Source organism: Escherichia sp. HH091_1A, from assembly GCF_030295175.1.
Lineage (GTDB): Bacteria > Pseudomonadota > Gammaproteobacteria > Enterobacterales > Enterobacteriaceae > Escherichia > Escherichia coli_F.
The window spans coordinates 2526072-2640559 of sequence record NZ_AP025747.1 but is presented as its reverse complement, the minus strand read 5'-3'; the positions used below and the strand labels follow the sequence as shown (position 1 = coordinate 2640559).

Sequence of the window (114488 nt, the reverse complement as noted above, 5' to 3'; positions counted from 1 at the left end):
TCGGGGCTGAATATCGTCGCACTGGTTGCAGGTTATCGCACGACGGACGGTGTCCTGTGGCAGCCCGGCCAGCGTGTGCGAATTGTCAGCGAACCCCACGGCATTGATTCCATCTTTTTCCTGATGGGGCGTGAGTTCAGCGGAGGCCGGAGCGGGCAGACAACCCGGCTCCGCTTTAAGGAGGATGGCGTGTGGATACCAGATGCCTTCCCGCGCGAGAAGAAACGCCATCACCGCAGGGGCAAAAAGAAAAAAGAGGTCGCCATTGTTAAGGTCTGGGAGAAATGATGTGGGACAAGGTTAATCAGCGCATACAGCAGGCACTGGCCGCCGTTCGCCAGGCATTCAGGGTGGTGACCGGTACGGTGGACAGTTCGACCAAAGTACAGTTGCTTCAGCTGAACGGGCTGGCAGGCGAACAGCTGGACGGTGCGGAGTATTTTCAACATTACGGCCTCACCACATCCCCGCCGCCCGGCTCGATGGGTATTGCCGTTCCGCTGAATGGTAATACCTCCCATACCGTCGTCGTGGCCACAGAGCACGGCGCATATCGCCTGACGGAACTGAAACCCGGGGAAGTGGCCCTGTATACCGACGAAGGCGCGAAAATTGTGCTGAAGCGCGGACGTGTGATTGAAACGGAGTGTGATATTTACCGGGTGAAATGTAATTCGTTTGAAGTTGAAGCAAAGGACAGCGCTGGTTTTATTACTCCCCAACTTACCGCAAGTGAGCAATTAATTGCTGAAGGGAAAATATCCGGTAATGGGGGTATGGCCATTAAAGGCGGCAAAGGAAAATATACTGCCACCTTTGAAGGCAATATCAACCACACAAGCGGTGTGATTACCTCCGTTGACGTCACCATTAATGGCGTTAAAATCGGAACGCACAAACACCCGACCCCACACGGCATGTCTGACACGCCGGTTAATTAAGTGCTGAACACCCTCACCTGATTCTGACCTGTCCATGCTGCCAGACTGGCGGCATGGACCAGACGATTTCACCTGCAACCGGCGACTACGAACGCCGCCGGATTTATACACTCCATAACGCGGTTTATCTGCGACTGGCGACACCGCTTGGCAGTTACTGGGCGGATGCGTCGCTGGGGTCACGCCTGCACGAACTGAAGCGGGAAAAAGACGTTTCCCGTGTTCACAGGCTGGCGGCGCAGTATGCCAGCCAGGCACTTCAGCCCCTGCTTGATGACGGGCGGGCAAAATCCATTACCGTTGACACGAAAGCGGGCCAGCGAGGCTGGCTGTTGCTGTTAATCACCGTCACGGATAACGCGGGCACACCGCAGACGTTTGAACACCCTGTGAGGATTATGTAATGCCGTTTCCTGTTCCGGGCGTTGCTGAAAACACAGAACGCCAGCTACGTGATATCGCTAACGCCCTGCCGGGAGAAACCATCGACACCGGCGCTGACAGCGATTACCGCATTCGAGCAAATGCCGTATCCGGCGTGGCGGACGGACTTTATATGCATCAGGGATGGATCCTCCGTCAGGTGTTTCCTGACACGGCAGACCCTGAATATCTGGAGCTGCACTGCCGTACGCGCAATGTTTTTCGTAAAAAAGCAACGGCCTCATCCGGTCCGGTAGTGATTACCGGCACACCCGGTAAGACGCTGCCAGCCGGTGCGGAAATTCGTGGTGAAGGTGTCAGCGTGGCCACCACAGCAGACTGCACCATCGGTGATGAAGGCAGCGCAGAGGTGACGGTAAAAAGCACCGCCACGGGTGTACAGACGAACGCATCCGCAACGCAGACGGCAACGCTGGTCAGCCCGCCGGAAGGCATCAACAGCACGGTGACGATTAAATCCCTGACCGGTGGAACGGACAGGGAAAGTGACACCGACCTGCTGGCGCGTTATCTGGATATCCTGCGCAGGCCGCCCGCTGGCGGTAACAAATATGATTACAAACGCTGGGCGCTGGAAGTGGATGGCGTTACCTCAGCATATGTGGAGCCGTTACGTCGTGGGTTGGGGACGGTTGATGTGGCCATTACGTCAGCCAATGACCTCCCTTCGCAGGAACTGATTAATGCCGTGCTGGCACATATTGAGGAAGTCCGCCCGGTCACAGCGAAGGACACAATGGTACTGGCCCCGACGAAAAAAGCCGTTGATTTCGTTGTTCGGGTAAAAACCAGCGGCCTGACCGTTGAGCAGATAAAACCGCAGATAACTGACGTTATCACGGATTTTATGAACCGGCTGGAGCCGGGGCAGGAATTAATAATTTCACAACTGGAAACCCAGATTTCATTAATTTCCGGTGTCAGTGACCGGCGAATCATTACGCCAGCAGACAACGTAAAAGCCATTATTAACGCGTCAACGTGGGAATGGCTGCGCCCGGGAAATATTGATATTCAGTATTTTCCACGTGAGGGGTGATTTTATGAATATGGTCGATTTATTTCGCGCCATGCTGCCACCTGTCAGTTATGACCTGAACGGGAAATATATTTCCGCAGAACTGACAGCCGAGGCTGACGTCATGGAGGCCGTGAAGGCCTCAGCGGCGCGCGTTCTGGCACAAATCACCCCGTTGCAGGCATCGATGACGCTGTCCGACTGGGAGCGCGTGTACAGTGTTGTCCCCCGTGAAGAGGCAACACAACAGGAGCGGCGGCAGAACATTCTGGTAAAAATGGCAGCCACTGGCGGACTGTCAATCCCTTACTTTAAGAGCCTTGCCGCCAGTCTGGGCTATACCATCACCATTACGGAGCCGCGACCGTTCCGGGTGGGGATAAACCGCTGCGGCGACCGTCTGCTGATACCGGAAATCCGCTGGGCGTGGCAGGTCAACGTTATCGGGACAAAAACACCGGTCTACCGGTTCAGAACGGGCGCATCGGCAACCGGCGAACCTCTGACGGCCTTTGGTGAATCCATTTTAGAAAACACGTTTAAAGACCTTAAACCGGCTTTTACAGACTGTTATTTTACGTATGAGGTGGAGGAATAATGCAGAATTTAATGCCCCCGGTGAATACGCCGGATAAGTTATTTCATGATGGTGACCCGACTCAGGGAATTGAGGGAACCATCGTTACTGCTGAATTTATGAATAATCATCAGGCAGCAACGCGTGATTTGCAGCAGGAGGTGATTAACGTCCTTAAAGAGGCTGGCGTCACCCCTGACCCGGAAAAACAAAACCAGCTGGTTGAGGCGCTGACCTCGTTTATTGGTCAGAAAGTCCCGGATGCATCACTGACGCAAAAAGGCGTGGTGCAGCTTAACAGTGCTGTTAATAGTGAATCAGAAACAGAAGCTGCCACACCAAAAGCGGTCAAAATTGCGATAGATAACGCAAACGCCAGACTGGCAAAAGACCGTAACGGCGCAGACATCCCGAATAAACAGTTGTTTCTGGATAACATCAGCGGTGTGCCAAAAGCACGCAAGGTCAACGGTATGGCCCTGACTTCGGATATCACCATCAGCAGCATCAGCGGCAACGCCGGAACAGCAACCCGCCTTCAGAACGCCCGCAGAATCAACAATGTGCTGTTTGATGGCTCCAGCGATATCACAATCACCAGTACCGATTCTGGTGCTGTGCGTAATTTCCAGTATACCAACGAGGTGTTTCATAATCCCGGCGGTACTGAAATTACATGGACATTCCGGGCACCTTCCGGCTGTCAGTTGTCAGGCATTTATGTCCAGGAAACGGGAGATAATACAGCAGACAATATCGGTGGTGTGTATTACAAATCCGCGCAGATTTATATCAATGGCTCATGGCGCACCGTATCCGGTTAATTAAGGAGAAAATAATGGAACTCAGAAACGTCACGCGTTATTACCCGGAAGAAATGCCTTATGGTGAAAACATTCAGTATTTCCGCAGTGAAGACGGACAGGATTTTTATGAATCACTGGATAAATTCACGAAGAAATACAAATTGTGTATTCACCCTGAAACCGGCGTGATTTATTCGATGGCGGAAGACGTGTCCCGTCTTTATCCGGCTGGTTTCACTATTGTGGAAGTGGACGAACTGCCGGAGGGTTTTGGCATTGAAGCCTGCTGGTATTACCGGGATGGCGAAGTGCTGCCGGTTCCGGTTGATTATTCGCAACTGGCAGAAAAGCAACGCCAGCGTCTTCTGGCTGAAGCCAGGGACATCACCTCCGACTGGAAAACCGAGCTGGGACTGGGCACCATCAGCGACGATGACAAAGCCCGTCTTACGCAGTGGATGGCATATATCAAAGCGGTGAAGGCGCTGGATTTAAGCCTGGTCAGTGATAAATCTTCCTTTGATTTAATTCAGTGGCCGGAAAAACCTGACGTGTAAAACAGTAACGGTCGCTGTCTGGTGACCGTTTTCAGTTCAGAAGGCTTTATGTCTGTATTAATTTCAGGAGCGCTGATTAATGGCGCTGGCATTCCGATGGCGGAATGCAAAATTTATTTAGATGCACTGGTTAATACCAGTGAAGTGGTTATTGAATCATTTGCGGTTATTGAAACCGATGCGGCGGGACAGTATGCCTTTGAAGCACAAAAAGGCAAATACACCGTACACATCAAACAAAAGAACGGCCCTAAGTGCTGTGTGGGTGATATTTCGGTTTACGATGACTCAAAGCCCGGCACACTGAATGATTTTCTGACCGCGCTGGATGAAGGCGACCTCAAGCCCGACGTGGTGAAACGCTTTGAGGAAATGGTGGCGCAGGCGCAGCAGAGCGCGGAAGCAGCAGCGGAAAGCGAGCGACAGGCCGGGCAACATGTCGCTGATGCGCAGAAGATAAAGGAAGACTGCGAGACGCTGGCGGATAACGTACAGCAGAATGCAGAAGCCGTTGCCGAAGACAAAAATCAGGTGGCGTTGCTGGCGTCATCTGCCACACAGGATGCGGCCCGCGCAGAGCAGGCTGTCAAGGATGCCGACACGATAGTCCGGAAAGCGGTCGATAAACTTGCTGATGCCGCAACGCTGACCGGCGAGGCAAAGGCCAGTGCCGAAGCTGCCGCACAAAGCGAACAGAATGCGGAAAATCACGCTGATAATGCAGCACAAAGCGCACAGCAGACCGCGCAGGATGTGGAGGCAACGGTCACCGCACGTGATGATGCGGAACGTTTTGCGGGTGAGGCAGAAAACAGCGCACAGACATCAGGCACAGCGCGGGACGAATCAGTCGATGCCGCCGAACGTGCCCGCCTTTATCATAATGCCGCATCATCAGCTGCAACCAGCGCGGAAAATGCAGCAAATGCTGCACTCGGGCATGAAAACAGCGCCGCTGAATACGCCCGACAGGCTAAAGCCAGCCAGGATGCAGGTGCAGACAATGCGCAGGAAGCGAAACAGTACAGGGATGAGGCGCAGCAGATAGTTGATGACCTGAATGCAACAAATGCCTCCACGACAGAAAAAGGTCTGGTGCAACTGTGTAGTGATACGGACAACGACAGCGAGGAACTGGCTGCCACGCCAAAGGCTGTCAAAACCGTCATGGACGAGACGAAAACAAAAGCGCCACTGGACAGCCCGGCCTTCACCGGCACCCCAACCACCCCAACCCCACCGGATGATGCCGCCGGTCTGGAAGCAGCGAACGCAGCGTTTGTGCGCAAACTGCTTGCTGCGCTGGTTGGCTCATCGCCGGAAGTTCTGGACACCCTGAACGAGCTGGCAGCGGCGCTGGGCAATGACCCGAACTTTGCGACGACAATCACAAACGCGCTGGCAGGCAAACAACCGCTTAATGACGTCTTAACGGCAATCAGCGCACTGACGCAACGGGCAGATAATCTTCTGTACTTCAATACGGACGGGAATGCCTCACTGTCTCTGCTGTCAGAGAAGGGCCGCGCATTGCTGGCGCATGACACGGCTGAAGCCATGCGCACGGAGCTTGAGCTGAGCGCGGCTGCGACGATGGAACCCCAGAGTGATATCCGTGACCGCACACCGGGCAGGCTGGCCCTGTCCGGGATGTATGGGTTTGGACAGGCATTCACCAGCGCCGAAGCTCTGTCATTTAACGGACAGGCTGATTTCGTTATATGGCTGCAGACAGTCACCCCGGGGCGTTATGCGGTCAGTATTGCGGACTCCTCCACGCTGCTGGTGGGCACCACGAAATTTAACGGTATCATTGATGTGATGTGGTCACCCTCTGATAACGATGGTTCAGACTCAGCGCGTAAATTCAAAATGCTGCTGTACTACAACCAGTATTACGAGGATGAGCACAGCATACATTGTATGCGTTATCGCTACAGTGGTAACAGCTGGAATGCAACATCAAGCCTTATTGTGTATGACGGCAACTCCCTGGCATATCTGATGTCCTCAACCGCCGGTAATGGTCCGTTCTCATATTACCAATACCCGGCCGTCGGTGTGCCGATTATGGCGGTATATCAGGGAGAAAGTTTTGGTGAAAATGCTTCTCTGGGACTCGGTGATACTGTGCCGGGTTCCCGTCTTGGTCCTCTGGCCATGAGTGCACAGGTTAGTGATACAGGGACATACGCATCCTCACCGCAGGTTGTGATTGGCGGTGCCGGTGAATACAACTTCCCCGGTCGTTACACGGCGCTTTCGGGCCTGGGTAACAATTATGGTACTCAGCGTGGCTTTATCGGTCTTTTTGTACGCATTGAGTAATGAGGAAATCAGGCATGAAAATCAGAGCGGTGAAAGGTATCAGAAACGCACATTATCTTGAAAATGGTGCGGTTGACTGCGAGGTGTTATTTGAAGGTGAAACGGAGTTCGCCCTGTATACTGCCATACAGGATGATATGGCCCCGACAGGCCAGCATGTCTGGCAGGAGCTGCAAAGCGGGAAATGGGGCGAAATCGCCCCGTTCACCGTCACGCCGGAACTTATTGCAGCGGCAAAGGATGCCAAAAGGCGGGAAATTGAGGCATGGCGCGACAGTCAGGAAAACGTTGAGTTTATTTTCACGTTTGATGGCCGTCGTTTTGATGGCGGAAAAACCTCGCAGTCACGCCTTGCCCCCGTGGTTGCAACAGCACAGGCCGGACTGCTTCCGGATGGTTTTTTCTGGACTGATGCGGATAATAACAACGTCGTACTGACCAGGGAGAAACTTATTGCGCTGAACGATGCCATGATGGTGGCCATGGTGGCGGAGGGCTTTAAAATCCACGAACGTCAGCGGAAGATGAAAGAGGAACTGAGTAGCCTGGAGGATTTACGCTCAATCAGAGCGATGGCGATTAGTGGTAATTAGCGGTCAATTCTGGGCTTTTGGGTTGCGCGCTCCCCGCCCGGAATTGCGCGTCAATTAGCCCAGAAAAAAACGCGAAGTTACAGCCTGCCCATAAAGAGCACCGAGAATACGTTCTGTTTTCATTTAACTTCCCCTTGTGTCAACGCAATATCGCGATCATCGACCTTGATAGCCGTAATTTCGTTGTCGGATTCGCGGAAAAAAATCATGAACAGCACGGCGATAATGGCAATCATCACCGCGCCGAAAGTCCACATCCCGGACCAGTTGAAAGTCAGTCCGTTTACCGGTTCCGGATAAGCGAACATCTTTTCCATCATCACACCGCCAAGACGATAGCCGAGCAAACTGCCGAATCCCTGGCAGCAGAGCGTGATCAGCCCCTGCGCAGCGGTACGCATATGCACGGGGGCTTTTTTATCGACATAGATGTAAGCGGTAACGTAGTAAAAATCGTAACTTACTCCATGCAGCAAAATGCCGAGGAACAGTAACGCGTAGGTGAAATATTCATCCGCACTACCGTAAATAAAGAAGCCATAGCGGATCGCTGCGGTGACCAGACCAAGTAATAATACCTTTTTGATACCAAAGCGTTTGGTAAAAAACGGCAATGCCAGCATAAAGAAGATTTCAGAGAACTGGCCGAGCGTCATCCAGCCGGTGGCATTTTTCATGCCGACTTCTGTCAGATAACCGTTGGCAAAGATGTAATAGAACGCCAGTGGCATCGCAAACAGGAATGAACAGAAGAAAAAGACGAGGAAGTTTTTATCGCGCAGCAGGATCAGCGCATCCAGGCCGAGCATGACTTTAATGTCCATTTTGCCGGTGCTTTTTGGCGGCGTGTCGGGCAGGAAAAACGCAAACACACCGAGCAGAGCAGAACTTCCGGCGGTAATCAGCAGCGGGATGTTAGTCGGAGAGATATCGGCATAACCCAGCATTTGCGGCAAAAATCCACATGCCAGACCGGAGGCAATCCAGCCGATAGTGCCCATCACACGAATGCGTGGGAAATCACGTTCCACATCCGGCTCGTTGGCAAAAGCGATACTGTTAGTCAGCGCAATGGTCGGCATATAGGTTAGCGAGTAGGCCAGCAGTAACGGGAAGAACCCGGCAAAAGTGGTCTGTTGCGCAGCGAAATACATCAGCGCCGCACCAGCGAACATCAATACCGCCAGCACTTTCTGCGCCGAGAAAAAGCGGTCAGTGATGGAGCCAACCAGAATTGGCGACAGGATCGCCGCAATGGCGGTACAGGCATACGACCAGCCAATTTCTCCGGCACTAAAACCGCTTTTACTTAACCACAACCACAATGGCACAAACCACGCGCCCCAGATAAACCATTCAACAAACATCATGAACGACAGCTTTGCTGTTGTTTTCATCTTTTAATTCCTTCATGACAGGTAATGTAAGGTACGCGATGACAATACCATTTAATAATACCTTTTAAATACCATTGCGGTGAAAACTTGACCGCGGTAACATTTTTTCTGATGAATCGAGCCAACAGAAAACGCTGAAAAAACATCCAAAAGATGGAAAAACTCGCCTGTAACGACCAGGATTATGATTGCCCGCAAAAGGCGGGCCAGGACAATCCATAGCCGATATCCAATCGGAATTTACGGGAGCATAGTAATGACAGATATTGCGCAGTTGCTTGGCAAAGACGCCGACAACCTTTTACAGCACCGTTGTATGACTATTCCTTCTGACCAGCTTTATCTCCCCGGACATGACTACGTAGACCGCGTGATGATTGACAATAATCGCCCGCCAGCGGTGTTACGTAATATGCAGACGTTGTACAACACTGGGCGTCTGGCTGGCACAGGATATCTTTCTATTCTGCCGGTTGACCAGGGCGTTGAGCACTCTGCCGGAGCTTCATTTGCCGCTAACCCGCTCTACTTTGACCCGAAAAACATTGTTGAACTGGCGATCGAAGCGGGCTGTAACTGTGTGGCGTCAACTTACGGCGTGCTGGCATCGGTATCGCGGCGTTACGCGCATCGCATTCCATTCCTTGTCAAACTTAATCACAACGAGACGCTAAGTTACCCGAATACCTACGATCAAACGCTGTATGCCAGCGTGGAGCAGGCGTTCAACATGGGCGCGATGGCGGTTGGGGCGACTATCTATTTTGGCTCGGAAGAGTCACGTCGCCAGATTGAAGAAATTTCTGCGGCCTTTGAACGCGCGCATGAGCTGGGCATGGTGACCGTGCTGTGGGCCTATTTGCGTAACTCCGCCTTTAAGAAAGATGGCGTTGATTACCATGTTTCCGCCGACCTGACAGGTCAGGCGAACCATCTGGCGGCAACCATAGGCGCAGATATCGTCAAACAAAAAATGGCGGAAAATAACGGCGGCTATAAAGCGATTAATTACGGTTATACCGACGATCGCGTTTACAGCAAGTTGACCAGCGAAAACCCGATTGATCTGGTGCGTTATCAGTTAGCTAACTGCTATATGGGCCGGGCAGGGTTGATAAACTCCGGCGGTGCTGCGGGCGGTGAAACTGACCTCAGCGATGCAGTGCGTACTGCGGTCATCAACAAACGCGCTGGCGGAATGGGGCTGATTCTTGGACGTAAGGCGTTCAAGAAATCGATGGCTGACGGCGTGAAACTGATTAACGCCGTGCAGGACGTTTATCTCGATAGCAAAATTACTATCGCCTGATACGCCTCATACGAACAGCACTACCCCGTAGGGCGGATAAGGCGTTCACACCGCATCCGGCAACCTATGCCTGATGCGACGCTGAAGCGTCTTATCATGCCTACACAGCGCTGCCACGTATGCCGGATAAGGCGTTTACGTTGCATCCGGCATAAAAACACGCGCACTTCGTTACGGCTTCCCCCGGGAGGCCGTTTTTTTTTCCTGTCATTCTGATTAATTTTCATATTGTCGTTTTTGTGATCGTTATCTCGACATTTGAAAACAAATAATTTCATTATATTTTGAAATCGAAAACAAACGACATGATGTGAAAATGTACGTGGTATCGACAAAGCAGATGCTGAACAACGCGCAGCGCGGCGGTTATGCGGTTCCGGCATTCAATATTCACAATCTCGAAACGATGCAAGTGGTGGTGGAAACCGCTGCCAGCATGCATGCGCCGGTCATCATCGCCGGAACGCCCGGTACATTTACTCATGCTGGTACAGAAAATCTGGTGGCGCTGGTCAGCGCTATGGCGGAGCACTATCACCATCCATTGGCGATTCACCTCGACCATCACACGAAATTTGACGATATCGCTCAGAAAGTTCGTTCAGGTGTGCGCTCGGTAATGATCGACGCCTCGCATTTGCCTTATGCGCAAAATATTGCACGGGTAAAAGAGGTGGTGGATTTTTGCCATCGCTTTGATGTCAGCGTCGAAGCGGAGCTGGGGCAGCTTGGGGGCCAGGAAGATGATGTACAAGTCAATGAAGCTGATGCGTTGTATACCAACCCCATTCAGGCGCGTGAATTTGCCGAGACAACCGGGATTGATTCCCTGGCGGTCGCCATCGGCACGGCTCACGGTATGTATGCCAGCGCACCGGCGCTTGATTTTTCTCGACTGGAGAACATTCGCCAGTGGGTGAACTTACCGCTGGTGCTGCATGGCGCGTCAGGGTTATCGACTAAGGATATTCAGCAAACCATCAAACTGGGGATATGCAAAATCAACGTTGCAACGGAGCTGAAAAATGCATTCTCGCAGGCGTTAAAAAATTACCTGACCGAGCACCCTGAAGCGACTGACCCCCGGGATTATTTGCAGTCGGCTAAATCCGCAATGCGCGATGTGGTGAGCAAAGTGATTGCCGATTGTGGCTGCGAGGGCAGGGCATAACGCACCTGCCATTTAACAAGGAAAAAACATGAAAACGTTAATTGCCCGGCATAAAGCTGGTGAACATATTGGCATATGTTCAGTCTGTTCTGCCCATCCGTTGGTTATCGAAGCGGCGCTGGCATTTGATCGCAACAGCACGCGTAAAGTGCTGATTGAAGCAACGTCAAACCAGGTCAATCAATTTGGCGGTTATACCGGAATGACACCGGCGGACTTTCGCGAATTTGTGTTTGCGATTGCCGATAAAGTCGGATTTGCTCGTGAGCGTATCATTCTCGGCGGCGACCATCTGGGACCGAACTGCTGGCAGCAAGAAAATGCGGATACGGCGATGGAAAAATCCGTCGAGCTGGTAAAAGCATATGTTCGAGCGGGGTTCAGTAAAATTCACCTTGATGCGTCAATGTCATGTGCGGGGGATCCAATACCATTAGCGCCAGAAACGGTTGCTGAACGTGCTGCCGTGCTTTGTCAGGCGGCGGAAAGTGTGGCGACAGATTACCAGCGTGAGCAACTGAGCTATGTCATTGGCACCGAAGTTCCGGTTCCGGGCGGTGAGGCCAGCGCCATTCAGTCAGTACACATTACCCGGGTTGAAGATGCCGCCAATACTTTACGTACGCATCAAAAGGCCTTTATTGCTCGTGGGCTGACAGAGGCGTTAACACGCGTGATTGCCATCGTGGTACAGCCGGGTGTGGAATTTGATCACAGCAATATTATCCATTATCAGCCGCAAGAAGCGCAGGCGCTGGCGCAATGGATAGAAAACACCCGAATGGTTTATGAAGCACATTCTACCGATTACCAGACCCGGACGGCTTATTGGGAATTAGTCCGCGATCGCTTTGCAATTTTGAAAGTAGGGCCAGCATTAACCTTTGCTCTACGTGAGGCGATATTTGCGTTGGCACAAATTGAGCAAGAGCTTATCGGCCCCGAAAATCGTAGCAGTTGCCTGGCGGTGATTGAAGAAGTGATGCTCGATGAACCGCAGTACTGGAAAAAATATTATCGCACGGGTTTTAACGATTCATTACTGGATATTCGTTACAGCCTGTCGGATCGTATTCGTTATTACTGGCCGCATAGTCGAATTAAAAATAGCGTTGAAACGATGATGGCGAATCTGGAAGACGTGGACATCCCACTGGGCATGATTAGTCAGTATCTACCCAAACAATTTGAACGCATACAGTCCGGGGAATTATCGGCAATACCGTATCAGTTGATTATGGATAAAATTTATGATGTTTTGCGTGCCTATCGCTACGGCTGTGCGGAATAAGGACGGTATATGACTAACCTGTTTGTTCGTAGCGGAATTTCTTTTGTCGATCGTAGCGAAGTTTTAACTCATATCGGTAATGAGATGATCGCGAAAGGTGTGGTTCATGAAACCTGGCCACAGGCATTAATTGCCAGAGAAGCAGAATTCCCCACCGGGATAATGCTTGAACAGCACGCCATTGCAATACCGCATTGTGAGGCGATTCATGCTAAGTCGTCAGCCATTTATCTGTTAAGGCCAACAAATAAAGTTCATTTTCAGCAAGCGGATGATGATAGCGACGTGGCGGTATCGTTGGTTATTGCGTTGATTGTGGAAAATCCGCAGCAGCAATTGAAACTTTTACGCTGTTTATTTGGCAAGTTACAACAGCCCGAGATCGTCGAGACACTAATCACTCTTCCTGAAACCCAGTTAAAGGAATACTTCACAAAGTATGTTTTAGATTCAGACGAATAAATCCCTCTGTAACAATAAAAAGGACTATTTATGAAACGCAAGATTATTGTCGCTTGCGGAGGCGCGGTTGCGACCTCTACGATGGCGGCGGAAGAAATTAAAGAGTTGTGTCATAGCCATAATATCCCCGTTGAATTAATCCAGTGTCGGGTTAATGAAATAGAGACCTATATGGATGGCGTGCATTTGATATGTACTACCGCCAAAGTTGACCGTAGTTTTGGCGATATTCCGTTAGTACACGGCATGCCTTTTGTTTCTGGTGTCGGTATCGAAGCATTACAAAATAAAATTCTGACTATCTTACAGGGGTGACCTATGTTTTCAGAAGTCATGCGTTATATTCTCGACCTCGGCCCTACGGTCATGTTGCCGATTGTCATCATTATTTTTTCTAAGATATTAGGCATGAAGGCAGGCGATTGCTTTAAAGCGGGTCTGCATATCGGGATTGGCTTTGTTGGCATTGGCCTTGTGATTGGCTTAATGCTGGATTCCATTGGCCCGGCGGCGAAAGCGATGGCGGAAAATTTCGACCTGAATCTGCATGTGGTCGATGTCGGCTGGCCGGGCTCTTCACCCATGACCTGGGCGTCGCAAATTGCGCTGGTGGCGATTCCGATTGCGATTCTGGTTAACGTGGCGATGCTACTGACCCGTATGACGCGGGTGGTAAATGTTGATATATGGAATATCTGGCATATGACCTTCACCGGCGCATTGCTGCATCTGGCAACCGGTTCATGGATGATAGGGATGGCGGGTGTGGTAATTCACGCGGCGTTTGTTTATAAGCTCGGCGACTGGTTTGCCCGCGATACCCGAAATTTCTTTGAGCTGGAAGGCATTGCTATTCCGCACGGTACGTCGGCGTATCTGGGGCCAATTGCGGTGCTGGTGGATGCTATCATCGACAAAATCCCAGGCGTTAACCGTATTAAATTTAGCGCCGACGATATTCAGCGCAAATTTGGCCCATTTGGCGAACCTGTCACCGTGGGCTTTGTGATGGGGCTGATTATCGGCATCCTCGCGGGTTACGATGTCAAAGGTGTATTGCAGCTGGCGGTAAAAACGGCGGCAGTTATGCTGCTGATGCCACGGGTGATTAAACCCATCATGGATGGTTTAACGCCCATCGCTAAGCAGGCCCGTAGTCGTTTACAGGCGAAGTTCGGCGGTCAGGAGTTCCTGATTGGCCTTGATCCGGCGTTGCTGCTGGGGCATACGGCGGTGGTATCGGCAAGCCTGATTTTTATCCCGCTCACCATTTTAATTGCTGTTTGTGTTCCGGGTAATCAGGTACTGCCGTTTGGCGACCTTGCCACCATCGGCTTCTTTGTTGCGATGGCAGTTGCCGTGCATCGTGGAAATCTGTTCCGCACCTTAATCTCGGGTGTCATCATTATGAGCATCACCCTGTGGATCGCGACGCAAACTATTGGTTTGCACACCCAACTGGCGGCTAATGCTGGGGCGTTAAAAGCCGGGGGCATGGTGGCTTCAATGGATCAGGGCGGTTCTCCCATTACCTGGTTACTGATTCAGGTTTTCTCCCCGCAAAATATTCCCGGTTTCATTATTATCGGTGCCATTTATCTTACCGGTATTTTCATGACCTGGCGTAGAGCGCGCGGCTTTATTAAACAAGAGAAAGCCGTTCTCGCAGAATAATTTTTACCTGAGGGGGAGTTTATCCCCCTTAATAATCAGGAGTTTTTATGAAATCAGTGGTGAATGATACTGATGGTATCGTACGCGTTGCCCAACGAGTCATTCCTGAAATTAAACATCAGGATGAGGTGCGGGTAAAAATTGCCAGCTCGGGATTATGTGGTTCCGATTTACCCAGAATTTTTAAAAATGGTGCACATTATTATCCAATAACGTTAGGCCATGAATTTAGCGGCTATATTGATGCTGTGGGATCCGGTGTTGATGATTTACATCCTGGCGATGCGGTTGCCTGTGTGCCGTTATTACCCTGTTTTACTTGTCCAGAGTGTCTGAAAGGGTTTTATTCCCAGTGCGCAAAATATGATTTTATTGGCTCACGGCGGGATGGTGGGTTTGCCGAATATATTGTCGTTAAGCGGAAAAATGTCTTTGCTCTACCTGCGCATATGCCTATTGAGGATGGGGCTTTTATTGAACCGATTACCGTTGGCCTGCATGCTTTCCATTTAGCGCAAGGTTGTGAGAATAAAAACGTTATTATTATTGGTGCCGGAACCATTGGCCTGCTGGCCATTCAGTGCGCTGTCGCGCTGGGAGCAAAGAGTGTGACGGCTATCGACATTAGCTCAGAAAAACTGGCACTGGCAAAATCTTTCGGTGCGATGCAAACATTTAACAGCCTTGAAATGAGCGCGCCGCAAATGCAGGGCGTTTTACGCGAGCTGCGCTTTAATCAGCTTATCCTCGAGACGGCTGGCGTCCCGCAAACCGTCGAACTGGCGGTAGAGATTGCCGGGCCTCATGCCCAGCTGGCGCTGGTGGGCACGTTACATCAGGATTTGCATTTAACATCGACAACGTTTGGCAAAATATTACGTAAAGAGCTGACGGTTATCGGCAGTTGGATGAACTACTCCAGCCCTTGGCCGGGGCAGGAGTGGGAAACGGCGAGCCGGTTGCTGACAGAACGTAAGTTAAGCCTGGAGCCATTAATCGCTCACCGTGGAAGCTTTGAAAGCTTCGCCCAGGCGGTGCGTGACATCGCTCGTAATGCTATGCCGGGCAAAGTGTTGCTTATTCCCTGAAACCGCGGGCCAGCGTGATGCTGGCCCGGTATTGTGCAAAACAGATCATTCACCAATGGTCCCCCTTCGTTTACACTAGCCACAATTGAATATGGGTAAATGACGATGAATTCATTCGAGCGAAGGAATAAGATCATCCAATTAGTGAATGAACAGGGAACCGTGCTTGTTCAGGATCTGGCGGGAGTATTTGCTGCCTCGGAAGCGACAATCCGTGCCGATTTGCGCTTTCTCGAACAAAAAGGCGTGGTTACGCGCTTTCATGGCGGTGCGGCGAAAATAATGTCCGGTAATAGTGAAACCGAGACCCAGGAAGTCGGGTTTAAAGAGCGATTTCAGCTCGCCAGCGCGCCGAAAAACAGAATAGCGCAGGCGGCAGTCAAAATGATCCACGAAGGGATGACCGTTATTCTCGACAGCGGAAGTACGACAATGCTTATCGCCGAAGGTTTAATGACCGCCAAAAATATCACGGTGATTACCAACAGTCTCCCGGCGGCGTTTGCCCTTTCCGAAAATAAAGACATTACTCTGGTCGTCTGTGGTGGCACGGTCCGTCATAAAACGCGCTCGATGCATGGCTCCATTGCCGAGCGTTCATTGCAGGATATTAATGCCGATTTAATGTTTGTCGGTGCTGATGGTATTGATGCGGTTAATGGTATTACGACCTTTAATGAAGGTTATTCGATTAGCGGTGCGATGGTCACAGCCGCTAATAAAGTGATTGCCGTTCTCGATTCATCGAAATTTAACCGTCGCGGTTTTAATCAGGTACTGCCAATCGAAAAAATTGATATTATTATTACTGATGATGCCGTGTCAGAGGTGGATAAACTGGCATTGCAGAAAACACGGGTGAAATTAATTACGGTGTAGCATTGTTCTTTATGCCGGATAAGGTGTGTACACCGAATCCGGCATCACTGATACTCCCTGAATTAAGAAAGGGAAATTTGATTAACGCAATAATGGACAATCCGGTGGTAATCGACAGCGCAATGCTGCCGGAAGTATTTCAATATGGAAGTTTTGCCCACTCAACGGTTCGCCATCAAGATTAAAGGTAATTTCGTGTGGCGCTTGTATATCGAACCACGCCGAAGCACCTTCGATAATATTCGGGTTATCTTCGTCAGATTTTAAGGTTGATACGAGAGCCGGAAGAATTTCATCGCCGGTGAAAATGCGTAGTTGCAGCAAGCCGTCGTTAATTAATGCGTTCGGGCACAATTGCTGACCGCCACCTGCCTGACGGCCGTTACCAATACCAATGACTAGTGCGTCACCTTGCCAGTGAAAGTTTTCACCGCGGATTTCACAACGGTCCGGTTGCAGTGTATCCATGCGCATTAAGCCGTGAATGATGTAAGAGACGCCACCCAGCGCTGCTTTTAATTTTTCCGGCGTTTCTGTGGTAATACGTGTCCCAAACCCACCCGTTGCCATATTAATAAAACAGGTTTGTTTGTTGACCTGCGCCATATCAATCGCAATAGCGTCACCAGCAATTGCTAGTTTCAGCGCCTTATCCAGTGCCTCAGGTATACCCACGCTGGTCGCGAAATCGTTCGCTGTACCTAGTGGCAAAATCCCCAGCGCGGGTATGTCATCGCCCTCACACTGAATCAGCGCCGAGGAAACTTCATTAATAGTGCCATCGCCACCACCGGCAATTACCGTTGCGACGCCCAGCTTCCGGGCCTCTTCTACAAATCGGGCGGCATCGCCTTTCTCCCAGGTGACCCGCACATGGATCGTCATTCCTTCCTCGCGCAACAGCATAATTGCTTCGCGCAAGGGTTGATTGTCAGTACTTTTGCCGTTAAGAATCAGTAAGCTGGCGGGAAATTCTGCCATAATCGTATGCCTTTATGATTGGTCTGTAGATAGTGTAGAGCAGAAAAGAAAAGGCGGAGTCAGAACAGGATGAAAATCGGAGGATAAAAAATCAGTTCAAGGATGGGGAATTCAGTGGTTACCAGTAAGGGGGGCAACGGTACACTCGGTTTTTATCGGCATAAATGATCACTGAAAGCACTTAAGCATTATTTTACTGTGGATTCAGCGTGGCAGCGAACATTAACGGTAATCAGGGACAAACTTCAAAAGAGCATATGCATCATATTCAACAAAGCAATGGCATCCTCAATGTACGATTCCAATTATATTAAATAATTCCTATGAGGTTATCTGTGATAGGCCTCCATGTCTGTATTTCCTACTTATGTAGGAAATTCTGCACAAAACATTTATTATAATCCTATTCAATAATGACAATGATGTCATTATTATATTTCAACACTAGAGAGTGTCGTTGGTGTTTAATGGGGGAAGGTGAGATGAAAAAGACAGCTGCTATATCATTAATTAGTGTTTTTCTTATGTCTGGTTGTGCTGTGCATAATGATGAGACAAGTATCGGTAAATTCGGGCTTGCCTATAAAAGTATTATCCAGCGTAAACTCGATAACCAATACTACACTGAAGCCGAAGCATCTTTAGCCAGGGGCAGAATATCTGGTGCAGAAAATATAGTGAAAAATGATGCAGCTAATTTCTGTGTTACTCAGGGCAAAAAAATGCAGATAGTTAACCTGAAGACTGAAGGGGCAGGATTACATGGCGTCGCGCGTCTGACATTCAAATGTGGAGAGTGAGAATAGATTCAAGACTACCATGGACACATCCATTTTTATCTCTGATAAGGTATTCTTCAACACCATTATTGAATGTGAGTAATAATGACAAGCAGATAGATGAAACTACAGCAGGATTTTTATTTTATGCGGCTATCAGAAAATGATGGCATAAATATTCCTATGCTTTAGCTTCATTTTTTGTAAGCGTCAAACATGCGCGTTCTGGCTGTGCGTGGCCGGACCCTGTGCGAGCACGATGCCGTTAAGTGAAAGGCATCGTGCTATGAAGGGGGATTCTATCGATGTGGTCAATGGAAGACGGTCACCTGGGATCAATCCGTCTCTATGGTTTATGCATAAAAAATAAGCCCGTGTAAGGGAGATTTAGGGTGTCACCAGTAGGGGCTTTCAACGGTACAATGCGGGTTTGAGCGGCATAAATTACCACTGAAAGCCCTTAAACGTTACTCTACTGTGGACACTGTGTGGACACTCTCGGCCTCAGTACCACCTCTTAGCGGATTAAGAGAAATGGCGTCCTGAAGGTACTCTGGCGCAAAGTGAGCGTAAACCATAGTTTGCTCAATCCGTGTGTGACCTAGTATCCGTTGTAGCGTGATAATACTTCCTCCATTAATCATGAAATGAGTGGCAAAGCTGTGCCTTAGTGCATGTGTGGCTTGCCCCATTGGCAAATCCGGTTTTATTGCTTTCATTGTTCGTCTGAAGCGAGGGTAATCAGCATCAGGGAATAAAAAACCTCGTTTGTTATCCGCGATCATTTTGGCAACAGCCTCTGAGATCGGGACGGTGCGTGGTTTGTTTGTTTTCGTTTTAACAAACGTGACGCGGTTATGGATGATATTTTCTGCTTTCAAACGAGCTGCTTCTCCCCAACGTGCTCCAGTACTCAGGCAAAGAATCGCAATCTTTTTATTGTCGCCGTCAAGAGCAGCAAGCAGTAAGGCAATTTCTTCCTGCGTGAGATAGCCTGTGTCTGGTTTTTCCTCCTTAAGCCTTTTTGTCCCTCTGATAGGGTGCTCACCAAAGAATAACTCCGCTTCAATCAGGGCTGTAAACATGCCGCTAATACATGTTAAATCACGATTGATACTCGAAGGTTTAATACCCTGACTTCTTCGGGTGGCGCAGTACTGGCTGATAAGCGATTTCGTAATTTGAAATGCGCATGGGTCATTCGTTATTTTTGTGAAGATTTCAATTTTTCCAAGATTAGATTTCCCATGCTCTTCGTGTTTACCCTTTAAATCCCACCAGATCTGTGTCAGCTCCGACAGACGTCGCTTGTCTGTTGGTTTTGATAGCCATTCTTTATTGTGGTGGTTGTACAACGTGTATTTCTCGAAAGCGACAGCTTCGCTTTTCTTATCAAACTTCCTACGGATGCGTTTTCCATTACGTCCAGTAGGGCGGATGTCCACTTCATATCGACCATCATCGAGTTTTTTGATTGCCATCAGAAAACCCTCCGAGTGGTGTGTTTTTTGGCGACTACTAATCGCTTTTTTCGTGGTGGCTGAAATTTAGCCACCAATAGTAGGCACTTGTGATGAATATATTCACGATGAATTGTTAACCAGTCTTTTGACCGGAGTGGGGCGACGTTGTTTCGTTTTGCCCAAAGTGTGCGAGAGCGGGCGCAATTTGCCCGGACTCAGGAGCGATCTGATTGGTCATGAACCATAAAGTGTATTTGGTGAATTGTGGGGTCTGCAGGATGTTCATCATGACATCTGTTGGAGGTGTTGAACGACCACTTTCATAGTAACTCAGCGTGCCATACGGAACCCCTGTTAAATCAGCAAGTTGTTGTCTGCTCAAATACTCTGATTTTCGCATTAAGACTATCTTCTCGCTTATCGTGTTTGACATGGTGTTTAGATCTCAATAGTATTTAGTTTAGATGTAGATTGTTTAGTGCTTGGATGTGGGCACTAAAAGGCATTATAAGGCATTAAACGCAATTCATGAGGGCTGGAGGACGACATGAGCAAGCAAGTAACACTCATGACTGATGCGATTCCTTATCAGGAGTTCGCAAAACTAATAGGAAAATCGACAGGAGCGGTTCGTCGGATGATCGATAAAGGAAAGCTACCTGTAATTGATATGACCGATCCACAATCAGCTTCAGGTCGTGCAGGTGAATATTGGGTATACCTTCCGGCATGGAATAACGGACTAAAACTGGCTTATGAAAGCCGCCCTAAAGAGATTCGTGACGGCTGGTTGATGTGGTTAGGTCTCGGTGAACCACGTTAAGGAGAACCGTATGAATGAGCCTCGTTGTATTGCTCAGTTACTGCGTAACGAAAGCCCCAGGGCGATTGACTTCAACATCACCCACGGGAAGGGACGCAAGGGAATCATTATCCGTACCAAAAAACAGAGTCCGTTAAAAAAGGCTCTGACCTTTCTGAAAAGCCGGAGGGGCTGGAAATGACAGTGATGACACTTAATCTCGTCGAAAAACAGCCAGCAGCTATGCGCCGGATAATTGGTAAGCATCTGGCCGTCCCTCGCTGGCAGGAGACATGTGATTATTATAATCAGATGATGGAACGTGAACGGCTAACGGTTTGCTTCCATGCGCAGTTAAAACAACGTCACGCAACGATGCGTTTCGAAGAAATGAACGATGTCGAACGTGAACGGCTGGTTTGTGCAATTGATGAATTGCGTGGGGCATTCTCAAAACGCCGTCAGGTCGGTGCAAGTGAGTATGCATATATTAGTTTTTTAACAGTCAGTCAGCGGCGTACTTTATTTATGCATGCCAGATTGACAGAAAAAGAATTCAACCAGCCATACTGGCGAATTAATGAAGAATCATGTTACTGGCGTGATGCTTTATTCCGTGCATTACGTGAATTATTCAGTCTGTTTGAGTATGCACCGACAATTCTGACATCGGTAAAACCAGAGCAATATCTGCATTAAGTAATTAACCAGAGTTTTTAACGCACTTAATTGTGCGGGGCTTCTTTTTGCCTGGAGAAAGTCATGCATACAGTTTCTGAAAATCAGTGCGGTAAATACGCATTACTGCTGCAACAGGCCAGAACCGAAGCACAGGCCGATGCAGCGACGCGCTTTTCTTCTCATCTTGACGCCATGATTCGCCACATCACAAAGGCGGAGTTATCCCGCGTGGAGATAGTCGAGCTGCTCAGTCAGGAGTCGGAAAAATTTCACAACATCGGATTGTCTCGCGGGGAGGTGCTTTTATGTCCTGTTCTCGTTCAGTTGTTTTACTGAACAATGCCTTAAAAATCGCCGTTATGAAAAATGGCGATTTGTCTCTTATTCAACTTGGTCTTGATAAAGAAAATCGCGAAATAACTGAATCTGTTATCGCGATTTATCAGAGTGAATTAAACCTCCTGTCTGATGTGGTCAATTTACTTGTTAAACGCGCTGTATTTCACAAGCAAATTTCCTCCGTGGATGAACTGACGAAATTAACTACAGAAATCGCCAGCTATTGCGCTGATGAATTTAAAAAACTGAACGACAAAAGGAACTGGTAATGCCGGACAACGTAGATTTTATTCAGGAACAACAGGCTGAATTACTGGAGCGCCAGATTAACGCGGCAAGGGTAAAACATTGCTGTGCTTCTGCGCTGGTTTGCGAAGAGTGTGACGCGCCAATACCTGCTGCCCGTCGTGCGGCTTATCCGTCAGCCACGCGTTGTGTTTCCTGTCAGTCAGTCTTTGAAGCAAAAAACAAACATTACCGGAGAACGGCATGAGTATTCGTATTGAAATTGGCGAACGTTATGTCGTTACCAGTGACAGCTTTCAGTTTATTCTCCACGAGAAAAAGAGAGCGGAAAGCGGTAAAAACGCCGGTCAGGAATGGCTGGCGGTGGTTGGTTATTATCCGAAATTAAGCCAGCTCGTTTCCGGCCTGATGCATCACGATATTCTGACCGGAAGCGCAAAGTCTTTTGCTGATTTAAACGCGCAGGTTGAGCAACTCAGCAGGCGTTGTTCAGAGGCTTTTGGCTCATATGGCCGTTAAAGCCTCCGGGCGTTTTGTCCCTCCGTCAGCATTTGCTGCAGGCACCGGTAAGGCGTTTACCGGTGCTTATGCATGGAACGCGCCACGCGAGGCCGTCGGGCGCGAAAGACCCCTTACACGTGACGAGATGCGTCAGGTGCAAGGTGTTTTATCCACGATTAACCGCCTGCCTTACTTTTTGCGCTCGCTGTTTACTTCACGCTATGACTACATCCGGCGCAATAAAAGCCCGGTGCACGGGTTTTATTTCCTCACATCCACTTTTCAGCGTCGTTTATGGCCGCGCATTGAGCGTGTGAATCAGCGCCATGAAATGAACACCGACGCGTCGTTGCTGTTTCTGGCAGAGCGTGACCACTATGCGCGCCTGCCGGGAATGAATGACAAGGAGCTGAAAAAGTTTGCCGCCCGTATCTCATCGCAGCTTTTCATGATGTATGAGGAACTCAGCGATGCCTGGGTGGATGCGCATGGCGAAAAAGAATCACTGTTTACGGATGAGGCTCAGGCTCACCTGTATGGTCATGTTGCTGGCGCTGCACGTGCTTTCAATATTTCCCCTCTCTACTGGAAAAAATACCGTAAAGGACAGATGACCACGAGGCAGGCATATTCTGCCATTGCCCGTCTGTTTAACGATGAGTGGTGGATTAGTCAGCTTAAAGGCCAGCGTATGCGCTGGCATGAGGCGTTACTGATTGCTGTCGGGGAGGTGAATAAAGACCGTTCTCCTTATGCCAGTAAACATGCCATTCGTGATGTGTGTGCGCGCCGCCAGGCAAATCTGGAATTTCTTAAATCGTGTGACCTTGAAAACAAGGAAACCGGCGAGCGCATCGACCTTATCAGTAAGGTGATGGGCAGTATTTCTAATCCAGAAATTCGCCGGATGGAGCTGATGAACACCATTGCCGGTATTGAGCGTTACGCCGCAGCAGAGGGTGATGTGGGGATGTTTATCACGCTGACCGCGCCGTCAAAGTATCACCCGACACGTCAGGTAGGAAAAGGCGAAAGTAAAACCGTGCAGCTTAATCACGGCTGGAACGATGAGGCATTTAATCCAAAGGATGCGCAGCGTTATCTCTGCCGTATCTGGAGCCTGATGCGCACGGCATTCAAGGATAATGATTTACAGGTCTACGGTTTGCGTGTCGTCGAGCCACACCACGACGGAACGCCGCACTGGCATATGATGCTTTTTTGTAATTCACGCCAGCGTAACCAGATTATCGAAATCATGCGTCGCTATGCGCTCAAAGAGGATGGCGACGAAAGAGGAGCCGCGCGAAACCGTTTTCAGGCAAAACACCTTAACCGGGGCGGTGCTGCGGGATATATCGCGAAATACATTTCAAAAAACATCGACGGCTATGCACTGGATGGTCAGCTCGATAACGACACCGGCAGGCCGCTGAAAGACACTGCAGCGGCTGTTACCGCATGGGCGTCAACGTGGCGCATCCCGCAATTTAAAACGGTTGGCCTGCCGACAATGGGGGCTTACCGTGAACTACGCAAATTGCCGCGCGGCGTCAGCATTGCTGATGAGTTTGACGAGCGCGTCGAGGCTGCACGCGCCGCCGCAGACAGTGGTGATTTTGCGTTGTATATCAGCGCGCAGGGTGGGGCAAATGTCCCGCGCGATTGTCAGACTGTCAGAGTCGCCCGTAGCCCGTCGGATGAAGTTAACGAGTACGAGGAAGAAGTCGAGAGAGTGGTCGGCATTTACGCGCCGCATCTCGGCGCGCGTCATATTCATATCACCAGAACGACGGACTGGCGCATTGTGCCGAAAATTCCGGTCGTTGAGCCTTTGACTTTAAAAAGCGGCATCGCCGCGCCTCGGAGTCCTGTCAATAACTGTGGAAAGCTTACCGGCGGTGATACTTCGTTACCGGCTCCCACACCTTCTGAGCACGCCGCAGCAGTGCTTAATCTGGTTGATGACGGTGTTATCGAATGGAGTGACCCGGAGGTCGTGAGGGCGCTCAGAGGTGCATTAAAACACGGTCGGAGAACGCCAAGTCGTCAGCAAAGAAACGGAAGCCCGTTAAAACCGCATGAAATAGCGCCATCGGCCAGAATGACCCGGTCGGAACGAATGCAAATTACCCGTATCCGCGTTGACCTTGCTCAGAACGGTATCAGGCCGCAGCGATGGGAGCTTGAGGCGCTGGCGCGTGGGGCAACCGTAAATTATGACGGGAAAAAGTTCACGTATCCGGTCGCTGATGAGTGGCCGGGATTCTCAACAGTAATGGAGTGGACATGATGGCAAAAATTCACGAGGTAAAGCTGCACGCAAAATATTTCGACCTTGTGCTGGAAGGAAAGAAACGCGCAGAGTTTCGGAAAAATGACCGTAATTATGAGCGCGGGGACACGTTGATTTTGCATGAATGGGTGCAGGGTGTGTACACGGGGCGAAAGGTTGAAGCCCGGATAACAGATGTTACTGACCTGTCAGACTGGCTGGTAGATTATGTCTTGCTAAGTATTGAGCTGCTTAATACAGGCGCATATGAGATTGTGAACTGGAAAGAACTTAGTGAGCGTGGTCTGGTATTCAGAATTAATCATGAAATTATGCATCAGCTCGGCCTTGCTGTTATGTATGAACCAGAGACGGGGATGTCTGGCGGGGCAATGGTTGCCACGGATGGAGCATGGAACTATTCAGATGAACAGGTGGAGCGTGCAAAGCAAAATGGGTGGCTTGGATAATGCACAGAATACCAGGCGAGATACCGCACCATAAAACTAAAAATATCAAGCTGATGGCCATTGTTCACCGTCTACAGCAGATTATGGTCAACGAAAATCTGACGCCCGATGAGCTAGTCGGGTGTGCCGAAATAGTCCGGGATAATTACGGGCGGTTTAACTATATCGGTCAGTCCAGAGTTGCGCCACCACCACGCAGACGATAGAGAGCGCCGCCAGTCGTGAAACTTGTTTTCAGGGTTGGCGGGGTGAACAACTCATCTGCGGAGGCGTTAGCATACTAGGTGATAATCTTGAGCATTGAACCTTTTGCATAGATCCCTTATTGTTCTGGGGATTTTTTACCGCTTCGTAGGGAAAGTGATGGAAACTGGAATCGTTACGTTCTTTGATATCAAGGCTTGTGGTTTTTACAGACTGAAGAAAAACGCAGAAGAATTAGAGCATAAATTCGGAACACTTGATGAGATCTTTGACGCGTTGCAGGCTTGGCTTGATGACAAAAGCGTTGAGGAGTCAATTCCGTGGGATACGGGAACTCATCCGCTAAGAGCCAGAACTTACTCACGAGGAGTGGCTGTCGATCCCGATACAAAAGATCGGGTGATGGTAATGTATCGCGCATTAGGTTCCGCGAAGGGACGTTTGCACGCTGTTAAAAAAAACGCACCTGTTGGTGCTACAGAAAATGATACAGTAAAGACAGAAACGAATGGAAAAGACTATATTTGGGTTGAGCCATGTTATTATTGGATAATTCCTGAATATAACAAGATTGCATCCATTATATTTCCTCATTCAGGTGCAGATACACCGAGGTTAAGCAATTATATTTTTAATTTTGTAGTAAATCACGGTGATTTTGGTAGGGAAAAGGATACTACCTCATTTACTAGAGCTCGTTCTTCATGTTCGGAAGATGACATTCTTATTTCTAAAACAATTTTCAAGCATGTAGATGAAAATGGACGCAAGTGTAATTGCGTTTTTAAATTTAAGGCTGAAGTGACGAAGGTTAATAAACCAGGGACGAATATTCTTGATGTACGAGATAAAATTGTTCAGACAATTATTCGTGATACTACGGTCGCAAAAGTTGAGGATACCCGGCAACCGTTATTACGTCTGGTGAGTAATGTACTATCGGATTTCTTGGGAACAGAACAAACCAAGTTTACAAAACCTAAAAAAATTGAGGTTCGAGTAGATGGTGCTCCTTCGGAAGAGGAGATAAAACAACTATTGGATAGAAATGTAGATGATGTTGACTGGGTTGATGTTGGCTTTGTTCTTAAAGATTCATCTCGCCCATTATGGTTAAAAAAATATATGGCGAGAACTGCATTAATTGTCAGCGATTCTACCGGAGATGAGCATTTCTCTCCAGAAAAACTCCTTCATGAAATAAAGGCTGTTCGTGATGATTTACTCCAAACAATCCTTTATAATGAAGAGGTGGAAGAAAAATCTTTAAAAACGGCGGAGGCATAAATGTCACCTCAAACAAGTAAGGATTTAAAGGCATTGATAATACAATGGAAATGGAATTTGTTAATTCTATTTCTAATTGCTGTGGCCTCCTATTGGCTGAAAGCTTATGTTAACTATAGTGATATAAAAGATATACTGGGTGTTTTGCAAAACATATCTGCTGCAATTTTTACCATAGTTGGATTATGGATTGGTTTTTTATATCCGAATGCAATTGCAAGCATTGTCAATGATGATGTTGATTACATAAAGAATACGAAAGATGCACCTCGAATTGAAAAGCTAATTTACGTTGTAATTACTTCAGCAGTAGTAATGCTTTCGATTTTGTTTGTTTATCTGTTTAAATCAATAGGCTCTGTGCTATCGAGTTCAGTGGTGTATTCTGATCTTATTAGAATGATTGGAATCACCTTTGTTTATTTTATGTGCTGGTTACAAATAAAGTGTGTGTTTAGTGTTATTTTAAGCAACTTATCATTTGCAAACAATCTTCACTCAAGAATAGTAAATGCTAGGTTCTCTCATCATGATGATTGATTCCATCACTAAAATCATGCGTCAAGTTAATGCATGATTTTGCATGCACTAGGTTTCCTTGTTATAGCTAAGAGTAAGCAGACCTGGCGGAAACCTAGAGTGGTCATGCAACTGCATTAAAACCGACCCATGAAGCGGGCGGGCGAGGCGGGGAAAGCACTGCGCGCTGGCGGTGGTGCGGATTTTATTTTTTCAGCGTCTCAGCGCGTCGTGACGGCGCTTAGTCTGCCCGTTGAGGCGTTGGTGTGTCTGCGGGGTGTTTTGTGCGGTGGTGAGCGTGTGAGGGGGTGATGACGGGGTGTAAAAAAGCCGCCCGCAGGCGGCGATGTTCAGCCGTTGTCAGTGTCCAGTGAGTAGTTTTTAAATCGGATGACCTCCTGACCGAGCCAGCCGTTTATCTCGCGGATCCTGTCCTGTAACGGGATAAGCTCATTGCGGACAAAGACCTTTGCCACTTTCTCAATATCACCCAGCGACCCGACGTTCTCCGGCTTGCCCCCCATCAACTGAAAGGGGATGCGATGCGCGTCCAGCAGGTCAGCGGCGCTGGCTTTTTTGATATTAAAAAAATCGTCCTTCGTTGCCACTTCACTGAGCGGGATAATTTTAATGCCGTCGGCTTTCCCCTGTGGGGCATAGAGAAACAGATTTTTAAAGTTATTGCGGCCTTTCGACTTAACCATGTTTTCGCGAAGCATTTCGATATCGTTGCGATCCTGCACGGCATCGGTGACGTACATGATGTATCCGGCATGAGCGCCGTTTTCGTAATACTTGCGGCGGAACAGCGTGGCCGACTCATTCAGCCAGGCAGAGTTAAGGGCGCTGAGATATTCCGGCAGGCCGTACAGCTCCTGATTAATATCCGGCTCCAGCAGGTGAAACACGGAGCCGGGTGCGAAGGCTGTCGGCTCGTTGAAGGACGGCACCCACCAGTAAACATCCTCTTCCACACCACGGCGGGTATATTTTGCCGGTGAGGTTTCCAGTCTGATGACCTTACCGGTGGTGCTGTAACGCTTTTCCAGAAACGCATTACCGAACACCAGAAAATCCAGCACAAAGCGGCTGAAATCCTGTTGCGAAAGCCACGGATGCGGGATAAACGTTGAAGCCAGAATATTGCGTTTGACGTAAATCGGTGAGCTGTGATGCACGGCAGCACGCAGGCTTTTTGCCAGACCGGTAAAGCTGACCGGTGGCTCATACCATCTGCCGTTACTGATGCACTCGACGTAATCCAGAATGTCACGGCGGTCGAGTACCGGCACCGGCTCACCAAAGGTGAATGCTTCCATTTTCGGGGCGCTGGCGGTCATTTTTTTTGCCGCAGGTTGCGGTGTTTTCCCTTTTTTCTTGCTCATCAGTAAAACTCCAGAATGGTGGATGTCAGCGGGGTACTGATACCGGCGGTGAGTGGCTCATTTAACAGGGCGTGCATGGTCGCCCAGGCGAGGTCGGCGTGGCTGGCTTCCTCGCTGCGGCTGGCCTCATAGGTGGCGCTGACGTCATATTCCAGACAGCCACGGCGAATAACGTCTTTTGCCTTGAGCACCATTGCGGTTTTCATTTCCGGCGTGTAGCGGATGTCGCGCGCGGCGGGATAGAACGAGCGCACGAGCTGGAACACGCCGACACCGAGGCCGGTGGCATCAATTCCGATGTATTCGACGTTGTATTTTTCGGTGAGTTTGCGGATGGATTCCGCCTGAGTGGCAAAGTCCATGCCTTTCCACTGGTGACGCTCAAGTATTCTGAATTTGCCACCGGCCACCACCGGCGGTGCCAGCACCACGCATCCGGCGCTGTCGCCACGGTGTGACGGGTCGTAACCAATCCATACCGGGCGGGAGCCGAACGGATTGGCGGCAAACGGCGCATAGTCTTCCCATTCTTCCAGCGTGTCGACCATGCAGCGTTGCAGCTCCTCGAACGGGAACACCGACGCCTTGTCGTCAACAAATTCACACATGAACAGGTTTTTAAAATCGTCGGCGCTGTTTTCACGTTTGAGCTGCTCAATGTCGAACAGCGTGCAGCCACCTTTCAGGGCATCCTCAATGGTGACAATCTGCCGCCACTGGCCGTCCGCACAGAGAAGACCTCCGGCAAGTGCGTTATGACTGACGTCGATTTCCACGCGTTCGGCGGCGCTGGCGCGTCCCCGGTTGAACAGTTCACCTGACCAGAACGGGTAGGCGTCGTGCGCCAGCGTGGACGGGGTGGAGAAATAGGTCGAACGCAGGTGACTCTGTGAGGCCATACCTGATGCCACCTTACGCAGTACCTGAAAATTCGGGATCCAGAAAATTTCGTCGACGTACAGGTCGCCGTTATGGCTCTGTGCGGTGTTGGAGTTGGTGCCGAGAAAAATCAGTTTTGCGCCGTTATTGCCCAGGACAATCGGGTCACCGGTCAGGTCAACGTCAACCAGACGGGCAAAGGCGATGATGTATTCGCGGAACACATACGCCTGCGTTTTACTGGCCGACAGAAAAATCTGGTTATGACCGGTTTTCAGGGCGCGCAGCAGCGCCTCGCGGGAAAAATAAAACGTCGCGCCAATCTGACGGGATTTCAGGATATCGCGGATGCGGTGCTCAAGCCCGGCGCGATACCAGTGCAACTGATATTCGAAAGACTGCTCAAAGAAAATCTGCTCCAGCTTTTCGATGGCCTCGTCACTGAAAAAATTCTTTTTCGGTTTGCGCCGCCCGCCTTTGTTGCGGTTAGCGACGTTCGGATTAAGGTCTGCCTCGTTGCCGGTCTGGCTGTAGCGGTTGACCCGTGCCAGTCGTTCAATCTGGCGTCCGAGCAGGTCAATTTCCTTGAAGTCACCGCCGGTTTTCTGCGGTTTGATGATGAGCTGGGTCAGCCGCGCTTCCAGACTCATTTCGACACGGCTGATGGGGGCAACGCTGTCCCAGCCGTCGCGCTGTTTCCAGCTCTGCACCGTCGGGCGTTTCATCTGCAACATGGCGGCAATCTGCGGCACGGAAAACCCCTGCCAGTACAGCAGCGCCGCCTGACGACGCGGGTCGTGTAAAAGAGTGGTGTCTGTGGTGATGGTCATGAATACCTCGCCGTGATGAATACACGGCAAGGCTACTGAGTCGCGCCCCGCGATTCGCTAAGGTGCTGTTGTGTCAGTGATAAGCCATCCGGGACTGATGGCGGAGGATGCGCATCGTCGGGAAACTGATGCCGACATGTGACTCCTCTAATCACTATTCAGGACTCCTGACAATGGCAAAAAAAGTCTCAAAATTCTTTCGTATCGGCGTTGAGGGTGACACCTGTGACGGGCGTGTCATCAGTGCGCAGGATATTCAGGAAATGGCCGAAACCTTTGACCCGCGTGTCTATGGTTGCCGTATTAACCTGGAACATCTGCGCGGCATCCTGCCTGACGGTATTTTTAAACGTTATGGTGATGTGGCTGAACTGAAGGCCGAAAAGATTGACGATGATTCGGCGCTGAAAGGCAAATGGGCGCTGTTTGCGAAAATCACCCCGACCGATGACCTTATCGCGATGAACAAGGCCGCGCAGAAGGTCTACACCTCAATGGAGATTCAGCCGAACTTTGCCAACACCGGCAAATGTTATCTGGTGGGGCTGGCCGTCACCGATGACCCGGCAAGCCTCGGCACGGAATATCTGGAATTCTGCCGCACGGCAAAACACAACCCCCTGAACCGCTTCAAATTAAGCCCTGAAAACCTGATTTCAGTGGCAACGCCCGTTGAGCTGGAATTTGAAGACCTGCCTGAAACCGTGTTCACCGCCCTGACCGAAAAGGTGAAATCCATTTTTGGCCGCAAACAGGCCAGCGATGACGCCCGTCTGAATGACGTGCATGAAGCGGTGACCGCTGTTGCTGAACATGTGCAGGAAAAACTGAGCGCCACTGAGCAGCGCCTCGCTGAGATGGAAAACGCCTTTTCCGCACTTAAGCAGGAGGTGACTGACAGGGCGGATGAAACCAGCCAGGCATTCACCCGCCTGAAAAACAGTCTCGACCACACCGAAAGTCTGACCCAGCAGCGCCGCAGCAAGGCCACCGGCGGTGGCGGAGACGCCCTGATGACGAACTGCTGACCGGCGTCAGTCAGTCCGGGAAAACCTTCACGATTAACCCTTAATTTCAGGAACAAATATGCGCCAGGAAACCCGTTTAAAATTTAATGCCTACCTGTCCCGTGTTGCCGAACTGAACGGCATCGACGCCGGTGATGTGTCGAAAAAATTCACCGTTGAACCGTCGGTCACCCAGACCCTGATGAACACCATGCAGGAGTCCTCTGACTTTCTGACCCGCATCAACATTGTGCCGGTCAGCGAAATGAAAGGGGAAAAAATTGGTATCGGTGTCACCGGCCCCATTGCCAGCACCACCGACACCGCCGGTGGCACCGAGCGTCAGCCGAAGGACTTCTCGAAGCTGGCGTCCAACAAGTACGAATGCGACAAGGTTAACTTCGATTTTTATATCCGCTACAAAACGCTGGACCTGTGGGCGCGTTATCAGGATTTCCAGCTCCGTATCCGTAATGCCATTATCAAACGCCAGTCCCTTGATTTCATCATGGCCGGTTTTAACGGCGTGAAGCGTGCCGAAACCTCTGACCGCAGCAGCAATCCGATGCTGCAGGATGTGGCGGTCGGCTGGCTGCAGAAATACCGCAATGAAGCTCCGGCGCGCGTGATGAACAAGGTCACTGACGAGGAAGGTCGCACCACCTCTGAGGTTATCCGCGTGGGCAAGGGCGGTGATTATGCCAGCCTTGACGCACTGGTGATGGATGCGACCAATAACCTGATTGAACCGTGGTATCAGGAAGACCCTGACCTTGTGGTGATTGTGGGACGTCAGCTACTGGCGGACAAGTATTTCCCCATCGTCAACAAGGAGCAGGACAACAGCGAAATGCTGGCCGCTGACGTCATCATCAGCCAGAAACGCATCGGTAACCTGCCGGCGGTACGCGTCCCGTACTTCCCGGCGGATGCGATGCTCATCACGAAGCTGGAAAACCTGTCCATCTACTACATGGATGACAGCCATCGCCGCGTGATTGAGGAAAACCCGAAACTCGACCGCGTGGAGAACTACGAGTCAATGAACATTGATTACGTGGTGGAAGACTACGCCGCCGGCTGTCTGGTGGAAAAAATTAAGGTCGGTGATTTCTCCACACCGGCCAGGGCAACCGCAGAGCCGGGAGCGTAACCGATGACGAGTCCCGCACAGCGCCACATGATGCGGGTCTCGGCAGCGATGACCGCGCAGCGGGAAGCCGCCCCGCTGCGACATGCAACTGTCTATGAGCAGATGCTGGTTAAGCTCGCCGCAGACCAGCGCACACTGAAAGCGATTTATTCAAAAGAGCTGAAGGCCGCGAAAAAACGCGAACTGCTGCCGTTCTGGTTGCCGTGGGTGAACGGCGTGCTGGAGCAGGGCAAAGGCGCACAGGATGACATTCTGATGACGGTCATGCTGTGGCGTCTGGATACCGGCGATATTGCCGGTGCGCTGGAGATTGCCCGTTATGCCCTGAAGTACGGTCTGACCATGCCGGGTAAACACCGCCGCACCCCGCCGTACATGTTCACCGAGGAGGTCGCGCTTGCGGCCATGCGTGCCCACGCTGCCGGTGAGTCTGTGGATACCCGCCTGCTGACGGAGACCCTTGAACTGACTGCCGCTGCTGACATGCCTGATGAAGTGCGCGCAAAGCTGCACAAAATCACCGGTCTGTTTCTGCGTGACGGTGGTGATGCCGCCGGTGCGCTGGCGCACCTGCAACGTGCGACACAGCTCGACTGTCAGGCAGGCGTCAAAAAAGAGATTGAACGACTGGAGCGGGAGCTGAAACCGAAGCCGGAGCCGCAGCCCAAAGCGGCCACCCGTGCCCCGCGTAAGACCCGGAGTGCGACACCGGCAAAACGTGGACGCCCGAAAAAGAAAGCCAGTTAACAACCGAATGCGCCCCGCGCCAGGGCGGCACGCCGGTCAGTGAGGGTGAATCACCTGACGCTGTACCGGCGTCCACCGCCCGACTTTTCAGAGGTAGTCATGATGACGCTGATTATTCCGCGAAAGGAGGCTCCCGTGTCCGGTGAGGGTACGGTGGTCATCCCGCAACCGGCAGGCGACGAGCCGGTGATTAAAAACACGTTCTTTTTTCCCGATATCGACCCGAAGCGCGTCCGGGAACGTATGCGCCTTGAGCAGACCGTCGCCCCCGCCCGTCTGCGTGAGGCCATCAAGTCAGGCATGGCGGAGACGAATGCGGAGCTGTACGAGTACCGCGAACAGAAAATTGCTGCCGGTTTTTCGCGTCTGGCTGACGTCCCGGCGGACGATATCGACGGTGAAAGCATCAAAGTTTTTTACTACGAGCGCGCCGTGTGTGCGATGGCGACCGCGTCGCTTTATGAGCGTTATCGCGGCGTGGATGCCAGTGCGAAAGGCGACAAAAAGGCCGACAGCATAGACAGCACCATTGATGAGCTGTGGCGGGATATGCGCTGGGCAGTGGCGCGCATCCAGGACAAGCCGCGCTGCATCGTGAGTCAAATCTGATGAAGACCTTTGCGCTACAGGGCGACACGCTCGACGCCATTTGTGTCCGGTATTACGGGCGCACTGAGGGCGTGGTCGAGGCCGTGCTCGCCGCAAATCCGGGACTGGCTGAACTGGGGGCGGTGCTGCCGCACGGCACCGCCGTCGAACTGCCCGACGTTCAGACCGCGCCCGTGGCTGAAACTGTCAATCTGTGGGAGTAACGCATGACAGCAGAAGAAAAAAGCGTCCTGTCGCTTTTCATGATTGGGGTGCTGATTGTTGTCGGCAAGGTGCTTGCCGGTGGTGAACCCATCACCCCGCGTCTGTTTATCGGGCGCATGTTGCTCGGTGGTTTTGTCTCGATGGTTGCCGGTGTTGTTCTGGTGCAGTTTCCTGACCTGTCACTGCCTGCGGTGTGCGGCATCGGCTCCATGCTGGGTATCGCCGGTTATCAGGTGATTGAGATTGCCATTCAGCGCCGTTTTAAGGGCAGGGGGAAACCGTAATGCCGGTAATTAACACGCATCAGAATATCGCCGCCTTTCTCGACATGCTGGCCGTGTCCGAAGGGACGGCGAACCATCCGCTGACGAAAAACCGGGGCTATGACGTGATAGTCACCGGACTGGACGGGAAGCCGGAAATTTTCACCGACTACAGTGACCACCCGTTCGCGCATGGCCGACCTGCGAAGGTGTTTAACCGTCGCGGTGAAAAATCCACGGCCTCCGGTCGCTATCAGCAGCTTTACCTGTTCTGGCCGCACTACCGCAAACAGCTTGCCCTGCCTGATTTCAGTCCGTTGTCACAGGACAGACTCGCCATTCAGTTGATCCGCGAACGCGGTGCGCTGGATGACATCCGGGCGGGACGCATTGAGCGCGCCATTTCACGCTGTCGCAATATCTGGGCGTCCCTGCCGGGTGCCGGTTACGGTCAGCGTGAGCATTCACTGGAAAAACTGGTCACCGTCTGGCGTACCGCCGGCGGCGTACCGGCTTAAACGGAGTAAACACCATGAAGAAATTATCCCTTTCACTGATGCTGAACGTGTCGCTGGCGCTGATGCTGGCATTGTCCCTGATTTACCCGCAGAGCGTGGCCGTCAATTTTGTCGCCGCCTGGGCGATTCTGGAGACGGTTATCTGTGTGGTTGCCGGTGGTATCGGCGTGTATGCCACTGAGTATGTACTGGAACGCTACGGGCGGGAGCTGCCGCCGGAATCGCTGGCCGTGAAGATTGTCACGTCGCTGTTTTTGCAGCCGGTGACGTGGTGCAGACGGGCGGTGGGTCTGGTGGTGATGGTGGCGACGTTTATCTCGCTGGTCGCTGCCGGGTGGATTTTTACCGCGCTGATTTATCTTGTGGCGTCGCTGTTTTTCCGGCTGATACGTAAAGCCTGTCGTCAGCGTCTTGAGGGGCGGGAATTATGTCAAAGCTGATGATTGTGCTGGTCGTGTTGTTATCGCTGGCGGTGGCGGGGCTGTTTCTGGCGAAGCATGAAAACGCCAGCCTGCGCGCCTCGCTGGACAGGGCGAACAACGTCGCCAACGGGCAGCAGACGACCATCACCATGCTGAAAAATCAGCTTCATGTTGCCCTCACCAGAGCAGACAAAAACGAGCTGGCGCAGGTGGCACTGCGTCAGGAGCTGGAGAACGCCGCGAAGCGTGAAGCACAGCGCGAGAAAACCATCACGAGGTTACTGAATGAAAACGAAGATTTTCGCCGCTGGTACGGCGCTGGCCTGCCTGATGCTGTGCGCCGGTTGCACCAGCGCCCGGCCTGCACCGACGCCAGTGATTGTCCACAACGCCTGCCCGAAAGTGAGCCTTTGCCCGATGCCGGGCAGTGACCCGGAGACGAACGGTGATTTAAGTGCCGATATCCGGCAGCTTGAGAACGCGCTGGCACGCTGTGCCAGCCAGGTAAAAATGATTAAACACTGTCAGGACGAAAACGATGCTCAAACCCGACAGCCTGCGCAGGGCGCTGACTGATGCCGTCACGGTGCTGAAAACCAGTCCCGAGATGCTGCGGATATTCGTGGATAACGGGAGTATTGCCTCCACACTGGCGACGTCGCTGTCATTTGAAAAGCGTTACACGCTCAATGTCATTGTGACCGACTTTACTGGTGATTTTGACCTGCTCATCGTGCCGGTGCTGGCGTGGCTGCGGGAAAATCAGCCCGACATCATGACCACCGACGAAGGCCAGAAAAAGGGCTTCACGTTTTATGCAGACATCAACAATGACAGCAGCTTTGATATCAGTATCAGCCTGATGCTGACCGAGCGCACGCTGGTCAGAGAGGTGGACGGCGCGCTGCATGTGAAGAATATCCCGGAACCTCCGCCGCCGGAGCCGGTCACCCGCCCGATGGAGCTTTATATCAATGGCGAACTGGTGAGCAAGTGGGATGAATGAGTTTAAGCGTTTTGAAGACCGGCTGGCCGGACTGATTGAATCGCTGTCACCGTCAGGGCGTCGGCGACTGAGCGCCGAACTGGCGAAACGTCTGCGGCAGAGTCAGCAGCGCCGGGTGATGGCTCAGAAAGCCCCGGACGGCACACCCTACGCACCACGCCAGCAGCAGAGCGCCAGAAAAAAGACCGGTCGCGTTAAGCGAAAAATGTTTGCGAAACTTATCACCAGTCGTTTTTTGCATATCCGCGCCAGCCCGGAACAGGCATCAATGGAGTTTTACGGCGGAAAGTCACCGAAAATCGCCAGTGTGCATCAGTTCGGTCTGTCGGAAGAAAACCGGAAAGACGGTAAGAAAATTGATTATCCGGCGCGTCCCCTGCTCGGCTTTACCGGTGAGGATGTGCAGATGATTGAAGAGATTATTCTGGCGCACCTCGACCGTTAGTTGTGCCATTCCCGACACCTCATCGTCACATTGCCGCCGGTATGACCCGGCGGCATCCTTCCCGTTATGAACACTCTCGCAAATATTCAGGAACTCGCGCGCGCACTGCGCAACATGATCCGCACCGGCATTATCGTCGAAACCGACCTTAACGCCGGTCGCTGCCGTGTGCAGACCGGCGGCATGTGCACCGACTGGCTTCAGTGGCTGACCCATCGCGCCGGACGTTCGCGCACATGGTGGGCACCTTCCGTGGGGGAACAGGTGCTGATTCTGGCCGTGGGCGGTGAACTCGACACGGCGTTCGTTCTGCCGGGGATTTATTCCGGCGATAACCCCGCGCCGTCGGCGTCGGCGGATGCCCTGCATATCCGTTTCCCTGACGGGGCGGTGATTGAGTATGAACCTGAAACCAGTGCACTCACGGTAAGCGGAATTAAAACGGCCAGCGTGACGGCTTCTGATTCTGTTACTGCCACGGTGCCGGTGGTCATGGTGAAAGCATCAACCCGCGTCACCCTGGACGCACCGGAGGTGGTCTGCACCAACAGGCTGATTACCGGCACGCTGGAAGTGCAGAAGGGCGGGACGATGCGCGGCAACATTGAACACACCGGCGGTGAACTCTCATCAAACGGGAAGGTACTTCATACCCATAAACACCCCGGCGACAGTGGCGGCACAACAGGGGGACCTCTATGACTGCGCGTTATCTCGGAATGAATCGCAGTGATGGCCTGACTGTCACTGACCTTGAGCATATCAGCCAGAGTATCGGCGATATCCTGCGCACACCGGTCGGCTCACGGGTGATGCGTCGTGATTACGGCTCGTTGCTGGCGTCAATGATTGACCAGCCGCAGACCCCGGCGCTTGAGTTGCAGATTAAGGTCGCCTGTTACATGGCGGTGCTGAAATGGGAACCCCGCGTCACCCTGTCATCCGTCACCACTGAGCGCAGTTTTGACGGGCGAATGACGGTCACGTTAACCGGCCGGCACAACGACACTGGCCAGCCACTTTCGTTAACCATCCCTGTGAGTTGAAACCATGCCGATTATCGACCTGAACCAGCTACCCGCACCGGATGTGGTCGAGGAGCTGGACTTTGAAACCATTCTTGCTGAACGCAAGGCGACACTGATTTCCCTTTACCCGGAAGACCAGCAGGAGGCGGTCGCCCGTACCCTGATGCTGGAATCCGAGCCTATCGTCAAACTGCTGGAGGAAAACGCTTATCGTGAGCTTATCTGGCGTCAGCGTGTGAATGAGGCCGCACGGGCGGTAATGCTGGCCTGTGCCGCCGGTAATGACCTTGATGTGATTGGTGCCAATTACAACACCACACGCCTGATTATCACCCCGGCAGATGATTCGACCATCCCGCCGACACCGGCAGTGATGGAGTCTGACACCGATTATCGTCTGCGTATTCAGCAGGCGTTTGAGGGCTTAAGCGTCGCCGGGTCGGTGGGTGCCTATCAGTATCATGGTCGCAGTGCCGACGGGCGTGTCGCGGATATCTCTGTTACCAGTCCGTCTCCGGCCTGCGTCACCATCTCTGTGCTGTCACGTGAGAATAACGGTGTGGCATCCGAAGACCTGCTGGCTGTGGTACGTAACGCCCTTAATGGCGAGGATGTCAGGCCGGTGGCCGACCGCGTGACCGTGCAGTCTGCCGCCATCGTTGAATACCAGATAAACGCCACGCTTTACCTTTACCCTGGTCCCGAAAGCGAACCCATTCGCGCTGCCGCCGTGAAAAAACTGGAAGCGTACATCACGGCACAGCACCGGCTTGGGCGCGACATCCGTCTGTCTGCCATTTATGCCGCTTTGCATGTGGAAGGCGTGCAGCGTGTCGAACTGGCTGCACCGCTGGCCGACATCGTGCTCAACAGTACGCAGGCGTCTTTCTGTACCGAATACCGCGTTGTGACCGGAGGCTCGGATGAGTGATTCGCGACTGCTGCCGACCGGCTCATCACCGCTTGAAGTTGCCGCCGCAAAAGCCTGTGCGGAAATTGAAAAAACGCCGGTCAGTATTCGTGAGCTGTGGAACCCGGACACCTGCCCGGCAAATCTGCTGCCGTGGCTGGCGTGGTCATTTTCGGTTGACCGCTGGGATGATAAATGGCCGGAAGCGACAAAACGCGCTGTTATCCGCGATGCGTATTTCATTCACTGCCATAAGGGCACTATAGGCGCAATCCGGCGCGTGGTGGAGCCGCTCGGCTATCTGATTGAGGTGAGGGAGTGGTGGCAACTCAACGAGGAGCCGGGGACGTTCCGTATCGTTGTTGGCGTGCTTGAGCAGGGTATTACCGAGGAAATGTATCAGGAGCTGGAGCGTCTCGTTGCTGATGCAAAACCTGCAAGCCGCCATCTGACGGGACTGGCTATCAGTTTAAGTACAACCGGCAACATTTTTGCTGGTGCGGGATGCTATCACGGCGACGCCCTGACGGTTTATCCCTACACCCCGGAGGCCATTATTGTCGGAGGGGATTATTTCCCGGCCTCGGCCATTCATTTAATTGATAACCTGAGAGTAAACGCATGACAGTGAAATACTACGCCATTCTGACTAATCAGGGCGCGGCACGGCTGGCTAACGCGACGATGCTCGGCAGTAAGCTGAATCTGACGCAAATGGCCGTTGGTGATGCAAATGGTGTCTTGCCGACACCAGACCCGGCACAGACAAAACTTATTAACCAGAAACGCATCGCGCCGCTGAATCTTCTGAGCGTTGACCCGAACAACCAGAGCCAGATTATTGCGGAGCAAATCATCCCTGAGAACGAGGGCGGATTCTGGATCCGTGAGATTGGGCTTTATGATGATGAAGGCGTACTCATTGCGGTGGCGAACTGCCCGGAAACGTACAAACCGCAGTTGCAGGAAGGCAGTGGTCGTACCCAGACTATCCGCATGATTCTGGTTGTCACGAATACCGAAGCTATTACGCTGAAAATCGATCCGTCGGTGGTACTGGCGACCCGTAAATACGTGGATGATGAAGTCCTGGAATTAAGGCTGTATGTGGATGACCAGATGAGAAACCACATTGCCGCACAGGATCCTCATACCCAGTATGCGCAGAAACATAATCCGACATTTACCGGAGAACCAAAAGCGCCGACGCCTGCCGCAGGAAATAACACCACGCGGATTGCGACCACTGAGTTTGTTCAGGCCGCTATTACCGCTCTGATTAACGGTGCGCCTGCCACGCTGGATACACTGAAAGAAATTGCCGCAGCCATTAACAATGACCCGAAATTCAGCACCACCATTAACAATGCGCTGTCAGGTAAGCAGCCACTGGATGAGACGCTGACTCATTTGAGTGGAAAGGATATAGCTGGTCTTCTCACATACCTTGGTTTGGGAGAAGGCTCTGCATTACCTGTTGGTGTGCCCGTTCCATGGCCTTCAGCCACACCGCCAACAGGCTGGCTGAAATGCAACGGTGCGGCTTTTTCTGCTGAAGAATACCCGGAACTGGCAAAGGCTTATCCGACAAATAAATTGCCTGATTTACGTGGTGAGTTTATTCGTGGCTGGGATGACGGGCGCGGTATTGATGCAGGACGTGTTTTATTGAGCATTCAGACAGGGATGCTGGAAAAACACCGCCATATTGTTGTTGCCAATGATGGTTACGACACAAAAGATGAATGGGAACTGGCTACGATTTTCAAAAAGACATACACACAAGGACGGGGACTTGATGCCACAAATACAGGAGGGAGTCTGATCCCATCACCGACACTTCATTCACGAGGGAGTATCGGTAATACTGGCGGGAGTGAAACCCGTCCACGAAATATTGCATTTAACTATATCGTGAGGGCTGCATAATGGATAACGCCGTATTAAATAGCGAGCTTATTGCCACGAAGGCGGGGAATATTACCGTCTATAACTATGATGGTAAAACTCGGGAATATATTTCTACTTCAAATGAATATCTTGCCATTGGTGTCGGTATCCCTGCATATTCCTGTTTAGATGCCCCTGGCACGTAAGCGACTCGTCAGAACCGTATTGATATTTACTGAGAGCTCAGATCAACTTTCCAGGGCAACAGATCGCGTACCCGGTTTGCCGGCCAGTCCTGGATATGTTCAATGACGTAACGCAGCCACTTTTCTGGCTCCACATTGTTCAGACGGCATGTGCCGATCAGCGAGTACAACACCGCCGCATGTTCACCACCGCTGTCGGAACCCGCGAACATCCAGTTTTTCCGGCCTACGGCCACTCCCCGTAAGGCGTTCTCTGCGATGTTGTTGTCGATTTCCACCCAGCCATTACTGCAGTACACGTTCAGTGCATCCCACTGTTTCAGCAGGTATGCGAACGCTTTTGCCGTATCTGAGTGACGCGACAGTGTTTTCATCTGTTGCTGTATCCAGTCATACAGTGACTGCATCAGTGGCGCGGCTCTGGCTTTTCTTGCCGCCAGACGCTGTTCTGCTGAACAGCCCCGGACCTCTGCCTCGATGGCATACAGTTCACCGATACGCTGCAGGGCTTCCGTGGTGATGTAGGTGGGCGCTCTTGCATGCACATCGTGGATTTTTCTCCGGGCATGAGCCATACACGCGGCTTCCGTTATTCTGCCGGATTCGTATAACGCCCGGTAACCACCGTAAGCATCGGCCTGAAGCACACCGCTGTAACCGGCCAGGTGATTTTGTGGATGGATACCTTTCCGGTCCGGACTGTACGCGAACCAGACCGCCGGGGGCATCTGTGAACCGGCGTTACGGTCATCACGGACGTAGACCCACAGCCGGGCTGTCCGGGTTTTACCGCTGCCCGGCTCCTGGACCGGGACGGGGATATCATCAGCATGGACTTTACCGGGCATCAGCACATACTGGCGCAGGACGTCATACAGCGGCTCCAGCAGTTCAGCAACAGCACCTGTCCAGCGCCCCAGTGTGGCACGGCTCAGCTCCACTCCCTGACGACGGTATATTTCTGACTGGCGGTATAACGGCAGATGGTCTGCATATTTCCCGGTGACAACATGGGCCAGAAGCCCCGCTCCGGCATAACTGCGTGCAATGGGTTTTGAAGGTACTGGTGCCTGCACGATATGGTCGCACCGGCAACAGGCCTGTTTCGGACGTTGTGTTTCGATAACCTTAAAGGCGCTGCTGATAAGCTCCAGTTGCTCTGACACATCACATCCCAGAGAACTGAGTTCACCACCACAGGCAGGACAGCATTCCTCTTCCGGCCGGATAACCCGGGTTTCACGGGGAAGTGAGGCCGGTAACGGTTTACGGGCTGAAGACTGGCGCAGGGCGGATGGCAGTACCGGGTCATATTGCTCACCCAGCGTTTCCGCCATTTCTTCCTGAAGTGCGCTGATTCGCTCCTGTGCTTCCTGTATCTGCCGTTCGGTTTTTGCACGAAGTTTTTCTGAGCTTTTACCGAACTGCATACGTTGCAGTTTCGCAACCAGCGCCTTCAGCCGGTTGATTTCGGAAGCATAAGCCGCCACCCGCTGTGAGAGCAGGCGGTTGTATTCAGCCATCTGGCGGATGGTGTCCTGTTGCGTCTGCAACAGTGCCCGCAGGCGGGCGTTCTCATGAGCAAGTGAGGTGTCCATATCCTCACTTTACAACGGGTTATATGCGGATTCCAGCGCGTTCCGTTCGTTTCGGGTGCTTCCAGTTGATACCTTCAAGAAGCATGGATAACTGAGCCGGAGTAAGGTGCACCTTGCCGTCACGGGTGACTGGCCAGACGAAGCGGCCCCGCTCCAGGCGTTTGGTGAAGAGGCACAGTCCGTCACTGTCAGCCCACAACACTTTTATCTGGTCACCCCGGCGTCCGCGGAAGATGAACAGGTGTCCGGAGAACGGGTCATCCTTCAGGACGTTCTGAACTTTTGATGCCAGGCCGTTAAAGCCATTTCGCATATCGGTGATACCTGCAACCAGCCAGATACGCGAACCTGCAGGGAGAGATATCATCAGTGGCTGCTCCCTTTTATTTCGCGGATAAGTGTCTGTAATAACGCCGGCGTCAGTTTACCTTTAAGCCTGAGAGTTCCGGCCGGCAGAACCAGCTCACAACACAGACTGTCGGACGGTGTATTTATCTGCTCTGGTTCCTGTGCGGGGGCCGGGATTTTATTATCCGGCTCCGGCGTTAACGTCACGGGAAGCAGTGCCGGCATATTTTTTCCGGAAGGCAGCAGGCCACCTTTCCGGTATTGATGGCGCCAGTTGAAGAGCAGGTTATCGTTGATTCCGTTTTCCCGGGCGATCTGCGCCACACAGGCTCCGGGCTGCAGTGACTTCTCCACTAAGGCGATTTTAAACTCATAAGGGAAGTTGGGCCGCCGGGGACGTTTTTTTACCACGGGGGCTTCGGATATAACGGTGCTTTCAGGACGTACGACTGGTACCGTGGAAAATTGTCCGTAAAGGCAGGCATCAAGTTCCTGCTCCGACATGCCTGCGGGCAAAGGCCACGAAAGGCCAGCTCTCCGAAAGCGCACGAACATACTACAAACTGTTGATTTTGGTACACCCAGGCGACGCCCGGCCACAACCCGGGGTAAATGTTCTTCAAAGTGAAGACGTAAAGCTTCAGTGATCCAGGTCCGGTGTTTCATACGATAGTGTCCATTAAAAATGATGGACATTATTTTTGTAGAGCCGGAGGAAACAGACCAGACGGTTTAAATGAGCCGGTTACCCTGGCACACATAAGGCTGGTTATGCAATCTGCCGTTCTGTAGATTTTAACTCATGGGAATATGTGCCAGATCATCGCGGTGAAACGGTCTATAGCACCGAAACAGGAGAATCAAAAGAAATCACCGCTCCGGGTGATTACCCTGAAAATACAACCACTATCGCCCCATCAACGCCATACGATAAATGGGATGGTGAGAAATGGGTGACGGATACCGAGACACAGCATAGCGCCGCAGTAGATGCAGCAGAAGCACAGCGCCAGTCGCTGATTGATACTGCAATGGCTTCCATCAGTCTGATTCAACTGAGATTGCAGGCCGGACGTAAACTGACGCAGGCAGAAACAACCCGACTTAACGCTGTGCTGGATTACATTGACGCGGTGACGGCAACAGATACCAGCACCGCGCCGGATGTCATCTGGCCTGAACTGCCGGAGGCGTAGGCCATTCAATATCTGGCGCACCGGAAGTATCGACCAGTTCCAGTGCGTCCAGGTAATCCAGCCACAAATTATATTGCGCCAGTTCGTCACCTTTCAGACGACCAATAGCCGCTTTACCAGGCCATTGTTTACTGTTCATATAATCGTTGGCCTGATTAATCAATTGCTGCTTCTCCAATTCGGCTGCAGCAATTTGTTCCTCATGTGTTGGTGGTGGAATTTCAGACCATGCAGGAAAACCATTTTCTCCAGCGATACGGATTTTTCCTTTCGGCGGTAATCCGGAAAACTCAATATACACTTGCTCATCAACTTCAACAGCATCATCTGGCCATGAGTCAGCTTGAGTGTAATCCTCTTTCATCTCCAGCGGATAGAAAGAGTTTGTAGTCGCGGAATATATGTAATTCATTTTTCACTCCATATAGCTAAATTAACAGCCTAACGCTAAAAATGAAGCGCCGAGGCCAGGAGTACTGGCTCTGGATATAAATTTAACCGGGTCGGGACTAAAACCTGCACAGGCAATATAACCAACAGCCCCGCTATCTGGTGTGTAGTCTTGTGAGACCAAAACACGCAGACATCTGTTTGGAAATGCAATCGGGAAATGGGTTACTACATCCTGTGCAATGCCTGGTGCGCCGATTGAGCCCCACTGAAGAATAAAACCTGATGGTAATTTTTGATATCCAGTACCTGAAACAGAAAGCGTGAAGCTACCCATATCAGGTATCTGATTCGCCCCTGTCCCTACATTCCTTTTAGCCGCTTCTCCCAAACCAACGTTTATGAAAATGCAGAGATAACGGGCAACTGGCATCATCTCCGGTTTTTATTCAGGGGGATGCTCATGCTTATTGGCTATGTACGCGTGTCAACAAATGACCAGAACACGGAATTGCAGCGTAACGCGCTGGAGTGCGCAGGATGCGAGCGGATTTTTGAGGATAAAATCAGCGGCACGAAGTCCGACCGACCGGGACTGAAAAAACTGCTCAGAACATTATCAGCAGGTGACACTCTGGTAGTCTGGAAGCTGGACCGGCTGGGGCGTAGTATGCGGCATCTGGTCATTCTGGTTGAGGAGCTGCGCGAACGCGGCGTTAATTTTCGCAGCCTGACAGATGCTATTGATACCAGCACGCCGATGGGGCGTTTTTTCTTTCATGTGATGGGTGCCCTGGCTGAAATGGAGCGAGAACTCATTGTCGAGCGGACACGCGCCGGACTGGAAGCGGCCAGAGCCAAAGGGCGTATTGGTGGCAGACGTCCGAAGCTCACCGCGAGTGAGTGGGAACAGGCAGGACGGTTGCTGGCTGCGGGTGAATCACGTCAACGCGTGGCGCTGATTTTTGATATTGGCCTGTCCACGCTCTATAAAAAATTCCCCTCATCAGCGGCAAAGAATAAATTGTGTCATCCCTTAGCCAACCGGGACAAATAGCCTGACATCTCCGGCACAACTGAAAATAACACTCACCCATTAACCACGGAGTTAAACGGATGAGTGACTATCATCACGGCGTGCAGGTGCTGGAGATTAACGACGGCACCCGCGTCATTTCCACCGTATCCACCGCCATTGTTGGCATGGTCTGCACGGCCAGCGATGCGGATGCGGAAACCTTCCCCGTCAATAAACCGGTGCTGATCACCAATGTGCAGAGCGCGATTGCAAAGGCCGGTAAAAAAGGCACGCTGGCGGCATCGTTGCAGGCCATCGCTGACCAGTCAAAACCGGTCACCGTTGTCGTGCGCGTGGAAGACGGAACCGGCGACGACGAAGAAACGAAACTCGCGCAGACCGTTTCCAATATCATCGGCACCACTGACGAAAACGGTCAGTACACCGGACTGAAAGCCCTGCTGGCGGCGGAGTCGGTAACCGGTGTTAAACCGCGTATTCTCGGTGTGCCGGGACTGGATACCAAAGAGGTGGCTGTTGCACTGGCATCCGTCTGTCAGAAGCTGCGCGCTTTCGGGTATATCAGCGCATGGGGCTGTAAAACCATTTCCGAGGTGAAAGCCTACCGCCAGAATTTCAGCCAGCGTGAGCTGATGGTCATCTGGCCGGATTTCCTCGCATGGGATACGGTCACCAGTACCACCGCCACCGCGTATGCCACCGCCCGTGCGCTGGGTCTGCGCGCTAAAATCGACCAGGAGCAGGGCTGGCATAAAACGCTGTCCAACGTCGGGGTAAACGGTGTTACCGGCATCAGCGCCTCTGTATTCTGGGATTTGCAGGAGTCCGGCACCGATGCTGACCTGCTTAACGAGTCAGGCGTCACTACGCTGATTCGCCGCGACGGTTTCCGATTCTGGGGTAACCGTACCTGCTCTGATGACCCGCTGTTCCTCTTTGAAAACTACACCCGCACCGCGCAGGTGCTGGCCGACACGATGGCTGAGGCGCACATGTGGGCGGTGGACAAGCCCATCACCGCAACGCTGATTCGCGACATCGTTGACGGCATCAATGCCAAATTCCGTGAGCTGAAAACAAACGGCTATATCGTGGATGCGACCTGCTGGTTCAGCGAAGAATCCAACGATGCGGAAACCCTCAAGGCCGGAAAACTGTATATCGACTACGACTATACCCCGGTGCCTCCTCTTGAAAACCTGACCCTGCGCCAGCGTATTACCGATAAATACCTGGCAAATCTGGTCACCTCGGTTAACAGCAATTAAGGAGCCTGACCGATGGCAATGCCGCGCAAACTCAAGTTAATGAACGTCTTTCTGAACGGCTACAGCTATCAGGGCGTCGCGAAGTCCGTCACGCTACCAAAACTGACCCGTAAGCTCGAAAACTATCGCGGTGCGGGAATGAACGGCAGCGCACCGGTAGACCTCGGCCTTGATGACGATGCGCTGTCAATGGAGTGGTCGCTCGGTGGCTTCCCGGATTCGGTTATCTGGGAGCTTTACGCCGCAACCGGTGTGGATGCCGTGCCGATTCGTTTTGCAGGCTCTTACCAGCGCGACGATACCGGCGAAACGGTGGCCGTCGAAGTGGTCATGCGTGGACGTCAGAAAGAAATCGACACCGGCGAGGGTAAACAGGGAGAAGACACCGAGTCGAAAATCTCCGTGGTCTGCACCTATTTCCGGCTGACGATGGACGGTAAGGAGCTGGTCGAAATCGACACCATCAACATGATTGAGAAGGTGAACGGCGTCGACCGGCTGGAGCAACACCGCCGCAATATCGGCCTGTGATTTTCATCCGGTCAGCCTGGCTGACCGGTTAACCCCGATTCAGAAGTGAGAAAACCATGAACAAAGAAAACGTCATTACCCTGGATAATCCGGTTAAACGTGGTGAACAGGTTATCGAACAGGTCACGCTGATGAAACCCAATGCCGGGACGCTGCGCGGTGTCAGTCTGGCTGCGGTCGCAAACTCCGAAGTCGATGCACTGATTAAAGTGCTGCCGCGCATGACGGCACCGATGCTGACCGAGCAGGAGGTCGCCGCGCTGGAACTGCCTGACCTTGTGGCGCTGGCCGGTAAGGTGGTCGGTTTTTTGTCGCCGAACTCGGTGCAGTGACGTTTCCGAAAAATCTCTCGGTCGATGACCTGATGGCGGATGTGGCAGTGATATTTCACTGGCCGCCATCAGAACTGTATCCCATGAGCCTGACCGAACTCATCACATGGCGCGAAAAGGCGCTCCGGCGAAGCGGAAACACGAATGAGTAACAATGTAAAATTACAGGTATTGCTCAGGGCTGTTGACCAGGCATCCCGCCCGTTTAAATCCATCCGCACAGCGAGCAAGTCGCTGTCGGGGGATATCCGGGAAACACAAAAATCACTGCGCGAGCTGAACGGTCAGGCATCCCGTATTGAGGGATTCCGCAAGACCAGTGCACAGCTCGCCGTGACTGGTCATGCACTTGAAAAGGCTCGGCAGGAAGCAGAAGCCCTTGCCACACAGTTTAAAAACACCGAACGTCCGACCCGTGCTCAGGCGAAAGTGCTGGAATCCGCAAAGCGTGCGGCGGAGGACTTACAGGCGAAATATAACCGCCTGACGGATTCCGTTAAACGCCAGCAGCGGGAACTGGCCGCTGTGGGAATTAATACCCGCAATCTTGCACATGATGAGCAGGGACTGAAAAACCGTATCAGTGAAACCACCGCACAGCTTAACCGTCAGCGCGACGCGCTGGCGCGTGTCAGTGCGCAACAGGCAAAACTTAACGCAGTCAAACAGCGTTATCAGGCCGGAAAGGAGCTGGCCGGAAATATGGCCTCAGTAGGCGCTGCCGGTGTGGGGATTGCGGCGGCGGGAACGATGGCCGGAGTTAAGTTGCTGATGCCCGGTTATGAGTTTGCGCAGAAAAACTCAGAATTGCAGGCCGTGCTCGGAGTGGCAAAAGACTCCGCCGAAATGACCGCACTACGCAAACAGGCGCGCCAGCTCGGCGACAATACCGCCGCTTCGGCGGATGATGCGGCCGGTGCACAGATAATCATCGCGAAAGCGGGTGGGGATGTTGATGCCATTCAGGCGGCAACGCCGGTCACGCTGAATATGGCGCTGGCGAACCGCCGCACGATGGAAGAAAACGCCGCCCTGCTGATGGGGATGAAATCCGCCTTTCAGCTTTCAAACGATAAGGTCGCTCATATCGGGGATGTTCTCTCCATGACGATGAACAAAACCGCCGCCGATTTTGACGGCATGAGCGATGCGCTGACCTATGCCGCACCTGTGGCAAAAAATGCCGGTGTCAGCATTGAAGAAACCGCCGCAATGGTCGGGGCGCTGCATGATGCAAAAATCACAGGCTCAATGGCGGGGACGGGAAGCCGTGCCGTGTTAAGCCGCCTGCAGGCACCGACGGGAAAAGCATGGGATGCACTCAAAGAGCTTGGAGTGAAAACCTCAGACAGCAAGGGAAACACCCGGCCAATATTTACCATTCTGAAAGAAATGCAGGCCAGTTTTGAGAAAAACCGGCTCGGTACTGCCCAGCAGGCTGAATACATGAAAACCATTTTCGGGGAGGAGGCCAGCTCAGCCGCCGCTGTGCTGATGACTGCCGCCTCAACCGGAAAGCTGGACAAACTGACCGCTGCGTTTAAAGCCTCAGACGGGAAGACCGCAGAGCTGGTAAATATCATGCAGGACAACCTCGGCGGTGACTTTAAGGAGTTTCAGTCCGCTTATGAGGCGGTGGGGACTGACCTGTTTGACCAGCAGGAAGGCGCACTGCGTAATCTCACGCAGACGGCCACAAAGTATGTGTTAAAACTCGACGGCTGGATCCAGAAAAACAAATCACTGGCGTCAACCATCGGCATCATTGTCGGTGGTGCACTGGCACTGATTGGTGTCATAGGTGCCATTGGCCTCGTAGCCTGGCCGGTTATCACCGGCATCAATGCCATCATCGCGGCAGCAGGCGCAATGGGGGCAATCTTCACGACGGTTGGCAGTGCTGTTATAACCGCCATCGGGGCGATTAGCTGGCCGGTTGTGGCCGTGGTGGCCGCCATTGTCGCCGGGGCGTTGCTTATCCGTAAATACTGGGAGCCTGTCAGCGCATTCTTTGGCGGTGTGGTGGAAGGGCTGAAAGCGGCATTTGCGCCGGTGGGGGAACTGTTCACGCCACTTAAACCGGTGTTTGACTGGCTGGGTGAAAAGTTACAGGCCGCGTGGCAGTGGTTTAAAAACCTGATTGCCCCGGTCAAAGCCACCCAGGACACCCTGAACCGTTGCCGTGACACGGGCGTCATGTTCGGGCAGGCACTGGCTGACGCGCTGATGCTGCCGCTTAATGCGTTCAACAAACTGCGCAGTGGTATTGACTGGGTACTGGAAAAACTCGGTGTTATCAACAAAGAGTCAGACACACTTGACCAGACCGCCGCCAGAACTCAAGCCGCCACGTATGGCAGCGGTGGTTATATTCCGGCGACCAGCTCTTATGCAGGTTATCAGGCTTATCAGCCGGTCACGGCACCGGCTGGCCGCTCTTATGTAGACCAGAGTAAAAACGAATATCACATCAGCCTGACGGGTGGTACTGCGCCGGGGACACAGCTCGACCGCCAGTTACAGGATGCGCTCGAAAAATACGAGCGGGATAAACGTGCGCGCGCCCGTGCCAGCATGATGCATGACGGTTAAGGAGGTGACGAAAAATGATGCTCGCGTTAGGTATGTTTGTTTTTATGCGCCAGACGCTGCCACACCAGACCATGCAGCGTGAATCAGATTATCGCTGGCCGTCAAATTCCCGTATCGGTAAACGGGACGCTTTTCAGTTTCTCGGTGTGGGTGAGGAAAACATCACGCTTGCCGGTGTGCTTTATCCCGAACTGACCGGCGGCAAGCTGACGATGACCACGCTCAGGCTGATGGCAGAGGAGGGGCGGGCGTGGCCGTTGCTGGATGGCACCGGCATGATTTACGGCATGTATGTCATCAGCAAGGTGAGTGAAACAGGGAGTATTTTCTTTGCAGACGGCACACCCCGGAAAATTGATTTTACGCTGTCGCTCACCCGCGTTGATGAATCACTGGCCGCGCTTTATGGCGATATCGGTAAACAGGCGGAATCGCTCATCGGTAAGGCTGGCAGTATGGCGACTAAATTCACGGGTATGACGGGGGCGGGATAATGCTGGATGCACTGACATTTGATGCAGGCAGTACGCTGACGCCGGATTACATGCTGATGCTCGACAGCAGGGATATTACCGGCAATATCAGCGACCGTCTGATGAGCATGACCCTGACGGATAACCGGGGCTTTGAGGCTGACCAGCTTGATATTGAACTGAACGATGCCGACGGGCAGGTCGGACTACCGATTCGTGGCGCTGTCCTGACGGTGTATATCGGCTGGAAAGGTTTTGCCCTGGTATGCAAAGGGAAATTTACCGTTGATGAGGTTGAACACCGGGGCGCACCGGATGTGGTCACCATCCGCGCCCGGAGTGCAGATTTTCGCGGGACGCTCAATTCCCGCCGTGAAGGCTCATGGCATGACACCACGCTCGGTGCGATTGTTGAGGCGATAGCCTCCCGTAACAGGCTGGAAGCCAGTGTCGCTCCGTCACTGGCCGGAATTAAAATCCCGCACATCGACCAGTCGCAGGAGTCTGATGCGAAATTTCTGACCCGTCTTGCAGAACGCAACGGCGGTGAGGTGTCGGTAAAAATGGGAAAACTGCTGTTTCTCAAAGCGGGGCAGGGGGTGACGGCCAGCGGTAAAAAAATCCCGCAGGTCACCATCACCCGCAGCGACGGCGACCGTCATCATTTTGCGATTGCTGACCGTGGAGCCTATACCGGCGTAACGGCAAAGTGGCTTCACACCAAAGACCCGAAGCCGCAAAAGCAGAAGGTAAAACTGAAACGCAAAAAGAAAGAAAAACACCTGCGCGCACTGGAGCACCCGAAAGCGAAACCAGTCACGCAGAAGAAAGCGCCAAAAGTACCGGAAGCGCGCGAAGGTGAATACATGGCCGGTGAGGCTGACAACGTTTTTGCCCTGACCACGGTATATGCCACGAAAGCGCAGGCCATGCGCGCCGCTCAGGCGAAGTGGGATAAGCTGCAACGGGGTGTTGCGGAGTTCTCCATCAGCCTTGCCACTGGTCGTGCTGATATTTACACGGAAACACCGGTCAGAGTGTCAGGCTTTAAGCGCGTTATAGACGAGCAGGACTGGACAATCACTAAGGTGACACATTTTCTGAATAATAGCGGCTTCACGACGTCCTTAGAGCTTGAGGTCAGGCTTTCTGATGTGGAGTACGAAACCGAAGATGATGAGTAATGTTTTTATTTTATCTGTTTGTTTTATAAGGATAAATTAACTAAAATGGCACCATCAACAAAACCGGAAGAGGTGCTCGCGATGTTTCATTGTCCTTTATGCCAGCATGCCGCACATGCGCGTACAAGCCGCTATATCACTGACACGACAAAAGAGCGTTATCACCAGTGTCAGAACGTGAATTGCAGCGCCACGTTCATCACTTATGAGTCGGTACAGCGATACATCGTGAAGCCGGGAGAAGTCCACGCCGTAAGACCGCACCCGTTGCCGTCAGGGCAGCAAATTATGTGGATGTAATTACAAACAGGAAGCCCCTCAGTCGAGGGGCTTTTTTGTCGATGTGGTCAATGTGTGGACGTGAACAGAAATAAATCCTTTTATTTCATTGTATTACGCGTAAAAAATAAGCCCGTGTAAGGGAGATTACACAGGCTAAGGAGGTGGTTCCTGGTACAGCTAGCATTTTATGGGTTATGTTTTTCAGCGAAACGGATGATAACCTTAATAAATGCAGCTGTATGTGATCGGTTTCTAAGAATTTTCCATCCGGGAAAAATAATCGAAATTAATCACTTACCGTGGGGGTTACGCGTGGTTTCCCCGGAGAAATTTCGCATCAGCAGCGCGTAATTTAGCTCAAGATCCTGCGGGACCGGGATCCACACAGTATAACCATCGCCCGGTGCGACCGGCATTGCTTCGCCTTTGGCGTTTTCCATATGCTCAAGGGTAAAGTTAATGTTCCCTTGCGGCGTCATCAGCTCAAGGCTGTCGCCAACGGAGAATTTATTTTTCACCGCTACCGCCGCGAGGTCGCCCTTGCGCTCACCGGTAAACTCACCAACAAACTGCTGGCGGTCAGAAACTGAATAACCGTATTCGTAGTTCTGATAATCGTCGTGAGTATGACGACGCAGGAAACCTTCGGTATAGCCACGATGCGCCAGACCTTCCAGAGTTTCTAGCAGGCTGGTATCGAATGGTTTTCCCGCAGCTGCGTCATCGATAGCTTTACGGTAAACCTGCGCGGTGCGTGCGCAATAGTAGAAAGATTTTGTACGACCTTCGATTTTCAGCGAATGCACGCCCATTTTGGTCAGGCGTTCAACGTGGGCGATAGCGCGCAGATCTTTCGAGTTCATGATGTAAGTGCCGTGCTCATCTTCAAACGCGGTCATATACTCGCCCGGACGCTGAGCTTCTTCGATCATAAACACTTTGTCGGTTGGCGCGCCGATACCCAGCGTCGGCTCAACATTTTGCACCGGAATCGGCTCGTACTTGTGCACGATGTTGCCAACGTCATCTTCTTTCCCTTCCTGGACGTTGTACTCCCAGCGGCAGGCGTTGGTGCAGGTGCCCTGGTTCGGGTCGCGCTTGTTGATATAGCCAGAGAGCAGGCAGCGACCGGAGTAGGCCATGCACAGCGCGCCGTGAACGAAGATCTCTACCTCCATATCCGGCACCTGATTGCGGATCTCTTCAATCTCTTCCAGCGACAGCTCGCGAGAGAGGATCACGCGGGTCAGGCCCATTTGCTGCCAGAATTTCACCGTCGCCCAGTTCACGGCGTTAGCCTGTACCGAGAGATGGATCGGCATTTCAGGGAAGTGCTCACGCACCAGCATAATCAGCCCTGGATCGGACATTATTAGCGCATCCGGCCCCATTTCCACCACCGGTTTCAGGTCACGGATAAAGGTTTTCAGCTTGGCGTTGTGCGGTGCAATGTTGACCACAACATAAAACTTTTTCCCCAGCGCATGGGCTTCATTAATGCCGAGCTGGAGATTTTCGTGGTTGAATTCGTTGTTGCGCACACGCAGGGAGTAACGCGGCTGGCCCGCATAAACAGCATCTGCGCCATAGGCGAAAGCGTAACGCATATTTTTCAGCGTTCCCGCCGGGGAAAGGAGTTCCGGTTTAAACATAATTCTCTCGTTCTGATGACAGGTCAGATCCGCTTCACCTGATGAAGCGGTTGGGGGAGTGCCCCCACTTTAAGGGCGGGCATTGTAGCGCTGTGGGGGGATCTGGTAAAGCGCCGGACGCCAACAACCTACGCCCGGCATCGTAATTACGTATTGTCTTTCACCGTCTGGCTTGTGCCATTGGCTTTAACGGAGGCAATTCCGGTTTCACGAGATTGCGCGGTGGCGTACATCTGGCTGGAGCCGATAATTTGATGATTGGCGGCTTTCAGATTAAAATAGAATTTGCCGTTACTTGCTGTTTTTTTCTCATAGCGTTCTTCTTGCGGGCTGTTGCTACGCACTGACGCGATGCCCTTTTCCGCAGAGGCTTTTGAGGTATACAGCTCGCTGGTGAGGATAGTCTCACCATTTCCCGCTTTTAGCACAAACCGGAATTGATTATCACTGCTCCTACTGAGTTCAAACCAACCAGCCATAATGACTCCTTGATTGAAATTGCGTATCGAAAACAGCATCTAAAAGGACTGTTTGCCGATTAAAGTATGAGCGATTTTCAGGTGCTTGCCAGGGCGGAGAGATAATGTCAGATAGCCGAAAATGCGCGGGATAATGCTGCCGGATGCGGCGTGAATGCCTTCTCCGGCAGGTAAAAATGTTAAACGATGCGGCAGGCGTCGGCTTCCCAGCGATAACCGACACCGTAGACGGCGCGGATAAAAGACTGCTCTTCGTCCAGAGCTTCCAGCTTGCGACGCAGGTTTTTAATGTGGCTGTCGATGGTGCGGTCAGTTACTACGCGGTAGTCGTCATAAAGATGATTGAGCAATTGCTCGCGGGAGAACACTTTTCCTGGTTCATGAGAGAGTGTTTTCAGCAGACGAAATTCCGCAGGCGTCAGGTCAAGCATTTTACCGCGCCATGAAGCCTGAAAACGACCTTCGTCGATAATCAACGGGCTTTCAGCATCCTGTTGCTGCAACTCACGCTGCGGTTTGCAACGGCGCAAAATGGTTTTGACGCGTGCTACCACTTCCCGTGGACTGTACGGCTTACAGATATAATCATCTGCGCCAATCTCCAGCCCGAGCAGGCGGTCGATCTCTTCGATTTTTGCTGTCACCATCACGATCGGAATGTCAGAAAAACGACGAATCTCCCGACACAACGTCAGGCCATCGGTGCCAGGGAGCATCAGATCCAACAGGATCAGATCCGGTGGTGTCTGGCGCACATATGGCAGTACCTGATCGCCGTGGCTGATAAGCGTCGGCGCATAGCTCGCAGCACGCAGATAATCAATAAGCAACTGCCCCAGCTTCGGTTCATCTTCCACGATCAAAATACGTGGCGTGTTTTCGTCGATTGGTAACTCGGTCATACTTCTCTCTGTAAATCCCGTTCCAGCGGTAACTCTACTGTAATGCTTACCCCGCCAAAAGGCGAATGAGCGGCAACAATGCGACCATTATGTGCTTCAACAATGTTAAGACAAATAGCCAGCCCCAGGCCGGAACCGCCGCTGGCACGGTTGCGGGAACCTTCGGTGCGATAAAAACGCTCAAACAATTTTTGCAGTTGATCGTCACTAACGCCCGGTGCACTGTCGGCAAAGGTCAGGCGCACCGTTTTGTCATGTTGCTCGGCAGAGATATGCAGGCTGCCGCCGCTGTCGGTATAGCGCAGGCTGTTTTCCAGTAAGTTATTGAACAACTGCATTAAACGATCGCGATCGCCAAATACGGTAATGCTGTCTGGTAGGGAAAATTGCAGTTTCAGCCCGCGGCTGGCGAAACGCTCACGAAATGCGCCACCCGCGACTTCCAGTAGCGGGATCAGATCCACCGACGATTTCTGGTAGGCGAGAGCGCCTTCATCAGACATCGACAATTGATGAAGATCATCCACCAGTTTGGTCAGTGTACCGACCTCTGCCTGTAAAGAAGCCACCGTCTCCGGCGTGAATTTACGCACGCCATCCTGAATAGCTTCCAGTTCGCCGCGCAGTACCGCTAAAGGCGTGCGCAGCTCGTGGGAGATATCGGCCATAAAATCGCGGCGCATCTGTTGGTTTTTCTCCAGCGTGCTGGCGAGCTGGTTGAAGTCTTGCGCCAGTTTGCCCAATTCATCTTCGCTGGTGGGCGTCACGCGAGTAGTGAAATCGCCCGCTGCCAGTTTGTGTGTACCGTCCACCAGTCGTTTGACCGGAGCCAGCAAACCGCGCGCCAGTGGGAATGTCGCCAGCGCCGCTAACAAGGTAGATAAAGCGACAATCAGCCAACTGGTTTGCCTCTGTTGTCTGTCAAAATTGATGTCGGTATTGCGGGTCAGTCGTTCAACAGGGGAGGCGATCACCGCACCCACTTCCGCCCCATTGACCATAATGGGCCGCCGTGTGCCGTCTGGTGGAATCGGTGCTCGCGGGCCAACCAGCACTTTGTTGTTTTGATCAACCACCCAGAATTGCGTGCGCCAACCGTGTGGCGGCATACCGGGGCCGGGCTTATCTTCGTTGTTATCATGCTCCAGCGAACGTAGGATCTGAAATACAAAGCGATCGTTATTACGCAGGAAGCGCCAGTTCCCGTGCTGGGCGTACTGCTCACCAAGCGCATCGCCGAGCATTTGCAGCCGTTGTTCATTACCATGCTTGATGTAATCGATAAAGCCGCGCTCAAAACTGATACGTACCGCCCAGTGCATCGTGATCAATAAGACAATGCAGGTGGCGAAAATCGCCAGAAACAGTTTGCCGGTAATACCGGGTCGCCAGAACTTCATTGCGCGCTCCTTTTTCGTCGCGAAATAGCGACATTTTGATGCGTATCGTTTGGCACTCTGGCAAAGACAAACGCCGGAAGGGCGATGATAAACGCCATGCTAAGCCAGGTGTACATAAAGACGGTTTGTGTGGTGCTGCTGTCTACGCTGACATGCTGTGAACCAAAAAGCCCCAGCAACAGCCCGGCGATGGTGACGCCGATACTCATCGATAATTGCATAATCATCGACAGCAGGCTGTTGCCGCTGCTCGCCAGATTGTCTGGTAGATCTTTCAGCGTCAGGGTGTTCATGGAGGAGAAACGTGTCGAGTTGACCATTCCTTGTAAAAACAGGACGAACGGCAAAACGTAGTACCAGCCCAGCAGCGCGGTAGTCATAAACAGCAGGGTGACCAGCGACAGGCCCAGCGTGGTCGCCACCAGTACCCGACGATAACCAAAGCGATTCACCACCTGCACTACAATTCGCTTCATTCCCATGCTGCCGAGCACCATCGGGATCATCATCAATCCGGCATGAAACGGCGAGAAACCGAGGCCAATCTGTAAGAAAACCGGTGTCATAAAGGGCAACATGCCACTGCCGATACGTCCGGCAAAGCTCCCCGCCAGGCCCAGCGAAAAGGTACGAGTGCGGAACAGTTTCAGACTGAACAGGGCGCGGTTGTTGTTTCTGGCGTGCAGCAGATAAAGCACCAGTGCCACCACGCCAATCGCTGCCAGTCCGGCAATCGCCTGCGGTGAAAGTCCCGTGCCTTTACTGCCATCCAGCGCCAGCGTTAATACCGCCATGCCGACCGCCAGCAACAAAAAACCGGAGAGATCGAAACGCCGCGTCTGCATGGTGTAGTTTGGCATTAACATCAGCGTGGCGATCGCACCGATAATCCCTACCGGAATGTTGATCAAAAAGATCCAGTGCCAGGACGCGTATTCCACCAGCAGGCCGCCGAGCGCCGGACCAAGCAGCGGACCGACTTGCCCGGGCAGCGTAACAAAGGTCATCGCCGCCATATATTGCTCGCGCGGTACAATTTTCATCACCGTCAACCTGCCAACCGGCACCATCATCGCGCCGCCAACGCCCTGTAACGCGCGTGCCAGCAACAGTTCGTTTAGCGTGCCGGAAAGCGCGCAAAACAGTGAACCGAGAGTAAACAGTACGATGGCGGTAAAGAAAATATTGCGCACGCCGACTTTGTCCGCCAGCCAGCCGCTGGCGGGCAGCATCACCGCCACGGTCAGTACATAAGAGACAATGACCATGTGCATATGCAACGGACTTTCCCCAAGGCTTTGCGCCATTGAGGGAAGGGCGGTGTTTACGATGGTGGTGTCCAGCGACTGCATAAAGAAGCCGAAAGCCACAATCCACAATTGCCAGCGGGTGCTGTCGGGAAGATCTGTCATTTACTCGGTTACCGTTTGTTTAGGTTTACGCGAAAAACGCAGCCGCAGACGGTCAAAAAAGAGATACACCACTGGCGTGGTATACAGCGTCAGAAGCTGGCTCATTACCAGACCTCCGACAATGGTGATCCCCAGGGGTTGGCGCAGCTCCGAGCCGTCACCGCCCGACAATACCAACGGCAGCGCACCAAACAGCGCCGCCAGGGTAGTCATCATAATCGGGCGAAAACGCAGCAGACAGGCCTGGAAAATAGCTTCCTGCGGCGTCAGGTTACCGTGCCGTTGGGCTTCGAGCGCAAAATCGACCATCATAATAGCGTTTTTCTTCACGATGCCGATTAATAGCATGATCCCTATCAGGGCGATTAGGCTGAACGGGGCATTGAACAGCTCCAGCGCCAACAGCGCTCCAACGCCCGCCGAGGGCAGGGTGGAGAGAATCGTCAATGGATGTACGTAACTCTCGTAAAGGATACCCAGCACGATATACACCGTGGCGATGGCTGCGATAATCAGGATCACCTGCGAGTTCATCGTCTCCTGGAATACCTGCGCTGTTCCGGCAAAACTGCCGCGCACCGTCGAAGGCACACCTAGCTGGGTCATTGCGCGGTCAATCGCCGCACTGGCGTCCGAGAGCGATTTTCCGGTCGGCAAGTTGAACGAGATGGTCGAGGCCGCCGATAATCCCTGATGATTCACCGACAGCGGGGCATTCGCCGGTTGCCATTTAGCGAAATACGACAGCGGGATCGCTTTTCCTTCGTTATTAATGACGAACATTTTTTCCAGTGCACTGATGTCCTGGGTATAGCGTGGATCCACTTCCATCACCACTTTATACTGGTTCATGGGCTGGTAAATGGTCGAGATTTGCCGCTGCCCGAAGGCGTTATTCAACAGGCTGTTGGCGGCCTGCACGTCGATTCCCAGTCGTGCCATAGTGTCGCGGTCGTAAACCAGATTCATCTCCGCGCCGTTATCCTGCTGGTCGGAATTCACGTCCGCCAGTTCCGGTAACGTTGCCAGTTTTTTGCGGATTTTCGGCTCCCATTCGCGCAGCGCCGCCAGGTCGTCGGACAGCAACGTGTACTGATAACTGGCGTTCGACTGACGTCCGCCAACGCGAATATCTTGCACCGCCATCAGGAACAGATTCGCTCCCGGTTCTTTCGCCAGCTTCACCCGTAGACGGTCGATAATTTGCTGCGCCGTTTCGCTGCGCTCGTCGCGTGGTTTGAGAGTGATAAACATCATCCCACTGTTCACCCGCGAGCCACCGGTAAAGCCGGTGACATTATCCACTGCCGGATCGTCACGGATAATTTTCATGAAATCCTGCAACTTACCGCGCATCGCCTGAAACGAAATGCTCTGATCCGCCTGTATCCCGCCCATCAACACGCCGGTGTCCTGCTCCGGGAAGAAGGTTTTCGGGATCGAGATATACAGCCAGATATTCAGCGCAATGGTGCCAAGCAGCACTACACCCACCAGACGGGTATGATTGAGCACCCATTTCAGCGACTTGCCGTAGCCTTGTTGCAGAGCAACCAACATGCGACCAAAACCACGCAGACGCTTTTGCTCGCGCGGCTTGCTGGCTTTTAGCATCCAGCCGCACATCATCGGCGTTAACGTCAGGGAAACCAGCAACGAAATACCAATGGCGACAGAAAGCGTCACGGCAAATTCGCGTAACAGTCGGCCCGGCAATCCGCCCATCAACAGCAGCGGCAGGAACACCGCCACCAGCGACAGACTCATCGACAGCACCGTAAAGCCGACTTCGCGAGTACCTTGCAGCGCGGCTTGCAACGGTTTCATCCCCGCTTCCAGATGACGGGCAATGTTTTCCAGCACCACGATGGCATCATCCACCACAAAGCCAGTGGCGATGGTCAGCGCCATTAACGAAAGATTATTGAGACTGAAACCACACAGATACATCGCGGCAAACGTACCAATCAGCGAAACCGGCACCGCAACGGCGGGAATAGTAGTGGCGCGACCCGAGCGCAGGAATAAAAACACCACCAGAATCACCAGCGCCACCGAGATAATCAGCGTTTGCTCGACTTCCTCCAGTGAGGCGCGAATGGTGGGGGAGCGATCCTGGGCAATTTGCAGATCAATCGCCGCCGGAATGGTCTCCTGCAACTCCGGTAATTTTGCCCGGATGCTGTCAACCGTCTGGATAATATTGGCTTCCGGCAGCTTGCGGATCATCAGCAAAATAGCCGGTTTAGCGTTGGTCATCCCGGCGTTGCGCACATCCTGCACCGAATCGGTCACCGTCGCCACATCGCCCAGACGAACCGCGCCGCCGTTGTTGTAATGAATAATCAGCGGTTGGTATTCGGTAGCGGTTTTTAGCTCATCATTGGTCTGTATCTGCCAGCGGTGAGTGCCATCTTCCAGCGCCCCCTGCGGTTTACGCACGTTGGCATTGCTGATGGCAGTGCGCACATCGTCCAGCGAGACGCCCTGATTAAACAGCGCCTGCGGGTTCAGCCCAACGCGCACGGCGGGCAACGAGCTGCCGCCGACATCGACATCACCGACGCCGTCGATTTGCGAAATTGTCGGAGCCAGTTGCGTCGAGGCGAAATCGTACAGTTCACCTTGCGAATAAGTATCGGATGTCAGCGTGAGGATCATAATTGGCGCATCCGAAGGATTCGCTTTGCGATAGGTCGGACGGCTTGGCATCCCACTGGGCAGCAAACTTTGCGCGGCGTTGATCGCCGCCTGCACATCGCGCGCCGCGCCGTTGATATCCCGGTCAAAATCAAACTGCAAAATAATACGCGTGCTGCCAAGCGAACTGCTGGAGGTCATTTCACTGACCCCGGCGATGCGCCCAAGTGAGCGCTCCAGCGGCGTGGCGACGGAAGACGCCATTGTCTCCGGTGATGCACCGGGCAGCGAGGCGCTGACCATAATCACCGGAAAATCGACCTGTGGCAGCGGGGCGACCGGCAGCATACGGAAACCCAGTATTCCGCACAGGGTAATGGCGACCGACAGTAAAATCGTCGCCACCGGGCGGTAAATGAAGAGGGCAAAAAACTTCACTTACGCCTCCTCTTCATGACGGACAAAGCGACTTTTGGTCCACAATGCCAGGCGGTCGAACAGCAGATAAATCACCGGCGTGGTGAACAGCGTCAGCACCTGGCTAACAATCAGGCCGCCGACCATGCCGATGCCTAACGGACGACGTAGTTCCGCGCCGACTCCGGTGCTCAACATCAGCGGCAGCGCGCCAAGCAGTGCCGCCAGAGTGGTCATCAGGATCGGACGAAAACGCAGCAAACAGGCCTGGTAAATTGCATCGCGCGGCGACATGCCTTGCTCGCGCTCGGCAGCCAGCGCGAAGTCGATCATCATGATGGCGTTTTTCTTCACAATACCGATCAGCAAAATAATGCCGATGATGGCGATCACATCCAGCTCACTTCCGGCAATCATTAGCGCCAGCAGTGCGCCAACACCTGCCGTTGGCAACGTCGAGAGAATGGTGATCGGGTGGATAAAGCTCTCGTACAGAATGCCGAGCACGATATACATCGCCACCACCGCTGCGACAATCAGCCAGACAGTGCTGCCCAATGCCGACTGGAAGGCGAGGGTGCTGCCCTGGAATTGTGTGGTGATATCCACCGGCAGATTCAGTGTCTTTTCGGTATCCATAATTGCCTGCACCGCATCACCGAGAGAATAGTTATCCGGCACGTTAAAGGAGATGGTCGTTACCGGGAACTGATCCAGATGGTTGATGGAGAGCGGCGCAAAACGCTGCTCAATTTTGGCAATTGAGCTTAACGGCACCACGCCACCGTCGCTGCTGGTCAGGCGAATGGTATCCAGCGCCGCAAGCCCTGGGGTATTTTCGGTATTGTGCTCCAGCACCACGCGATACTGGTTAGCCTGAGTATAAATAGTGGAAATCAGCCGCTGACCAAACGCGTTGTACAGGGCGTTATCGACGTCCGCCATGCTGATCCCCAGACGGCTGGCGCTGTCGCGATCAACATTGACATACGCCACCAGCCCTTTGTCCTGCCAGTCGCTGGAGACATCAGAAAGCTGCGGCAGCTGCTGGAGTTTTTCCACGAGTTGCGGCACCCAGGTACTGAGCGCATCCAGCGATGTGGCCTGCAAGGTAAACTGGTACTGGGTGCGGCTGACCTGAGTATCGATAGTCAGATCCTGCGTTGGTTGCAGGAAGAGATCGACACCCGGCACTTTATCGACCGCCGATTGCAGACGGGAGATAACTTTTTGCACCCGGTCATCACGTTCATCCAACGGTTTGAGGTTGATCTGTAAACGCGCACTGTTCAGCGACGGGTTAGTGCCATCAACGCCAACAAACGAGGTCAGACTTTGCACTGCCGGATCCTGCAAAATCACATCCGCGACCTGGCGTTGCCGCTGGGCCATATTGGCAAAGGAGCTGGACTGCGGTGCCTGCAAAGTGCCCTGAATAATGCCGTTGTCCTGTACCGGGAAGAAACCTTTCGGAATGAACACCCACAATAGAACGCTCAGCAGCAGCGTGCTGAGCGCCACGCTTAAGGTCAGCCACGGATGATTCAGCACTTTCGCCAGTCCACGACCATAGGCGGCAATTATCCTGTCGAACATTTTTTCCGAGGCCCGGGAGAAGCGGTTCTGTTTACGCAGCGACTCCTGGCTGAGCATCCGCGCGCACATCATCGGTGTCAGGGTCAGCGACACCACGGCTGAGATCAAAATCGCTACCGCCAGGGTAATGGCAAATTCGCGGAACAGTCGCCCGACGATATCGCCCATAAACAGCAGCGGGATCAGCACTGCAATCAGTGAGAAGGTCAGCGAGATTATGGTAAAGCCGATTTCACCCGCGCCCTTGAGCGCCGCCGCCAACGGTTTTTCGCCTTTTTCGATATAGCGGGAAATGTTTTCGATCACCACGATGGCGTCATCGACCACGAATCCGGTGGCGATGGTTAACGCCATCAGCGTCAGGTTATTGATTGAAAAATCGAGAAACACCATAACCGCAAAGGTGCCAATTAACGACAGCGGCACCGCGACGCCAGGAATGATGGTCGCCGGAATATTGCGCAGAAACAGGTAGATAATCATGACTACCAGCGCGATAGCCATCATCAGCTCAAACTGGGTATCGTCGACCGATGCGCGGATATTGGTAGTGCGATCGGAAAGTACCGTCACCTTCACCGATTTCGGCAGACTCTCGGTGAGCTGTGGCAGCATCTGCCGGATGCTGTCGGCGGTAGAGATAATGTTAGCACCGGGCTGGCGCTGAACATTCATCACAATGGCCTGTTCTTTGTTCGCCCATGCGCCAAGCCAACTGTTTTCTGCGCCTTGTTCAACGGTTGCGACATCACCAAGACGAATCGGCGCGCCGTTCTGGTAGGCGATAATCAACTGGCGATATTCATCTGCAGATTGCATCTGGTCGTTCGCGGAAAGCGTGACCGCGCGGGAAGGGCCGTCGAGGCTACCTTTAGCCGAGTTAACGTTAGCGCCGGTAATGGCGGTGCGCACGGTTTCGCTGGTCAGGCCGAGGGCGGCAATCGCCTGGGCGTTAAGTTTGACGCGAACAGCCGGACGCTGACCGCCGGAAAGCGTCACCAGCCCGACGCCGGAAATCTGCGAGATCTTCTGCGCGACGCGGGTTTCCACCATGTCTTCCACTTGCGTCATCGGCATGGCGGTTGATGTGACGGCAAGCGTCATGATCGGCGGATCTGCCGGGTTCACTTTGCTGTAAACCGGCGGGTTAGGCAGATCGCTCGGCAACAAGTTGGTCGCAGCGTTAATCGCGGCCTGCACTTCCTGCTCGGCGACATCCAGCGGTAATGTTAGCTGGAACTGCAAAGTGATAACTGACGCGCCGCCGGAACTTTGCGACGACATCTGTTTCAGGCCGGACATCTGCCCGAACTGGCGTTCGAGCGGTGCGGTAACGGCAGAGGTCATGACATCCGGGCTGGCACCTGGGTAGAGGGTGACCACCTGAATGGTTGGATAGTCCACTTCCGGCAGCGCCGAAACGGGCAGGGCACGATAACCGATAATCCCGGCGAGTAAGATCGCCACCATCAGCAGCGTGGTGGCGACAGGACGCATAATAAACAGGCGCGACGGGCCGCCTGTGCTGCTCGGGGGTAACACCTGCATCAGGAGCGTGCTCCTTTTTTCACGTATTCGCGGCTGGTGGCTTTCTCTTCCGAAGTGGTGGCGCTTTGAGCTTCAACCACTTCCACTTTCGCCCCTTCGGTCAGACGATCAATGCCATCCGTCACTACGCGGTCGCCTGCAGAAATACCTGCGCGGATCACCACTTTCTGACTGTCCTGAATGCCCGGCGTCACCAGATGTTTGCTGACCTTGTTTTCGCTATTCAGCACCCAGACAAAATGGCCTTCGTTGCCCATTTGCAGGGCGGCGGCGGGGATCACCACGGCGTTTTGTTCGGTGTCGACTAACATGCGCGCGTTAACAAACTGATTGGGAAACAGCGCATCATCCTGATTATTAAAGCGTGCTTTCACTTTAATCGTACCGGTAGTGGCATCGATTTGGTTATCGAGACTTAACAGCGTGCCTTCACTTAATTTCTTCGAGTTGGTGCGATCCCAGGCTTCAACAACCAGCGGTTTTCCGGCTTTTTGCGCCTGTACTACGGTAGTGATATCGCTTTCCGGCAGGGTAAAGAGCAAATCGATAGGATGCGTCTGGGTGATCACCACAATCCCGGTGGTATCACCACTGGAGATTTGGTTACCAACATCAACCTGCTTGAGACCAACGCGACCATCGACTGGTGCGGTGATGCGGCTCCAGTCGAGTTGCAGCTGCGCACTGGCGACGCTCGCTTCATCAGCCTTAATGGTACCTTCGGTTTCACTGACCAGCGCCTGTTGGGCATCCAATTCCTGACGGGAGACGAGATTGGTTTTTGCCAGTTGCTGATAACGCGCTAAATCACGGCGGGCGTTGGCTAGTGTGGCTTTATCTTTTGCCAGTTGCCCCTGAGCTTGTGCTAATGCAACTTTGAACTGGCTGGGGTCAATTTCTGCCAGTAAATCGCCTGCTTTGACCTGCTGACCCTCCTGGAAATGTAATGCCATCAGTTGACCATCTACGCGACTGCGCACCGTAACGGTGTTAGCAGCGGTAATCGTACCAAGCCCGGTGAGGTAACGCGGAACCGCCTGTTCCACGGCAGTTGCTGCCTGAACCGGGGCCAATGGGCCGGAACGCATACCACGGCGGCCACCGGCTGGCGACTGCTGTGCTTGCTTCGTCGCACCTGGCGCTGCGCTCTGGGATTCATTGCGGCCTTGCCAGAACCAGAAAGCGGCGATGGCGGCGATAACCACCACGATTACGATTACCCAACGGGATTTATAACTGCCTTTCATCGTTAAGAGTTTCTCTTCCTGAAACGTTTCGCGGAATGATACTAGTGTAGCCAGCCAATAAGGGAGAAAAATGGAGGAATTATGAAACACTGTCGGGAATCGTCTGAATGACGGGCACTTTTGCGAGCACGCATCCAGTAATAACACAGGAAACTATTTTATCTACGCGTTAGCGATAGACTGCATTAAGGGCAAAAGGAGGTAGGCCGACGATTTCAGCGGGACGCTGAAACGGGAAAGCCCCTCCCGAGGAAGGGGCCTTAAATAAGGAAAGGGTCATGATGAAGTGGATCATCATCGTGGTGCTCTTAGTCGTTAGCTACCCAGCTTACTAAGACTACCAGGGCGGGGGAAACCCCGCTCTACCCTCACTCCTGAAAGTATGCCTTCACAATCAGATTGTCAATCCGCAGGCTTTGTAGTCTGCGATCCTGCCAGCAAATATTCTTTGCGAGACGTTACGCAATAATCACAGATGAAACTATTTTATCTACGCGTTAGCGATAGACTGCATTCAGGGCAAAAGGAGGTAGGCCGCCGATTTCAGCGGGACGCTGAAACGGGAAAGCCCCTCCCGAGGAAGGGGCCTTAAATAAGGAAAGGGTCATGATGAAGATACTCATCATCGTGGTGCTCTTAGTCATTAGCTTACCGGCTTACTAAGACTACCAGGGCGGGGGAAACCCCGCTCTACCCTCACTCCTGAAAGTATGCCTTCACAATCAGATTGTCAATCCGCAGGCTTTGTAGTCTGCGATCCTGCCAGCAAATATTCTTTGCGAGACGTTACGCAATAATCACATGTGAAACTATTTTATCTGCAAGTTAGCGATAGACTGCTTGCATGGCGAAAGGAGGTAGGCCGCCGATTTCAGCGGGACGCTGAAACGGGAAAGCCCCTCCCGAGGAAGGGGCCTTAAATAAGGAAAGGGTCATGATGAAGCTACTCATCATCGTGGTGCTCTTAGTTATTAGCTGGCCAGCTTACTAAGACTACCAGGGCGGGGGAAACCCCGCTCTACCCTCACTCCTGAAGTTATGTTACTCCACCCTTATTGTCAATCTGTAAGTCCACGTTCTTGCGGGGCGAATAGCAAAACCCTCTGCGCTTATGGGCCGAATTCTGAAAGTTGCTTTGCCTGCTCTTATTTCATTATTGCAGTCGGTATGATACCGGACCTCAATAATTCTCTAAGAAAGGATTTCTTATGAGCGAACAAATCACGTTTGCCACCAGCGATTTTGCCAGTAACCCGGAACCACGTTGCCCCTGCATTTTGCTGTTGGATGTTTCTGGTTCGATGAGTGGTAGACCTATTAATGAACTTAACGCCGGATTGGTTACCTTTCGCGATGAGCTGCTTGCCGATTCGCTGGCCTTAAAAAGAGTGGAACTCGGTATTGTGACGTTCGGCCCGGTGCATGTGGAACAACCATTTACCAGCGCCGCTAATTTTTTCCCGCCCATCCTGTTTGCCCAGGGCGATACACCAATGGGGGCCGCCATTACCAAAGCCCTGAATATGGTTGAGGAGCGCAAACGTGAGTATCGCGCCAATGGTATTTCCTATTATCGTCCGTGGATTTTCCTGATTACCGATGGCGCACCAACCGATGAGTGGCAGGCTGCTGCCAACAAGGTGTTTCAGGGGGAAGAAGATAAGAAGTTTGCCTTCTTTTCCATCGGTGTTCAGGGGGCGGATATGAAGACGCTGGCCCAAATCAGCGTTCGTCAGCCTTTGCCTCTTCAAGGATTACAATTCCGCGAACTGTTTAGCTGGTTATCCAGTTCGCTGCGTTCGGTTTCCCGCTCCACGCCGGGAATGGAAGTTGTACTGGAAGCGCCAAAAGGCTGGACGTCAGTGTGAGCTGGCGTCTGGTTTATGCATCAGCCGTTGGAACGTCGCACATCAGCGCTGACTTGTCTTGCCAGGATGCCTGCCAGATGCAGGTTGTCTGGCTAAATGACCAGCAGCCATTATTGACGGTATTTGTCGCTGATGGCGCAGGCAGCGTTTCCCAGGGTGGCGAAGGTGCGACGCTTGCCGTCAATGAAGCGATGGCTTATATGATGCAAAAAGTGCAGGGCGGGGAATTGGGGCTTAATGATGTCCTCGCAACGGATATTGTGCTGACCGTTCGTCAGCGACTTTTTGCCGAGGCGGAAGCTAAAGAATTAGCAGTTCGTGATTTTGCCTGCACGTTTCTGGGACTGATTTCATCGCCTAACGGCACATTGATTATGCAGATTGGCGATGGCGGCGTGGTGGTAGATTTGGGTCACGATCTGCAATTGCCGCTCACGCCGATGGTGGGTGAATATGCCAACATGACGCATTTCATTACCGATGAAGATGCCGTTTCCAGACTTGAAACTTTCACCAGCACTGAGCGTGCGCATAGAGTTGCAGCATTTACGGATGGTATTCAGAGACTGGCGTTAAATATGCTGGATAATTCTCCGCATGTGCCTTTCTTTACCCCGTTTTTCAATGGACTGGCGTCAGCAACGCAGGAACAACTCGATTTATTACCTGAATTGTTAAAGCAGTTTTTGTCCAGCCCAGCGGTAAACGAGCGTACCGATGATGATAAAACGTTAGCACTGGCTATGTGGACAGAATGAACATCGCATGGCGGTTGAAGACAACGGTTCAACCGCCAGTTTAAGCAATCAATATAATGGCTGGCTAGCGAACTAATTTTGCTCTTAGCTCGTCGGCTTCTTCTTTTGGATAGGTGACCAATAAAGGATCAATGGTATAACCACCGTAAATTTTATCCCCGCGCGTATACATCCAGTCTGAAATATCTTCTTTCTTGATTTTCCACTCCTGGCCATATTCTACGTTTGTAACAATACCAGGGTCATTGCTTATTATACCAATAAACATGCCGTTAGAATAAGTGACATCCGTGAGCCAGAAATGCTCGGTTTCTCCGCGATCGGTTATCGGGGCTTTGACTGCGAAAGTATCAGCATCTTTTTTATTCATAACTTCGATGAATTGATCGGTTTCTTTCCGCGCATGTTTAATCGCGTCAGACATCGCCTTTTTATCATAACCTCCTGTCACTAACGTATCCGAAATCTCACTAAAGCCCGCGGTAGTAAAAAATAGCAGACTCAACATAAGTAATATCTTTTTCATTTTTTCTCCAGAATCCCTGTGTAGTAAAAGTTAGCAAAAAACCTGTGGAAGTGAATCATTATCAGGTTGGAATTGAATTGTATCCTGATGAAATTGCATTATCATTTTTATTCTTGAGTGGGACTCTTCCAATATAGAAATAATTATAATGGGCAGTGTTATTATTCATTGAAATATAATATGACTGCCCTTGAAACATTATGAAGACAAATATAAAAGTATTTACATCGACAGGTGAATTGACCACTCTCGGGCGTGAACTGGGCAAAGGCGGCGAAGGCGCGGTTTATGATATCGAGGAGTTTGTCGATAGCGTTGCCAAGATTTATCACACACCTCCACCCGCCTTAAAACAGGACAAACTTAGCTTTATGGCTGCGACAGCTGACGCGCAGTTGTTGAATTATGTCGCCTGGCCGCAGGCAACGCTTCATAGTGGACGAGGTGGGAAGGTTATCGGTTTTATGATGCCAAAAGTTTCTGGTAAAGAACCGATTCATATGATCTATAGCCCGGCACATCGTCGTCAGAGTTACCCTCATTGCGCGTGGGATTTTCTCCTCTATGTTGCGCGCAATATTGCTTCATCTTTTGCTACGGTTCACGAGCACGGGCACGTCGTGGGTGACGTAAACCAGAACAGCTTTATGGTAGGCCGTGACAGCAAAGTGGTGTTGATTGATAGCGACTCCTTTCAGATTAACGCCACTGGAACGCTGCATTTATGCGAAGTCGGCGTGTCGCATTTTACGCCGCCAGAGCTGCAAACCTTGCCATCATTTGTCGGCTTTGAACGCACCGCGAATCACGATAATTTTGGCCTTGCGTTGCTGATTTTTCACGTATTGTTTGGTGGGCGGCATCCTTATTCTGGTGTGCCGCTTATCTCTGAGGCGGGTAATGCGCTGGAGACGGATATTGCCCATTTTCGTTATGCCTACGCGTCAGACAATCAGAGACGTGGCTTAAAACCGCCGCCACGATCGATTCCGCTATCGATGTTACCGGGTGATGTTGCAGCCATGTTTCAGCAGGCATTCACGGAAAGTGGCGTGGCAACCGGGCGTCCGACGGCAAAAGCGTGGGTTGCGGCACTTGATTTACTACGCCAACAATTAAAGAAATGTACCGTTTCAGCAATGCATGTTTACCCTTGTCATTTAACCGACTGCCCGTGGTGTGCGCTGGATAATCAAGGCGTTATCTATTTTATTGATCTCGGCGAAGAGGTCATTACCACCAGCGGTGATTTTGTGCTGGCGAAAGTCTGGGCGATGGTGATGGCGTCAGTAGCACCACCAGCATTGCAACTGCCATTACCCGATCATTTCCAACCAGCTGGCAGGCCGCTTCCTTTAGGCCTGTTACGGCGTGAATACATTATTCTGATTGAGATCACACTGTCAGCGTTATCGCTGTTGCTTTGCGGTCTTCAGGCAGAACCGCGTTATATTATTTTGGTTCCTGTGCTGGCGGCTATCTGGATTATTGGCAGTCTGACAAGCAAAGCTTACAAAGCAGAAGTCCAGCACCGTCGTGAGGTATTTAATCGTGCGAAAATGGACTATGACCATTTAGTCAGCCAGATCCAACAGTTGGGCGGGTTGGAAGGTTTTATCGCCAAACGGACGATGCTCGAAAAAATGAAGGACGAAATTCTCGGTTTACCGGAAGAAGAAAAGCGCGCGGTGGCAGCACTTCACGACACCGCAAGGGAACGGCAGAAGCAGAAGTTTCTGGAGGGATTTTTTATTGATGTTGCCTCTATACCCGGTGTTGGCCCTGCGCGTAAAGCGGCGTTACGGTCTTTTGGTATTGAAACAGCAGCAGATGTTACCCGTCGTGGTGTTAAGCAAGTGAAAGGGTTTGGTGATCATCTGACACAGGCGGTTATCGACTGGAAAGCGAGTTGCGAACGCCGTTTTGTGTTCAGGCCGAATGAAGCGGTAACGCCAGCAGACAGACAAGCGGTAATGGCGAAAATGACCGCCAAACGACATCGGCTGGAATCGGCGCTGACTGTCGGCGCGACAGAGTTGCAGCGATTCCGCCTTCATGCTCCTGCACGGACCATGCCGTTGATGGAACCATTACGTCAGGCAGCGGAGAAATTGGCTCAGGCGCAGGCTGATTTAAGCCGCTGCTGAGCCATTTTTCAATTAACGAAACACCACTTCTGCCCAACGTGCCAGCCCGGCGGTAACCGACCCAAAGTCATCGCCGCCTGCAATCGGAATGCCCGGCAACTGTTCTGCCAGCGCTTTTTTAATCAGCGGCGATCGGGCGCTACCACCAGTCAGATAGATGACATCCGGTTTTTCCTGGGCGTTATCCAGCGCCAGTTGCACCTGTTCCAGAATTCGCGCCAGCGGCTGACTGAGTGCGTTTTCCAGCCCTTGTTGGCTAATCAGCGTTGCCAGTTCATCGCTGATAAATGGCAGCGATGCGCGGGTTTCCGCTGCGCTGGAAAGGGCGATTTTGCTCTCTTCCGCGCTGCGTACCAGCCGATAACTTAAACGCTGACGCCAGACTTTCTGTAACAGGGCCACTTTCTTCGGTTCGCGGGCGTCGCGTACCAGATCGTTAAGCAGACGACCGTTAGCACTACTGTAGAAATCACTCTGCGCTGGTACATCGTTGATGGCAACCGCATTCCACCACGGCAGGATCGGCAGGGCGATGCCTTTTTCAGTTTCGCCACCCATGCCCAGTAATGGCATCAGATTTTTAAACGCCAGCGCGATATCCAGATCGTTACCGCCAATACGGCAACCACTGTGACCCAGCAGGCTGGCTTCACGATCGAGGCGCGAACGCCACTGTGGCCCCATTAGCAGTAAAGAACAGTCAGTCGTACCACCGCCGATATCCACCACCAGTACGCGTTTTTCTTCCTGCAAGGTGGCTTCGTAATCCAGCCCAGCCGCCACCGGCTCGTACTGGAATACCACGTCCTTAAACCCGGCACGCTTCGCTGCACGCTCCAGAATCCCTTGTGCCTGGGCGTTTGCCTCATCGCCGCCCAGCCCCTGGAAGTTGATCGGGCGACCAATCACCGCCTGGGTAATCGCTTCTGGCAGCTGTGTCTGGGCCTGCTTGCGAATGTGCAACATCATTGCGCAGACCAGATCCTCAAACAGCGCCACCTGCTGCGGTTTTAAGCCGCTGGCACCGAGGAACGATTTTGGTGATTTAACAAACCACACTTCTTCCGGATCATCAATGTACTGCGCCAGTGAGGAAAGGCCGAACTGCACGCTTTTCGCCGTGACATCGATATCTTCTTCGCGGTTATAACGAATCGCCCGACGTAATAGCGCCTGCGTTTCATTGTCGTCTGCCGGAACATCATGATGGCGGTACAGCCATTCGCTTACCGCTTCACGCGTTGGCGCGCAAAGCATTGAAGGCAGCAGCGTGCTGTCGTTTTCCATTTTCAGTAATTGCGGTTTACCGTCACGCATGACCGCCACTGAACAGTTTGCTGTACCGTAATCAAAACCAATAAACACGAAATAATCCCCATGCCGGTGAAGAAGGGGCGTGACTTTAGCGAAATGTTGCCGTCGCGACAACCGGAATATGAAAGCAAAGCGCAGCGTCTGAATAACGTTTATGCTGAAAGCGGATAAACAAGGAGAAGCGATGTATACCCTGAACTGGCAGCCGCCGTATGACTGGTCGTGGATGTTGGGATTTCTCGCCGCCCGCGCGGTGAGCGGCGTGGAAACGGTCGCTGACGATTTTTATGCCCGTAGTCTGGCGGTGGGCGAATATCGCGGCGTGGTGACTGCTATTCCGGATATAGCCAGCCATACTCTGCACATAAATTTAAGTGCAGGTTTAGAACCTGTTGCCGCTGAGTGTCTGGCGAAAATGAGCCGCCTGTTTGATCTGCAATGTCACCCGCAGATTGTTAACGGTGCGTTGGGCAAGTTAGGCGCGGCGCGGCCCGGATTGCGTTTACCTGGTTGTGTTGATGCTTTTGAGCAGGGCGTGCGGGCGATTTTAGGCCAACTGGTGAGCGTGGCGATGGCGGCAAAATTGACCGCCAGAGTGGCACAGCTTTATGGCGAACGGCTGGATGATTTTCCGGAGTATGTCTGCTTCCCCACGCCTCAGCGGCTGGCTGCAGCCGACCCGCAGGCATTAAAAGCGTTAGGTATGCCGTTGAAACGGGCAGAGGCGCTGATTCATCTGGCAAATGCGGCGCTGGAGGGCACCTTACCAATGATAATACCGGGCGACGTAGAACAAGCGATGAAAAAACTGCAAACTTTTCCGGGTATCGGGCGCTGGACGGCGAATTATTTCGCCTTGCGCGGCTGGCAGGCGAAAGATGTTTTCCTGCCGGATGATTATCTGATTAAACAGCGATTTCCGGGAATGACACCGGCACAAATCCGCCGATATGCCGAGCGCTGGAAGCCCTGGCGTTCTTATGCGCTGTTGCATATCTGGTATACGGAAGGCTGGCAACCAGACGAAGCATGACGTTGGTCGCCGGATGCGGTGCGAGCGCCTTATCCGGCCTGGGGAATGAGCGATTTGTAGGCATGATAAGACGCGTTAGCGTCGCATCAGGCAATGGGCAAACGCTCCCTCAGTTAATCGCGAAATAACTGTTATTCACCAGCAAATCCAACGGTTGGGCATCGGCAATCACATCACCATAAATCAGATCAACGCCGATGCCAGAAAGCGTATCCATCACTAAGGGTAAAACAACTGGCCCGGCGATAGTCTTCACCCCGAGTCGCTGAGCGTGCCCCTGAATAATCGTAATCAGCATCTCATCCATCAAATTACCCTGCACGCTGGCGCATAGCTCACCGTCAAGTAGCAGGTAATCTGCCATATTCGCTTTCAGCGTGTTGAAAATTTGCAGATCGCGACCCACCTGGCTGAGCACTATCCGACATCCCGCCAGCCGTAGTTTTTGCACGCTTTCTGCGTGATCGAAAACCGCTTCTGCCGGAATAATCAGATGTAATAACCGTGGTGGTAGAGGGCTATTTTCCAGCTGCTCAATTAGTTCATTCACCAGCGAGGCGCTACTCAAACCGGCAACAGAAAGGGGGAGGGCGATGCTTAAGCCTTTACTGGCAATCGCTTTTGCGGTCTGCTGGAAAAATTCATTGAGTACCCGGCGGTCAAGAGCATGGTTAAGCGCCGGATCACTGAAGCTACGACGAAATGTTTGTTCATCAAAAATCTCGCCTTCGCAACCCCAGAGTTTTAGTGATATCAACCACAAATTACGCGCTTCCGGGATCCGTGGCGAAGCGACGCCGTGGGCGATCATCATCAACTGATTCTCTTTAATCATCCGCCACTGTTCATCAATCGACATCGCCGCCCGTTCGCTATGTGCGTCAGCATGCTGCGGTTCGTAAACTGTCACCCGGCCGCGGCCACCATTTTTGGAGGCATAACAGGCGATGTCAGCCTGCGACATCACTTCAACCGCCTGATGATTGTTGTCATCAATCAAGGTAATCCCGGCACTGGCACCTACCCGATGTACACGTCCTTCCCATATAAAGTGATAGTCATTCACGGCACTGATAATGCGTGTAGCGATAAAACGCGCACTTTCGACATTACAATCTGGCAGCAGCAGACCAAATTCATCGCCACCGAGTCGCGCCAGCACGTCGCTGGAGCGCAGCATACTCAGCATCAATGACGCCAGTTCGCGCAACAAAGCGTCGCCAGCGGCGTGTCCGGCGCTGTCATTCACCGCTTTAAAGCGATCAAGATCGATAAACACCAGTGCATGTCGCTGATGTGTACTGTTTACCGTTTGCAGCAGGATGCGTAGTTGCTTCTCAAAACTGGCGCGATTGGCGAGATGCGTCAGTGCATCATGGGAGGCGCTGTAGCTCAGCTGCCGTAACATTTTGCGTGATTCGGTGACGTCCTGAATCACCAGAACCGAACCAATATTGCTGCCATCCAGAGTACTTAGCGGTGTAATACTGTAATGCACGTCGTAGCTGCCGCCGCTTCGACAGTGCAACACTACATCTTGTTCAATCGCGGAACGCGAGGTGTCGGCACTGTAAATGTTCTCCATTAATGGCCCGTTGTCGCCAAAAGTAATATGCAACACCGTCAGGAGCGGAACACCTAACGCTTCTTCCTGCGTCCAGCCGCTCATCTTCTCCGCCACTGGATTCATAAAGGTAATTTTCATCGCCATGTCAATACAGACCACGGCTTCGCCGATGGAGTCCAGCGTAATATGCAGGCGCTCTTTTTCCTGAAACAGTGCCTCGTTAAGCTGTTTCACTTCAGTCATATCCATATTGATGCCAAGCAGGCGTTCAACTTCGCCTTCTTTATTCAGTACCCGGTTGGCGAGGGCGCGGATATGGCGAATACCGTCTTTCACGGTAATGCGAAATTCCAGTTTAAAGGGAGAGCGCGATTGCAATGAATCGCGAATCACTTTTTCGGCGTGCTGGCGATCTTCCGGCAGCACGCACTCGTACCACACCTGCCAGTTCGGTTTGATATGCGGAGGAATTTCATACAGCTCGAACATCCGCTTATCCCAGCTAAAAATATTCGGCTTTAGCTCCCACTCCCAGATGCCAATCCCGCCCGCTTCGTTAGCCAGCGTGATGCGCTCCATCAGTTGCTGGTTCACCTGTTCGGTGCGTTTTAGCTCGTTAATGTCTTCAATCTGAGCGATAAAATAGAGCGGCGTACCATCGGTGTGGCGCACCAGTGAGACGGCAAGCAACGCCCAGACAACATCGCCATTGCGGTTGTAGTAGCGTTTTTCCATTGAATAGGTGTTTATTTCACCGCTTATCAGCTTTTCAACCTGTTGCAGATCTTTATTGAGATCCTCCGGCCAGGTCAGTTGCTGAAAGGTAAGTCCGCGCAGTTCTTCCTGACTGTAACCGAGAAACTGGCAGAGCGCTTTGTTGGATTGCAGCCATTGCCCCTCGGTGCCCACTAATGCCATGCCGATGGCGGAATATTCCATCGCGTTCCGAAAGCGGGTTTCGCTTTCGGAAATGTGTTTGCGTTCCGCACGAAAGGCATACATCACCATCGTCATGATGTTGGCGGGCAGCAGGATCAGTAAAAACGGTAGCCACGGCATATGGCTCATCAGGTACGTCCGCGGCGTAGCAAGCAGGGAGGGATCCGCGGCCATCATCAGCGACACCATCATCACCGTGGTAAGGAAAATCAAAAAGGCTTCCATTCGTGGCAGGCGCACGGCGCTCCACATCAGCAGCACAATAATGAAAGTAAAAGGCCACGGTAGATACAGCATCGAAAGCCAGCTTAACGTCAGTGTGATGGCTAACGTGAGCAGTGACTCAAAAAGCAACCTTGGGTTGCGATGGCGCAGCAGATAGTGTGGTTTAAATAACAATCCCAGCGGCACCAGTGCCAGGGCGCCGATGGATTCTGACAGTACCCATATCAAAAATGCCCTGAGAGGATCGTCTCCGGGCGTCAGCAGGACAACCAGAACACCCCCTAACAGAGGTGGAACAATGGCGCTGCCGAGTGCCAGACGCAGCCAGTCAGCCAGATTTTGCAAGGGGTTATACCACGGCAGCAATTTACGCAGTAGCACTGCCCCGACCACGGCTTCAACAATATTGATGGTCGTCCAGGTCATGTTCAGCGAGCTGGTGGAAAAAAGCAGGATGGATGCGGCGATATTTCCCAGCGAGCAGCTCAGCGCAATCCCCGGCCACATGCGCCCGGCATGGCGATAAAACGCCACCATCATGATGGACGTCGGGAACCACAGTGGGGCGAGTTGGGTGCCAAACTGCGAAAGCTCAAGCGAGAAAAGGGTGAAGATAAACGAGACTAAACCTAAACTGACCAGGTGAAGCAGCGGGTGGGGCAGGGCAATTAATACATGCTGTGATTGTTTGCTCATTACCGCTTTATCCGCAAGACCAGGTCGCCAGTATTCGTTTCTGTGTTTATGCTAGTACAAAAGTTTTACATTTTATATGCGAATTGCTCATAAAGTGACGTAAAGGCGGATAATTTGCGCAACTGCGTATAACATTTTTTACCTTGTATAAAACTGATCAACGTAATTTGCCACCGGGAATTCTTCGTCAACAATTAACTCTGAGCGCGCGGCAACGCTATTCGACTGGTATCAGGCGGATGAAATCCCTATAATTGCCGCGTTTGGCGCTTCGTCGCCCCCTTCCTAACATCCAGGTTAATCAGGTCGCTAAATATATGACTGATCAGTCTCATCAGTGCGTCATTATCGGTATCGCTGGCGCATCGGCTTCCGGCAAGAGTCTTATTGCCAGTACCCTTTATCGTGAATTACGTGAGCAAGTCGGTGATGAACACATCGGCGTAATTCCCGAAGACTGCTATTACAAAGATCAAAGCCATCTGTCGATGGAAGAACGCGTTAAGACCAACTACGACCATCCCAGCGCGATGGATCACAGCCTGCTGCTTGAGCATTTACAAGCATTGAAACGCGGCTCGGCAATTGACCTGCCGGTATACAGCTATGTTGAACATACGCGTATGAAAGAAACGGTAAAGGTTGAGCCGAAGAAGGTCATCATTCTCGAAGGCATTTTGCTGCTGACGGATGCGCGTTTGCGTGATGAACTTAACTTCTCAATTTTCGTTGATACCCCGCTGGATATCTGCTTGATGCGCCGCATCAAGCGTGATGTTAACGAGCGTGGGCGTTCAATGGATTCAGTGATGGCGCAATATCAAAAAACTGTGCGCCCGATGTTCCTGCAATTCATTGAGCCATCTAAACAATATGCGGACATTATCGTGCCGCGCGGCGGGAAAAACCGCATCGCCATCGATATATTGAAAGCGAAAATAAGTCAGTTCTTTGAATAAGCTTGATAAATTGTGTACCGTTCAGTGATAACCTGGTATGCCCTTGACGTAATTGGCGTTAAGGGAGTGATGCGCGAAAGGAGAAAATGCCATGCGTCTGTGTGACCGAGATATTGAAGCCTGGCTTGATGAAGGCCGTTTGTCGATCAACCCACGTCCGCCAGTGGAGCGTATTAATGGCGCGACGGTGGATGTGCGCCTGGGCAATAAATTTCGTACCTTCCGTGGTCACACGGCAGCGTTTATCGATCTGAGCGGTCCCAAAGATGAAGTGAGCGCCGCGCTTGACCGAGTGATGAGCGATGAGATCGTACTCGATGAAAGCGAGGCGTTTTATCTTCACCCAGGAGAGCTGGCGCTGGCGGTGACGCTGGAGTCGGTGACGCTGCCAGCCGATCTGGTGGGATGGCTGGACGGTCGTTCCTCACTGGCGCGTCTGGGGCTTATGGTGCACGTCACCGCGCACCGTATCGATCCGGGCTGGTCTGGCTGCATTGTGCTGGAGTTCTACAACTCCGGTAAGCTGCCGCTGGCGCTGCGTCCGGGCATGTTAATTGGTGCGCTGAGCTTTGAGCCGCTTTCCGGCCCGGCGGCGCGACCTTACAACCGCCGTGAAGATGCGAAATATCGCAACCAGCAGGGCGCGGTAGCCAGCCGAATCGATAAAGACTAATTCAGGCCCATTGAGGATACCATGAGACGATTTCTGACGACGCTGATGATACTCCTGGTCGTGCTGGTGGCCGGGTTATCTGCGTTAGTGTTGCTGGTGAATCCGAATGATTTCCGCGACTATATGGTCAAGCAAGTTGCTGCACGTAGCGGTTATCAATTGCAGCTCGACGGGCCACTGCGTTGGCACGTCTGGCCGCAACTTAGTATCCTCTCCGGGCGAATGTCTCTCACTGCCCAGGGCGCGAGCCAGCCACTGGTTCGCGCAGACAACATGCGTCTGGACGTGGCGCTTTTACCACTGCTGAGTCATCAACTGAGCGTTAAGCAGGTGATGCTAAAAGGGGCCGTGATCCAACTGACGCCGCAGACGGAAGCGGTACGCAGCGAAGATGCCCCGGTTGCACCGCGCGACAATACCTTGCCGGATCTGTCAGACGATCGCGGATGGTCGTTTGATATATCCAGTCTTAAGGTGGCGGACAGCGTGCTGGTGTTCCAGCATGAAGATGACGAGCAGGTGACAATCCGTAATATCCGCCTGCAAATGGAACAAGATCCCCAACATCGTGGTTCATTTGAGTTCTCCGGGCGGGTTAATCGCGATCAGCGCGATCTCACGATATCCCTTAACGGTACGGTAGATGCTTCTGATTATCCGCATGATTTAACGGCGGCTATTGAACAAATTAACTGGCAGTTGCAGGGTGCCGATTTACCAAAACAAGGTATTCAGGGGCAGGGGAGTTTCCAGGCCCAGTGGCAGGAGTCACATAAACGCCTTTCATTTAACCAAATTAGTTTGACCGCCAATGACAGTACGCTGAGCGGGCAAGCACAGGTCACGCTGACAGAGAAACCGGAATGGCAGCTGAGACTGCAATTCCCGCAACTGAATCTTGACAACCTCATCCCGCTTAAAGAAACAGCGAACGGTGAAAACGGTGCCGCGCAGCAGGGGCAGAGCCAATCCACGTTGCCGCGCCCGGTCATTTCTTCGCGTATTGATGAACCGGCCTATCAGGGATTGCAAGGCTTTACGGCTGATATTTTGTTGCAGGCCAGTAACGTGCGCTGGCGCGGAATGAATTTTACAGACGTTGCCACGCAAATGACCAACAAGTCGGGTTTGCTGGAAATTACTCAACTGCAGGGCAAGCTTAACGGTGGACAGGTTTCGCTGCCGGGCACGCTGGACGCGACATCAATAAGTCCGCGGATAATCTTCCAGCCACGGCTGGAAAACGTTGAGATTGGCACCATTCTGAAGGCGTTTAACTATCCGATTTCGTTGACCGGAAAGATGTCACTTGCGGGTGATTTCTCCGGTGCTGACATAGATGCCGACGCATTCCGCAACAACTGGCAAGGGCAGGCGCATGTTGAGATGACCGACACACGCATGGAAGGGATGAACTTCCAGCAGATGATTCAGCAAGCGGTAGAGCGTAATGGTGGTGATGTGAAGGCCGCTGAAAACTTCGATAACGTGACGCGTCTTGACCGCTTTACCACCGATTTGACGTTGAAGGATGGCGTCGTGACGTTAAACGACATGCAAGGTCAATCGCCTGTGCTGGCGCTGACAGGGGAAGGCATGTTGAATTTGGCAGATCAAACCTGCGACACCCAGTTTGATATTCGGGTCGTGGGTGGCTGGAACGGGGAAAGCAAACTGATTGATTTCCTCAAAGAAACGCCAGTACCGCTGCGGGTTTATGGCAACTGGCAGCAACTTAATTACAGCCTGCAAGTGGACCAGCTGCTACGCAAACATCTACAGGACGAAGCGAAACGTCGCCTGAATGACTGGGCCGAGCGGAATAAAGATTCCCGCAATGGCAAAGATGTGAAGAAGTTGCTGGAGAAGATGTAAGTCATCCAGATGACATATGCTGTAGATACTGTTATGGCCTGCAAGTTTTTTTCTACCCTGGTTTCCCAGATTGCAGGCATGCCAGACACAGCGCCGTCAGGCGCTGTTTTTTTCATCCCTTCCGCGATTTTTACGCAGCTACCGGATTATGCCGTGACGCATCGAACGGTACGCCTGACTTCAGCACTCCATACGCCACCTGTGCCAGCTTGCGCATCATCGCGCCGAGAATCACTTTTCCTTTCTTGCCATTAGCCGCCAGACGGTCGCGGAACGCCCGTCCCCACTCAGTCTTACTGGTGGCTACCATTGCAGGCATATACAACGCCCTGCGAAGCGACACATGTCCGGCTTTACTCAACCGGCTTGCCCCTCTCACACTACTGCCTGATTCATAACGCCGTGGTGTCAGACCCGCAAAAGCGGCGAACTGTCTGGCATGGGCGAAGCGGTCCTTCAGACCGATATAAGCCAGTAATACCGCAGATGTTTTCTCTCCGATACCCGGGATACTTTCCAGCAGTTTCCTGCGGTGTTTCATATCCGGATCATCGTCTGTCAGGTCTTTTATCTGCTTCTCAAGACGCTTCAGCTCTGCTTCAAGCCACAGAAGGTGAGCATCAATGCTCGGTCTCTGGACTTCCCGCGCCGTTTCAGTGCGGTTCAGTTCCTGCGTGTGCATATCTGTCAGCGCCTGGTGGCGTACTACCAGGGCACGCAACGCGCGTTCAAGCGGGTGAGGCGCTTCCCAGGCTGCAGGGCGCTTCTGACGACAGAACTCTGCCAGCATGCGCGCATCCACGGTATCAGTCTTGTTACGCAGTCCTTCACTCTGAGCGAAAGCTTTACCCAACGCAGGATTAATGACTGACACTATGTAGCCTGCATCGTAAAGGCACTCTGCGACAGGTTCCATATAGGTGCCGGTCGCTTCGATGCAGATATGCGCATGGTCAATCTTGTGACCCTTCAGCCAGCTCACCAGCTCATCGTGCCCTTTAGTGGTGTTAGCGAATTTTTTGGTGCGATGACGACCATCAGGACGCAACACATCGACATCCAGTTTCTCTTTAGCGGTGTCGATACCGATATAATGAAGTTCATGTTCCATCGTGAAACCAACCTTGCAAATACGGATTACCGGGAAAACCGGTCCATGATACTGTCCGGTTTATCACTTTGGGAGAAAGGCAGTCCGCTGCATAAATCTACGCAACAGGTTGAAAACCTAAGGCCCGATACGGCATGCGGACTGCAGGCAGAGAAAACTGGCCGATTTTCTCTGCACAGGAGGGATAATACAAGGCCTGATAAGACGCGTAAGCGTCGCATCAGGCAATCACGTAGATTACTTTCAGCAAAGATGAATCATCTGTATAAGTAAGATACTTCAGCGAGGGTGTTGGTCCGGCTGTAAATCGCCGAATCGTTTCCTGTAGGCCGGGGCAGCCCACATGGATGTGGGCTGAGGGCGCGTTTTACAGGGATGTTACCTCGCGCCCGTACCCGATAGCCGAAAGGAATAAGATGAGGGGACCGCGCTAGCGGCGATTTACCGCCGGGAGCCCGGGTTGCCAGGGTGGTGGCGATTGAGCCACCCTGGCACGTTCACCGGCTTGAGCGTTCCAAAGTAGCGAGGAACATAAAGTGAACGGAACAGCCTCTAATGTCACATACTCTCCCGGTTGAATGAAACGCCTGATGCGACGCTTACGCGTCTTATCAGGCCTACATGCCATCACACCTCGTACTCCATCTCGCCATCCTTACGCAGCGGAATAATCTGCACCTTCTGTACGCGATGGCTTTCCACCTGCAACGTTTTAAGCAAATAATCCCCCACCTGAACTTCTTCGCCAGGTTTTGGAATACGCTGTAAATATTCCATCAACAGCCCGGCAATGGTGTGATATTCACGTTTTTCATCCAGCGGCAGCGGCACATATTGGACCAGATCTTCCAGTGGCATATGACCATTCGCCGTCCAGGAACCGTCGGCGTTTTTCTGAATATCATGGCGGGCGTCGATCTCTTCCACTTCGTTCGGCAAGTTACCGGCAATAGTTTCCGTGACGTCACTTAATGTCACAATCCCTTCCACCGAGCCAAACTCATCCACCACAAAAGCAAAGTGTGTGCGGGCATTACGGAACTGCTCCAGGGCAGGTAACAACGGTAAAGTTTCCGGGAACACCAGCGGTTGGCGAATCAACACCCGCAGGTTGAGCGGTTTACCGCGCAGCGACTGTTGCAGAAGATCGATAACGTGAACGACACCGAGCAAATCTTCTGCATCATCGCCGTCGGTAACGACCAGACGCGTGTGCTGATTTCGCTCCAGCAGCTGGCGGATCTCCTCTTCCGGCGCGTTGAGATCGATATGCTCAATGTCGTGGCGTGAGGTCATGATGCTGCTGACAGTACGCTGGTTAAGATTAAGTACCCGCTCAATCATCCGCCGTTCCTGCGGATTAAAGATCTGCTGGTTACCATGATCCACCAGCATGGACGCGGTTTCGGCATCCAGTTCCGCATCTTCTTTTTGCCCGCTTAACAAGCGCATTACCGCTTCGGTAGTCCGCTGGCGCAGCGTCTGGTTAGCGGAAAGAAAACGTCGCCGGTTAAAGATAGCCAGCTGATTGAGCGCCTCGATCATCACCGAGAAACCAATGGCAGCATACAGATAGCCTTTCGGAATGACGAAGCCGAAACCTTCCGCCACCAGGCTAAAGCCAATCATCAACAGGAAGCTTAGGCAGAGTATGACGATGGTCGGGTGACTGTTAACAAATTGCGTTAACGGCTTGCTTGCCATCAGCATCAGGCTGATCGCGATAACAACGGCGGCCATCATGACCAGTAAATGGTCGACCATCCCGACGGCAGTAATCACCGAGTCAAGTGAGAAGATGGCGTCCAGTACCACAATTTGCGTCACCACGCCCCAGAACTTCGCACCTTTGCGTTGTGTGGGGTTATTGCTGTCTTTCCCCTCCAGCCGTTCGTTCAACTCCATCGTGGCTTTGAACAGCAGGAAGAAACCACCAAACAGCATGATTAAGTCGCGGGCGCTAAAGGTAAACGAGCGGAAGCTGAACAGTGGTTGAGTCAGGGTGACCAGCCAGGAGATTGACGCCAGCAGTAACAGGCGCATTAACATTGCCAGCAGCAGCCCGGTAACCCGTGCGCGGTCGCGCTGCTTCGGCGGTAGTTTTTCGGCGAGGATGGCAATAAAGACCAGGTTATCAATGCCGAGGACCAGTTCGATCACAATTAGCGTGATTAACCCGGCCCAGATAGACGGATCGGCAATCCATTCCATAGTAAGTACAAAACCTATTCGTTGTATGACAAATGTCACAATTCGATCATGGATAAATCAGGGCAAAAATGCAATGTCACAGCACTATTTATCTGACTTTATTTGAGGGCTATAACATCGCATTATCCCTGAATTAAAAGTGGCAATAATAAAACATTATTTAAGAAATATCGCATATGGAGGCACTATATTAATTATTGTCAACCTAAAGAAATTCCTAAAAAACATATTGATTGACACTTAATATAATTCTTAAAAATAGCCAATTGCCGAATTGTTACCTTGCCTGCTATTCCGTTAGCTGTAACACTTCCTCCTGCATTATTGGAGAGCCAATATTCAATTACCATAATGTCACCTTATATTCGGAAGTTAATTTCCGCAATAACCCTTTCTCATCAACGACTGCATGCTGAGAGGGGGTAAAAACTAAACTAAATCAGTGTATTGGTAGCTAAAAAGCCAGGGGCGGTAGCGTGTCTGGACGCCTGAAAGACCAGTCTGAATTATTCTGTCAATAGCCTGCGGATGAAATCAATTTTTTTAGGACTGATGCCAGTTAAATTTTTATTCAATTAACTGCAAGGTAAATGTGCATGGCGACATTGCTATTAATAGTGCACAGGATAATTACTCTGCCAAAGTGATAAATAAACAATGATGAAATCCAAAATGAAATTGATGCCATTATTGGTGTCAGTAACCTTGATAAGCGGTTGCACAGTACTTCCGGGCAGCAATATGTCGACGATGGGTAAAGACGTCATCAAACAGCAGGATGCTGATTTCGATCTCGACAAAATGGTGAATGTTTATCCGCTGACCCCGCGCCTGATTGATCAATTACGTCCACGCCCGAACGTCGCGCGCCCCAATATGACGCTGGAAAGCGAGATTGCCAATTATCAATATCGTGTCGGGCCGGGCGACGTTCTTAATGTCACCGTCTGGGATCACCCGGAACTCACCACGCCAGCTGGTCAGTACCGCAGCTCCAGCGACACCGGCAACTGGGTACAGCCTGACGGCACTATGTTCTACCCGTATATCGGCAAGGTTCACGTGGTGGGGAAAACGCTCGCTGAAATCCGCAGTGATATTACCGGGCGCTTAGCGACGTACATCGCTGACCCACAGGTGGACGTTAATATCGCCGCCTTCCGCTCGCAAAAGGCCTATATCTCCGGTCAGGTGAATAAATCCGGTCAACAGGCGATCACCAACGTACCATTGACCATTCTCGACGCCATTAACGCCGCAGGTGGCCTGACCGATACCGCTGACTGGCGCAACGTGGTGCTAACACACAATGGTCGTGAAGAACGCATTTCTTTGCAGGCGCTGATGCAAAACGGTGACCTCAATCAGAATCGACTGCTTTACCCCGGCGATATCCTCTACGTGCCGCGTAATGATGATCTGAAAGTGTTTGTGATGGGTGAAGTGAAGAAACAGAGCACCCTGAAAATGGACTTTAGCGGCATGACCTTGACTGAAGCCCTGGGCAATGCCGAAGGTATCGACATGACCACCTCCAACGCCAGCGGCATCTTTGTCATTCGTCCGCTGAAAGGCGAGGGTGGGCGAAACGGCAAGATCGCCAATATCTACCAACTGGATATGTCCGATGCCACGTCGCTGGTGATGGCGACAGAATTCCGCCTGCAGCCTTATGACGTGGTGTATGTCACCACCGCCCCGGTTTCCCGCTGGAACCGTCTGATCAATCAGTTGCTGCCAACTATTAGCGGTGTCCGTTACATGACGGATACAGCCAGCGACATTCATAACTGGTAATCGTCATGTTTAACAACATCTTAGTTGTCTGTGTCGGCAATATTTGCCGTTCCCCGACGGCGGAACGCTTACTGCAACGTTATCACCCTGAGCTGAAAGTAGAATCCGCTGGTCTCGGCGCACTGGTCGGTAAAGGGGCTGATCCTACTGCCATCAGTGTTGCCGCAGAACATCAACTGTCTCTGGAAGGTCACTGTGCCCGTCAAATCAGCCGCAGCCTGTGTCGCAACTACGACCTGATTTTGACCATGGAAAAGCGCCATATCGAACGCTTATGCGAGATGGCACCTGAGATGCGCGGCAAAGTGATGCTGTTTGGTCACTGGGATAACGAATGTGAAATCCCCGATCCGTATCGCAAAAGCCGGGAAACGTTTGCAGCGGTGTACACATTACTTGAACGGTCTGCCCGCCAGTGGGCGCAGGCATTGAACGCAGAGCAGGTATAACAATGACAGAAAAAGTAAAACAACATGCCGCTCCGGTAACGGGCAGTGATGAAATCGATATTGGTCGCTTGGTCGGCACCGTCATTGAAGCGCGCTGGTGGGTAATTGGCATCACCGCCGTATTCGCCCTCTGTGCCGTGATTTACACCTTCTTCGCTACGCCGATATACAGCGCCGACGCACTGGTACAAATCGAGCAAAGCAGCGGCAATTCGTTAGTGCAGGATATCGGCTCGGCATTAGCCAACAAACCGCCAGCATCGGACGCCGAGATCCAGTTGATTCGCTCGCGTCTGGTGCTCGGTAAAACGGTGGACGATCTTGACCTCGATATTGCGGTGAGCAAAAACACGTTCCCCATTTTCGGTGCGGGCTGGGATCGCCTGATGGGACGTCAGAACGAGACCGTAAAAGTGACCACCTTTAACCGTCCAAAAGAGATGGTGGATCAGGTGTTTACGCTTAATGTGCTGGACAACAAAAACTACACTTTGAGCAGCGACGGCGGCTTTAGCGCTCGTGGGCAAGCGGGTCAGATGCTGAAAAAAGAAGGTGTCACGCTGATGGTTGAAGCCATTCACGCCAGCCCGGGCAGTGAGTTTACCGTCACTAAATACTCCACGCTGGGGATGATCAATCAACTGCAAAACAGCCTGACGGTAACAGAGAATGGCAAAGACGCTGGCGTACTGAGCCTGACTTATACCGGTGAAGATCGCGAACAGATCCGCGACATTCTTAACAGTATCGCCCGTAACTATCAGGAACAAAATATTGAGCGCAAATCGGCGGAAGCGTCGAAAAGCCTCGCCTTCCTCGCGCAACAGTTACCAGAAGTACGCAGCCGCCTTGATGTTGCTGAAAACAAACTGAATGCCTTCCGTCAGGATAAAGATTCTGTTGATCTGCCGCTGGAAGCGAAAGCGGTGCTTGATTCAATGGTGAACATCGACGCGCAGTTGAACGAACTGACCTTTAAAGAGGCGGAAATCTCCAAGCTGTACACCAAAGTTCACCCGGCGTACCGCACGCTGCTGGAGAAACGTCAGGCGCTGGAAGAAGAGAAAGCCAAACTTAACGGTCGCGTAACGGCGATGCCGAAAACCCAGCAGGAGATTGTGCGTCTGACGCGCGATGTCGAGTCTGGGCAGCAGGTCTATATGCAACTGTTGAATAAAGAGCAGGAGCTGAAAATTACCGAGGCCAGCACTGTCGGCGATGTGCGTATTGTTGACCCGGCAATCACCCAGCCTGGCGTGCTGAAACCGAAGAAAGGGCTGATTATTCTCGGCGCAATCATCCTCGGCCTGATGCTTTCTATCGTGGGTGTGCTGCTGCGCTCGTTGTTCAATCGCGGCATTGAAAGCCCGCAGGTGCTGGAAGAACACGGCATAAGCGTCTATGCCAGCATCCCGCTGTCGGAATGGCAAAAAGCGCGCGATAGCGTCAAAACCATCAAAGGGGTTAAACGCTATAAACAGAGCCAGCTACTGGCGGTGGGGAATCCAACCGATCTGGCGATTGAAGCCATCCGTAGTCTGCGTACCAGTTTGCACTTCGCGATGATGCAGGCACAGAACAATGTGTTGATGATGACCGGGGTTAGCCCGTCAATCGGTAAAACCTTTGTCTGCGCCAACCTGGCGGCGGTCATTAGCCAGACCAATAAACGGGTGTTGTTGATCGACTGCGATATGCGCAAAGGCTACACCCACGAGCTGCTCGGCACCAATAACGTCAATGGCTTGTCGGAAATTCTGATTGGTCAGGGCGATATTACTACCGCTGCTAAACCGACCTCTATTGCCAAATTTGACCTGATCCCGCGCGGCCAGGTGCCGCCAAATCCTTCTGAACTGTTGATGAGCGAACGCTTTACCGAACTGGTGAACTGGGCGAGTAAAAACTACGACCTGGTGTTGATTGATACGCCGCCGATTCTGGCTGTGACCGATGCCGCAATTGTCGGGCGTCACGTCGGAACCACGTTAATGGTGGCGCGTTATGCGGTCAACACCTTGAAAGAAGTGGAAACCAGTCTGAGCCGCTTTGAGCAAAACGGTATTCCGGTGAAAGGGGTGATTCTGAACTCTATCTTCCGCCGCGCCAGCGCGTATCAGGATTATGGCTATTACGAATACGAATATAAGTCGGATGCGAAATAACGAGATCCGCTGTCGGATGCGATGCTGACGCATCTTATCCGACCTACGTTCACGCCGCATCAGGCAAGCAAACCCGCTCCGTAGGCCGGATAAGGCGTTCACGCCGCATCCGGCAACAGAACCTGTAAACCAGCTTATAAACCGGCAGAACATCTCGATACTCCGGGAGAACAACCTATGAAAGACAATCCGCTGATCTCAATCTATATGCCGACCTGGAACCGCCAACAACTGGCGATTCGGGCGATAAAATCGGTCCTGCGCCAGGACTACAGCAACTGGGAGATGATTATCGTGGATGATTGCTCCACCTCCTGGGAACAGCTGCAACAATACGTCACCGCCCTCAACGACTCGCGCATTACCTACATTCACAACGACATTAACAGCGGGGCGTGCGCGGTACGTAACCAGGCGATTATGCTGGCACAAGGGGAATACATCACCGGGATCGATGACGATGATGAATGGACACCCAACCGCCTGAGCGTCTTCCTCGCCCATAAACAGCAACTGGTCACACATGCGTTCTTGTACGCCAACGACTACGTTTGCCAGGGCGAAGTCTATTCCCAACCGGCAAGCTTGCCGCTGTATCCCAAATCGCCGTATTCACGCCGACTGTTCTACAAACGCAATATCATTGGTAATCAGGTGTTTAGCTGGGCGTGGCGTTTCAAAGAGTGCTTGTTCGATACCGAACTGAAAGCGGCACAGGATTACGACATCTTCCTGCGAATGGTGGTGGAGTACGGCGAACCGTGGAAAGTGGAAGAGGCGACGCAGATCCTGCATATCAATCACGGCGAAATGCAGATCACCTCGTCACCGAAAAAATTCTCCGGGTACTTCCACTTTTATCGTAAGCACAAAGACAAATTCGACCGCGCCAGCAAGAAATATCAGTTGTTTACCCTCTACCAGATCCGCAATAAACGCATGACCTGGCGCACCTTGTTGACGCTGCTGTCGGTGCGTAACGGCAAACGTCTGGCTGATGGAATTCGGGGGCGCTAAAGATGCTGGAAGATCTGCGCGCCAACAGCTGGAGTTTACGCCCGTGCTGCATGGTTCTTGCCTATCGCGTTGCTCATTTTTGTTCAGTGTGGCGCAAAAAAAACGTCCTCAACAATCTGTGGGCGGCCCCGCTGTTGGTGCTGTATCGCATTATCACCGAATGCTTTTTCGGTTATGAAATCCAGGCCGCCGCGACCATTGGCCGACGCTTTACTATCCATCACGGCTATGCCGTAGTGATCAATAAAAACGTGGTCGCGGGGGATGATTTCACCATTCGCCACGGCGTCACTATCGGCAATCGTGGTGCCGATAACATGGCATGTCCACACATTGGCAACGGCGTCGAACTTGGTGCCAACGTCATTATCCTTGGCGATATCACGATTGGTAACAACGTCACCGTAGGGGCGGGCAGCGTGGTGCTCGACGCAATCCCGGACAACGCGCTGGTGGTGGGAGAAAAAGCGCGAGTGAAGGTAATTAAATGAATATTCTGCAATTTAATGTGCGACTGGCGGAAGGCGGGGCGGCAGGTGTGGCGTTAGATCTCCACCAGCGCGCGCTGCAACAGGGGCTGGCGTCACATTTTGTCTACGGCTACGGCAAAGGTGGCAAAGAGAGCATCAGCCATCAGAACTATCCGCAGGTCATCAAACATACGCCGCGGATGACCGCGATGGCGAACATTGCCCTGTTTCGTCTGTTTAATCGCGATCTGTTCGGCAATTTCAATGAGTTATATCGCACCATTACTCGCACACCGGGTCCGGTGGTGTTGCATTTTCATGTGCTGCACAGCTACTGGTTGAATCTTAAGAGCCTGGTGCGCTTTTGCGAAAAGGTGAAAAACCACAAACCGGATGTCACTTTGGTCTGGACACTGCACGATCACTGGAGCGTTACCGGACGCTGCGCTTTTACCGACGGGTGCGAAGGCTGGAAAACGGGCTGTCAGAAATGCCCGACCTTAAATAACTATCCGCCGGTGAAGATTGATCGCGCGCACCAGCTGGTGGCGGGCAAACGGCAGTTATTTCGCGAGATGCTGGCGCTGGGCTGTCAGTTTATTTCCCCCAGCCAGCATGTGGCTGATGCTTTCAATAGTCTGTACGGTCCAGGGCGTTGCCGGATTATCAATAATGGCATTGATATGGCAACCGAAGCGATTCTGGCGGACTTGCCTCCGGTGCGCGAAACCCAGGGCAAGCCGAAAATCGCGGTGGTGGCGCATGACCTGCGTTACGACGGCAAAACTAACCAGCAACTGGTGCGCGAGATGATGGCGCTGGGTGACAAAATCGAACTGCATACCTTTGGTAAGTTTTCGCCGTTCACCGCTGGTAACGTGGTTAATCACGGCTTTGAAACTGACAAGCGCAAGTTGATGAGCGCGCTTAATCAGATGGATGCGCTGGTGTTCAGTTCTCGCGTCGATAACTACCCGCTGATTTTGTGTGAGGCGTTATCAATTGGTGTGCCGGTGATTGCCACCCATAGCGATGCGGCGCGGGAAGTGCTGCAAAAATCCGGCGGTAAAACCGTCAGCGAAGAAGACGTGCTGAAACTGGTGCAGTTAAGCAAACCGGAAATCGCGCAGGCGATATTTGGTACCACGCTGGCTGAGTTCAGCCAACGCAGCCGCGCCGCCTACAGTGGACAACAGATGCTGGAGGAGTATGTCAACTTCTATCAGAATCTGTAGCTACCTGCTGCTGCCGCTGATTTACCTGCTGGTTAACGTCAAAATCGCCCAGCTTGGCGAAAGTTTCCCCATCACCATCGTCACTTTTTTACCTGTCTTGTTACTGCTGTTTTTAGAGCGCATCAGCGTTAAAAAATTGATGATTGCCTTAGGGATTGGCGCGGGACTCACGGCGTTTAACTACTTGTTTGGTCAGTCGTTGGATGCCAGTAAATACGTAACTTCAACCATGCTGTTTGTCTATATTGTGATCATTATTGGCATGGTGTGGAGTATTCGCTTTAAAACGATTTCGCCACACAACCATCGCAAGATATTACGTTTCTTTTATCTGGTGGTGGGGCTGGTGGTGGCGCTGGCGGCGGTGGAGATGGCGCAAATTATCCTCACTGGCGGCAGCAGTATTATGGAGTCGATTTCGAAATATCTGATTTACAGCAACAGTTATGTGCTGAATTTCATTAAATTCGGCGGCAAGCGCACGACAGCACTTTATTTCGAACCGGCATTTTTCGCTCTGGCATTAATCTCAATTTGGCTCAGCATTAAACAGTTTGGTATCAAAACGCCTAAAACCGATGTTATGATTCTCGCAGGGATAATATTATCCGGATCGTTTTCAGGGGTTATGACCTTTATCCTGTTTTATTTGCTGGAGTGGGCGTTTCAATATCTGAACAAAGAGGCGATTAAGAAAAAGTTACCGTTAGCATTGATTTCTCTGGCTGTATTCCTGGTTGGTGTGGTAATCGCGTTTCCTTATATTTCCACCCGCTTGGGCGATTTAGGTACGGAAGGATCGTCATCGTATTATCGTATTGTCGGTCCATTGGTGATGGTCGGTTATTCTTTGAGCCATATTGACGGTGTAGTCAGATTTGGCTCACTTTATGAATATGTCGCATCATTCGGAATATTTAACGGTGCGGATGTCGGAAAAACCATAGACAATGGTTTGTATCTGCTGATTATTTATTTTTCCTGGTTCGCAGTGCTTTTATCACTGTGGTACATGGGGAAAGTGATAAAAATGATGATCAACGCTTTTGGTGATAATCGCAATTTTCGTGTGCAGCTCTATCTTTTTACTCCGGTGTCGCTGTTTTTTACCGGTTCGATATTTAGCCCGGAATATGCATTTTTAATCGTCTGTCCATTTATTTTGCGAAAAGCGTTAAATATTACGAGGTAAGAATAAGAACATGTTGCTTAGCATAATCACTGTCGCGTTTCGTAACCTCGAAGGGATAGTCAAAACACATGCCTCGCTGGCGCATCTGGCACAGGCGGACGATATCAGCTTCGAATGGATTGTTGTCGATGGCGGTTCCAATGACGGCACCCGTGAGTACCTGGAAAATCTCAATGGTATCTATAACCTACGCTTTGTCAGCGAGCCAGATAACGGTATCTACGACGCCATGAACAAAGGCATTGCGATGGCACAAGGCAAGTTTGCGCTGTTTCTCAACTCGGGCGATATTTTTCATCAGGATGCCGCAAATTTTGTCCGTAAGTTAAAAATGCAAAAAGATAACGTGATGATCACCGGCGATGCGCTGCTGGATTTTGGCGACGGGCATAAAATTAAGCGTAGCGCTAAACCTGGCTGGTATATTTATCACAGCCTGCCCGCCAGTCATCAGGCGATATTTTTCCCGGTCTCCGGCTTGAAAAAATGGCGTTATGATCTGGAATATAAAGTTTCATCCGATTATGCGCTGGCGGCCAAAATGTATAAAGCCGGTTATGCATTTAAAAAACTCAATGGCCTGGTGTCTGAATTTTCTATGGGTGGGATATCTACCACCAATAATATGGAATTGTGCGCGGACGCCAAAAAAGTCCAACGGCAAATATTACATGTGCCTGGCTTCTGGGCTGAATTATCCTGGCATTTACGCCAGCGCACGACGGGTAAGACTAAAGCCTTATATAACAAAGTCTGAATATAAGGAATACCAATGCAAGATTTAAGCGGTTTCTCGGTGCCGAAAGGGTTCCGGGGCGGCAACGCTATTAAAGTGCAATTGTGGTGGGCAGTACAGGCAACATTATTTGCCTGGTCGCCACAAGTATTGTATCGCTGGCGGGCATTTTTATTACGTTTATTCGGCGCAAAAATAGGAAAAAACGTAGTTATTCGTCCGTCAGTAAAAATTACCTATCCGTGGAAATTAACCTTAGGTGATTACGCGTGGGTCGGCGATGACGTCAATTTATATACCCTCGGTGAAATAACCATTGGCGCACATTCGGTGATATCGCAAAAAAGTTATTTATGCACCGGGAGCCACGACCATGCAAGTCGACATTTCACCATAAACGCCACGCCCATTGTGATTGGCGAGAAATGCTGGCTGGCAACCGATGTTTTTGTTGCTCCTGGCGTCACGATCGGCGACGGCACTGTCGTGGGTGCGCGAAGCAGTGTTTTTAAATCGCTTCCGGCAAATAGAGTTTGCCGGGGGAATCCCGCAGTGGTGATACGCGAACGCGTTGAAACTGAATAAATTCAAAAAATACAGAGGAATAAGACATGTCAAAAGTCGCTCTCATCACCGGTGTAACCGGACAAGACGGTTCTTACCTGGCAGAGTTTCTGCTGGAAAAAGGTTACGAGGTGCATGGTATTAAGCGTCGTGCATCGTCATTCAACACCGAGCGCGTGGATCACATTTATCAGGATCCGCACACCTGCAACCCGAAATTCCATCTGCATTATGGCGACCTGAGTGATACCTCCAACCTGACACGCATTTTGCGTGAAGTGCAGCCGGATGAAGTGTACAACCTGGGCGCAATGAGCCACGTTGCGGTTTCTTTTGAGTCACCGGAATATACCGCAGACGTTGATGCGATGGGCACACTGCGTCTGCTGGAGGCGATCCGCTTCCTTGGTCTGGAAAAGAAAACCCGTTTCTATCAGGCTTCCACTTCTGAACTGTACGGTCTGGTGCAGGAAATTCCGCAGAAAGAAACCACGCCGTTCTACCCGCGATCTCCGTATGCGGTCGCCAAACTGTATGCCTACTGGATCACCGTTAACTACCGCGAATCCTACGGCATGTACGCCTGTAACGGCATTCTCTTCAACCATGAATCCCCGCGCCGCGGCGAAACCTTCGTGACCCGCAAAATCACCCGCGCAATCGCCAATATCGCTCAAGGGCTGGAGTCGTGTCTGTACCTCGGCAATATGGATTCCCTGCGTGACTGGGGCCACGCCAAAGACTACGTAAAAATGCAGTGGATGATGCTGCAACAGGAACAGCCAGAAGATTTCGTTATTGCCACCGGCGTTCAGTACTCCGTGCGTCAGTTCGTGGAAATGGCGGCAGCACAGCTGGGCATCAAACTGCGCTTTGAAGGCACGGGCGTTGAAGAGAAGGGCATTGTGTTTTCCGTCACCGGGCATGACGCGCCGGGCGTTAAACCGGGCGATGTGATTATCGCCGTTGACCCGCGTTACTTCCGTCCTGCTGAAGTAGAAACGCTGCTCGGCGACCCGACCAAAGCGCACGAAAAGCTGGGCTGGAAACCGGAAATCACCCTCAGAGAGATGGTATCTGAAATGGTGGCTAATGACCTCGAAGCGGCGAAAAAACACTCTCTGCTGAAATCTCACGGCTACGACGTGGCGATCGCGCTGGAGTCATAAGTATGAGTAAACAACGTATTTTTATCGCTGGCCATCGCGGGATGGTCGGTTCTGCCATCAAGCGACAGCTCGAACAGCGCGGTGATGTGGAACTGGTATTACGCACCCGCGACGAACTGAACCTGCTGGACAGCCGCGCGGTGCATGATTTCTTTGCCAGCGAGCGCATTGACCAGGTCTATCTGGCGGCGGCGAAAGTGGGCGGGATTGTCGCCAACAACACGTATCCGGCGGATTTCATCTACCAGAATATGATGATTGAGAGCAACATCATTCACGCCGCGCATCAGAACGACGTCAACAAACTGCTGTTTCTCGGATCGTCCTGCATCTACCCAAAACTGGCAAAACAGCCGATGGCAGAAAGCGAGCTGTTACAGGGCACGCTGGAGCCGACCAACGAGCCTTACGCCATTGCCAAAATCGCCGGGATCAAACTGTGCGAATCTTACAACCGCCAGTACGGATGCGATTACCGCTCTGTCATGCCGACCAACCTGTACGGGCCGCACGACAACTTCCATCCGAATAACTCGCATGTGATCCCAGCATTGCTGCGTCGCTTCTATGAGGCGACGGCACAGAATGCGCCGGACGTTGTGGTGTGGGGCAGCGGTACGCCGATGCGCGAATTTCTGCACGTTGATGATATGGCAGCGGCGAGCATTCATGTGATGGAGCTGGCGCACGAAGTCTGGCAGGAGAACACCCAGCCGATGCTGTCGCACATTAACGTCGGCACGGGCGTTGACTGCACTATCCGCGAGCTGGCGCAAACCATCGCCAAAGTGGTGGGTTACAAAGGTCGGGTGGTTTTTGATGCCAGTAAACCGGATGGTACGCCGCGCAAACTGCTGGATGTGACGCGCCTGCATCAGCTTGGCTGGTATCACGAAATCTCACTGGAAGCGGGGCTTGCCAGCACTTACCAGTGGTTCCTTGAGAATCAAGACCGCTTTCGGGGGTAATGATGTTTTTACGTCAGGAAGACTTTGCCACGGTAGTGCGCTCCACACCGCTTGTCTCTCTCGACTTTATTGTCGAGAACAGTCGCGGCGAGTTTCTGCTTGGCAAAAGAACCAACCGCCCGGCGCAGGGTTACTGGTTTGTGCCGGGAGGGCGCGTGCAGAAAGACGAAACGCTGGAAGCCGCATTTGAGCGGCTGACGATGGCGGAACTGGGGCTGCGTCTGCCGATAACAGCAGGCCAGTTTTACGGCGTCTGGCAGCACTTTTATGACGATAACTTCTCCGGCACGGACTTCACCACGCACTATGTGGTGCTCGGTTTTCGCATCAGAGTAGCGGAAGAAGAGCTGTTACTGCCGGATGAGCAGCACGACGATTACCGCTGGCTGACGCCGGACGCGCTGCTGGCCAGTGACGATGTTCACGCTAACAGCCGCGCCTATTTTCTCGCTGAGAAGCGTGCCGGAGTACCCGGATTATGAAAATACTGGTCTACGGCATTAACTACTCGCCGGAGTTAACCGGCATCGGCAAATACACCGGCGAGATGGTGGAATGGCTGGCGGCACAAGGTCATGAGGTGCGGGTCATTACCGCACCGCCTTACTACCCGCAGTGGCAGGTGGGCGAGAACTATTCCGCCTGGCGCTACAAACGAGAAGAGGGGGCCGCCACGGTGTGGCGCTGCCCACTGTACGTGCCAAAACAGCCGAGCACCCTGAAACGCCTGTTGCATCTCGGCAGTTTTGCCGTCAGCAGTTTTTTCCCGTTGATGGCGCAACGTCGCTGGAAGCCGGATCGCATTATCGGCGTAGTGCCAACGCTGTTTTGCACGCCGGGAATGCGCCTGCTGGCGAAACTCTCTGGTGCGCGTACCGTGCTGCATATTCAGGATTACGAAGTGGATGCCATGCTGGGGCTGGGCCTTGCTGGAAAAGGTAAAGGCGGCAAAGTGGCACAGCTGGCGACAGCCTTCGAACGTAGCGGACTGCATAACGTCGATAACGTCTCCACGATTTCGCGTTCGATGATGAATAAAGCTGTCGAAAAAGGTGTGGCGGCGGAAAACGTCATTTTCTTCCCCAACTGGTCGGAAATCGCCCGTTTTCAGCATGTCGCAGACGCCGATGTTGCTGCCCTTCGTAACCAACTTGGCCTGCCGGATAACAAAAAAATCATTCTTTACTCCGGCAATATTGGTGAAAAGCAGGGGCTAGAAAACGTTATTGAAGCTGCCGATCGCCTGCGCGATGAACCGCTGATTTTTGCCATTGTCGGGCAGGGCGGCGGCAAAGCGCGGCTGGAAAAAATGGCGCAGCAGCGCGGACTGCGCAATATGCAATTTTTCCCGCTGCAATCGTATGACGCCTTGCCTGCACTGCTGAAGATGGGCGATTGCCATCTGGTGGTGCAAAAACGCGGCGCGGCAGATGCCGTATTGCCGTCAAAACTGACCAATATTCTGGCGGTAGGCGGTAACGCAGTAATTACCGCAGAAGCCCACACAGAACTGGGGCAGCTTTGCGAAACCTTTCCGGGAATTGCGGTTTGCGTAGAACCGGAATCGGTCGAGGCGCTGGTGGAGGGGATTCGTCAGGCGCTCCTGCTGCCCAAACACAACACGGTGGCACGTGAATATGCCGAACGCACGCTCGATAAAGAGAACGTGTTACGTCAATTTATACATGATATTCGGGGATAATTATGTCGCAGTCGAAACTCTATCCAGTTGTGATGGCAGGTGGCTCCGGTAGCCGCTTATGGCCGCTTTCCCGCGTACTTTATCCCAAGCAGTTTTTATGCCTGAAAGGCGATCTTACCATGCTGCAAACCACCATCTGCCGCCTGAACGGCGTGGAGTGCGAAAGCCCGGTGGTGATTTGCAATGAGCAGCACCGCTTTATTGTCGCGGAACAGCTGCGTCAACTGAACAAACTCACCGAGAACATTATTCTCGAACCGGCAGGGCGTAACACTGCGCCTGCCATTGCGTTGGCGGCGCTGGCGGCAAAACGTCATAGTCCGGACAGCGATCCGTTAATGTTGGTCCTGGCGGCAGATCATGTGATTGCCGACGAAGACGCGTTCCGCGCCGCCGTGCGTAATGCCATGCCGTATGCCGAAGCGGGCAAGCTGGTCACCTTCGGCATTGTGCCGGATCTACCTGAAACCGGATATGGCTATATTCGTCGCGGTGAAGTGTCGGCGGGTGAGCAGGATACGGTGGCCTTTGAAGTGGCGCAGTTTGTCGAAAAACCGAATCTGGAAACCGCTCAGGCCTATGTGGCAAGCGGCGAATATTACTGGAACAGCGGCATGTTCCTGTTCCGCGCCGGACGTTATCTCGAAGAACTGAAAAAATATCGCCCGGATATTCTCGACGCCTGCGAAAAAGCGATGAGCGCCGTCGATCCGGATCTCGATTTTATTCGCGTGGATGAAGAAGCGTTTCTCGCCTGCCCGGAAGAGTCGGTGGATTACGCGGTCATGGAACGTACGGCAGATGCCGTTGTGGTGCCGATGGATGCGGGGTGGAGCGATGTCGGTTCCTGGTCCTCTTTATGGGAGATCAGCGCCCACACCGCGGAAGGCAATGTTTGCCACGGCGATGTGATTAATCACAAAACCGAAAACAGCTACGTGTATGCCGAATCTGGCCTGGTCACCACCGTCGGGGTGAAAGATCTGGTAGTGGTGCAGACCAAAGACGCGGTGCTGATTGCCGACCGTAACGCGGTGCAGGATGTGAAAAAAGTGGTCGAGCAGATCAAAGCCGATGGTCGCCATGAGCATCGGGTGCATCGCGAAGTGTATCGCCCGTGGGGCAAATATGACTCTATCGACGCGGGCGACCGCTACCAGGTGAAACGCATCACCGTGAAACCGGGCGAGGGCTTGTCGGTACAGATGCACCATCACCGCGCGGAACACTGGGTAGTGGTCGCGGGAACGGCAAAAGTCACCATTGACGGTGATATCAAACTGCTTGGTGAAAACGAGTCCATTTATATTCCGCTGGGGGCGAAGCACTGCCTGGAAAACCCGGGGAAAATTCCCCTCGATTTAATTGAAGTGCGCTCCGGCTCTTATCTCGAAGAGGATGATGTGGTGCGCTTCGCGGATCGCTACGGACGGGTGTAGTTGTTGAATAATCAACCGGAATAAATCTCCGGTAAATAACGACAAAAACAAAATTGGCCGTTTCGGTCAGGGCCAACTATTGCCTGAAAAAGGGTAACGATATGAAAAAATTAACCTGCTTTAAAGCCTATGATATTCGCGGAAAATTAGGCGAAGAACTGAATGAAGATATCGCCTGGCGTATTGGGCGTGCCTATGGCGAATTTCTCAAACCGAAAACCATTGTTTTAGGCGGTGATGTCCGTCTTACCAGCGAAACCTTAAAACTGGCGCTGGCGAAAGGGTTACAGGATGCGGGCGTCGACGTGCTGGATATCGGCATGTCCGGCACCGAAGAGATCTATTTCGCCACGTTCCATCTCGGCGTGGATGGCGGCATCGAAGTTACCGCCAGCCATAACCCGATGGATTACAACGGCATGAAACTGGTGCGCGAAGGGGCTCGCCCGATCAGCGGTGATACCGGACTGCGCGACGTCCAGTGTCTGGCAGAAGCCAACGATTTTCCTCCCGTCGATGAAACCAAACGCGGTCGCTATCAGCAAATCAATCTGCGTGACGCTTACGTTGATCATCTGTTCGGTTATATCAACGTCAAAAACCTTACGCCGCTCAAGCTGGTGATCAACTCCGGGAACGGTGCGGCGGGTCCGGTGGTGGACGCCATCGAAGCCCGCTTTAAAGCCCTCGGCGCACCCGTGGAATTGATCAAAGTGCACAACACGCCGGACGGCAATTTCCCCAACGGTATTCCTAACCCGCTGCTGCCGGAATGCCGCGACGATACCCGCAATGCGGTCATTAAACACGGCGCGGATATGGGTATTGCTTTTGATGGCGATTTTGACCGCTGTTTCCTGTTTGACGAAAAAGGACAGTTTATCGAGGGCTACTACATTGTCGGCCTGCTGGCAGAAGCGTTCCTCGAAAAAAATCCCGGCGCGAAGGTCATCCACGATCCGCGTCTCTCCTGGAACACCGTTGATGTGGTGACTGCCGCAGGTGGAACGCCGGTGATGTCGAAAACCGGACACGCCTTTATTAAAGAACGTATGCGCAAGGAAGACGCCATCTATGGTGGCGAAATGAGCGCCCACCATTACTTCCGTGATTTCGCTTACTGCGACAGCGGCATGATCCCGTGGCTGCTGGTCGCCGAACTGGTGTGCCTGAAAAGAAAAACGCTGGGCGAACAGGTGCGCGACCGCATGGCGGCATTCCCGGCAAGCGGTGAGATCAACAGCAAACTGGCGCACCCCGTTGAGGCGATTAACCGCGTCGAACAGCATTTTAGCCGCGAGGCGCTGGCGGTGGATCGCACCGATGGCATCAGCATGACCTTTGCTGACTGGCGCTTTAACCTGCGCTCCTCCAACACCGAACCGGTGGTACGCCTGAATGTGGAATCGCGCGGCGATGTGCCACTGATGGAAGCGCGAACGCGAACTCTGCTGACGTTGCTGAACGAGTAATGTCGGATCTTCCCTTACCCTACTGCGGGTAAGGGGCTAATAACAGGAACAACGATGACAAATCTAAAAAAGCGCGAGCGAGCGAAAACCAATGCATCGTTAATCTCTATGGTGCAACGCTTTTCAGATATCACCATCATGTTTGCCGGGCTATGGCTGGTTTGCGAAGTCAGCGGACTGTCATTCCTCTACATGCACCTGTTGGTGGCGCTGATTACGCTGGTGGTGTTCCAGATGTTGGGCGGCATCACCGATTTTTATCGCTCATGGCGAGGTGTTCGGGCAACGACAGAATTTGCCCTGCTGCTGCAAAACTGGACCTTAAGCGTGATTTTTAGCGCCGGACTGGTGGCGTTCAACAATGATTTCGACACGCAACTGAAAATCTGGCTGGCGTGGTATGGGCTGACCAGTATCGGGTTGGTGGCGTGTCGTTCGTGTATTCGCATTGGTGCGGGCTGGTTGCGTAATCATGGCTATAACAAGCGTATGGTTGCCGTGGCGGGGGATTTAGCTGCCGGGCAAATGCTGATGGAGAGCTTCCGTAATCAGCCGTGGTTAGGGTTTGAAGTGGTGGGCGTTTACCACGACCCAAAACCGGGCGGCGTTTCTAACGACTGGGCGGGCAATCTGCAACAGCTGGTCGAGGATGCAAAAGCGGGCAAGATTCACAACGTCTATATCGCGATGCAAATGTGCGACGGCGCACGAGTGAAAAAACTGGTCCATCAACTGGCGGACACCACCTGTTCGGTGCTGCTGATCCCCGACGTCTTTACCTTCAACATTCTCCATTCACGCCTCGAAGAGATGAACGGCGTTCCGGTGGTGCCGCTGTACGACACGCCGCTTTCCGGGGTTAACCGCCTGATAAAACGTGCGGAAGACATTGTGCTGGCAACGCTGATCTTGCTGTTGATCTCCCCGGTGCTGTGTTGTATTGCGCTGGCGGTGAAACTCAGTTCACCAGGGCCGGTTATTTTCCGCCAGACTCGCTACGGCATGGATGGCAAACCGATCAAAGTGTGGAAGTTCCGTTCCATGAAAGTGATGGAGAACGACAAAGTGGTGACTCAGGCGACGCAGAACGATCCGCGCGTCACCAAAGTGGGGAATTTTCTGCGCCGCACCTCGCTGGATGAATTGCCGCAGTTTATCAATGTGCTGACCGGGGGGATGTCGATTGTGGGGCCACGTCCGCACGCGGTGGCGCATAACGAACAATATCGCCAGCTCATTGAAGGCTACATGCTGCGCCATAAGGTGAAACCGGGCATTACCGGTTGGGCGCAGATTAACGGCTGGCGCGGCGAAACCGACACGCTGGAGAAAATGGAAAAACGCGTCGAGTTCGACCTAGAGTACATCCGCGAATGGAGCGTCTGGTTTGATATCAAAATCGTTTTCCTGACGGTATTCAAAGGATTCGTTAACAAAGCGGCATATTGATATGAGCTTACGTGAAAAAACCATCAGCGGCGCGAAGTGGTCGGCGATTGCTACGGTGATCATCATCGGCCTCGGGCTAGTGCAGATGACCGTGCTGGCGCGGATTATCGACAACCACCAGTTCGGTTTGCTTACCGTTTCGCTGGTGATTATCGCGCTGGCAGACACGCTTTCTGACTTCGGTATCGCTAACTCGATTATTCAGCGAAAAGAAATCAGCCACCTTGAACTCACTACGCTGTACTGGCTGAACGTCGGGCTGGGGCTTGTGGTGTGCGTGGCGGTGTTTTTGTTGAGTGATGCCATTGGTGACGTGCTGAATAACCCGGATCTGGCGCCGTTGATGAAAACATTGTCGCTGGCGTTTGTGGTGATCCCCCACGGGCAACAGTTTCGCGCGTTGATGCAAAAGGAGCTGGAGTTCAACAAAATCGGCATGATCGAAACCAGCGCGGTGCTGGCGGGCTTCACTTTTACGGTGGTTAGCGCCCATTTCTGGCCGCTGGCGATGACCGCGATCCTCGGTTATCTGGTCAATAGTGCGGTAAGAACGCTGCTGTTTGGCTACTTTGGACGCAAAATTTATCGCCCCGGTCTGCATTTCTCGCTGGCGTCGGTGGCACCGAACTTACGCTTTGGTGCCTGGCTGACGGCGGACAGCATCATCAACTATCTCAATACCAACCTTTCAACGCTGGTGCTGGCGCGTATTCTCGGCGCGGGCGTGGCAGGGGGATACAACCTGGCGTACAACGTGGCCGTTGTGCCGCCGATGAAACTGAACCCGATCATCACCCGCGTGTTGTTTCCGGCGTTTGCCAAAATTCAGGACGACACCGAAAAGCTGCGCGTTAACTTCTACAAGCTGCTGTCGGTGGTGGGGATTATCAATTTTCCGGCGCTGCTGGGGCTGATGGTGGTGTCGAATAACTTTGTACCGCTGGTCTTTGGTGAGAAGTGGAACAGCATAATTCCGGTGCTGCAATTGCTGTGTATTGTGGGGCTACTGCGCTCAGTGGGTAACCCGATTGGCTCGCTGCTGATGGCGAAAGCGCGGGTGGATATCAGCTTTAAATTCAACGTATTCAAAACCTTTCTGTTTATTCCGGCGATTGTTATTGGTGGGCAGATGGCGGGTGCAATCGGCGTCACGCTTGGTTTCCTGCTGGTGCAGATTATCAACACCATTCTGAGTTATTTCGTGATGATTAAACCGGTGCTCGGTTCCAGTTATCGCCAGTACATCCTGAGTTTATGGCTGCCGTTTTATCTCTCGCTGCCGACGCTGGTGGTTAGTTATGCGCTGGGCATTGTGCTGAAAGGGCAACTGGCGCTGGGGATGCTGCTGGCGGTGCAAATAGCCACAGGCGTGCTGGCGTTTGTGGTGATGATTATGTTGTCGCGCCATCCGCTGGTGGTGGAAGTGAAGCGTCAGTTTTGTCGCAGCGAAAAAATGAAAATGCTTTTACGGGCCGGGTGAATGGTTGTTTTCGGTTCCGGCAATAGTTGCCGGATGCGGCGTGAACGCCTTATCCGGCCTACGGCTCTGTGCTCGGGTCTTGTAGGTCTGATAAGACGCGTCAGCGTCGCATCAGGCACTGAATGCCGGATGCTGAATAAACGCCTTATCCGACCTACGGTTCTGTGCTCGGGACTTGTAGGCCTGATAAGACGCGCCAGCGTCGCATCAGGCACTGAATGCCGGATGCGGCGTGAACGCCTTATCCGTCCTACGGTTCTGTGCTCGGACCTTGTAGGCCTGATAAGACGCGCCAGGCAAAAAGCGGCAACGAACACAACAAACACAGCCTCACCTGGCATCAAATTTATGAGGAAAAAATGAAATTACTGATTCTGGGCAACCACACTTGCGGCAATCGCGGCGACAGCGCCATCTTGCGCGGCTTACTTGATGCCATCAACATCCTCAATCCACACGCCGAAGTGGACGTAATGAGCCGCTATCCGGTCAGTTCTTCCTGGCTGCTCAACCGTCCGGTAATGGGCGATCCGCTGTTCCTGCAAATGAAACAACACAACAGCGCGGCGGGCGTTGTCGGGCGCGTAAAAAAAGTCCTCCGTCGCCGCTACCAGCACCAGGTATTGCTCTCACGCGTCACCGACACCGGCAAGCTGCGTAATATCGCCATTGCCCAGGGATTCACTGACTTTGTGCGCCTGCTGTCAGGTTACGATGCCATTATCCAGGTCGGCGGATCGTTTTTTGTCGATCTCTACGGCGTGCCGCAGTTTGAACATGCGCTTTGCACGTTTATGGCGAAAAAGCCGCTGTTTATGATTGGTCACAGCGTCGGCCCGTTCCAGGATGAGCAATTTAACCAACTGGCAAACTACGTATTCGGGCACTGCGACGCGTTGATCCTGCGCGAATCGGTCAGCCTGGATCTAATGAAACGCAGCAATATCACTACCGCAAAAGTTGAACATGGCGTCGATACCGCGTGGCTGGTCGATCACCACACCGAAGACTTCACCGCCAGCTATGCTGTTCAACACTGGCTGGACGTAGCCGCACAGCAGAAAACGGTGGCCATTACCCTGCGCGAACTGGCACCGTTCGACAAACGTCTCGGCACCACTCAACAAGCGTATGAAAAAGCCTTTGCCGGGGTGGTCAATCGCATTCTCGATGAAGGGTATCAGGTGATTGCGCTCTCCACCTGTACGGGTATCGACAGCTATAACAAAGACGACCGCATGGTGGCGCTCAATCTGCGCCAGCACATCAGCGATCCTGCCCGTTACCACGTAGTGATGGATGAACTCAACGATCTGGAAATGGGCAAAATTCTGGGTGCCTGTGAACTCACCGTTGGTACGCGTCTGCACTCTGCCATTATCTCGATGAATTTCTCCACTCCGGCAATTGCCATCAACTACGAACACAAATCCGCCGGGATTATGCAGCAGCTTGGGCTACCTGAGATGGCGATTGATATCCGTCATTTATTAGACGGCAGCCTGCAAGCGATGGTTGCGGATACCTTAGGCCAACTTCCGGCGCTGAACGCGCGACTTAACGAAGCCGTCAGTCGCGAACGCCAGGCAGGAATGCAGATGGTGCAATCTGTGCTTGAGCGCATCGGGGAGGTGAAATGAAGGTCGGCTTCTTTTTACTGAAATTTCCGCTGTCGTCGGAAACCTTCGTTCTCAACCAAATCACTGCGTTTATTGATATGGGCTTTGAGGTGGAGATTGTCGCACTGCAAAAAGGCGATACGCAAAACACCCACGCGGCATGGACGAAATATAACCTTGCCGACAGAACTCGTTGGTTACAGGACGAACCACAAGGCAAAGTGGCGAAATTGCGCCACCGCGCCAGCCAGACCTTACGCGGCATTCATCGTAAAAATACCTGGCAGGCGCTCAACCTCAAACGCTATGGTGCCGAGTCGCGGAACCTGATTTTGTCTGCCATTTGCGGCCAGGTCGCAACACCATTTTATGCCGATGTCTTTATCGCTCATTTTGGCCCTGCGGGGGTAACCGCAGCAAAACTCCGCGAACTGGGTGTCATTCGTGGCAAAATTGCCACTATCTTCCACGGTATTGATATCTCCAGTCGGGAAGTACTCAACCACTACACTCCCGAATATCAACAACTGTTTCGCCGTGGCGACCTGATGCTACCGATAAGCGATCTGTGGGCCGGAAGGCTGCAAAAAATGGGCTGCCCGAGGGAAAAAATCGCCGTATCGCGCATGGGCGTGGACATGACGCGCTTTAGCCCGCGTCCGGTGAAAGCGCCTGCAACGCCGCTGGAAATCATTTCCGTCGCACGCTTAACCGAGAAAAAAGGCCTGCATGTGGCGATCGAAGCCTGCCGGCAGTTGAAAGAGCAGGGCGTGGCATTTCGCTATCGCATCCTCGGCATTGGCCCGTGGGAACGACGCCTGCGCACCCTCATCGAACAATATCAACTGGAAGATGTGGTGGAGATGCCGGGCTTTAAACCGAGCCATGAAGTGAAAGCGATGCTCGACGACGCGGATGTTTTCCTGTTGCCTTCGGTAACGGGTGCTGACGGTGATATGGAAGGTATTCCGGTGGCGCTAATGGAAGCAATGGCGGTCGGTATTCCGGTGGTTTCTACTCTGCATAGCGGAATTCCGGAACTGGTGGAGGCCGATAAATCCGGCTGGCTGGTGCCTGAGAACGATGCTCGCGCACTGGCGCAGCGACTGGTGGCGTTTAGCCAGCTGGACACCGACGAACTTACTACGGTTGTCAAACGTGCGCGCGAAAAAGTCGAACACGATTTTAACCAGCAGGTGATTAACCGAGAACTCGCCAGCTTGTTGCAGGCTTTATAGAGGAGAACGCATGCCATTTAAAAAACTCTCCCGACGTACCTTTCTGACGGCAAGCTCGGTGCTTGCCTTCCTCCATACCCCTTTCGCTCGCGCACTTCCCGCCCGACAAAGCGTTAACATTAACGACTACAACCCACACGACTGGATCGCCTCATTTAAACAAGCCTTCGGCGAAGGGCAAACGGTCGTCGTGCCTGCTGGATTCGTTTGTGACAATATCAACACCGGCATCTTCATTCCTCCTGGCAAAACGTTACACATTCTTGGAAGCCTGCGCGGCAGCGGCAGAGGGCGGTTTGTCTTACAGGACGGCAGCCAGGTGACAGGGGAGGAGGGCGGCAGTATGCATAACATCACCCTGGATGTGCGTGGTTCTGACTGCACCATCAAAGGGCTGGCGATGAGCGGCTTTGGTCCGGTAACGCAGATTTATATCGGCGGCAAAAACAAACGGGTCATGCGCAACCTGACCATCGATAACCTCACTGTCAGCCACGCTAATTACGCCATCTTACGCCAGGGATTTCATAACCAGATAATCGGTGCCAACATCACCAACTGTAAATTTAGTGATTTACAGGGCGACGCCATTGAATGGAACGTGGCGATTAACGACCGTGATATTTTGATCTCCGACCATGTCATCGAGCGCATCAACTGTACTAATGGCAAAATCAACTGGGGCATTGGCATAGGCCTTGCGGGGAGTACTTACGATAACAACTACCCGGAAGACCAGGCAGTGAAAAACTTTGTCGTGGCAAATATCACGGGATCGGATTGTCGGCAGTTGATCCATGTTGAAAATGGTAAACATTTTGTTATTCGTAATATCAAAGCCCGTAATATCACGCCGGATTTCAGTAAGAAAGCAGGCATTGATAACGCGACAGTTGCTATTTACGGTTGTGACAATTTCGTGATTGATAATATTGAAATGATTAATAGCGCCGGGATGTTAATCGGCTATGGGGTAATTAAAGGCAAATATCTCTCGATACCGCAAAATTTCCGAGTGAATAATATTCAACTGGATAACACCCATCTTGCTTACAAATTGCGCGGCATCCAAATCTCAGCCGGGAATGCCGTCTCCTTTGTGGCACTGACTAACATTGAGATGAAGCGTGCGTCATTGGAGCTGCATAACAAGCCGCAACACCTTTTTATGCGCAATATCAAGGTTATGCAGGAATCCTCTGTTGGACCCGCATTGAGCATGAACTTCGACATGCGCAAAGACGTTCGTGGCGTCTTTATGGCGAAAAAAGAAACACTGCTGTCTCTTGCAAATGTTCATGCGGTGAATGAAAAAGGACAAAGCTCCGTCGATATCGACAGGATTAATCACCATATTGTTAATGTGGAAAAGATTAACTTTAGATTGCCGGAACGGAGGGAGTAGATTTGCGACCATTCCTGGAAAAATGGAGCCATACTTAGGAACAATGCTACTGCAATCCACAACGAAGCGGCGTAACATCACAAGTAATTCAGTAATCAATTCAGGGTAATTGATGCTGGCGAAAAAAATCGAACAAGCTATAATTCAGCAACCATTTTACAGGTGGATGAAATAATGACGAATTTAAAAGCAGTTATTCCTGTAGCGGGTCTAGGGATGCATATGTTGCCTGCCACTAAGGCGATTCCCAAAGAGATGCTACCGATCGTCGACAAGCCAATGATTCAGTACATTGTTGACGAGATTGTGGCTGCAGGGATCAAAGAAATCCTCCTGGTAACTCACGCGTCCAAAAACGCGGTCGAAAACCACTTCGACACCTCTTATGAATTAGAATCTCTCCTTGAACTGCGCGTGAAGCGTCAGCTGCTGGCGGAAGTACAGTCCATCTGTCCGCCGGGCGTGACCATTATGAACGTGCGTCAGGGCGAACCTTTAGGTTTAGGCCACTCCATTTTATGTGCACGACCCGCCATTGGTGACAATCCATTTGTCGTGGTACTGCCAGACGTTGTGATTGACGACGCCAGCGCCGACCCGCTGCGCTACAACCTTGCTGCCATGATTGCGCGCTTCAACGAAACGGGCCGCAGCCAAGTGCTGGCAAAACGTATGCCGGGCGATCTCTCTGAATACTCCGTCATTCAGACCAAAGAACCACTGGATCGTGAAGGTAAAGTCAGCCGCATCGTCGAATTTATCGAAAAACCGGATCAGCCGCAGACGCTGGACTCAGACATCATGGCCGTTGGTCGCTATGTGCTTTCTGCCGATATTTGGCCGGAACTGGAACGTACTCAGCCTGGTGCATGGGGACGTATTCAGCTGACTGATGCTATTGCCGAGCTGGCGAAAAAACAGTCCGTTGATGCCATGCTGATGACTGGGGACAGTTACGACTGCGGTAAAAAAATGGGTTATATGCAGGCATTTGTGAAGTATGGACTACGCAACCTCAAAGAAGGGGCGAAGTTCCGTAAAGGGATTGAGAAGCTGTTAAGCGAATAATGAAAATCTGACCGGATGTAACGGTTGATAAGAAAATTATAACGGCAGTGAAGATTCGTGGCGAAAGTAATTTGTTGCGAATATTCCTGCCGTTGTTTTATATAAACAATCAGAATAACAACGAGTTAGCAATAGGATTTTAGTCAAAGTTTTCCAGGATTTTCCTTGTTTCCAGAGCGGATTGGTAAGACAATTAGCGTTTGAATTTTTCGGGTTTAGCGCGAGTGGGTAACGCTCGTCACATCGTAGGCATGCATGCAGTACTCTGGTAGCTGTAAAGCCAGGGGCGGTAGCGTGCATTAATACCTCTATTAATCAAATCTGGAGCAGTCTATTTCACAGCATGCTCTCTGGCTATATGGAATAAAAAAGTGAAGATACTTGTTACTGGTGGCGCAGGATTTATTGGTTCTGCTGTTGTTCGTCACATAATAAATAATACGCAAGATAGTGTTGTTAATGTCGATAAATTAACCTACGCCGGAAATCTGGAATCGCTCGCTGAAATTTCTGATTCTGAACGTTATTCATTTGAGCATGCAGATATCTGTGATGCCGCAGCGATGGCTCGTATTTTTTCACAACACCAGCCAGATGCGGTAATGCACCTGGCGGCTGAGAGCCACGTTGACCGCTCAATAACTGGTCCGGCGGCATTCATTGAAACTAATATTGTAGGTACTTACGTACTTTTAGAAGCAGCGCGCAATTATTGGTCTGGTCTGGATGATGAAAAGAAAAAAAACTTTCGCTTTCATCATATTTCTACTGATGAAGTGTATGGTGACTTACCCCATCCGGATGAAGTAAATAGCAATGAAACATTGCCGTTATTTACGGAAACGACAGCATACGCGCCAAGTAGTCCATATTCTGCTTCTAAAGCGTCAAGCGATCATTTGGTTCGCGCATGGAAACGTACTTATGGTTTACCGACAATCGTGACTAATTGCTCGAACAACTATGGCCCTTATCATTTCCCGGAAAAGCTTATTCCACTGGTTATTCTTAATGCACTGGAAGGTAAGGCATTACCTATTTATGGCAAAGGAGATCAAATTCGCGACTGGTTGTATGTAGAGGATCATGCTCGTGCGCTATATACCGTAGTTACTGAAGGTAAAGCGGGTGAAACCTATAACATTGGCGGACACAACGAAAAGAAAAACATCGATGTTGTGCTGACTATTTGTGATTTGTTGGATGAGATAGTCCCGAAAGAGAAATCTTATCGTGAGCAAATTACTTATGTTGCTGATCGCCCAGGACACGATCGCCGTTATGCGATTGATGCTGAGAAGATTAGTCGCGAATTGGGTTGGAAACCACAGGAAACGTTTGAGAGCGGGATTCGGAAGACAGTAGAATGGTACCTGTCCAATACAAAATGGGTTGATAATGTGAAAAGTGGCGCCTATCAATCGTGGATTGAACAAAACTATGAGGGACGCCAGTAATGAATATCCTCCTATTCGGCAAAACAGGGCAGGTAGGTTGGGAACTACAGCGTGCTCTGGCACCTCTGGGTAATTTGATTGCTCTTGATGTTCACTCCACTGATTATTGTGGTGATTTTAGTAATCCTGAAGGTGTAGCTGAAACCGTAAGAAGCATTCGGCCTGATATTATTGTCAACGCAGCCGCTCACACCGCAGTTGACAAAGCAGAATCAGAACCGGAGTTTGCACAATTACTTAACGCGACAAGTGTCGAAGCGATTGCGAAAGCAGCCAATGAAGTCGGCTCCTGGGTTATTCACTACTCTACTGACTACGTATTTCCGGGAACCGGTGAAATACCATGGCAGGAGGCGGATGCAACCGCACCGCTAAATGTTTACGGTGAAACCAAGTTAGCCGGAGAAAAAGCATTACAAGAGCATTGTGTGAAGCACCTTATTTTCCGGACCAGCTGGGTCTATGCAGGTAAAGGAAATAACTTCGCCAAAACGATGTTACGTCTGGCAAAAGAGCGTGAAGAATTGGCCGTTATTAACGATCAGTTTGGTGCGCCAACAGGTGCTGAGCTGCTGGCTGATTGTACAGCACATGCCATTCGTGTCGCACTGAATAAACCAGAAGTCGCAGGCTTGTACCATTTGGTAGCCAGTGGTACCACAACCTGGCACGATTATGCTGCGCTGGTTTTTGAAGAGGCGCGCAAAGCAGGCATTCCCCTCGCACTCAACAAACTCAATGCGGTACCAACAACAGCCTATCCTACACCAGCTCGTCGTCCACATAACTCTCGCCTTAATACAGAAAAATTTCAGCAGAACTTTGCGCTTGTCTTGCCTGACTGGCAGGTTGGCGTGAAACGCATGCTCAACGAATTATTTACGACTACAGCAATTTAATAGTTTTTGCATCTTGTTCGTGATGGTGGAACAAGATGAATTAAAAGGAATGATGAAATGAAAACGCGTAAAGGTATTATTTTAGCAGGTGGTTCTGGTACTCGTCTTTATCCTGTGACTATGGCAGTCAGTAAACAGCTGTTACCTATTTATGATAAACCGATGATCTATTACCCGCTCTCTACACTGATGTTGGCGGGTATTCGCGATATTCTAATTATAAGTACGCCACAGGATACTCCTCGTTTTCAACAACTGCTGGGTGACGGGAGTCAGTGGGGCCTTAATCTTCAGTACAAAGTGCAACCGAGCCCAGATGGTCTTGCGCAGGCATTTATCATCGGTAAAGAGTTTATCGGTAGTGATGATTGTGCTCTGGTTCTCGGTGATAATATCTTCTACGGTCACGATCTGCCGAAGTTAATGGATGCCGCTGTTAACAAAGAAAGTGGTGCAACGGTATTTGCCTATCACGTTAATGATCCTGAACGCTATGGTGTCGTTGAGTTTGACAAAAACGGTACGGCAATTAGCCTGGAAGAAAAACCGCTACAGCCAAAAAGTAATTATGCGGTAACTGGGCTTTATTTCTATGATAACGACGTTGTAGAAATGGCAAAAAATCTTAAGCCATCTGCCCGAGGTGAACTGGAAATTACCGATATTAATCGTATCTATATGGAACAGGGGCGTTTGTCTGTCGCTATGATGGGGCGTGGTTATGCATGGCTGGATACAGGGACGCATCAAAGCCTTATTGAAGCAAGTAACTTCATTGCCACCATTGAAGAGCGTCAGGGATTAAAAGTATCTTGCCCGGAAGAGATTGCTTATCGTAAAGGGTTTATTGATGCTGAGCAGGTAAAAGTATTAGCCGAACCGCTTATCAAGAATCAATATGGTCAATATTTGCTGAAAATGATCAGCGAATAGTATGTGGGAACTCAATGATGGATATTAAATTAATCTCTTTGCAAAAACATGGGGATGAGCGTGGTGCATTAATTGCTCTTGAAGAGCAACGAAATATACCTTTCGAAGTCAAAAGAATATATTACATACTCGAGACTCTTAAGGGAGTAAGACGCGGATTTCATGCGCACAAGGTTACTCGTCAGTTAGCTATTGTAGTCAAGGGAGCTTGTAAATTTCATCTGGATAATGGTAAAGAAACAAAGCAGGTGGAACTTAATGATCCAACAATTGCGTTGCTGATAGAACCCTATATATGGCATGAAATGTATGATTTTAGTGATGATTGTGTGCTGCTTGTAATTGCGGATGATTTCTATAAAGAGTCTGATTATATACGCAATTATGATGATTTTATTAGAAGAGTAAATTCAATTGAGAATTCATAAGCTAAGTGACGTCCAGACAACATCAATTGGTGATGGAACAACTATCTGGCAGTTTGTTGTAATACTAAAAGGTGCTGTAATTGGTAATAATTGCAACATCTGTGCAAATACCTTGATTGAAAATAACGTTGTAATTGGTAACAATGTCACAGTCAAAAGCGGTGTGTATATTTGGGATGGCGTTAAAATAGAGGATAATGTTTTTATTGGTCCTTGTGTAGCATTTACAAATGATAAGTATCCTCGCTCTAAAGTCTATCCTGATGAATTTTTGCACACAATAATACGCAAAGGAGCATCAATAGGTGCTAATGCAACCATCCTGCCAGGAATTGAAATTGGTGAAAAAGCAATCGTTGGTGCGGGGAGTGTCGTAACCAAAAATGTACCGCCATGCGCAATAGTAGTAGGTAATCCAGCTCGATTTATTAAATGGGTAGAGGATAATGAATAAAATTGATTTTTTAGATCTTTTTGCAATTAACCAGCGACAGCACAAAGAATTAGTCTCTGCGTTTAGTAGGGTGCTAGATTCTGGTTGGTATATCATGGGCGAAGAACTTGAGCAGTTCGAGAAAGAGTTCGCAGAATACTGTGGAGTTAAGTATTGCATTGGTGTAGCAAATGGCCTTGATGCGTTGATACTAGTATTGAGGGCATGGAAAGAACTCGGCTATCTAGAAGACGGTGACGAGGTATTAGTACCGGCAAATACATATATTGCTTCTATTCTTGCTATAACAGAGAACAAACTTGTTCCTGTTCTTGTTGAACCAGATATAGAAACTTATAATATTAATCCTGCTTTAATTGAAAATTACATTACGGAAAAAACTAAAGCAATATTACCGGTTCACTTATATGGTCTATTGTGCAATATGCCAGAAATTAGTGCAATCGCAAGAAAATATAATCTGTTGATTCTTGAAGATTGTGCACAAGCACATGGTGCAATACGTGATGGTCGCAAAGCTGGAGCTTGGGGGGATGCTGCAGGATTTAGTTTTTATCCAGGAAAAAACCTTGGAGCTTTGGGGGATGCGGGAGCTGTTACTACAAATAATGCAGAATTATCCTCAACTATAAAAGCTTTGCGAAATTATGGGTCACATAAGAAATATGAAAATATTTATCAGGGATTGAATAGTCGATTGGATGAACTGCAAGCAGCCTTATTGCGTGTAAAAATCCATACATTACCGGAAGATACTGCGATTCGGCAAAGGATTGCTGAAAAATATATTCGTGAAATAAAAAACCCTGCGATTACGTTACCAGTGTACGAAGGCCAAGGTGCGCACGTTTGGCATTTATTTGTAGTAAGAATCGCTAATCGTGAAAAATTCCAGTCATACTTATCAGAGAAGGGTATCCAAACCTTAATTCACTATCCATTACCACCCCATAAGCAGCAAGCATATCAAAATATGTCTAGTCTTAGCCTTCCAATTACTGAGCAAATTCATGATGAAGTCATTTCTTTACCTATAAGTCCGGTAATGAGTGAAGATGATGTCAATTATGTAATCAAAGTGGTCAATGATTACAAGTAATGAAAAAATTTCTTCAGGTAACTATATTATCCGCTATCTATACATTCATTAAAATGATTGCGGGTTTTATCATCGGTAAGGTAGTAGCAATTTATACAGGGCCATCAGGGGTAGCAATGCTTGGCCAAGTGCAAAGTTTAATCACAATAGTTGCAGGTACTACTTCTGCACCTGTAAGCACTGGTCTTGTTCGATATACTGCGGAAAATTGGCAAGAAGGACAGGAAGCATGCGCGCCATGGTGGCGCGCATGCTTAAGGGTTACTCTGTTTTTATTCTTGCTTATTATTCCCGTTGTTATTTTATTGTCGAAAAATATTAGCGAGTTACTTTTTAGCGATGGACAATACACATGGTTAATCATTTTCGCATGTTGTATATTGCCATTCTCCATTTTAAATACATTGATCGCTTCAGTTTTAAATGGTCAACAATTCTATAAGCAATATATATTGGTTGGGATGTTTTCTGTATTCATTTCTACTATGTTTATGATTTTGTTGATTGTAGCTTATAATCTTAAAGGTGCATTGATTGCCACGGCTATAAATAGTGCTATTGCTGGTCTTGTATTAGTTTTATTTTGTCTCAATAAATCTTGGTTTAGATTTAAATATTGGTGGGGTAAAACGGATAAAGACAAAATTATAAAAATTATTCATTATACTCTGATGGCTTTGGTTTCTGTTATCTCCATGCCTACAGCATTGATGTGTATTAGAAAAATATTGATTGCTAAAACTGGTTGGGAGGATGCAGGGCAATGGCAGGCCGTATGGAAGATATCTGAGGTCTATCTTGGTGTTGTGACAATTGCTTTGTCAACATATTTCTTACCAAGATTGACAATTATAAAAACAAGTTTCCTTATAAAAAAAGAGGTAAATAGTACTATATTATACATAGTATCTATTACTTCATTCATGGCGTTGAGTATCTATTTATTCCGCGATTTGGTAATAACAGTTTTATTTACTGAACAGTTTCGCTCAGCTCGTGAATTATTTTTGTTACAACTCGTAGGGGATGTAATAAAAATTGCTGGTTTTCTTTATGCATACCCTCTTCAAAGTCAGGGGCATACTAAACTATTCATCAGTTCAGAAGTGATTTTTTCTATGCTCTTTATCGTTACCACCTATATTTTTGTTGTAAATTATGGAGTACATGGTGCTAACATAAGTTATGTCATTACATATAGTTTATATTTTGTGTTTGCATTTGTGTTTACTAATTTTATTAATGTCAGAAGAATTAATTAAAAACAGAGGTTGAAATTGAAAATAATTATACCTGTCTTAGGATTTGGCAGGGCTGGTGGTGAAAGAGTTCTTTCTAAGCTGGCAACTGAATTGATGAATTATGGACATGATGTAAGTTTTGTTGTTCCAGATAATAGAACTAATCCATATTATGCTACCACAGCAAAAATCGTCACGAGTAAATCTAGTCAAAACCGTGTAAAAATATTGAGAATCATTAAAAATTACTATAATCTGTGGCGTAAATGCATAGAATTAAATCCTGATGCTGTAGTTGCTAGTTTTCATTTGACTGCCTATCTTGTCGCAT

119 protein-coding genes and 4 pseudogenes (2 of these 123 cut by a window edge) are annotated in these 114488 nt (G+C 51.5%); 98 read left to right on the top strand and 25 right to left on the bottom strand.

Annotated elements, in window-relative coordinates; all coding sequences use genetic code 11:
* The 9 genes in view from QUF14_RS13395 to QUF14_RS13355 are tightly spaced (at most 53 nt apart) and all read left to right on the top strand, a layout consistent with a single transcriptional unit that may run on beyond the window.
* Positions 1–288 carry the 3' portion of a phage baseplate assembly protein gene (locus QUF14_RS13395; protein WP_286333504.1) on the top strand. Its footprint begins 924 nt before the window's first position, so only the last 288 of its 1212 coding nucleotides appear in the window; its start codon lies off the left edge, out of view; it ends in the stop codon at positions 286–288.
* Positions 288–941, top strand: coding sequence for a phage baseplate assembly protein V (locus tag QUF14_RS13390; RefSeq protein WP_042966138.1), 654 nt, complete (start codon positions 288–290; stop codon positions 939–941). Before QUF14_RS13395 ends, QUF14_RS13390 begins: the two co-directional genes overlap by 1 nt.
* A gap of 53 nt (positions 942–994) precedes the next feature.
* A complete protein-coding gene (locus QUF14_RS13385; RefSeq protein ID WP_000372931.1) occupies positions 995–1345 on the top strand; it encodes a phage GP46 family protein in 351 nt (116 codons plus the stop codon).
* A complete protein-coding gene (locus tag QUF14_RS13380; RefSeq protein WP_075842596.1) occupies positions 1345–2424 on the top strand; it encodes a baseplate J/gp47 family protein in 1080 nt (359 codons plus the stop codon). Before QUF14_RS13385 ends, QUF14_RS13380 begins: the two co-directional genes overlap by 1 nt.
* 4 nt (positions 2425–2428) lie before the next feature.
* Positions 2429–3001, top strand: coding sequence for a YmfQ family protein (locus QUF14_RS13375; protein ID WP_042966140.1), 573 nt, complete (start codon positions 2429–2431; stop codon positions 2999–3001).
* A complete protein-coding gene (locus QUF14_RS13370) occupies positions 3001–3804 on the top strand; it encodes a phage tail protein (RefSeq protein ID WP_042966141.1) in 804 nt (267 codons plus the stop codon). Before QUF14_RS13375 ends, QUF14_RS13370 begins: the two co-directional genes overlap by 1 nt.
* Positions 3805–3818: 14 nt before the next feature.
* Positions 3819–4343 (top strand): tail fiber assembly protein, encoded by a 525-nt coding sequence (locus QUF14_RS13365; RefSeq protein WP_042966142.1) that lies wholly within the window; start codon positions 3819–3821, stop codon positions 4341–4343.
* Positions 4344–4391: 48 nt separating this feature from the next.
* Positions 4392–6671: a prophage tail fiber N-terminal domain-containing protein gene (locus tag QUF14_RS13360; RefSeq protein WP_286333204.1), complete on the top strand. Its 2280-nt coding sequence runs from the start codon at positions 4392–4394 to the stop codon at positions 6669–6671.
* Positions 6672–6685: 14 nt separating this feature from the next.
* Complete coding sequence (locus QUF14_RS13355) at positions 6686–7264, top strand: DUF4376 domain-containing protein (RefSeq protein ID WP_105282975.1); 579 nt, start codon at positions 6686–6688, stop codon at positions 7262–7264.
* Between the two features lie 119 nt (positions 7265–7383).
* Here the strand turns inward: QUF14_RS13355 and QUF14_RS13350 are convergent, their stop codons facing one another.
* The gene (locus tag QUF14_RS13350) at positions 7384–8661 is read right to left on the bottom strand and encodes a nucleoside permease (protein ID WP_100733660.1); all 1278 of its coding nucleotides are present in this window, start codon (positions 8659–8661) and stop codon (positions 7384–7386) included.
* Between the two features lie 256 nt (positions 8662–8917).
* Here QUF14_RS13350 and fbaB point away from each other — a divergent pair, with 256 nt between their 5' ends.
* The 8 genes from fbaB (at position 8918) to QUF14_RS13310 (ending at position 16535) form a co-directional block, all read left to right on the top strand.
* Complete coding sequence (gene fbaB / locus QUF14_RS13345; protein ID WP_000129546.1) at positions 8918–9970, top strand: class I fructose-bisphosphate aldolase; 1053 nt, start codon at positions 8918–8920, stop codon at positions 9968–9970.
* A gap of 316 nt (positions 9971–10286) precedes the next feature.
* Entirely contained in the window at positions 10287–11141 is an 855-nt protein-coding gene (gene gatY, locus QUF14_RS13340; RefSeq protein ID WP_000289807.1) for a tagatose-bisphosphate aldolase subunit GatY, read from the top strand.
* 28 nt (positions 11142–11169) lie between these two features.
* On the top strand, positions 11170–12432 hold the full coding sequence (gene gatZ, locus QUF14_RS13335) for a tagatose-bisphosphate aldolase subunit GatZ (RefSeq protein WP_000853843.1): 1263 nt from the start codon (positions 11170–11172) through the stop codon (positions 12430–12432).
* A gap of 9 nt (positions 12433–12441) precedes the next feature.
* Positions 12442–12894: a PTS galactitol transporter subunit IIA gene (gene gatA, locus QUF14_RS13330; RefSeq protein ID WP_000182884.1), complete on the top strand. Its 453-nt coding sequence runs from the start codon at positions 12442–12444 to the stop codon at positions 12892–12894.
* Positions 12895–12924: 30 nt separating this feature from the next.
* The gene (gene gatB, locus QUF14_RS13325) at positions 12925–13209 is read left to right on the top strand and encodes a PTS galactitol transporter subunit IIB (protein ID WP_000823262.1); all 285 of its coding nucleotides are present in this window, start codon (positions 12925–12927) and stop codon (positions 13207–13209) included.
* A 3-nt stretch (positions 13210–13212) separates the two neighbouring features.
* Positions 13213–14568 (top strand): PTS galactitol transporter subunit IIC, encoded by a 1356-nt coding sequence (locus QUF14_RS13320; protein ID WP_000490659.1) that lies wholly within the window; start codon positions 13213–13215, stop codon positions 14566–14568.
* Between the two features lie 47 nt (positions 14569–14615).
* Positions 14616–15656 (top strand): galactitol-1-phosphate 5-dehydrogenase, encoded by a 1041-nt coding sequence (gene gatD, locus QUF14_RS13315; protein ID WP_032303335.1) that lies wholly within the window; start codon positions 14616–14618, stop codon positions 15654–15656.
* Positions 15657–15761: 105 nt separating this feature from the next.
* Entirely contained in the window at positions 15762–16535 is a 774-nt protein-coding gene (locus QUF14_RS13310; protein WP_001295426.1) for a DeoR/GlpR family DNA-binding transcription regulator, read from the top strand.
* Positions 16536–16616: 81 nt separating this feature from the next.
* Here QUF14_RS13310 and yegS read toward each other — a convergent pair whose 3' ends face one another.
* A complete protein-coding gene (yegS, locus tag QUF14_RS13305; protein ID WP_000807382.1) occupies positions 16617–17516 on the bottom strand; it encodes a lipid kinase YegS in 900 nt (299 codons plus the stop codon).
* 482 nt (positions 17517–17998) lie between these two features.
* Between yegS and yegR the strand changes: the two genes are divergently transcribed.
* Positions 17999–18316, top strand: a complete 318-nt coding sequence (gene yegR, locus QUF14_RS13300) for a lipoprotein YegR (RefSeq protein ID WP_024212247.1) — start codon at positions 17999–18001, stop codon at positions 18314–18316.
* A gap of 446 nt (positions 18317–18762) precedes the next feature.
* On the opposite strand, the gene QUF14_RS13295 is transcribed toward yegR, so the two are convergent.
* Positions 18763–19776, bottom strand: coding sequence for a site-specific integrase (locus QUF14_RS13295; RefSeq protein ID WP_000985256.1), 1014 nt, complete (start codon positions 19774–19776; stop codon positions 18763–18765).
* Between the two features lie 115 nt (positions 19777–19891).
* Positions 19892–20191, bottom strand: a complete 300-nt coding sequence (locus tag QUF14_RS13290) for a helix-turn-helix domain-containing protein (protein ID WP_001306384.1) — start codon at positions 20189–20191, stop codon at positions 19892–19894.
* 114 nt (positions 20192–20305) lie between these two features.
* On the opposite strand from QUF14_RS13290, the gene QUF14_RS13285 reads away from it, so the two are divergent.
* The 12 genes from QUF14_RS13285 (at position 20306) to QUF14_RS13230 (ending at position 27103) form a co-directional block, all read left to right on the top strand.
* Positions 20306–20581, top strand: coding sequence for a regulatory phage cox family protein (locus tag QUF14_RS13285; protein WP_000043869.1), 276 nt, complete (start codon positions 20306–20308; stop codon positions 20579–20581).
* A gap of 10 nt (positions 20582–20591) precedes the next feature.
* Positions 20592–20762: a hypothetical protein gene (locus QUF14_RS13280; protein ID WP_186269275.1), complete on the top strand. Its 171-nt coding sequence runs from the start codon at positions 20592–20594 to the stop codon at positions 20760–20762.
* Positions 20759–21259, top strand: coding sequence for a phage replication protein B (gene repB, locus QUF14_RS13275; RefSeq protein WP_000217679.1), 501 nt, complete (start codon positions 20759–20761; stop codon positions 21257–21259). Before QUF14_RS13280 ends, repB begins: the two co-directional genes overlap by 4 nt.
* Before the next feature lie 63 nt (positions 21260–21322).
* Positions 21323–21577 carry a DUF2732 family protein gene (locus QUF14_RS13270; protein ID WP_286333526.1) on the top strand — a complete coding sequence of 85 codons (255 nt, stop codon included), beginning with the start codon at positions 21323–21325 and terminating at the stop codon, positions 21575–21577.
* Positions 21547–21849, top strand: coding sequence for a DUF5405 family protein (locus tag QUF14_RS13265; protein ID WP_089615829.1), 303 nt, complete (start codon positions 21547–21549; stop codon positions 21847–21849). Before QUF14_RS13270 ends, QUF14_RS13265 begins: the two co-directional genes overlap by 31 nt.
* Complete coding sequence (locus QUF14_RS13260; RefSeq protein ID WP_001113260.1) at positions 21849–22073, top strand: TraR/DksA C4-type zinc finger protein; 225 nt, start codon at positions 21849–21851, stop codon at positions 22071–22073. Before QUF14_RS13265 ends, QUF14_RS13260 begins: the two co-directional genes overlap by 1 nt.
* Entirely contained in the window at positions 22070–22345 is a 276-nt protein-coding gene (locus tag QUF14_RS13255; protein WP_000027667.1) for a DUF5405 family protein, read from the top strand. The genes QUF14_RS13260 and QUF14_RS13255 overlap by 4 nt, the downstream gene beginning before the upstream one ends.
* The gene (locus tag QUF14_RS13250; protein WP_100733661.1) at positions 22335–24620 is read left to right on the top strand and encodes a replication endonuclease; all 2286 of its coding nucleotides are present in this window, start codon (positions 22335–22337) and stop codon (positions 24618–24620) included. The genes QUF14_RS13255 and QUF14_RS13250 overlap by 11 nt, the downstream gene beginning before the upstream one ends.
* Positions 24620–25072, top strand: a complete 453-nt coding sequence (locus QUF14_RS13245) for an ASCH domain-containing protein (protein ID WP_053901466.1) — start codon at positions 24620–24622, stop codon at positions 25070–25072. Before QUF14_RS13250 ends, QUF14_RS13245 begins: the two co-directional genes overlap by 1 nt.
* On the top strand, positions 25072–25278 hold the full coding sequence (locus tag QUF14_RS13240; protein WP_000554767.1) for a hypothetical protein: 207 nt from the start codon (positions 25072–25074) through the stop codon (positions 25276–25278). Before QUF14_RS13245 ends, QUF14_RS13240 begins: the two co-directional genes overlap by 1 nt.
* Positions 25279–25435: 157 nt before the next feature.
* Positions 25436–26563 (top strand): hypothetical protein, encoded by a 1128-nt coding sequence (locus QUF14_RS13235; protein ID WP_053901464.1) that lies wholly within the window; start codon positions 25436–25438, stop codon positions 26561–26563.
* Complete coding sequence (locus QUF14_RS13230) at positions 26564–27103, top strand: hypothetical protein (protein ID WP_053895387.1); 540 nt, start codon at positions 26564–26566, stop codon at positions 27101–27103. It begins immediately after the preceding gene.
* 329 nt (positions 27104–27432) lie between these two features.
* On the opposite strand, the gene QUF14_RS13225 is transcribed toward QUF14_RS13230, so the two are convergent.
* Both QUF14_RS13225 and QUF14_RS13220 read right to left on the bottom strand, forming a co-directional pair.
* Positions 27433–28467, bottom strand: coding sequence for a phage portal protein (locus QUF14_RS13225; protein ID WP_000038161.1), 1035 nt, complete (start codon positions 28465–28467; stop codon positions 27433–27435).
* Positions 28467–30176: a terminase ATPase subunit family protein gene (locus tag QUF14_RS13220; protein ID WP_286333525.1), complete on the bottom strand. Its 1710-nt coding sequence runs from the start codon at positions 30174–30176 to the stop codon at positions 28467–28469. The genes QUF14_RS13225 and QUF14_RS13220 overlap by 1 nt, the downstream gene beginning before the upstream one ends.
* 173 nt (positions 30177–30349) lie before the next feature.
* Between QUF14_RS13220 and QUF14_RS13215 the strand changes: the two genes are divergently transcribed.
* The 18 genes and pseudogenes from QUF14_RS13215 to QUF14_RS13130 all read left to right on the top strand — a co-directional run.
* A complete protein-coding gene (locus QUF14_RS13215; RefSeq protein WP_001085946.1) occupies positions 30350–31204 on the top strand; it encodes a GPO family capsid scaffolding protein in 855 nt (284 codons plus the stop codon).
* Between the two features lie 58 nt (positions 31205–31262).
* Complete coding sequence (locus QUF14_RS13210) at positions 31263–32336, top strand: phage major capsid protein, P2 family (protein WP_286333524.1); 1074 nt, start codon at positions 31263–31265, stop codon at positions 32334–32336.
* 3 nt (positions 32337–32339) lie between these two features.
* The gene (locus QUF14_RS13205) at positions 32340–33083 is read left to right on the top strand and encodes a phage terminase small subunit (protein WP_001605750.1); all 744 of its coding nucleotides are present in this window, start codon (positions 32340–32342) and stop codon (positions 33081–33083) included.
* 99 nt (positions 33084–33182) lie between these two features.
* The gene (locus QUF14_RS13200; protein WP_000988627.1) at positions 33183–33692 is read left to right on the top strand and encodes a head completion/stabilization protein; all 510 of its coding nucleotides are present in this window, start codon (positions 33183–33185) and stop codon (positions 33690–33692) included.
* Positions 33692–33895 (top strand): tail protein X, encoded by a 204-nt coding sequence (locus tag QUF14_RS13195; protein ID WP_000846399.1) that lies wholly within the window; start codon positions 33692–33694, stop codon positions 33893–33895. The genes QUF14_RS13200 and QUF14_RS13195 overlap by 1 nt, the downstream gene beginning before the upstream one ends.
* 3 nt (positions 33896–33898) lie before the next feature.
* A complete protein-coding gene (locus QUF14_RS13190; RefSeq protein ID WP_000123123.1) occupies positions 33899–34180 on the top strand; it encodes a phage holin family protein in 282 nt (93 codons plus the stop codon).
* Complete coding sequence (locus QUF14_RS13185; protein WP_001144101.1) at positions 34180–34677, top strand: glycoside hydrolase family 24 protein; 498 nt, start codon at positions 34180–34182, stop codon at positions 34675–34677. The genes QUF14_RS13190 and QUF14_RS13185 overlap by 1 nt, the downstream gene beginning before the upstream one ends.
* A gap of 14 nt (positions 34678–34691) precedes the next feature.
* Entirely contained in the window at positions 34692–35117 is a 426-nt protein-coding gene (locus QUF14_RS13180; protein ID WP_032270078.1) for a DNZ54_00345 family protein, read from the top strand.
* Positions 35105–35530 (top strand): Rz-like lysis system protein LysB, encoded by a 426-nt coding sequence (gene lysB / locus QUF14_RS13175; RefSeq protein ID WP_021546203.1) that lies wholly within the window; start codon positions 35105–35107, stop codon positions 35528–35530. The genes QUF14_RS13180 and lysB overlap by 13 nt, the downstream gene beginning before the upstream one ends.
* On the top strand, positions 35430–35675 hold the full coding sequence (lysC, locus tag QUF14_RS13170) for an Rz1-like lysis system protein LysC (protein WP_225103931.1): 246 nt from the start codon (positions 35430–35432) through the stop codon (positions 35673–35675). The genes lysB and lysC overlap by 101 nt, the downstream gene beginning before the upstream one ends.
* Entirely contained in the window at positions 35638–36105 is a 468-nt protein-coding gene (locus tag QUF14_RS13165) for a phage tail protein (protein ID WP_100733662.1), read from the top strand. The genes lysC and QUF14_RS13165 overlap by 38 nt, the downstream gene beginning before the upstream one ends.
* Complete coding sequence (locus QUF14_RS13160; RefSeq protein ID WP_001001767.1) at positions 36098–36550, top strand: phage virion morphogenesis protein; 453 nt, start codon at positions 36098–36100, stop codon at positions 36548–36550. Before QUF14_RS13165 ends, QUF14_RS13160 begins: the two co-directional genes overlap by 8 nt.
* Positions 36551–36616: 66 nt before the next feature.
* Positions 36617–37252, top strand: coding sequence for a phage baseplate assembly protein V (locus QUF14_RS13155; protein WP_021546201.1), 636 nt, complete (start codon positions 36617–36619; stop codon positions 37250–37252).
* Complete coding sequence (locus QUF14_RS13150) at positions 37249–37596, top strand: GPW/gp25 family protein (protein ID WP_000127166.1); 348 nt, start codon at positions 37249–37251, stop codon at positions 37594–37596. Before QUF14_RS13155 ends, QUF14_RS13150 begins: the two co-directional genes overlap by 4 nt.
* A gap of 4 nt (positions 37597–37600) precedes the next feature.
* On the top strand, positions 37601–38509 hold the full coding sequence (locus tag QUF14_RS13145) for a baseplate assembly protein (RefSeq protein ID WP_001121458.1): 909 nt from the start codon (positions 37601–37603) through the stop codon (positions 38507–38509).
* The gene (locus tag QUF14_RS13140; protein WP_001285340.1) at positions 38502–39113 is read left to right on the top strand and encodes a phage tail protein I; all 612 of its coding nucleotides are present in this window, start codon (positions 38502–38504) and stop codon (positions 39111–39113) included. Before QUF14_RS13145 ends, QUF14_RS13140 begins: the two co-directional genes overlap by 8 nt.
* Positions 39110–40417, top strand: coding sequence for a phage tail-collar fiber domain-containing protein (locus tag QUF14_RS13135; protein WP_021546199.1), 1308 nt, complete (start codon positions 39110–39112; stop codon positions 40415–40417). Before QUF14_RS13140 ends, QUF14_RS13135 begins: the two co-directional genes overlap by 4 nt.
* Positions 40417–40581, top strand: a pseudogene (locus QUF14_RS13130) (tail fiber assembly protein); the annotation flags it as partial. The gene QUF14_RS13135 and the pseudogene QUF14_RS13130, both read left to right, overlap by 1 nt.
* A gap of 29 nt (positions 40582–40610) precedes the next feature.
* Here the strand turns inward: QUF14_RS13130 and QUF14_RS13125 are convergent.
* From QUF14_RS13125 to tnpA, 3 genes are read right to left on the bottom strand one after another with little or no spacing between them, the layout of a single operon-like run.
* Positions 40611–42182: an IS66-like element ISCro1 family transposase gene (locus QUF14_RS13125; protein WP_000381395.1), complete on the bottom strand. Its 1572-nt coding sequence runs from the start codon at positions 42180–42182 to the stop codon at positions 40611–40613.
* 19 nt (positions 42183–42201) lie between these two features.
* Entirely contained in the window at positions 42202–42549 is a 348-nt protein-coding gene (gene tnpB / locus QUF14_RS13120; protein WP_000624622.1) for an IS66 family insertion sequence element accessory protein TnpB, read from the bottom strand.
* A complete protein-coding gene (gene tnpA / locus QUF14_RS13115) occupies positions 42549–43226 on the bottom strand; it encodes an IS66-like element accessory protein TnpA (RefSeq protein WP_100733974.1) in 678 nt (225 codons plus the stop codon). The genes tnpB and tnpA overlap by 1 nt, the downstream gene beginning before the upstream one ends.
* Positions 43227–43279: 53 nt before the next feature.
* Between tnpA and QUF14_RS13110 the strand changes: the two are divergent.
* A pseudogene (locus QUF14_RS13110) lies at positions 43280–43726 on the top strand (tail fiber assembly protein); the annotation flags it as partial.
* Here the strand turns inward: QUF14_RS13110 and QUF14_RS13105 are convergent.
* Both QUF14_RS13105 and QUF14_RS13100 read right to left on the bottom strand, forming a co-directional pair.
* Positions 43698–44138: a tail fiber assembly protein gene (locus QUF14_RS13105; RefSeq protein ID WP_001106828.1), complete on the bottom strand. Its 441-nt coding sequence runs from the start codon at positions 44136–44138 to the stop codon at positions 43698–43700. The pseudogene QUF14_RS13110 and the gene QUF14_RS13105 sit on opposite strands and share 29 nt — an antisense overlap.
* Positions 44139–44159: 21 nt before the next feature.
* Positions 44160–44552: a gp53-like domain-containing protein gene (locus tag QUF14_RS13100; protein WP_227662212.1), complete on the bottom strand. Its 393-nt coding sequence runs from the start codon at positions 44550–44552 to the stop codon at positions 44160–44162.
* 27 nt (positions 44553–44579) lie between these two features.
* Between QUF14_RS13100 and QUF14_RS13095 the strand changes: the two genes are divergently transcribed.
* The 9 genes from QUF14_RS13095 (at position 44580) to ogrK (ending at position 51835) form a co-directional block, all read left to right on the top strand.
* The gene (locus QUF14_RS13095; protein WP_000905106.1) at positions 44580–45173 is read left to right on the top strand and encodes a recombinase family protein; all 594 of its coding nucleotides are present in this window, start codon (positions 44580–44582) and stop codon (positions 45171–45173) included.
* Positions 45174–45232: 59 nt separating this feature from the next.
* Entirely contained in the window at positions 45233–46423 is a 1191-nt protein-coding gene (locus tag QUF14_RS13090) for a phage tail sheath protein (protein WP_001286734.1), read from the top strand.
* 12 nt (positions 46424–46435) lie between these two features.
* A complete protein-coding gene (locus QUF14_RS13085; protein WP_001251408.1) occupies positions 46436–46954 on the top strand; it encodes a phage major tail tube protein in 519 nt (172 codons plus the stop codon).
* A gap of 56 nt (positions 46955–47010) precedes the next feature.
* Complete coding sequence (locus QUF14_RS13080; protein WP_001031303.1) at positions 47011–47286, top strand: phage tail assembly protein; 276 nt, start codon at positions 47011–47013, stop codon at positions 47284–47286.
* Positions 47283–47438 carry a GpE family phage tail protein gene (locus tag QUF14_RS13075; protein ID WP_000143830.1) on the top strand — a complete coding sequence of 52 codons (156 nt, stop codon included), beginning with the start codon at positions 47283–47285 and terminating at the stop codon, positions 47436–47438. The genes QUF14_RS13080 and QUF14_RS13075 overlap by 4 nt, the downstream gene beginning before the upstream one ends.
* Positions 47431–49878 (top strand): phage tail tape measure protein, encoded by a 2448-nt coding sequence (locus QUF14_RS13070; RefSeq protein ID WP_074467151.1) that lies wholly within the window; start codon positions 47431–47433, stop codon positions 49876–49878. Before QUF14_RS13075 ends, QUF14_RS13070 begins: the two co-directional genes overlap by 8 nt.
* Before the next feature lie 14 nt (positions 49879–49892).
* A complete protein-coding gene (locus QUF14_RS13065; protein WP_000978889.1) occupies positions 49893–50372 on the top strand; it encodes a phage tail protein in 480 nt (159 codons plus the stop codon).
* The gene (locus QUF14_RS13060; RefSeq protein WP_000882941.1) at positions 50372–51535 is read left to right on the top strand and encodes a phage late control D family protein; all 1164 of its coding nucleotides are present in this window, start codon (positions 50372–50374) and stop codon (positions 51533–51535) included. The genes QUF14_RS13065 and QUF14_RS13060 overlap by 1 nt, the downstream gene beginning before the upstream one ends.
* Positions 51536–51616: 81 nt before the next feature.
* A complete protein-coding gene (ogrK, locus tag QUF14_RS13055) occupies positions 51617–51835 on the top strand; it encodes a prophage transcriptional regulator OgrK (protein WP_000468308.1) in 219 nt (72 codons plus the stop codon).
* A 272-nt stretch (positions 51836–52107) separates the two neighbouring features.
* Here ogrK and trhP read toward each other — a convergent pair whose 3' ends face one another.
* From trhP to mdtA, 8 genes are all read right to left on the bottom strand, one after another.
* Positions 52108–53469, bottom strand: a complete 1362-nt coding sequence (gene trhP / locus QUF14_RS13050) for a prephenate-dependent tRNA uridine(34) hydroxylase TrhP (protein WP_000476037.1) — start codon at positions 53467–53469, stop codon at positions 52108–52110.
* A gap of 146 nt (positions 53470–53615) precedes the next feature.
* Complete coding sequence (locus QUF14_RS13045; RefSeq protein ID WP_001364219.1) at positions 53616–53948, bottom strand: YegP family protein; 333 nt, start codon at positions 53946–53948, stop codon at positions 53616–53618.
* A gap of 179 nt (positions 53949–54127) precedes the next feature.
* Positions 54128–54850: an envelope stress response regulator BaeR gene (gene baeR, locus QUF14_RS13040; RefSeq protein WP_000137876.1), complete on the bottom strand. Its 723-nt coding sequence runs from the start codon at positions 54848–54850 to the stop codon at positions 54128–54130.
* Positions 54847–56250, bottom strand: a complete 1404-nt coding sequence (baeS, locus tag QUF14_RS13035; protein ID WP_000675173.1) for an envelope stress sensor histidine kinase BaeS — start codon at positions 56248–56250, stop codon at positions 54847–54849. The genes baeR and baeS overlap by 4 nt, the downstream gene beginning before the upstream one ends.
* The gene (locus QUF14_RS13030) at positions 56247–57662 is read right to left on the bottom strand and encodes an MFS transporter (protein WP_000130899.1); all 1416 of its coding nucleotides are present in this window, start codon (positions 57660–57662) and stop codon (positions 56247–56249) included. The genes baeS and QUF14_RS13030 overlap by 4 nt, the downstream gene beginning before the upstream one ends.
* Entirely contained in the window at positions 57663–60740 is a 3078-nt protein-coding gene (mdtC, locus tag QUF14_RS13025; protein ID WP_000667575.1) for a multidrug efflux RND transporter permease subunit MdtC, read from the bottom strand. It lies immediately after the preceding gene.
* Entirely contained in the window at positions 60741–63863 is a 3123-nt protein-coding gene (gene mdtB / locus QUF14_RS13020) for a multidrug efflux RND transporter permease subunit MdtB (protein WP_001197844.1), read from the bottom strand. It abuts the gene before it with no gap.
* Positions 63863–65110 (bottom strand): multidrug efflux RND transporter subunit MdtA, encoded by a 1248-nt coding sequence (mdtA, locus tag QUF14_RS13015; protein WP_000679023.1) that lies wholly within the window; start codon positions 65108–65110, stop codon positions 63863–63865. The genes mdtB and mdtA overlap by 1 nt, the downstream gene beginning before the upstream one ends.
* 278 nt (positions 65111–65388) lie before the next feature.
* Between mdtA and QUF14_RS28925 the strand changes: the two genes are divergently transcribed.
* The 5 genes from QUF14_RS28925 to QUF14_RS12995 all read left to right on the top strand — a co-directional run bounded on the left by QUF14_RS28925 (position 65389) and on the right by QUF14_RS12995 (position 67736).
* Positions 65389–65445 (top strand): type I toxin-antitoxin system Ibs family toxin, encoded by a 57-nt coding sequence (locus QUF14_RS28925; RefSeq protein WP_100733666.1) that lies wholly within the window; start codon positions 65389–65391, stop codon positions 65443–65445.
* Between the two features lie 271 nt (positions 65446–65716).
* Positions 65717–65773: a type I toxin-antitoxin system Ibs family toxin gene (locus QUF14_RS13010; protein WP_100733667.1), complete on the top strand. Its 57-nt coding sequence runs from the start codon at positions 65717–65719 to the stop codon at positions 65771–65773.
* Between the two features lie 271 nt (positions 65774–66044).
* Entirely contained in the window at positions 66045–66101 is a 57-nt protein-coding gene (locus QUF14_RS13005) for a type I toxin-antitoxin system Ibs family toxin (protein WP_100249772.1), read from the top strand.
* Positions 66102–66318: 217 nt separating this feature from the next.
* On the top strand, positions 66319–66978 hold the full coding sequence (locus QUF14_RS13000) for a vWA domain-containing protein (RefSeq protein ID WP_000003193.1): 660 nt from the start codon (positions 66319–66321) through the stop codon (positions 66976–66978).
* A complete protein-coding gene (locus tag QUF14_RS12995) occupies positions 66975–67736 on the top strand; it encodes a PP2C family serine/threonine-protein phosphatase (RefSeq protein WP_000119088.1) in 762 nt (253 codons plus the stop codon). The genes QUF14_RS13000 and QUF14_RS12995 overlap by 4 nt, the downstream gene beginning before the upstream one ends.
* Positions 67737–67800: 64 nt before the next feature.
* Here the strand turns inward: QUF14_RS12995 and QUF14_RS12990 are convergent, their stop codons facing one another.
* The gene (locus QUF14_RS12990) at positions 67801–68262 is read right to left on the bottom strand and encodes a YegJ family protein (RefSeq protein WP_000722343.1); all 462 of its coding nucleotides are present in this window, start codon (positions 68260–68262) and stop codon (positions 67801–67803) included.
* Positions 68263–68462: 200 nt separating this feature from the next.
* Between QUF14_RS12990 and yegI the strand changes: the two genes are divergently transcribed.
* Complete coding sequence (gene yegI, locus QUF14_RS12985; protein ID WP_000856097.1) at positions 68463–70409, top strand: protein kinase YegI; 1947 nt, start codon at positions 68463–68465, stop codon at positions 70407–70409.
* A gap of 12 nt (positions 70410–70421) precedes the next feature.
* Here the strand turns inward: yegI and yegD are convergent, their stop codons facing one another.
* Positions 70422–71774: a molecular chaperone gene (gene yegD / locus QUF14_RS12980; RefSeq protein ID WP_000469747.1), complete on the bottom strand. Its 1353-nt coding sequence runs from the start codon at positions 71772–71774 to the stop codon at positions 70422–70424.
* Positions 71775–71907: 133 nt separating this feature from the next.
* On the opposite strand from yegD, the gene alkA reads away from it, so the two are divergent.
* Positions 71908–72756 (top strand): DNA-3-methyladenine glycosylase 2, encoded by an 849-nt coding sequence (gene alkA / locus QUF14_RS12975; protein ID WP_000288364.1) that lies wholly within the window; start codon positions 71908–71910, stop codon positions 72754–72756.
* A gap of 109 nt (positions 72757–72865) precedes the next feature.
* Here alkA and QUF14_RS12970 read toward each other — a convergent pair whose 3' ends face one another.
* On the bottom strand, positions 72866–76183 hold the full coding sequence (locus tag QUF14_RS12970; protein ID WP_179799804.1) for a diguanylate cyclase: 3318 nt from the start codon (positions 76181–76183) through the stop codon (positions 72866–72868).
* A 317-nt stretch (positions 76184–76500) separates the two neighbouring features.
* Between QUF14_RS12970 and udk the strand changes: the two genes are divergently transcribed.
* From udk to asmA, 3 genes are all read left to right on the top strand, one after another.
* Positions 76501–77142 (top strand): uridine kinase, encoded by a 642-nt coding sequence (gene udk / locus QUF14_RS12965; RefSeq protein WP_000132077.1) that lies wholly within the window; start codon positions 76501–76503, stop codon positions 77140–77142.
* A gap of 91 nt (positions 77143–77233) precedes the next feature.
* Positions 77234–77815 carry a dCTP deaminase gene (dcd, locus tag QUF14_RS12960; RefSeq protein ID WP_001234777.1) on the top strand — a complete coding sequence of 194 codons (582 nt, stop codon included), beginning with the start codon at positions 77234–77236 and terminating at the stop codon, positions 77813–77815.
* Between the two features lie 21 nt (positions 77816–77836).
* On the top strand, positions 77837–79690 hold the full coding sequence (asmA, locus tag QUF14_RS12955) for an outer membrane assembly protein AsmA (protein WP_001252316.1): 1854 nt from the start codon (positions 77837–77839) through the stop codon (positions 79688–79690).
* 130 nt (positions 79691–79820) lie between these two features.
* Here asmA and QUF14_RS12950 read toward each other — a convergent pair whose 3' ends face one another.
* The 3 genes from QUF14_RS12950 to QUF14_RS12940 all read right to left on the bottom strand — a co-directional run bounded on the left by QUF14_RS12950 (position 79821) and on the right by QUF14_RS12940 (position 83362).
* Positions 79821–80801, bottom strand: a complete 981-nt coding sequence (locus tag QUF14_RS12950) for an IS110-like element IS621 family transposase (protein ID WP_000399629.1) — start codon at positions 80799–80801, stop codon at positions 79821–79823.
* A gap of 627 nt (positions 80802–81428) precedes the next feature.
* Positions 81429–83012, bottom strand: coding sequence for a TerC family protein (locus tag QUF14_RS12945; RefSeq protein WP_038432608.1), 1584 nt, complete (start codon positions 83010–83012; stop codon positions 81429–81431).
* A 200-nt stretch (positions 83013–83212) separates the two neighbouring features.
* Positions 83213–83362: a hypothetical protein gene (locus QUF14_RS12940; protein WP_186269274.1), complete on the bottom strand. Its 150-nt coding sequence runs from the start codon at positions 83360–83362 to the stop codon at positions 83213–83215.
* A 307-nt stretch (positions 83363–83669) separates the two neighbouring features.
* Here QUF14_RS12940 and wza point away from each other — a divergent pair, with 307 nt between their 5' ends.
* The 30 genes and pseudogenes from wza to QUF14_RS12795 form a co-directional block, all read left to right on the top strand.
* Positions 83670–84809, top strand: coding sequence for a polysaccharide export protein Wza (wza, locus tag QUF14_RS12935; RefSeq protein WP_000978094.1), 1140 nt, complete (start codon positions 83670–83672; stop codon positions 84807–84809).
* 5 nt (positions 84810–84814) lie between these two features.
* Positions 84815–85258 carry a low molecular weight protein-tyrosine-phosphatase Wzb gene (gene wzb, locus QUF14_RS12930; protein ID WP_000482918.1) on the top strand — a complete coding sequence of 148 codons (444 nt, stop codon included), beginning with the start codon at positions 84815–84817 and terminating at the stop codon, positions 85256–85258.
* A gap of 2 nt (positions 85259–85260) precedes the next feature.
* On the top strand, positions 85261–87423 hold the full coding sequence (gene wzc / locus QUF14_RS12925; RefSeq protein ID WP_000137097.1) for a tyrosine-protein kinase Wzc: 2163 nt from the start codon (positions 85261–85263) through the stop codon (positions 87421–87423).
* A gap of 177 nt (positions 87424–87600) precedes the next feature.
* Positions 87601–88440 carry a colanic acid biosynthesis glycosyltransferase WcaA gene (gene wcaA / locus QUF14_RS12920; RefSeq protein ID WP_000654512.1) on the top strand — a complete coding sequence of 280 codons (840 nt, stop codon included), beginning with the start codon at positions 87601–87603 and terminating at the stop codon, positions 88438–88440.
* Between the two features lie 2 nt (positions 88441–88442).
* Entirely contained in the window at positions 88443–88931 is a 489-nt protein-coding gene (gene wcaB, locus QUF14_RS12915; protein ID WP_000888735.1) for a colanic acid biosynthesis acetyltransferase WcaB, read from the top strand.
* Positions 88928–90145 carry a colanic acid biosynthesis glycosyltransferase WcaC gene (gene wcaC / locus QUF14_RS12910; protein WP_001023857.1) on the top strand — a complete coding sequence of 406 codons (1218 nt, stop codon included), beginning with the start codon at positions 88928–88930 and terminating at the stop codon, positions 90143–90145. Before wcaB ends, wcaC begins: the two co-directional genes overlap by 4 nt.
* Complete coding sequence (gene wcaD / locus QUF14_RS12905; RefSeq protein ID WP_000107825.1) at positions 90120–91337, top strand: colanic acid polymerase WcaD; 1218 nt, start codon at positions 90120–90122, stop codon at positions 91335–91337. The genes wcaC and wcaD overlap by 26 nt, the downstream gene beginning before the upstream one ends.
* A gap of 10 nt (positions 91338–91347) precedes the next feature.
* The gene (gene wcaE, locus QUF14_RS12900; RefSeq protein WP_000927040.1) at positions 91348–92094 is read left to right on the top strand and encodes a colanic acid biosynthesis glycosyltransferase WcaE; all 747 of its coding nucleotides are present in this window, start codon (positions 91348–91350) and stop codon (positions 92092–92094) included.
* A gap of 15 nt (positions 92095–92109) precedes the next feature.
* Entirely contained in the window at positions 92110–92658 is a 549-nt protein-coding gene (wcaF, locus tag QUF14_RS12895; RefSeq protein WP_001153577.1) for a colanic acid biosynthesis acetyltransferase WcaF, read from the top strand.
* 26 nt (positions 92659–92684) lie between these two features.
* Positions 92685–93806 (top strand): GDP-mannose 4,6-dehydratase, encoded by a 1122-nt coding sequence (gmd, locus tag QUF14_RS12890; RefSeq protein WP_000048185.1) that lies wholly within the window; start codon positions 92685–92687, stop codon positions 93804–93806.
* Positions 93807–93808: 2 nt separating this feature from the next.
* A complete protein-coding gene (fcl, locus tag QUF14_RS12885; RefSeq protein ID WP_000043586.1) occupies positions 93809–94774 on the top strand; it encodes a GDP-L-fucose synthase in 966 nt (321 codons plus the stop codon).
* A gap of 2 nt (positions 94775–94776) precedes the next feature.
* Positions 94777–95256, top strand: a complete 480-nt coding sequence (gmm, locus tag QUF14_RS12880; RefSeq protein ID WP_024212049.1) for a GDP-mannose mannosyl hydrolase — start codon at positions 94777–94779, stop codon at positions 95254–95256.
* Entirely contained in the window at positions 95253–96476 is a 1224-nt protein-coding gene (wcaI, locus tag QUF14_RS12875) for a colanic acid biosynthesis fucosyltransferase WcaI (RefSeq protein WP_000699748.1), read from the top strand. Before gmm ends, wcaI begins: the two co-directional genes overlap by 4 nt.
* Before the next feature lie 2 nt (positions 96477–96478).
* Entirely contained in the window at positions 96479–97915 is a 1437-nt protein-coding gene (gene cpsB / locus QUF14_RS12870; protein ID WP_000083413.1) for a mannose-1-phosphate guanyltransferase, read from the top strand.
* Positions 97916–98016: 101 nt separating this feature from the next.
* Positions 98017–99387: a colanic acid biosynthesis phosphomannomutase CpsG gene (cpsG, locus tag QUF14_RS12865; protein ID WP_100733647.1), complete on the top strand. Its 1371-nt coding sequence runs from the start codon at positions 98017–98019 to the stop codon at positions 99385–99387.
* Positions 99388–99441: 54 nt separating this feature from the next.
* Complete coding sequence (gene wcaJ / locus QUF14_RS12860) at positions 99442–100836, top strand: undecaprenyl-phosphate glucose phosphotransferase (RefSeq protein WP_000183149.1); 1395 nt, start codon at positions 99442–99444, stop codon at positions 100834–100836.
* Position 100837: 1 nt separating this feature from the next.
* Positions 100838–102316 carry a colanic acid undecaprenyl disphosphate flippase WzxC gene (gene wzxC / locus QUF14_RS12855; RefSeq protein WP_000058474.1) on the top strand — a complete coding sequence of 493 codons (1479 nt, stop codon included), beginning with the start codon at positions 100838–100840 and terminating at the stop codon, positions 102314–102316.
* 359 nt (positions 102317–102675) lie between these two features.
* Entirely contained in the window at positions 102676–103956 is a 1281-nt protein-coding gene (gene wcaK / locus QUF14_RS12850) for a colanic acid biosynthesis pyruvyl transferase WcaK (protein ID WP_000770813.1), read from the top strand.
* On the top strand, positions 103953–105173 hold the full coding sequence (wcaL, locus tag QUF14_RS12845) for a colanic acid biosynthesis glycosyltransferase WcaL (RefSeq protein WP_000862695.1): 1221 nt from the start codon (positions 103953–103955) through the stop codon (positions 105171–105173). The genes wcaK and wcaL overlap by 4 nt, the downstream gene beginning before the upstream one ends.
* Before the next feature lie 10 nt (positions 105174–105183).
* A complete protein-coding gene (gene wcaM / locus QUF14_RS12840; RefSeq protein WP_001116070.1) occupies positions 105184–106578 on the top strand; it encodes a colanic acid biosynthesis protein WcaM in 1395 nt (464 codons plus the stop codon).
* 174 nt (positions 106579–106752) lie between these two features.
* Positions 106753–107646, top strand: a complete 894-nt coding sequence (galF, locus tag QUF14_RS12835; RefSeq protein WP_000183032.1) for a UTP--glucose-1-phosphate uridylyltransferase GalF — start codon at positions 106753–106755, stop codon at positions 107644–107646.
* Between the two features lie 371 nt (positions 107647–108017).
* Positions 108018–109103: a dTDP-glucose 4,6-dehydratase gene (gene rfbB / locus QUF14_RS12830; protein ID WP_000699449.1), complete on the top strand. Its 1086-nt coding sequence runs from the start codon at positions 108018–108020 to the stop codon at positions 109101–109103.
* Positions 109103–110002 carry a dTDP-4-dehydrorhamnose reductase gene (gene rfbD, locus QUF14_RS12825; RefSeq protein WP_001023640.1) on the top strand — a complete coding sequence of 300 codons (900 nt, stop codon included), beginning with the start codon at positions 109103–109105 and terminating at the stop codon, positions 110000–110002. The genes rfbB and rfbD overlap by 1 nt, the downstream gene beginning before the upstream one ends.
* 57 nt (positions 110003–110059) lie before the next feature.
* Entirely contained in the window at positions 110060–110935 is an 876-nt protein-coding gene (rfbA, locus tag QUF14_RS12820) for a glucose-1-phosphate thymidylyltransferase RfbA (RefSeq protein ID WP_000857537.1), read from the top strand.
* A gap of 17 nt (positions 110936–110952) precedes the next feature.
* The gene (locus tag QUF14_RS12815; protein WP_001350333.1) at positions 110953–111363 is read left to right on the top strand and encodes a sugar 3,4-ketoisomerase; all 411 of its coding nucleotides are present in this window, start codon (positions 110953–110955) and stop codon (positions 111361–111363) included.
* Positions 111350–111574 (top strand): annotated as a pseudogene (locus tag QUF14_RS29050) (acyltransferase); the annotation flags it as partial. The gene QUF14_RS12815 and the pseudogene QUF14_RS29050, both read left to right, overlap by 14 nt.
* A 60-nt stretch (positions 111575–111634) precedes the next feature.
* A pseudogene (locus QUF14_RS29045) lies at positions 111635–111796 on the top strand (DapH/DapD/GlmU-related protein); the annotation flags it as partial.
* A gap of 13 nt (positions 111797–111809) precedes the next feature.
* Positions 111810–112916 (top strand): DegT/DnrJ/EryC1/StrS family aminotransferase, encoded by a 1107-nt coding sequence (locus tag QUF14_RS12805; protein ID WP_001033087.1) that lies wholly within the window; start codon positions 111810–111812, stop codon positions 112914–112916.
* Positions 112916–114178, top strand: a complete 1263-nt coding sequence (gene wzx / locus QUF14_RS12800) for an O2/O50 family O-antigen flippase (RefSeq protein WP_000714158.1) — start codon at positions 112916–112918, stop codon at positions 114176–114178. The genes QUF14_RS12805 and wzx overlap by 1 nt, the downstream gene beginning before the upstream one ends.
* Positions 114179–114193: 15 nt before the next feature.
* Positions 114194–114488 carry the start of a glycosyltransferase family 4 protein gene (locus QUF14_RS12795; RefSeq protein WP_000691393.1) on the top strand. 755 nt of this gene lie beyond the right edge of the window, so 295 of the gene's 1050 nt are visible here — the first part of the coding sequence; its start codon is at positions 114194–114196; its stop codon lies beyond the right edge, outside the window.

What these genes read in the sequence shown, in the direction of transcription:
- QUF14_RS13390 (WP_042966138.1), top strand. Translation starts at nt 288, where the DNA reads ATGTGGGACAAGGTTAATCAGCGCATACAGCAGGCACTGGCCGCCGTT.
- QUF14_RS13385 (WP_000372931.1), top strand. Translation starts at nt 995, where the DNA reads ATGGACCAGACGATTTCACCTGCAACCGGCGACTACGAACGCCGCCGG.
- QUF14_RS13380 (WP_075842596.1), top strand. Translation starts at nt 1,345, where the DNA reads ATGCCGTTTCCTGTTCCGGGCGTTGCTGAAAACACAGAACGCCAGCTA.
- QUF14_RS13375 (WP_042966140.1), top strand. Translation starts at nt 2,429, where the DNA reads ATGAATATGGTCGATTTATTTCGCGCCATGCTGCCACCTGTCAGTTAT.
- QUF14_RS13370 (WP_042966141.1), top strand. Translation starts at nt 3,001, where the DNA reads ATGCAGAATTTAATGCCCCCGGTGAATACGCCGGATAAGTTATTTCAT.
- QUF14_RS13365 (WP_042966142.1), top strand. Translation starts at nt 3,819, where the DNA reads ATGGAACTCAGAAACGTCACGCGTTATTACCCGGAAGAAATGCCTTAT.
- QUF14_RS13360 (WP_286333204.1), top strand. Translation starts at nt 4,392, where the DNA reads ATGTCTGTATTAATTTCAGGAGCGCTGATTAATGGCGCTGGCATTCCG.
- QUF14_RS13355 (WP_105282975.1), top strand. Translation starts at nt 6,686, where the DNA reads ATGAAAATCAGAGCGGTGAAAGGTATCAGAAACGCACATTATCTTGAA.
- QUF14_RS13350 (WP_100733660.1), bottom strand. Translation starts at nt 8,661, where the DNA reads ATGAAAACAACAGCAAAGCTGTCGTTCATGATGTTTGTTGAATGGTTT.
- fbaB (WP_000129546.1), top strand. Translation starts at nt 8,918, where the DNA reads ATGACAGATATTGCGCAGTTGCTTGGCAAAGACGCCGACAACCTTTTA.
- gatY (WP_000289807.1), top strand. Translation starts at nt 10,287, where the DNA reads ATGTACGTGGTATCGACAAAGCAGATGCTGAACAACGCGCAGCGCGGC.
- gatZ (WP_000853843.1), top strand. Translation starts at nt 11,170, where the DNA reads ATGAAAACGTTAATTGCCCGGCATAAAGCTGGTGAACATATTGGCATA.
- gatA (WP_000182884.1), top strand. Translation starts at nt 12,442, where the DNA reads ATGACTAACCTGTTTGTTCGTAGCGGAATTTCTTTTGTCGATCGTAGC.
- gatB (WP_000823262.1), top strand. Translation starts at nt 12,925, where the DNA reads ATGAAACGCAAGATTATTGTCGCTTGCGGAGGCGCGGTTGCGACCTCT.
- QUF14_RS13320 (WP_000490659.1), top strand. Translation starts at nt 13,213, where the DNA reads ATGTTTTCAGAAGTCATGCGTTATATTCTCGACCTCGGCCCTACGGTC.
- gatD (WP_032303335.1), top strand. Translation starts at nt 14,616, where the DNA reads ATGAAATCAGTGGTGAATGATACTGATGGTATCGTACGCGTTGCCCAA.
- QUF14_RS13310 (WP_001295426.1), top strand. Translation starts at nt 15,762, where the DNA reads ATGAATTCATTCGAGCGAAGGAATAAGATCATCCAATTAGTGAATGAA.
- yegS (WP_000807382.1), bottom strand. Translation starts at nt 17,516, where the DNA reads ATGGCAGAATTTCCCGCCAGCTTACTGATTCTTAACGGCAAAAGTACT.
- yegR (WP_024212247.1), top strand. Translation starts at nt 17,999, where the DNA reads ATGAAAAAGACAGCTGCTATATCATTAATTAGTGTTTTTCTTATGTCT.
- QUF14_RS13295 (WP_000985256.1), bottom strand. Translation starts at nt 19,776, where the DNA reads ATGGCAATCAAAAAACTCGATGATGGTCGATATGAAGTGGACATCCGC.
- QUF14_RS13290 (WP_001306384.1), bottom strand. Translation starts at nt 20,191, where the DNA reads ATGTCAAACACGATAAGCGAGAAGATAGTCTTAATGCGAAAATCAGAG.
- QUF14_RS13285 (WP_000043869.1), top strand. Translation starts at nt 20,306, where the DNA reads ATGAGCAAGCAAGTAACACTCATGACTGATGCGATTCCTTATCAGGAG.
- QUF14_RS13280 (WP_186269275.1), top strand. Translation starts at nt 20,592, where the DNA reads ATGAATGAGCCTCGTTGTATTGCTCAGTTACTGCGTAACGAAAGCCCC.
- repB (WP_000217679.1), top strand. Translation starts at nt 20,759, where the DNA reads ATGACAGTGATGACACTTAATCTCGTCGAAAAACAGCCAGCAGCTATG.
- QUF14_RS13270 (WP_286333526.1), top strand. Translation starts at nt 21,323, where the DNA reads ATGCATACAGTTTCTGAAAATCAGTGCGGTAAATACGCATTACTGCTG.
- QUF14_RS13265 (WP_089615829.1), top strand. Translation starts at nt 21,547, where the DNA reads ATGTCCTGTTCTCGTTCAGTTGTTTTACTGAACAATGCCTTAAAAATC.
- QUF14_RS13260 (WP_001113260.1), top strand. Translation starts at nt 21,849, where the DNA reads ATGCCGGACAACGTAGATTTTATTCAGGAACAACAGGCTGAATTACTG.
- QUF14_RS13255 (WP_000027667.1), top strand. Translation starts at nt 22,070, where the DNA reads ATGAGTATTCGTATTGAAATTGGCGAACGTTATGTCGTTACCAGTGAC.
- QUF14_RS13250 (WP_100733661.1), top strand. Translation starts at nt 22,335, where the DNA reads ATGGCCGTTAAAGCCTCCGGGCGTTTTGTCCCTCCGTCAGCATTTGCT.
- QUF14_RS13245 (WP_053901466.1), top strand. Translation starts at nt 24,620, where the DNA reads ATGGCAAAAATTCACGAGGTAAAGCTGCACGCAAAATATTTCGACCTT.
- QUF14_RS13240 (WP_000554767.1), top strand. Translation starts at nt 25,072, where the DNA reads ATGCACAGAATACCAGGCGAGATACCGCACCATAAAACTAAAAATATC.
- QUF14_RS13235 (WP_053901464.1), top strand. Translation starts at nt 25,436, where the DNA reads ATGGAAACTGGAATCGTTACGTTCTTTGATATCAAGGCTTGTGGTTTT.
- QUF14_RS13230 (WP_053895387.1), top strand. Translation starts at nt 26,564, where the DNA reads ATGTCACCTCAAACAAGTAAGGATTTAAAGGCATTGATAATACAATGG.
- QUF14_RS13225 (WP_000038161.1), bottom strand. Translation starts at nt 28,467, where the DNA reads ATGAGCAAGAAAAAAGGGAAAACACCGCAACCTGCGGCAAAAAAAATG.
- QUF14_RS13220 (WP_286333525.1), bottom strand. Translation starts at nt 30,176, where the DNA reads ATGACCATCACCACAGACACCACTCTTTTACACGACCCGCGTCGTCAG.
- QUF14_RS13215 (WP_001085946.1), top strand. Translation starts at nt 30,350, where the DNA reads ATGGCAAAAAAAGTCTCAAAATTCTTTCGTATCGGCGTTGAGGGTGAC.
- QUF14_RS13210 (WP_286333524.1), top strand. Translation starts at nt 31,263, where the DNA reads ATGCGCCAGGAAACCCGTTTAAAATTTAATGCCTACCTGTCCCGTGTT.
- QUF14_RS13205 (WP_001605750.1), top strand. Translation starts at nt 32,340, where the DNA reads ATGACGAGTCCCGCACAGCGCCACATGATGCGGGTCTCGGCAGCGATG.
- QUF14_RS13200 (WP_000988627.1), top strand. Translation starts at nt 33,183, where the DNA reads ATGATGACGCTGATTATTCCGCGAAAGGAGGCTCCCGTGTCCGGTGAG.
- QUF14_RS13195 (WP_000846399.1), top strand. Translation starts at nt 33,692, where the DNA reads ATGAAGACCTTTGCGCTACAGGGCGACACGCTCGACGCCATTTGTGTC.
- QUF14_RS13190 (WP_000123123.1), top strand. Translation starts at nt 33,899, where the DNA reads ATGACAGCAGAAGAAAAAAGCGTCCTGTCGCTTTTCATGATTGGGGTG.
- QUF14_RS13185 (WP_001144101.1), top strand. Translation starts at nt 34,180, where the DNA reads ATGCCGGTAATTAACACGCATCAGAATATCGCCGCCTTTCTCGACATG.
- QUF14_RS13180 (WP_032270078.1), top strand. Translation starts at nt 34,692, where the DNA reads ATGAAGAAATTATCCCTTTCACTGATGCTGAACGTGTCGCTGGCGCTG.
- lysB (WP_021546203.1), top strand. Translation starts at nt 35,105, where the DNA reads ATGTCAAAGCTGATGATTGTGCTGGTCGTGTTGTTATCGCTGGCGGTG.
- lysC (WP_225103931.1), top strand. Translation starts at nt 35,430, where the DNA reads ATGCTGTGCGCCGGTTGCACCAGCGCCCGGCCTGCACCGACGCCAGTG.
- QUF14_RS13165 (WP_100733662.1), top strand. Translation starts at nt 35,638, where the DNA reads ATGCTCAAACCCGACAGCCTGCGCAGGGCGCTGACTGATGCCGTCACG.
- QUF14_RS13160 (WP_001001767.1), top strand. Translation starts at nt 36,098, where the DNA reads ATGAATGAGTTTAAGCGTTTTGAAGACCGGCTGGCCGGACTGATTGAA.
- QUF14_RS13155 (WP_021546201.1), top strand. Translation starts at nt 36,617, where the DNA reads ATGAACACTCTCGCAAATATTCAGGAACTCGCGCGCGCACTGCGCAAC.
- QUF14_RS13150 (WP_000127166.1), top strand. Translation starts at nt 37,249, where the DNA reads ATGACTGCGCGTTATCTCGGAATGAATCGCAGTGATGGCCTGACTGTC.
- QUF14_RS13145 (WP_001121458.1), top strand. Translation starts at nt 37,601, where the DNA reads ATGCCGATTATCGACCTGAACCAGCTACCCGCACCGGATGTGGTCGAG.
- QUF14_RS13140 (WP_001285340.1), top strand. Translation starts at nt 38,502, where the DNA reads ATGAGTGATTCGCGACTGCTGCCGACCGGCTCATCACCGCTTGAAGTT.
- QUF14_RS13135 (WP_021546199.1), top strand. Translation starts at nt 39,110, where the DNA reads ATGACAGTGAAATACTACGCCATTCTGACTAATCAGGGCGCGGCACGG.
- QUF14_RS13125 (WP_000381395.1), bottom strand. Translation starts at nt 42,182, where the DNA reads ATGGACACCTCACTTGCTCATGAGAACGCCCGCCTGCGGGCACTGTTG.
- tnpB (WP_000624622.1), bottom strand. Translation starts at nt 42,549, where the DNA reads ATGATATCTCTCCCTGCAGGTTCGCGTATCTGGCTGGTTGCAGGTATC.
- tnpA (WP_100733974.1), bottom strand. Translation starts at nt 43,226, where the DNA reads ATGTCCATCATTTTTAATGGACACTATCGTATGAAACACCGGACCTGG.
- QUF14_RS13105 (WP_001106828.1), bottom strand. Translation starts at nt 44,138, where the DNA reads ATGAATTACATATATTCCGCGACTACAAACTCTTTCTATCCGCTGGAG.
- QUF14_RS13100 (WP_227662212.1), bottom strand. Translation starts at nt 44,552, where the DNA reads ATGATGCCAGTTGCCCGTTATCTCTGCATTTTCATAAACGTTGGTTTG.
- QUF14_RS13095 (WP_000905106.1), top strand. Translation starts at nt 44,580, where the DNA reads ATGCTTATTGGCTATGTACGCGTGTCAACAAATGACCAGAACACGGAA.
- QUF14_RS13090 (WP_001286734.1), top strand. Translation starts at nt 45,233, where the DNA reads ATGAGTGACTATCATCACGGCGTGCAGGTGCTGGAGATTAACGACGGC.
- QUF14_RS13085 (WP_001251408.1), top strand. Translation starts at nt 46,436, where the DNA reads ATGGCAATGCCGCGCAAACTCAAGTTAATGAACGTCTTTCTGAACGGC.
- QUF14_RS13080 (WP_001031303.1), top strand. Translation starts at nt 47,011, where the DNA reads ATGAACAAAGAAAACGTCATTACCCTGGATAATCCGGTTAAACGTGGT.
- QUF14_RS13070 (WP_074467151.1), top strand. Translation starts at nt 47,431, where the DNA reads ATGAGTAACAATGTAAAATTACAGGTATTGCTCAGGGCTGTTGACCAG.
- QUF14_RS13065 (WP_000978889.1), top strand. Translation starts at nt 49,893, where the DNA reads ATGATGCTCGCGTTAGGTATGTTTGTTTTTATGCGCCAGACGCTGCCA.
- QUF14_RS13060 (WP_000882941.1), top strand. Translation starts at nt 50,372, where the DNA reads ATGCTGGATGCACTGACATTTGATGCAGGCAGTACGCTGACGCCGGAT.
- ogrK (WP_000468308.1), top strand. Translation starts at nt 51,617, where the DNA reads ATGTTTCATTGTCCTTTATGCCAGCATGCCGCACATGCGCGTACAAGC.
- trhP (WP_000476037.1), bottom strand. Translation starts at nt 53,469, where the DNA reads ATGTTTAAACCGGAACTCCTTTCCCCGGCGGGAACGCTGAAAAATATG.
- QUF14_RS13045 (WP_001364219.1), bottom strand. Translation starts at nt 53,948, where the DNA reads ATGGCTGGTTGGTTTGAACTCAGTAGGAGCAGTGATAATCAATTCCGG.
- baeR (WP_000137876.1), bottom strand. Translation starts at nt 54,850, where the DNA reads ATGACCGAGTTACCAATCGACGAAAACACGCCACGTATTTTGATCGTG.
- baeS (WP_000675173.1), bottom strand. Translation starts at nt 56,250, where the DNA reads ATGAAGTTCTGGCGACCCGGTATTACCGGCAAACTGTTTCTGGCGATT.
- QUF14_RS13030 (WP_000130899.1), bottom strand. Translation starts at nt 57,662, where the DNA reads ATGACAGATCTTCCCGACAGCACCCGCTGGCAATTGTGGATTGTGGCT.
- mdtB (WP_001197844.1), bottom strand. Translation starts at nt 63,863, where the DNA reads ATGCAGGTGTTACCCCCGAGCAGCACAGGCGGCCCGTCGCGCCTGTTT.
- mdtA (WP_000679023.1), bottom strand. Translation starts at nt 65,110, where the DNA reads ATGAAAGGCAGTTATAAATCCCGTTGGGTAATCGTAATCGTGGTGGTT.
- QUF14_RS13000 (WP_000003193.1), top strand. Translation starts at nt 66,319, where the DNA reads ATGAGCGAACAAATCACGTTTGCCACCAGCGATTTTGCCAGTAACCCG.
- QUF14_RS12990 (WP_000722343.1), bottom strand. Translation starts at nt 68,262, where the DNA reads ATGAAAAAGATATTACTTATGTTGAGTCTGCTATTTTTTACTACCGCG.
- yegI (WP_000856097.1), top strand. Translation starts at nt 68,463, where the DNA reads ATGAAGACAAATATAAAAGTATTTACATCGACAGGTGAATTGACCACT.
- alkA (WP_000288364.1), top strand. Translation starts at nt 71,908, where the DNA reads ATGTATACCCTGAACTGGCAGCCGCCGTATGACTGGTCGTGGATGTTG.
- QUF14_RS12970 (WP_179799804.1), bottom strand. Translation starts at nt 76,183, where the DNA reads ATGAGCAAACAATCACAGCATGTATTAATTGCCCTGCCCCACCCGCTG.
- udk (WP_000132077.1), top strand. Translation starts at nt 76,501, where the DNA reads ATGACTGATCAGTCTCATCAGTGCGTCATTATCGGTATCGCTGGCGCA.
- dcd (WP_001234777.1), top strand. Translation starts at nt 77,234, where the DNA reads ATGCGTCTGTGTGACCGAGATATTGAAGCCTGGCTTGATGAAGGCCGT.
- asmA (WP_001252316.1), top strand. Translation starts at nt 77,837, where the DNA reads ATGAGACGATTTCTGACGACGCTGATGATACTCCTGGTCGTGCTGGTG.
- QUF14_RS12950 (WP_000399629.1), bottom strand. Translation starts at nt 80,801, where the DNA reads ATGGAACATGAACTTCATTATATCGGTATCGACACCGCTAAAGAGAAA.
- QUF14_RS12945 (WP_038432608.1), bottom strand. Translation starts at nt 83,012, where the DNA reads ATGGAATGGATTGCCGATCCGTCTATCTGGGCCGGGTTAATCACGCTA.
- QUF14_RS12940 (WP_186269274.1), bottom strand. Translation starts at nt 83,362, where the DNA reads ATGGTAATTGAATATTGGCTCTCCAATAATGCAGGAGGAAGTGTTACA.
- wza (WP_000978094.1), top strand. Translation starts at nt 83,670, where the DNA reads ATGATGAAATCCAAAATGAAATTGATGCCATTATTGGTGTCAGTAACC.
- wzb (WP_000482918.1), top strand. Translation starts at nt 84,815, where the DNA reads ATGTTTAACAACATCTTAGTTGTCTGTGTCGGCAATATTTGCCGTTCC.
- wzc (WP_000137097.1), top strand. Translation starts at nt 85,261, where the DNA reads ATGACAGAAAAAGTAAAACAACATGCCGCTCCGGTAACGGGCAGTGAT.
- wcaA (WP_000654512.1), top strand. Translation starts at nt 87,601, where the DNA reads ATGAAAGACAATCCGCTGATCTCAATCTATATGCCGACCTGGAACCGC.
- wcaB (WP_000888735.1), top strand. Translation starts at nt 88,443, where the DNA reads ATGCTGGAAGATCTGCGCGCCAACAGCTGGAGTTTACGCCCGTGCTGC.
- wcaC (WP_001023857.1), top strand. Translation starts at nt 88,928, where the DNA reads ATGAATATTCTGCAATTTAATGTGCGACTGGCGGAAGGCGGGGCGGCA.
- wcaD (WP_000107825.1), top strand. Translation starts at nt 90,120, where the DNA reads ATGTCAACTTCTATCAGAATCTGTAGCTACCTGCTGCTGCCGCTGATT.
- wcaE (WP_000927040.1), top strand. Translation starts at nt 91,348, where the DNA reads ATGTTGCTTAGCATAATCACTGTCGCGTTTCGTAACCTCGAAGGGATA.
- wcaF (WP_001153577.1), top strand. Translation starts at nt 92,110, where the DNA reads ATGCAAGATTTAAGCGGTTTCTCGGTGCCGAAAGGGTTCCGGGGCGGC.
- gmd (WP_000048185.1), top strand. Translation starts at nt 92,685, where the DNA reads ATGTCAAAAGTCGCTCTCATCACCGGTGTAACCGGACAAGACGGTTCT.
- fcl (WP_000043586.1), top strand. Translation starts at nt 93,809, where the DNA reads ATGAGTAAACAACGTATTTTTATCGCTGGCCATCGCGGGATGGTCGGT.
- gmm (WP_024212049.1), top strand. Translation starts at nt 94,777, where the DNA reads ATGTTTTTACGTCAGGAAGACTTTGCCACGGTAGTGCGCTCCACACCG.
- wcaI (WP_000699748.1), top strand. Translation starts at nt 95,253, where the DNA reads ATGAAAATACTGGTCTACGGCATTAACTACTCGCCGGAGTTAACCGGC.
- cpsB (WP_000083413.1), top strand. Translation starts at nt 96,479, where the DNA reads ATGTCGCAGTCGAAACTCTATCCAGTTGTGATGGCAGGTGGCTCCGGT.
- cpsG (WP_100733647.1), top strand. Translation starts at nt 98,017, where the DNA reads ATGAAAAAATTAACCTGCTTTAAAGCCTATGATATTCGCGGAAAATTA.
- wcaJ (WP_000183149.1), top strand. Translation starts at nt 99,442, where the DNA reads ATGACAAATCTAAAAAAGCGCGAGCGAGCGAAAACCAATGCATCGTTA.
- wzxC (WP_000058474.1), top strand. Translation starts at nt 100,838, where the DNA reads ATGAGCTTACGTGAAAAAACCATCAGCGGCGCGAAGTGGTCGGCGATT.
- wcaK (WP_000770813.1), top strand. Translation starts at nt 102,676, where the DNA reads ATGAAATTACTGATTCTGGGCAACCACACTTGCGGCAATCGCGGCGAC.
- wcaL (WP_000862695.1), top strand. Translation starts at nt 103,953, where the DNA reads ATGAAGGTCGGCTTCTTTTTACTGAAATTTCCGCTGTCGTCGGAAACC.
- wcaM (WP_001116070.1), top strand. Translation starts at nt 105,184, where the DNA reads ATGCCATTTAAAAAACTCTCCCGACGTACCTTTCTGACGGCAAGCTCG.
- galF (WP_000183032.1), top strand. Translation starts at nt 106,753, where the DNA reads ATGACGAATTTAAAAGCAGTTATTCCTGTAGCGGGTCTAGGGATGCAT.
- rfbD (WP_001023640.1), top strand. Translation starts at nt 109,103, where the DNA reads ATGAATATCCTCCTATTCGGCAAAACAGGGCAGGTAGGTTGGGAACTA.
- rfbA (WP_000857537.1), top strand. Translation starts at nt 110,060, where the DNA reads ATGAAAACGCGTAAAGGTATTATTTTAGCAGGTGGTTCTGGTACTCGT.
- QUF14_RS12815 (WP_001350333.1), top strand. Translation starts at nt 110,953, where the DNA reads ATGGATATTAAATTAATCTCTTTGCAAAAACATGGGGATGAGCGTGGT.
- QUF14_RS12805 (WP_001033087.1), top strand. Translation starts at nt 111,810, where the DNA reads ATGAATAAAATTGATTTTTTAGATCTTTTTGCAATTAACCAGCGACAG.
- wzx (WP_000714158.1), top strand. Translation starts at nt 112,916, where the DNA reads ATGAAAAAATTTCTTCAGGTAACTATATTATCCGCTATCTATACATTC.